Origin of the sequence: Mycobacterium sp. NPDC048908 (genome assembly GCF_043197955.1) — a bacterium.
GTDB lineage: Bacteria > Actinomycetota > Actinomycetes > Mycobacteriales > Mycobacteriaceae > Mycobacterium.
The window spans coordinates 1-113,044 of the sequence record NZ_JBICUE010000014.1 but is presented as its reverse complement, the minus strand read 5'-3'; the positions used below and the strand labels follow the sequence as shown (position 1 = coordinate 113,044).

The 113,044-nt window shown below is 65.8% G+C and carries 104 protein-coding genes, 2 tRNA genes and 2 pseudogenes (1 of these 108 cut by a window edge); 64 read left to right on the top strand and 44 right to left on the bottom strand.

Going from position 1 to position 113,044, the window contains the following annotated elements; translation table 11 throughout:
- The 5 genes from ACGFK1_RS27205 to ACGFK1_RS27185 all read right to left on the bottom strand — a co-directional run.
- Positions 1–175, bottom strand: the start of a protein-coding gene (locus ACGFK1_RS27205; protein ID WP_393436906.1) for an ATP-binding cassette domain-containing protein. Its footprint begins 1,301 nt before the window's first position; only the first 175 of its 1,476 coding nucleotides appear in the window; the start codon lies at positions 173–175; the stop codon falls past the left edge of the window.
- Positions 168–1,646, bottom strand: a complete 1,479-nt coding sequence (locus tag ACGFK1_RS27200) for an ABC transporter ATP-binding protein/permease (RefSeq protein ID WP_393436946.1) — start codon at positions 1,644–1,646, stop codon at positions 168–170. The genes ACGFK1_RS27205 and ACGFK1_RS27200 overlap by 8 nt, the downstream gene beginning before the upstream one ends.
- 23 nt (positions 1,647–1,669) lie before the next feature.
- A complete protein-coding gene (gene cydB, locus ACGFK1_RS27195; protein ID WP_393436903.1) occupies positions 1,670–2,710 on the bottom strand; it encodes a cytochrome d ubiquinol oxidase subunit II in 1,041 nt (346 codons plus the stop codon).
- Between the two features lie 12 nt (positions 2,711–2,722).
- The gene (locus ACGFK1_RS27190) at positions 2,723–4,183 is read right to left on the bottom strand and encodes a cytochrome ubiquinol oxidase subunit I (RefSeq protein WP_393436901.1); all 1,461 of its coding nucleotides are present in this window, start codon (positions 4,181–4,183) and stop codon (positions 2,723–2,725) included.
- 62 nt (positions 4,184–4,245) lie between these two features.
- Positions 4,246–4,836, bottom strand: a complete 591-nt coding sequence (locus tag ACGFK1_RS27185; RefSeq protein ID WP_393436898.1) for an HdeD family acid-resistance protein — start codon at positions 4,834–4,836, stop codon at positions 4,246–4,248.
- A 212-nt stretch (positions 4,837–5,048) separates the two neighbouring features.
- On the opposite strand from ACGFK1_RS27185, the gene ACGFK1_RS27180 reads away from it, so the two are divergent.
- From ACGFK1_RS27180 to ACGFK1_RS27145, 8 genes are all read left to right on the top strand, one after another.
- Entirely contained in the window at positions 5,049–5,381 is a 333-nt protein-coding gene (locus ACGFK1_RS27180) for a DUF732 domain-containing protein (RefSeq protein ID WP_393436895.1), read from the top strand.
- Positions 5,382–5,492: 111 nt separating this feature from the next.
- Positions 5,493–6,410, top strand: coding sequence for a transporter substrate-binding domain-containing protein (locus ACGFK1_RS27175; protein WP_393436892.1), 918 nt, complete (start codon positions 5,493–5,495; stop codon positions 6,408–6,410).
- Between the two features lie 21 nt (positions 6,411–6,431).
- Positions 6,432–7,355 (top strand): amino acid ABC transporter permease, encoded by a 924-nt coding sequence (locus tag ACGFK1_RS27170; protein WP_393436889.1) that lies wholly within the window; start codon positions 6,432–6,434, stop codon positions 7,353–7,355.
- A gap of 8 nt (positions 7,356–7,363) precedes the next feature.
- Positions 7,364–8,116: an amino acid ABC transporter ATP-binding protein gene (locus ACGFK1_RS27165; RefSeq protein ID WP_393436944.1), complete on the top strand. Its 753-nt coding sequence runs from the start codon at positions 7,364–7,366 to the stop codon at positions 8,114–8,116.
- A gap of 2 nt (positions 8,117–8,118) precedes the next feature.
- On the top strand, positions 8,119–9,240 hold the full coding sequence (gene macS / locus ACGFK1_RS27160; protein WP_393436887.1) for a MacS family sensor histidine kinase: 1,122 nt from the start codon (positions 8,119–8,121) through the stop codon (positions 9,238–9,240).
- Positions 9,213–9,875, top strand: coding sequence for a response regulator (locus ACGFK1_RS27155; protein WP_393436884.1), 663 nt, complete (start codon positions 9,213–9,215; stop codon positions 9,873–9,875). Before macS ends, ACGFK1_RS27155 begins: the two co-directional genes overlap by 28 nt.
- 44 nt (positions 9,876–9,919) lie before the next feature.
- A complete protein-coding gene (locus ACGFK1_RS27150) occupies positions 9,920–11,608 on the top strand; it encodes a DUF2339 domain-containing protein (RefSeq protein WP_393436881.1) in 1,689 nt (562 codons plus the stop codon).
- Positions 11,609–11,636: 28 nt separating this feature from the next.
- Complete coding sequence (locus ACGFK1_RS27145; RefSeq protein WP_393436878.1) at positions 11,637–12,128, top strand: Dps family protein; 492 nt, start codon at positions 11,637–11,639, stop codon at positions 12,126–12,128.
- A 5-nt stretch (positions 12,129–12,133) separates the two neighbouring features.
- Here the strand turns inward: ACGFK1_RS27145 and ACGFK1_RS27140 are convergent, their stop codons facing one another.
- Complete coding sequence (locus ACGFK1_RS27140; RefSeq protein WP_393436875.1) at positions 12,134–13,447, bottom strand: adenylate/guanylate cyclase domain-containing protein; 1,314 nt, start codon at positions 13,445–13,447, stop codon at positions 12,134–12,136.
- 787 nt (positions 13,448–14,234) lie between these two features.
- Between ACGFK1_RS27140 and ACGFK1_RS27135 the strand changes: the two genes are divergently transcribed.
- On the top strand, positions 14,235–16,181 hold the full coding sequence (locus tag ACGFK1_RS27135; RefSeq protein ID WP_393436872.1) for a cellulase family glycosylhydrolase: 1,947 nt from the start codon (positions 14,235–14,237) through the stop codon (positions 16,179–16,181).
- On the opposite strand, the gene ACGFK1_RS27130 is transcribed toward ACGFK1_RS27135, so the two are convergent.
- On the bottom strand, positions 16,178–17,677 hold the full coding sequence (locus ACGFK1_RS27130) for a PucR family transcriptional regulator (protein WP_393436869.1): 1,500 nt from the start codon (positions 17,675–17,677) through the stop codon (positions 16,178–16,180). The genes ACGFK1_RS27135 and ACGFK1_RS27130 overlap by 4 nt on opposite strands.
- 82 nt (positions 17,678–17,759) lie before the next feature.
- On the opposite strand from ACGFK1_RS27130, the gene speB reads away from it, so the two are divergent.
- From speB to ACGFK1_RS27110, 4 genes are all read left to right on the top strand, one after another.
- Complete coding sequence (speB, locus tag ACGFK1_RS27125; RefSeq protein ID WP_393436866.1) at positions 17,760–18,815, top strand: agmatinase; 1,056 nt, start codon at positions 17,760–17,762, stop codon at positions 18,813–18,815.
- Positions 18,812–20,389 (top strand): 5-guanidino-2-oxopentanoate decarboxylase, encoded by a 1,578-nt coding sequence (locus ACGFK1_RS27120; RefSeq protein WP_393436863.1) that lies wholly within the window; start codon positions 18,812–18,814, stop codon positions 20,387–20,389. Before speB ends, ACGFK1_RS27120 begins: the two co-directional genes overlap by 4 nt.
- 9 nt (positions 20,390–20,398) lie before the next feature.
- The gene (locus ACGFK1_RS27115) at positions 20,399–21,847 is read left to right on the top strand and encodes a sodium:solute symporter (RefSeq protein WP_393436860.1); all 1,449 of its coding nucleotides are present in this window, start codon (positions 20,399–20,401) and stop codon (positions 21,845–21,847) included.
- Positions 21,848–22,110: 263 nt separating this feature from the next.
- Positions 22,111–22,437, top strand: coding sequence for a hypothetical protein (locus ACGFK1_RS27110; protein ID WP_393436857.1), 327 nt, complete (start codon positions 22,111–22,113; stop codon positions 22,435–22,437).
- A 63-nt stretch (positions 22,438–22,500) separates the two neighbouring features.
- Here ACGFK1_RS27110 and ACGFK1_RS27105 read toward each other — a convergent pair.
- A tRNA-Leu gene (locus ACGFK1_RS27105) sits at positions 22,501–22,574 on the bottom strand.
- A 78-nt stretch (positions 22,575–22,652) separates the two neighbouring features.
- Here ACGFK1_RS27105 and ACGFK1_RS27100 point away from each other — a divergent pair.
- The 6 genes from ACGFK1_RS27100 (at position 22,653) to ACGFK1_RS27075 (ending at position 28,533) form a co-directional block, all read left to right on the top strand.
- Positions 22,653–23,264, top strand: coding sequence for an ANTAR domain-containing response regulator (locus ACGFK1_RS27100; protein ID WP_393436855.1), 612 nt, complete (start codon positions 22,653–22,655; stop codon positions 23,262–23,264).
- 176 nt (positions 23,265–23,440) lie between these two features.
- Entirely contained in the window at positions 23,441–24,658 is a 1,218-nt protein-coding gene (locus ACGFK1_RS27095; RefSeq protein WP_393436853.1) for a branched-chain amino acid ABC transporter substrate-binding protein, read from the top strand.
- Positions 24,659–24,772: 114 nt separating this feature from the next.
- A complete protein-coding gene (locus tag ACGFK1_RS27090) occupies positions 24,773–25,819 on the top strand; it encodes a branched-chain amino acid ABC transporter permease (RefSeq protein ID WP_393436850.1) in 1,047 nt (348 codons plus the stop codon).
- Positions 25,816–26,982, top strand: coding sequence for a branched-chain amino acid ABC transporter permease (locus ACGFK1_RS27085; protein WP_393436847.1), 1,167 nt, complete (start codon positions 25,816–25,818; stop codon positions 26,980–26,982). The genes ACGFK1_RS27090 and ACGFK1_RS27085 overlap by 4 nt, the downstream gene beginning before the upstream one ends.
- On the top strand, positions 26,979–27,806 hold the full coding sequence (locus ACGFK1_RS27080) for an ABC transporter ATP-binding protein (protein WP_393436844.1): 828 nt from the start codon (positions 26,979–26,981) through the stop codon (positions 27,804–27,806). Before ACGFK1_RS27085 ends, ACGFK1_RS27080 begins: the two co-directional genes overlap by 4 nt.
- The gene (locus tag ACGFK1_RS27075) at positions 27,793–28,533 is read left to right on the top strand and encodes an ABC transporter ATP-binding protein (RefSeq protein WP_393436842.1); all 741 of its coding nucleotides are present in this window, start codon (positions 27,793–27,795) and stop codon (positions 28,531–28,533) included. Before ACGFK1_RS27080 ends, ACGFK1_RS27075 begins: the two co-directional genes overlap by 14 nt.
- Positions 28,534–28,606: 73 nt before the next feature.
- Here ACGFK1_RS27075 and ACGFK1_RS27070 read toward each other — a convergent pair whose 3' ends face one another.
- The 5 genes from ACGFK1_RS27070 to ACGFK1_RS27050 form a co-directional block, all read right to left on the bottom strand.
- Positions 28,607–28,837 (bottom strand): DUF167 domain-containing protein, encoded by a 231-nt coding sequence (locus ACGFK1_RS27070; RefSeq protein ID WP_393436839.1) that lies wholly within the window; start codon positions 28,835–28,837, stop codon positions 28,607–28,609.
- On the bottom strand, positions 28,834–29,154 hold the full coding sequence (locus ACGFK1_RS27065) for a hypothetical protein (protein ID WP_393436836.1): 321 nt from the start codon (positions 29,152–29,154) through the stop codon (positions 28,834–28,836). The genes ACGFK1_RS27070 and ACGFK1_RS27065 overlap by 4 nt, the downstream gene beginning before the upstream one ends.
- The gene (locus ACGFK1_RS27060) at positions 29,151–29,843 is read right to left on the bottom strand and encodes a TIGR02206 family membrane protein (protein WP_393436834.1); all 693 of its coding nucleotides are present in this window, start codon (positions 29,841–29,843) and stop codon (positions 29,151–29,153) included. Before ACGFK1_RS27060 ends, ACGFK1_RS27065 begins: the two co-directional genes overlap by 4 nt.
- Before the next feature lie 82 nt (positions 29,844–29,925).
- Positions 29,926–31,125, bottom strand: a complete 1,200-nt coding sequence (locus ACGFK1_RS27055) for a lipid-transfer protein (protein ID WP_393436831.1) — start codon at positions 31,123–31,125, stop codon at positions 29,926–29,928.
- A complete protein-coding gene (locus ACGFK1_RS27050) occupies positions 31,115–31,558 on the bottom strand; it encodes a Zn-ribbon domain-containing OB-fold protein (RefSeq protein WP_393436828.1) in 444 nt (147 codons plus the stop codon). Before ACGFK1_RS27050 ends, ACGFK1_RS27055 begins: the two co-directional genes overlap by 11 nt.
- A gap of 223 nt (positions 31,559–31,781) precedes the next feature.
- On the opposite strand from ACGFK1_RS27050, the gene ACGFK1_RS27045 reads away from it, so the two are divergent.
- Complete coding sequence (locus ACGFK1_RS27045; protein ID WP_393436825.1) at positions 31,782–32,165, top strand: hypothetical protein; 384 nt, start codon at positions 31,782–31,784, stop codon at positions 32,163–32,165.
- 120 nt (positions 32,166–32,285) lie between these two features.
- On the opposite strand, the gene ACGFK1_RS27040 is transcribed toward ACGFK1_RS27045, so the two are convergent.
- Positions 32,286–32,951, bottom strand: a complete 666-nt coding sequence (locus tag ACGFK1_RS27040) for an alpha/beta fold hydrolase (RefSeq protein ID WP_393436822.1) — start codon at positions 32,949–32,951, stop codon at positions 32,286–32,288.
- Positions 32,948–34,099: an FAD-dependent monooxygenase gene (locus ACGFK1_RS27035; protein ID WP_393436819.1), complete on the bottom strand. Its 1,152-nt coding sequence runs from the start codon at positions 34,097–34,099 to the stop codon at positions 32,948–32,950. Before ACGFK1_RS27035 ends, ACGFK1_RS27040 begins: the two co-directional genes overlap by 4 nt.
- A 70-nt stretch (positions 34,100–34,169) precedes the next feature.
- On the opposite strand from ACGFK1_RS27035, the gene ACGFK1_RS27030 reads away from it, so the two are divergent.
- Positions 34,170–35,060, top strand: coding sequence for a LysR family transcriptional regulator (locus ACGFK1_RS27030; RefSeq protein WP_393436816.1), 891 nt, complete (start codon positions 34,170–34,172; stop codon positions 35,058–35,060).
- A 78-nt stretch (positions 35,061–35,138) separates the two neighbouring features.
- Entirely contained in the window at positions 35,139–37,799 is a 2,661-nt protein-coding gene (polA, locus tag ACGFK1_RS27025; protein WP_393436941.1) for a DNA polymerase I, read from the top strand.
- Here the strand turns inward: polA and ACGFK1_RS27020 are convergent.
- Both ACGFK1_RS27020 and ACGFK1_RS27015 read right to left on the bottom strand, forming a co-directional pair.
- On the bottom strand, positions 37,756–39,360 hold the full coding sequence (locus tag ACGFK1_RS27020) for an adenylate/guanylate cyclase domain-containing protein (RefSeq protein WP_393436814.1): 1,605 nt from the start codon (positions 39,358–39,360) through the stop codon (positions 37,756–37,758). The genes polA and ACGFK1_RS27020 overlap by 44 nt on opposite strands.
- Before the next feature lie 25 nt (positions 39,361–39,385).
- Positions 39,386–40,567 (bottom strand): PrsW family intramembrane metalloprotease, encoded by a 1,182-nt coding sequence (locus ACGFK1_RS27015; RefSeq protein ID WP_393436811.1) that lies wholly within the window; start codon positions 40,565–40,567, stop codon positions 39,386–39,388.
- Positions 40,568–40,780: 213 nt separating this feature from the next.
- Here ACGFK1_RS27015 and rpsA point away from each other — a divergent pair, with 213 nt between their 5' ends.
- Positions 40,781–42,226 carry a 30S ribosomal protein S1 gene (gene rpsA / locus ACGFK1_RS27010; protein WP_393436808.1) on the top strand — a complete coding sequence of 482 codons (1,446 nt, stop codon included), beginning with the start codon at positions 40,781–40,783 and terminating at the stop codon, positions 42,224–42,226.
- Positions 42,227–42,274: 48 nt separating this feature from the next.
- Positions 42,275–43,435, top strand: a complete 1,161-nt coding sequence (gene coaE / locus ACGFK1_RS27005; RefSeq protein WP_393436805.1) for a dephospho-CoA kinase — start codon at positions 42,275–42,277, stop codon at positions 43,433–43,435.
- Positions 43,436–43,439: 4 nt separating this feature from the next.
- On the opposite strand, the gene ACGFK1_RS27000 is transcribed toward coaE, so the two are convergent.
- The 3 genes from ACGFK1_RS27000 to ACGFK1_RS26990 form a co-directional block, all read right to left on the bottom strand.
- Positions 43,440–44,018 carry a hypothetical protein gene (locus tag ACGFK1_RS27000; protein WP_393436802.1) on the bottom strand — a complete coding sequence of 193 codons (579 nt, stop codon included), beginning with the start codon at positions 44,016–44,018 and terminating at the stop codon, positions 43,440–43,442.
- 136 nt (positions 44,019–44,154) lie between these two features.
- On the bottom strand, positions 44,155–44,655 hold the full coding sequence (locus tag ACGFK1_RS26995) for a DUF402 domain-containing protein (protein WP_393436938.1): 501 nt from the start codon (positions 44,653–44,655) through the stop codon (positions 44,155–44,157).
- Positions 44,656–44,680: 25 nt separating this feature from the next.
- Positions 44,681–45,235 carry a TetR/AcrR family transcriptional regulator gene (locus ACGFK1_RS26990; protein ID WP_393436799.1) on the bottom strand — a complete coding sequence of 185 codons (555 nt, stop codon included), beginning with the start codon at positions 45,233–45,235 and terminating at the stop codon, positions 44,681–44,683.
- Between the two features lie 53 nt (positions 45,236–45,288).
- On the opposite strand from ACGFK1_RS26990, the gene ACGFK1_RS26985 reads away from it, so the two are divergent.
- The 3 genes from ACGFK1_RS26985 to ACGFK1_RS26975 are packed head-to-tail and all read left to right on the top strand — an operon-like array spanning position 45,289 to position 49,709.
- Entirely contained in the window at positions 45,289–46,068 is a 780-nt protein-coding gene (locus tag ACGFK1_RS26985) for a crotonase/enoyl-CoA hydratase family protein (RefSeq protein WP_393436796.1), read from the top strand.
- 45 nt (positions 46,069–46,113) lie between these two features.
- Positions 46,114–48,264, top strand: a complete 2,151-nt coding sequence (uvrB, locus tag ACGFK1_RS26980; protein ID WP_393436793.1) for an excinuclease ABC subunit UvrB — start codon at positions 46,114–46,116, stop codon at positions 48,262–48,264.
- A gap of 38 nt (positions 48,265–48,302) precedes the next feature.
- Positions 48,303–49,709, top strand: a complete 1,407-nt coding sequence (locus ACGFK1_RS26975; RefSeq protein WP_393436790.1) for an MFS transporter — start codon at positions 48,303–48,305, stop codon at positions 49,707–49,709.
- An 80-nt stretch (positions 49,710–49,789) separates the two neighbouring features.
- Here ACGFK1_RS26975 and ACGFK1_RS26970 read toward each other — a convergent pair whose 3' ends face one another.
- From ACGFK1_RS26970 to ACGFK1_RS26955, 4 genes and pseudogenes are all read right to left on the bottom strand, one after another.
- The gene (locus ACGFK1_RS26970) at positions 49,790–50,578 is read right to left on the bottom strand and encodes an alpha/beta hydrolase (RefSeq protein ID WP_393436787.1); all 789 of its coding nucleotides are present in this window, start codon (positions 50,576–50,578) and stop codon (positions 49,790–49,792) included.
- Between the two features lie 45 nt (positions 50,579–50,623).
- Complete coding sequence (locus ACGFK1_RS26965; RefSeq protein ID WP_393436784.1) at positions 50,624–51,004, bottom strand: hypothetical protein; 381 nt, start codon at positions 51,002–51,004, stop codon at positions 50,624–50,626.
- 79 nt (positions 51,005–51,083) lie between these two features.
- A complete protein-coding gene (locus ACGFK1_RS26960; RefSeq protein ID WP_393436781.1) occupies positions 51,084–51,368 on the bottom strand; it encodes a methyltransferase domain-containing protein in 285 nt (94 codons plus the stop codon).
- A gap of 128 nt (positions 51,369–51,496) precedes the next feature.
- Positions 51,497–52,063, bottom strand: a pseudogene (locus tag ACGFK1_RS26955) (alpha/beta hydrolase fold domain-containing protein); the annotation flags it as partial.
- 623 nt (positions 52,064–52,686) lie between these two features.
- Between ACGFK1_RS26955 and ACGFK1_RS26950 the strand changes: the two are divergent.
- Positions 52,687–53,280 carry a TetR/AcrR family transcriptional regulator gene (locus ACGFK1_RS26950; RefSeq protein ID WP_393436778.1) on the top strand — a complete coding sequence of 198 codons (594 nt, stop codon included), beginning with the start codon at positions 52,687–52,689 and terminating at the stop codon, positions 53,278–53,280.
- A 15-nt stretch (positions 53,281–53,295) separates the two neighbouring features.
- On the opposite strand, the gene ACGFK1_RS26945 is transcribed toward ACGFK1_RS26950, so the two are convergent.
- Positions 53,296–54,012, bottom strand: a complete 717-nt coding sequence (locus ACGFK1_RS26945) for a 5'-methylthioadenosine/adenosylhomocysteine nucleosidase (RefSeq protein ID WP_393436775.1) — start codon at positions 54,010–54,012, stop codon at positions 53,296–53,298.
- 28 nt (positions 54,013–54,040) lie between these two features.
- The gene (locus ACGFK1_RS26940; protein ID WP_393436935.1) at positions 54,041–54,742 is read right to left on the bottom strand and encodes an MgtC/SapB family protein; all 702 of its coding nucleotides are present in this window, start codon (positions 54,740–54,742) and stop codon (positions 54,041–54,043) included.
- A gap of 208 nt (positions 54,743–54,950) precedes the next feature.
- Here ACGFK1_RS26940 and ACGFK1_RS26935 point away from each other — a divergent pair, with 208 nt between their 5' ends.
- The 5 genes and pseudogenes from ACGFK1_RS26935 to ACGFK1_RS26915 all read left to right on the top strand — a co-directional run.
- Entirely contained in the window at positions 54,951–55,706 is a 756-nt protein-coding gene (locus ACGFK1_RS26935) for a DUF899 domain-containing protein (RefSeq protein WP_393436772.1), read from the top strand.
- A gap of 60 nt (positions 55,707–55,766) precedes the next feature.
- A tRNA-Cys gene (locus tag ACGFK1_RS26930) sits at positions 55,767–55,837 on the top strand.
- Positions 55,838–56,151: 314 nt separating this feature from the next.
- A complete protein-coding gene (locus ACGFK1_RS26925; protein ID WP_393436769.1) occupies positions 56,152–56,817 on the top strand; it encodes an MspA family porin in 666 nt (221 codons plus the stop codon).
- Positions 56,818–56,835: 18 nt separating this feature from the next.
- Positions 56,836–57,468, top strand: coding sequence for a hypothetical protein (locus ACGFK1_RS26920; RefSeq protein WP_393436766.1), 633 nt, complete (start codon positions 56,836–56,838; stop codon positions 57,466–57,468).
- A 401-nt stretch (positions 57,469–57,869) separates the two neighbouring features.
- Positions 57,870–57,992: pseudogene (locus tag ACGFK1_RS26915) on the top strand (SRPBCC family protein); the annotation flags it as partial.
- On the opposite strand, the gene ACGFK1_RS26910 reads toward ACGFK1_RS26915, so the two are convergent.
- On the bottom strand, positions 57,989–59,401 hold the full coding sequence (locus ACGFK1_RS26910; RefSeq protein ID WP_393436763.1) for a purine-cytosine permease family protein: 1,413 nt from the start codon (positions 59,399–59,401) through the stop codon (positions 57,989–57,991). The pseudogene ACGFK1_RS26915 and the gene ACGFK1_RS26910 overlap by 4 nt on opposite strands.
- A 119-nt stretch (positions 59,402–59,520) precedes the next feature.
- Between ACGFK1_RS26910 and ACGFK1_RS26905 the strand changes: the two genes are divergently transcribed.
- Entirely contained in the window at positions 59,521–60,318 is a 798-nt protein-coding gene (locus ACGFK1_RS26905; RefSeq protein WP_393436760.1) for a nitrilase-related carbon-nitrogen hydrolase, read from the top strand.
- On the opposite strand, the gene ACGFK1_RS26900 is transcribed toward ACGFK1_RS26905, so the two are convergent.
- Together ACGFK1_RS26900 and ACGFK1_RS26895 are read right to left on the bottom strand one after the other, a co-directional pair.
- Positions 60,315–60,962, bottom strand: a complete 648-nt coding sequence (locus ACGFK1_RS26900) for a UdgX family uracil-DNA binding protein (protein WP_393436757.1) — start codon at positions 60,960–60,962, stop codon at positions 60,315–60,317. The genes ACGFK1_RS26905 and ACGFK1_RS26900 overlap by 4 nt on opposite strands.
- A 15-nt stretch (positions 60,963–60,977) precedes the next feature.
- Positions 60,978–62,516, bottom strand: a complete 1,539-nt coding sequence (locus ACGFK1_RS26895; RefSeq protein WP_393436754.1) for a hypothetical protein — start codon at positions 62,514–62,516, stop codon at positions 60,978–60,980.
- 336 nt (positions 62,517–62,852) lie between these two features.
- Here ACGFK1_RS26895 and ACGFK1_RS26890 point away from each other — a divergent pair, with 336 nt between their 5' ends.
- Positions 62,853–63,299, top strand: a complete 447-nt coding sequence (locus tag ACGFK1_RS26890; RefSeq protein ID WP_393436751.1) for a universal stress protein — start codon at positions 62,853–62,855, stop codon at positions 63,297–63,299.
- Positions 63,300–63,315: 16 nt separating this feature from the next.
- Here the strand turns inward: ACGFK1_RS26890 and ACGFK1_RS26885 are convergent, their stop codons facing one another.
- Positions 63,316–64,200, bottom strand: a complete 885-nt coding sequence (locus ACGFK1_RS26885) for a fructose bisphosphate aldolase (protein WP_393436748.1) — start codon at positions 64,198–64,200, stop codon at positions 63,316–63,318.
- A gap of 131 nt (positions 64,201–64,331) precedes the next feature.
- On the opposite strand from ACGFK1_RS26885, the gene ACGFK1_RS26880 reads away from it, so the two are divergent.
- Positions 64,332–65,633, top strand: a complete 1,302-nt coding sequence (locus tag ACGFK1_RS26880; protein ID WP_393436745.1) for a cytochrome P450 — start codon at positions 64,332–64,334, stop codon at positions 65,631–65,633.
- 3 nt (positions 65,634–65,636) lie between these two features.
- Here ACGFK1_RS26880 and ACGFK1_RS26875 read toward each other — a convergent pair whose 3' ends face one another.
- Positions 65,637–66,317 carry an MBL fold metallo-hydrolase gene (locus ACGFK1_RS26875; protein WP_393436742.1) on the bottom strand — a complete coding sequence of 227 codons (681 nt, stop codon included), beginning with the start codon at positions 66,315–66,317 and terminating at the stop codon, positions 65,637–65,639.
- Positions 66,318–66,411: 94 nt separating this feature from the next.
- On the opposite strand from ACGFK1_RS26875, the gene uvrA reads away from it, so the two are divergent.
- Positions 66,412–69,324: an excinuclease ABC subunit UvrA gene (gene uvrA, locus ACGFK1_RS26870; RefSeq protein WP_393436740.1), complete on the top strand. Its 2,913-nt coding sequence runs from the start codon at positions 66,412–66,414 to the stop codon at positions 69,322–69,324.
- A 237-nt stretch (positions 69,325–69,561) separates the two neighbouring features.
- On the opposite strand, the gene ACGFK1_RS26865 is transcribed toward uvrA, so the two are convergent.
- The gene (locus ACGFK1_RS26865; RefSeq protein ID WP_393436737.1) at positions 69,562–70,725 is read right to left on the bottom strand and encodes a winged helix DNA-binding domain-containing protein; all 1,164 of its coding nucleotides are present in this window, start codon (positions 70,723–70,725) and stop codon (positions 69,562–69,564) included.
- A gap of 118 nt (positions 70,726–70,843) precedes the next feature.
- Here ACGFK1_RS26865 and ACGFK1_RS26860 point away from each other — a divergent pair, with 118 nt between their 5' ends.
- The 3 genes from ACGFK1_RS26860 to ACGFK1_RS26850 all read left to right on the top strand — a co-directional run bounded on the left by ACGFK1_RS26860 (position 70,844) and on the right by ACGFK1_RS26850 (position 74,195).
- On the top strand, positions 70,844–71,314 hold the full coding sequence (locus tag ACGFK1_RS26860; RefSeq protein ID WP_393436734.1) for a lipoprotein LpqH: 471 nt from the start codon (positions 70,844–70,846) through the stop codon (positions 71,312–71,314).
- Positions 71,315–71,376: 62 nt separating this feature from the next.
- The gene (locus ACGFK1_RS26855; protein WP_393436731.1) at positions 71,377–73,005 is read left to right on the top strand and encodes a hypothetical protein; all 1,629 of its coding nucleotides are present in this window, start codon (positions 71,377–71,379) and stop codon (positions 73,003–73,005) included.
- Positions 72,960–74,195, top strand: a complete 1,236-nt coding sequence (locus tag ACGFK1_RS26850; protein ID WP_393436728.1) for a CHAT domain-containing protein — start codon at positions 72,960–72,962, stop codon at positions 74,193–74,195. Before ACGFK1_RS26855 ends, ACGFK1_RS26850 begins: the two co-directional genes overlap by 46 nt.
- A gap of 5 nt (positions 74,196–74,200) precedes the next feature.
- Here ACGFK1_RS26850 and ACGFK1_RS26845 read toward each other — a convergent pair whose 3' ends face one another.
- The gene (locus ACGFK1_RS26845) at positions 74,201–74,695 is read right to left on the bottom strand and encodes a hypothetical protein (RefSeq protein ID WP_393436725.1); all 495 of its coding nucleotides are present in this window, start codon (positions 74,693–74,695) and stop codon (positions 74,201–74,203) included.
- 54 nt (positions 74,696–74,749) lie between these two features.
- Here ACGFK1_RS26845 and ACGFK1_RS26840 point away from each other — a divergent pair, with 54 nt between their 5' ends.
- Both ACGFK1_RS26840 and ACGFK1_RS26835 read left to right on the top strand, forming a co-directional pair.
- A complete protein-coding gene (locus ACGFK1_RS26840; protein WP_393436722.1) occupies positions 74,750–76,072 on the top strand; it encodes a hypothetical protein in 1,323 nt (440 codons plus the stop codon).
- Positions 76,069–77,154 carry a hypothetical protein gene (locus ACGFK1_RS26835; RefSeq protein ID WP_393436719.1) on the top strand — a complete coding sequence of 362 codons (1,086 nt, stop codon included), beginning with the start codon at positions 76,069–76,071 and terminating at the stop codon, positions 77,152–77,154. Before ACGFK1_RS26840 ends, ACGFK1_RS26835 begins: the two co-directional genes overlap by 4 nt.
- Here the strand turns inward: ACGFK1_RS26835 and ACGFK1_RS26830 are convergent.
- Positions 77,148–77,417, bottom strand: a complete 270-nt coding sequence (locus ACGFK1_RS26830; protein ID WP_393436716.1) for a PspA/IM30 family protein — start codon at positions 77,415–77,417, stop codon at positions 77,148–77,150. The two genes, ACGFK1_RS26835 and ACGFK1_RS26830, sit on opposite strands and share 7 nt — an antisense overlap.
- Before the next feature lie 66 nt (positions 77,418–77,483).
- Here ACGFK1_RS26830 and ACGFK1_RS26825 point away from each other — a divergent pair, with 66 nt between their 5' ends.
- Positions 77,484–78,863 carry an adenylate/guanylate cyclase domain-containing protein gene (locus ACGFK1_RS26825; protein ID WP_393436713.1) on the top strand — a complete coding sequence of 460 codons (1,380 nt, stop codon included), beginning with the start codon at positions 77,484–77,486 and terminating at the stop codon, positions 78,861–78,863.
- A gap of 2 nt (positions 78,864–78,865) precedes the next feature.
- Here ACGFK1_RS26825 and ACGFK1_RS26820 read toward each other — a convergent pair whose 3' ends face one another.
- From ACGFK1_RS26820 to ACGFK1_RS26810, 3 genes are all read right to left on the bottom strand, one after another.
- Complete coding sequence (locus ACGFK1_RS26820; protein ID WP_393436933.1) at positions 78,866–80,254, bottom strand: alpha/beta hydrolase; 1,389 nt, start codon at positions 80,252–80,254, stop codon at positions 78,866–78,868.
- 87 nt (positions 80,255–80,341) lie between these two features.
- Entirely contained in the window at positions 80,342–83,662 is a 3,321-nt protein-coding gene (gene lysX / locus ACGFK1_RS26815; RefSeq protein WP_393436710.1) for a bifunctional lysylphosphatidylglycerol synthetase/lysine--tRNA ligase LysX, read from the bottom strand.
- A gap of 51 nt (positions 83,663–83,713) precedes the next feature.
- Positions 83,714–84,049: a DUF1844 domain-containing protein gene (locus tag ACGFK1_RS26810; protein WP_393436708.1), complete on the bottom strand. Its 336-nt coding sequence runs from the start codon at positions 84,047–84,049 to the stop codon at positions 83,714–83,716.
- A 247-nt stretch (positions 84,050–84,296) separates the two neighbouring features.
- Here ACGFK1_RS26810 and infC point away from each other — a divergent pair, with 247 nt between their 5' ends.
- Genes infC through ACGFK1_RS26790 form a run of 4 tightly spaced genes read left to right on the top strand, consistent with a single transcriptional unit; the run spans position 84,297 to position 86,342 of the window.
- Positions 84,297–84,911, top strand: coding sequence for a translation initiation factor IF-3 (gene infC, locus ACGFK1_RS26805; protein WP_393436932.1), 615 nt, complete (start codon positions 84,297–84,299; stop codon positions 84,909–84,911).
- Between the two features lie 21 nt (positions 84,912–84,932).
- Positions 84,933–85,127, top strand: a complete 195-nt coding sequence (rpmI, locus tag ACGFK1_RS26800; protein ID WP_067801338.1) for a 50S ribosomal protein L35 — start codon at positions 84,933–84,935, stop codon at positions 85,125–85,127.
- Positions 85,128–85,167: 40 nt separating this feature from the next.
- On the top strand, positions 85,168–85,557 hold the full coding sequence (gene rplT / locus ACGFK1_RS26795; protein WP_110318797.1) for a 50S ribosomal protein L20: 390 nt from the start codon (positions 85,168–85,170) through the stop codon (positions 85,555–85,557).
- A gap of 23 nt (positions 85,558–85,580) precedes the next feature.
- Positions 85,581–86,342, top strand: a complete 762-nt coding sequence (locus ACGFK1_RS26790) for a TrmH family RNA methyltransferase (RefSeq protein WP_393436704.1) — start codon at positions 85,581–85,583, stop codon at positions 86,340–86,342.
- A 47-nt stretch (positions 86,343–86,389) separates the two neighbouring features.
- Here the strand turns inward: ACGFK1_RS26790 and ACGFK1_RS26785 are convergent, their stop codons facing one another.
- Positions 86,390–87,355, bottom strand: a complete 966-nt coding sequence (locus ACGFK1_RS26785) for an acyl-CoA dehydrogenase family protein (RefSeq protein ID WP_393436930.1) — start codon at positions 87,353–87,355, stop codon at positions 86,390–86,392.
- A 268-nt stretch (positions 87,356–87,623) separates the two neighbouring features.
- Positions 87,624–88,646: an oxygenase MpaB family protein gene (locus ACGFK1_RS26780; RefSeq protein ID WP_393436701.1), complete on the bottom strand. Its 1,023-nt coding sequence runs from the start codon at positions 88,644–88,646 to the stop codon at positions 87,624–87,626.
- A gap of 207 nt (positions 88,647–88,853) precedes the next feature.
- Here ACGFK1_RS26780 and ACGFK1_RS26775 point away from each other — a divergent pair, with 207 nt between their 5' ends.
- The 12 genes from ACGFK1_RS26775 to argH all read left to right on the top strand — a co-directional run bounded on the left by ACGFK1_RS26775 (position 88,854) and on the right by argH (position 102,521).
- A complete protein-coding gene (locus ACGFK1_RS26775; RefSeq protein ID WP_393436927.1) occupies positions 88,854–89,663 on the top strand; it encodes an adenylate/guanylate cyclase domain-containing protein in 810 nt (269 codons plus the stop codon).
- 9 nt (positions 89,664–89,672) lie between these two features.
- On the top strand, positions 89,673–90,479 hold the full coding sequence (locus tag ACGFK1_RS26770; RefSeq protein WP_393436699.1) for a rhomboid-like protein: 807 nt from the start codon (positions 89,673–89,675) through the stop codon (positions 90,477–90,479).
- Positions 90,472–91,515, top strand: a complete 1,044-nt coding sequence (gene pheS / locus ACGFK1_RS26765; RefSeq protein ID WP_393436696.1) for a phenylalanine--tRNA ligase subunit alpha — start codon at positions 90,472–90,474, stop codon at positions 91,513–91,515. Before ACGFK1_RS26770 ends, pheS begins: the two co-directional genes overlap by 8 nt.
- The gene (gene pheT, locus ACGFK1_RS26760; protein ID WP_393436694.1) at positions 91,515–94,001 is read left to right on the top strand and encodes a phenylalanine--tRNA ligase subunit beta; all 2,487 of its coding nucleotides are present in this window, start codon (positions 91,515–91,517) and stop codon (positions 93,999–94,001) included. Before pheS ends, pheT begins: the two co-directional genes overlap by 1 nt.
- A gap of 78 nt (positions 94,002–94,079) precedes the next feature.
- The gene (gene argC, locus ACGFK1_RS26755; protein WP_393436691.1) at positions 94,080–95,129 is read left to right on the top strand and encodes an N-acetyl-gamma-glutamyl-phosphate reductase; all 1,050 of its coding nucleotides are present in this window, start codon (positions 94,080–94,082) and stop codon (positions 95,127–95,129) included.
- Positions 95,126–96,340 (top strand): bifunctional glutamate N-acetyltransferase/amino-acid acetyltransferase ArgJ, encoded by a 1,215-nt coding sequence (gene argJ / locus ACGFK1_RS26750; RefSeq protein ID WP_393436689.1) that lies wholly within the window; start codon positions 95,126–95,128, stop codon positions 96,338–96,340. Before argC ends, argJ begins: the two co-directional genes overlap by 4 nt.
- Positions 96,337–97,209 (top strand): acetylglutamate kinase, encoded by an 873-nt coding sequence (gene argB / locus ACGFK1_RS26745; RefSeq protein ID WP_393436686.1) that lies wholly within the window; start codon positions 96,337–96,339, stop codon positions 97,207–97,209. Before argJ ends, argB begins: the two co-directional genes overlap by 4 nt.
- A gap of 29 nt (positions 97,210–97,238) precedes the next feature.
- Positions 97,239–98,411, top strand: coding sequence for an acetylornithine transaminase (locus tag ACGFK1_RS26740; protein ID WP_393436683.1), 1,173 nt, complete (start codon positions 97,239–97,241; stop codon positions 98,409–98,411).
- Entirely contained in the window at positions 98,408–99,331 is a 924-nt protein-coding gene (argF, locus tag ACGFK1_RS26735; RefSeq protein WP_393436680.1) for an ornithine carbamoyltransferase, read from the top strand. Before ACGFK1_RS26740 ends, argF begins: the two co-directional genes overlap by 4 nt.
- Positions 99,328–99,804, top strand: coding sequence for an arginine repressor (locus ACGFK1_RS26730; protein WP_393436677.1), 477 nt, complete (start codon positions 99,328–99,330; stop codon positions 99,802–99,804). The genes argF and ACGFK1_RS26730 overlap by 4 nt, the downstream gene beginning before the upstream one ends.
- A 13-nt stretch (positions 99,805–99,817) precedes the next feature.
- A complete protein-coding gene (locus tag ACGFK1_RS26725; RefSeq protein ID WP_393436674.1) occupies positions 99,818–101,029 on the top strand; it encodes an argininosuccinate synthase in 1,212 nt (403 codons plus the stop codon).
- A 79-nt stretch (positions 101,030–101,108) separates the two neighbouring features.
- A complete protein-coding gene (gene argH, locus ACGFK1_RS26720; protein WP_393436672.1) occupies positions 101,109–102,521 on the top strand; it encodes an argininosuccinate lyase in 1,413 nt (470 codons plus the stop codon).
- On the opposite strand, the gene ACGFK1_RS26715 is transcribed toward argH, so the two are convergent.
- Positions 102,518–104,263 carry an ABC-F family ATP-binding cassette domain-containing protein gene (locus ACGFK1_RS26715; RefSeq protein ID WP_393436670.1) on the bottom strand — a complete coding sequence of 582 codons (1,746 nt, stop codon included), beginning with the start codon at positions 104,261–104,263 and terminating at the stop codon, positions 102,518–102,520. The genes argH and ACGFK1_RS26715 overlap by 4 nt on opposite strands.
- 77 nt (positions 104,264–104,340) lie before the next feature.
- Between ACGFK1_RS26715 and ACGFK1_RS26710 the strand changes: the two genes are divergently transcribed.
- From ACGFK1_RS26710 to ACGFK1_RS26700, 3 genes are read left to right on the top strand one after another with little or no spacing between them, the layout of a single operon-like run.
- The gene (locus ACGFK1_RS26710; RefSeq protein ID WP_393436667.1) at positions 104,341–107,310 is read left to right on the top strand and encodes an acyl-CoA synthetase; all 2,970 of its coding nucleotides are present in this window, start codon (positions 104,341–104,343) and stop codon (positions 107,308–107,310) included.
- 40 nt (positions 107,311–107,350) lie between these two features.
- The gene (locus ACGFK1_RS26705) at positions 107,351–107,917 is read left to right on the top strand and encodes a hypothetical protein (protein ID WP_393436665.1); all 567 of its coding nucleotides are present in this window, start codon (positions 107,351–107,353) and stop codon (positions 107,915–107,917) included.
- A 9-nt stretch (positions 107,918–107,926) separates the two neighbouring features.
- Complete coding sequence (locus tag ACGFK1_RS26700; protein WP_393436662.1) at positions 107,927–108,151, top strand: Trm112 family protein; 225 nt, start codon at positions 107,927–107,929, stop codon at positions 108,149–108,151.
- Here ACGFK1_RS26700 and ACGFK1_RS26695 read toward each other — a convergent pair.
- Genes ACGFK1_RS26695 through ACGFK1_RS26685 form a run of 3 tightly spaced genes read right to left on the bottom strand, consistent with a single transcriptional unit; the run spans position 108,134 to position 110,266 of the window.
- The gene (locus tag ACGFK1_RS26695) at positions 108,134–108,748 is read right to left on the bottom strand and encodes a TetR family transcriptional regulator (RefSeq protein ID WP_393436659.1); all 615 of its coding nucleotides are present in this window, start codon (positions 108,746–108,748) and stop codon (positions 108,134–108,136) included. The genes ACGFK1_RS26700 and ACGFK1_RS26695 overlap by 18 nt on opposite strands.
- 1 nt (position 108,749) lies before the next feature.
- Positions 108,750–109,568 (bottom strand): ABC transporter permease, encoded by an 819-nt coding sequence (locus ACGFK1_RS26690; protein ID WP_393436656.1) that lies wholly within the window; start codon positions 109,566–109,568, stop codon positions 108,750–108,752.
- Positions 109,502–110,266 (bottom strand): ABC transporter ATP-binding protein, encoded by a 765-nt coding sequence (locus ACGFK1_RS26685; protein ID WP_393436653.1) that lies wholly within the window; start codon positions 110,264–110,266, stop codon positions 109,502–109,504. The genes ACGFK1_RS26690 and ACGFK1_RS26685 overlap by 67 nt, the downstream gene beginning before the upstream one ends.
- A 29-nt stretch (positions 110,267–110,295) precedes the next feature.
- On the opposite strand from ACGFK1_RS26685, the gene ACGFK1_RS26680 reads away from it, so the two are divergent.
- The gene (locus tag ACGFK1_RS26680) at positions 110,296–110,937 is read left to right on the top strand and encodes a DNA-3-methyladenine glycosylase (RefSeq protein WP_393436651.1); all 642 of its coding nucleotides are present in this window, start codon (positions 110,296–110,298) and stop codon (positions 110,935–110,937) included.
- On the opposite strand, the gene ACGFK1_RS26675 is transcribed toward ACGFK1_RS26680, so the two are convergent.
- A complete protein-coding gene (locus ACGFK1_RS26675; protein WP_393436648.1) occupies positions 110,934–111,368 on the bottom strand; it encodes a DUF5990 family protein in 435 nt (144 codons plus the stop codon). The genes ACGFK1_RS26680 and ACGFK1_RS26675 overlap by 4 nt on opposite strands.
- Before the next feature lie 29 nt (positions 111,369–111,397).
- Between ACGFK1_RS26675 and tyrS the strand changes: the two genes are divergently transcribed.
- Complete coding sequence (tyrS, locus tag ACGFK1_RS26670) at positions 111,398–112,681, top strand: tyrosine--tRNA ligase (protein WP_393436646.1); 1,284 nt, start codon at positions 111,398–111,400, stop codon at positions 112,679–112,681.
- The last annotated feature ends 363 nt before the right edge of the window (positions 112,682–113,044 follow it).

Here is a 113,044-nt window from a genome sequence, read left to right as displayed (position 1 = left end):
GTGCGCGCACCGCCACCACCGCCACCGACAAGTCGAGCACCGGCGGCATCTGCCAGGCGCGGGTGATCAGCCACGCCGCCACCCCGGCCAGCGCCAGCGCGCTGCCCAGCGACAGCACGCCCAGCGCGACGGCCAGCAGCAGCCGGGGCAACCTGGGACGCAGCAACTCAAACATCGGCCAGGCTCCCCATGTGCACCACTCGGTCGCCTATCGCCAACACCGGCTCGCGGTGACCGACCACGAGCACGCTCGCCCCGGCGCGGGCACGAGCGACGATGGCCTGCAGCACCCGGTTTTCCATCCGTGCGTCCAGATGAGATGTCGGCTCGTCGAGCAGCAGCACCGTGGCCGCAGAACCGAACACCCGCGCCAGCCCGAGCCGTTGGCGTTGACCCAGCGACAAGCCGTCGCCGTCCCGGCCCAGAACGGTGTCCAGACCGTCCGGCAGCACTGCCAGCACCTCGTCGAAGCCCGCGGCGCGGCAGGCGGCCTCGACGTCGGTCAGTGGCCCGAACAACTCGAGGTTCTCACGCACGCTGCCGGGTATCAGTACGGGACGGTGCGCCAGCCACGCCACCTGGCTCCACCACGGCTGCGGCTGCGCGGAATCGAGTCCCAGCATGTGATGCAACAGCGTGGTCTTGCCGACGCCGTTGGGTCCGGTCAGCACCGTGACCACCCCTGGTTCCAGCTGGAGGTTGAGCGAGGGCGGCTCGGCAGGTTGGCGCTGCAGTGAGTCGAGCAACTGAAATGCTTTGTCGGCGGCCGTCTTTCCGTCTTGAGCGGCATGGAATTCCATGCCGACCCGACGAAGCGGCCAGAACACCTCGGGTGCCAGCAGCAGCGCGGTCAGGCCGGCGGCCAGTGTCATGTCGCCGAACACCAGGCGCAATCCGACCCCGACCGCGACCAGCGCGACGCCAAGGGTGGCCAACAGTTCGAGCACGAGTGCCGACAGGAACGCGATGCGCAACGTCGACATCGCCGAGCGCCGATGGGCGGCACCGAGTTCGGCGATCCGCTGTGCGGATCCACCCACCCTGCCCAGTGCCCGCAGGGTGGGAATGCCCGCCACCAGGTCGAGCAGGCGCGACTGCAGCGTGGTCATCGCCGCCAGCGCGGCAGCGGACCTGTCGCGAGTGAGCAACCCGATCAGCACCATGAAGATCGGGATCAGCGGCAGCGCGATCACGACGACGATCGCGGACTGCCAGTCGTAGATGGCGATCGCCACCACCGCGGCGGGGGTGAGGATGCCTGCGAGGAACAGCGAAGGAAGGTAGGCGGTGAAATAGGGGCGTAGCCCGTCGAGCCCCCTGGTGATCAGCGTGGCGGCGGCGTCACGGTGCCGGGCAAGTTCGCGCGGCGGTAGCGCGGTGACGCGACCCAGTACTTCGCCGGCCAGGTCGGCGATCACGGCCGTCGCGCCTCGTTGTGACAGCCTGCCCTGTAGCCACTGCGCGACCACGCGGATCAGCCATAGCGCCGCGAGCATCCACAGCGGCCCTGCCCAATGCGCCACCGTGCGGGAGGACTGGTCGGTGATGACGCCTGCGACGATGTCCGCAAGCACCACGGCCGACGCGATGGTGGCACCGCTGATCACCACGCCGCAGGCCACCGATGCGACAAGGAAGCGCCGCATCGCGCCGGAGGCTTGGAGCAGGTTCAGCGCGACCGCCTCGCTAGTCCGATGGACGCCGGTATCGCGTCGGCGGTGATCCGGCGGCGGAACACCCAGTAAGTCCAGCCCTGGTAGATCATCACCAGCGGCAGCAACGTCAGTGATGCCCACGACATGATCTTCAGCGTGTACGGGGTGGAGGACCCGTTGGCGACGGTCACGCTCCAGTCCGGGTTGAGCGTGGACGGCAGCAGGTTGGGATACATCGACCCGAACACGAGCACGGCCACGGCCGCGATAACCACGACCATCGCCAGAAAGGCGAGCCCTTCGAAACGGTGAGCCCACATCAGCGCGACGGCGCTCAGCAGCGCGGCGACCGCGACCGCCAACGGCAGCCACGTCCACGCCTTGCCGTGAGACAACTGCGTCCACAGCGCGAATCCGCCCGCGAACACCACGACGGGCGCGGACAACAACCGCGCGAATCGGAACGCGTCGTCGCGCACCGGACCGGCCGTCTTCAATGCGATGAATACCGCGCCGTAGAAGGCGAACAATGAGACGGTGGCCAGTCCGCCGAGCAGCGTGTACGCGTTGAGGACGTCGCCGATGGCAAGGTGAACGCGATGGTCGGCGTCGATGGGCAAGCCGCGCAACAGAATTGCGAACGCCACACCCCACAGGAGCGCCGGCAACCACGATCCGATCGCGATCGCTGCATCGGCGCGTGCCCGCCACGTCGGGTCATCGATCTTGCCGCGCCATTCGATGCCGACGATGCGCAGGATCATCGCGAACAGGATCACCAACAGCGGTAGGTACAGGGCCGAGAACAGCGTCGCGTACCAGTTCGGGAACGCGGCGAACATTGACGCGCCCGCGGTGATCAGCCACACCTCGTTGGCATCCCAGACCGGTCCGATGGTGTTGAGCACTGCGCGCCTACGGGTTTCGGGATCGCCATCACCTGCCGCGCCGAGTGGTGCCATCAGCATGCCGACCCCGAAGTCGAATCCCTCGAGGATCAAAAAGCCCAGGAACAGCGCTGCGATCAGGACGAACCACAATTGCTGAAGTCCCACGATGTCGTCCTCTCAGTAGGCGAAGGACAGGGGAGCCACGTCGTCGGACTCCGGTGACACAGGCGGGGCGGGTTCGGAGTCGTGCTCGAGCGGACCCTCGACCACATAGCGCCGCATCAGCCAGAACCAGACGACCGCCAGTGCGCCGTAGAGCAACGTGAAGACGGCAAGCGAGAAGAAGACCATGCCCGCCGTGTGATCGGACACGCCTTGCTGCACCGTCAACCGCACCATCTGATCACCGGTTGGGTTGGGCGCCACAACCCAAGGCTGTCTGCCCATTTCGGTGAACACCCAGCCGGACGAGTTGGCGAGAAACGGCGCGGGAATGGTGGCGATGGCGAACCACCCGAACCAGCGCTGGTCGGGGATTCGGCCGCGACGCGTCAGCCACAACGCCAGCAGCGCGAAAGCGACTGGGACGGCCAGTAATCCGATCATGGCGCGGAACGCCCAATATGTCACGAAAAGGTTCGGTCGGTAGTCGCCAGGGCCGAATCTCTGTTCATAGGACTGCTGTAGGTCCTTGACGCCCTCGAGTGTGACGCCCTCGAACTTGCTCTCGGCCAGGAACGGGAGCACGTACGGCACTTCGATGACGTGGGAGACGCTGTCGCAGTTGTTGTGCGTGCCGATGGTCAGGACGGAGAAGTCGGGGTCGGTTTCGGTGTGGCACAGGGATTCCGCGGACGCCATCTTCATCGGCTGCTGGACGAACATCAGCTTGCCCTGGAAGTCGCCGGTGAAGAAGAGCCCACCCGCGGCCACCAGCACGACGAGGCAGCCCGCGATGGTGGCGGGCCGGTACATGGTCAGCGCTTCATCGGCCTGCTCGGGTCGCCGGCGTGAGCGCACCATGAGCCACGCCGAAACCCCGGCGACGAACGCCCCTGCGGTGAGGAACGCTCCGGTGACCGCGTGCAGGAACGCCCAAATGGCGGTGTTGTTGGTCAACAGCGCGCCGAAGTCGACAAGCTCGGCCCTGCCGGTCTCCGGATTGAACTTGGCGCCCACCGGATGCTGCATGAACGAGTTTGCCGCGATGATGAAATACGCCGAGGCGTTGACGGCCACCGCGACAATCCAGATGCACGCGAGGTGCACCATCCGCGGCAACCGACTCCAGCCAAAGATCCACAGCCCGAGGAACGTCGACTCGAAAAAGAACGCGACCAGCCCCTCGAACGCCAGCGGCGCACCGAAGATGTCACCGACGAAGCGCGAGTACTCGCTCCAGTTCATCCCGAACTGAAACTCCTGCACGATCCCGGTGGCCACCCCCATCGCGAAGTTGATCAGGAAAAGTTTCCCGAAGAATCGCGTCAGGCGGTACCAGCCGGTGTTGCCGGTGATGACCCACGCGGTCTGCATCGCTGCGATGAGCGGGGCCAGCCCGATCGTGAGCGGGACGAAGATGAAGTGGTAGACGGTGGTGATGCCGAACTGCCACCGTGATACGTCCAGCGCGTCCATGCGACCCTCTTCCGTGGCTGTAGCACCAGACTACGACGGAGAGTAGTAGATCGAAAGGTGCGTTAGCTCACCGTGTCGGTGGGCGTCGCGACCGTGGGAGTCGACTCCTTGCTGGCCTTGCGGATGCCGAACGCTGACACCACTTCGAACACCCCGATGACGACCAACCAGACGCCCACCACGAAGGTGAGGGTGGCGATCGACTCGAACGGCCATGCGAGCATCACCACCCCGGCGATCAGGCTGATCACGCCGATGAAGATCTCCCATGCTCGGCCGGGCAGCGTCGCATCACTGATCGCCGAAACGGCGGTCGCGACCCCTCGGAAGATGAACCCGACCCCGATCCAGATGGCCAGCAACAGAATCGAGTCCGCCAGGCTGCGGAAGCACAGCACGGCCAGAATCAGCGCCGCCGCGCCGCTGAGGAACAACAGAACCCGTCCGCCTGCCGACACGTGCAAGGCGAACGCGAATATCACCTGAGCGATACCGGTGACCAATAGGTAGGCGCCGAAGAAGATGGCCGCAACGACGATCGTCTTGCCTGGCCACGCCAGCACGAGAACGCCGAGAATCACCGCAAGAATGCCGGATAGCAGGGCGGACTTCCACAGATGCTGCAGCATTGCGGGAGGAGCAGGACTTTCCATGGCCGAAGTGTGGCATAACCGGCGCAAATTGACGCGCATTTCGCCAATTGTTCCGCTTCACGCAAAGGGCCTGCGAGTGCGATCGCAAATGCAGACCGACAGCGCTGCGCTAACGAGAATGCAGTAACGATAAACGTGTTCGCTACGATGAGCAGACGAAACGTTCCGTTCAGCACAGCTGGTCAATCCCCATGGGCAAACAAGGAGTGAGGATGACGAATTCGGCGATTGGCCGCACTACAGGCTGCCTCGTTGCGGCCCTTTTCATCGCGGTCGGCGCGGCCGTGTCCATCGCCCCAGCGAATGCGGACCCGGTCTATGACGCAAAATTCCTCGATTACCTCGATGCCAAGGGCGTGCCGTTCAAGAACAGAACGGACATCATCCGGACCGCCAAGCGGTTCTGTCTCGACATGGGACGCCAGGGCGGGTCGGTGTGGAAGGTCGGCTACCGACTGATGAAAGATCAGGGCTGGACCGAGTCTCAGGCCGAAACGTTCATCCAGGGGGCGGTCCCGACGTACTGCCCGCAAGCCTGGGGCTGAGTTACAGCTTGATCGCTGGCTTCCGTTCTCCTGCCAGCGCGTTAGGTCTCTACTACTGTTCCGGTACCGGTGCTGCGCGCCGGATCCACGAAGCAGAAAGTAGAGGCAACCGTGTCAGCTGGATGTCAAAGCGGACCAAAGAAGTTCTGGCGCATCGCGGCGGTGTTTGCTGCGAGCAGCGCCCTTGTGCTGTCGGGATGCTCGAGCAAGAGCGAAGAGGCCGGGCCGACGACGGCCACCACGGCGGTGAACGCCCAGAAGGTCGATGCGATCGCCAACACTGTGCCTGAGGCCATCAAGTCGTCAGGGAAGCTGGTCGTCGGCGTCAACATTCCGTACGCGCCAAACGAGTTCAAGGATCCCAGCGGCAAGGTCGTCGGCTTCGACGTCGACCTGATGAACGCGATCGCGGCGACACTCGGGCTGCAGGCGGAGTTCCGCGAGGCGGACTTCGCGAAGATCATCCCGTCGATTCAGGGCGACACGTTCAACGTCGGCATGTCGTCCTTCACCGACACCAAGGAACGTGAGCAGACCGTTGACTTCGTCACGTACTTCTCGGCAGGCATCTTGTGGGCCCAAAAGCCAGGCGCGGGTATCGATCCCAACAACGCGTGCGGCAAGAAGGTTGCGGTGCAGGCTACGACGACAGAGGAGACCGACGAGTTGCCTGCCAAGAGCAAGGCGTGCACCGATGCAGGCAAGCCGGCAATCGAGATCATGAAGTTCGACGGCCAGGACGCGGCCACCAACGCCGTTGTGCTCGGCCAGGCCGACGCGATGTCAGCTGACTCGCCGGTGACGCTCTACGCCATCAAGCAGAGCAACGGCAAGCTCGAGGCCGCAGGCGAGATCGCCGACGCCGCACCGTATGGCTGGCCCGTGAAGAAGGGCTCGCCGTTGGCGCAGTCACTCAAGCAGGCACTCGAGCATTTGATCGAGAATGGCCAATACAAGCAGATCGCCACGAACTGGGGTGTCGAAAAGGGTGTTATCGACAAGCCAGTGATCAACGGCGCGATCAATTGACGCTGGCGGTGGAGAACTGAAATGACCGTTGTCGACTCGTCGCCATCCACCAGCCCAGCCGCCATTGACGCGGTCCCACTGCGACATCCGTGGCGGTGGGTAGCGGCGGTCGTCATCGTCATCCTCGTGTTGCTGTTCGTTTACGGGGCAGCGACCAACGATGCGTACCGCTGGCCGGTATTCGCCGAATATCTTTTCAACGACCGGATCATGACGGGTGTAGGGAACACCCTGCAGCTGACCGTCTACTCGATGGTGTTGGCCATCGTGTTGGGTGTCATCCTCGCAGTGATGCGGCTGTCGCCGAATCCGGTGTTCCGGTCCGTGTCGTGGGTGTACCTGTGGATCTTCCGCGGCACGCCGATATACGTACAGTTGGCGTTCTGGGGGCTGATTCCGACGATTTACCAGAATATTCGGCTTGGCATTCCGTTCGGGCCGGCCTTCTTCGAAATACACCTGACCGATCCGAATTATTTCGTCCTCGCGATGCTCGGCCTCGCACTGAACGAGGCAGCGTATATGGCCGAAATCATCCGTGCGGGAATCAGTTCGGTGCCAGAGGGTCAGTCGGAAGCGTCCACGGCGTTGGGAATGTCGTGGGGCATGACCATGCGCCGAACCGTGCTTCCGCAGGCGATGAGGGTGATCATCCCGCCTACCGGCAACGAGGTCATCAGCATGCTGAAGACCACTTCGCTGGTGACGGCCGTGCCATACAGCTACGACCTGTACAGCATTGCGATGCGTGAGATCGCCGCGCGGGAGTTCGAGCCCGTACCGTTGGCTTTGGTGGCCGCCGCCTGGTATCTGGTGGTGACCAGCATCCTGATGGTCGGCCAGTTCTACCTGGAGCGATACTTCTCGCGCGGGGCAAGCCGAAAGTTGACAAGCAAACAACTCGAGGCGCTGGCGAAGGCACAGACGGGAGAGCCGCATCCATGACCGCGCCGATGGTGAAGGCAGAACAGGTCTGCAAGAGTTTCGGTGCCCTGCAGGTGCTGAAGGGCATCACACTGGAGGTCCGCAAGGGCGAAGTGCTGGTGATGGTCGGCCCGTCCGGTTCGGGCAAGTCGACGTTCCTGCGCTGTATCAACCATCTGGAGCAGGTCAACGCGGGCCGCCTGTATGTCGACGGTGAACTGATCGGTTATCGCGACAAGGGCACCAAGCTGCTCGAAATGTCACCGCGAGACGCAGCGAAGCAGCGCCGCGACATCGGCATGGTCTTTCAGCACTTCAACCTGTTTCCGCATCGGACGGCGCTGGAGAACATCATCGAGGCGCCGGTGCATGTGAAGAAGGTCAAGAAGAAGGAGGCCGCGGAGCGGGGCCGTGACTTGCTCGACCAAGTTGGCTTGGGAGAGAAGGCAGGCGCTTACCCGGCGCAGTTGTCGGGCGGACAACAGCAGAGGGTGGCTATCGCTCGCGCGCTTGCGATGAATCCCAAGCTGATGCTGTTCGACGAACCGACGTCTGCTCTCGATCCTGAGCTGGTCGGTGAGGTGCTCGGCGTGATGAAGAAGCTTGCGCAAGAGGGCATGACGATGGTGGTGGTCACACACGAGATGGGGTTTGCCCGCGAGGTCGCCGACCAACTGGTGTTCATGGACGGCGGCGTCGTGGTCGAGAACGGGCCTCCCCGCGAGGTGCTCAGCAATCCGCAGCACGCACGCACGAAAGCGTTTCTGTCCAAGGTGCTGTAGCAGTGCATGACCGGGATCCGGCCACCCCGCTGTGGCGGGCGGCGCAGGTGTTCCGCCTGCTGAGTTGCCTTTATGCGCTCGGGTTCCAGCTCGCGATCAACGACGACCTCGATCATCCAGCCGTCGGCTGGCTGTTGTTTTCGGTGCTGATCGGCTGGAGCGCGGTGTGTGCCGCCGGGTACCTGCAGGGGTTCGGCCGCAGGCTCGCATGGGTGCTGGCCGAGATCGTGGTCGTGCTGGCACTGATCGGCTCCACCGCGGTCGTCGCATCCGATCAGTGGGCACTGGTCAACCAGTCCTGGCCGACGACACTCTGGGCCACCAACGCGACGATTTCGGCGGGGATCCTGGCCGGTCCCGTCCCCGGCATGCTCACCGGCGTGGCGGTGATGATCGCCTCGTCGGTCGTCAAGGGCTTCTTCAATTACGACCTGGGCCGTAACGCAACGATCGTCATCGAACTCGCTGTGGGCCTGGCAGTGGGGATGGCCGCACAAACGGCGCGACGTGCCCACGCAGAACTCGAACGGGCAACCAAACTCGCCGCGTCGCAACAGGAACGGGACCGGCTGTCGCGTCAAGTTCACGACGGCGTGATCCAGGTGTTGGCGCTGGTGTCCCGGCGTGGTCGTGAAATCGGCGGAGAGACAGCTGATTTGGCGGAGCTGGCGGGTGAACAGGAACGCGCGCTGCGCCGGTTGGTCAGCTCATCCGAGGTCGAACCGCGGCCTGGAGCCAGCGCCGATCTCGGGGCGCTGTTGCGGCGGCGGGCGTCCGACAGGGTCTCGGTGAGCGTGCCCGCGAACCCAGTGCTGCTCGACTCCGTGGTGGCGGCCGAGTTGTGTGCCGCGGCGGGCAACGCGCTGGACAACGCGGCGGCGTACGCGGGGCCCGATGCCCGCGCCTACGTCCTGCTGGAGGATCTTGGCGACTCGGTGACCATCAGCGTCCGCGACGACGGCGTCGGCATCGCAGAAGGCAGGCTGGAAGCGGCGGCCGCGGAAGGTCGCGTCGGCATCAGCAAATCAATTGTCGGACGGTTGAATTGGCTGGGCGGCAGCGCGAAGCTGACCACCGGGTCGGGATGTGGGACGGAATGGGAGCTGACGGTACCCCGACAGTGATGGTCGTTGACGACCATCCGATCTGGCGCGACGCGGTAGCCCGCGACCTTGCCGAGCACGGCTTCGCGGTGGTCGCGACGGCCGACGGGGTGGCCGCCGCGCGTCGCCGCGCCGCGGTGGTGCATCCCGACGTGGTGGTGATGGACATGCGACTGTCCGACGGTGACGGCGCGCAGGCCACCACAGAGGTGCTCGCGGTGTCACCCTCGACGCGAATTCTGGTGCTCTCGGCGTCCGACGAACGGGACGACGTCCTGGAAGCAGTAAAAGCAGGCGCAACAGGCTATCTCGTCAAGAGAGCGTCGAAGCAGGAGCTCGGCGACGCGGTGCGCGCGACGGCCGACGGACGCGCCGTGTTCACGCCGGGCCTGGCCGGGCTTGTGCTTGGGGAGTACCGCCGCATCGCGCAGACCCCCGGCACGGGCCTCGACACCCCGAGCTTGACCGAACGCGAGACAGAGGTCCTGCGCTTCGTCGCCAAGGGGCTGACGGCCAAGCAGATCGCGGCGCGTCTGTCGCTCAGCCACCGCACCGTGGAGAACCATGTCCAAGCCACCTTCCGCAAGCTGCAGGTCGCCAATCGGGTGGAACTGGCCCGCTATGCGATCGAACACGGCCTGGACAAAGACGAGTAGTCCTACTCATCCGCATTCGACCGCGCGTTGCGACGATCGGTCGCATGACTGAAATGCCGCACCGTGCCGTGATGGCCCGGTTGTACGCGGATCTGGCCGAACTCGACCGCATCTTGACGGCGCAATCGCACGTTCAGGCAGCCACCGTCCCGTATTGGCCGCAGCATCCGCCGTACTATCCTGCGCAATATCCGCGCCCAGTCACGCGGCAGCGGCCAGAACGCTCGGAAGGCTGGATCGGCAAGCTGCTGGCGGTCGCGGGCGTCGGGGTCACGCTCACCGGCGTCGTGCTGCTGTTGGTGCTGGCCGCCCAGGCCGGCATCCTGCGCCCCGAGTTCCGCGTCGCAGGTGGCGCGCTGCTGGCCGCCGGATTGGTGGCATGCGCGTGGCGGCTGAACGCGCGTCCCGGCGGGGGGATCGGTGCCATCGCATTGGCGGCCACCGGCCTTGCCGCCGCATACATGGACGTCATCGCTGTGACAACGATCTACCACTGGGTGCCCGCGCCCGTCGGCCTCGTCATCGCCGCGCTGATCGGCGGCGGCGGTATGGCGCTGGCTCGGCGCTGGAGTTCGCAACACCTGGGCGTGCTCGTGCTGGCGCCACTGACCCTTCTCGCGCCCGTGCTCACCGACGGCGTCACGCTGCTGCTCATCGGCTTCATGATCGCGCTGTCCGCCGCCTCGCTGTCCGTGCAACTCGGTAAGGACTGGATCTGGCTGCACGCGGCCCGAACGGCGGCCACCACCTTCCCGTTGTTGATCGCCTTGGTCGGAGTCTCGTTTGAGTCGGGTCGGAACTTGTGGCTGGCGGGTGCATGCGCCATCGCGGCGGCGCTGGCCATCACCGGGGCACTGATCTTGTTGGCGCACACCAGAAATCGGGTTGTCATGGCCGTGTTGACCGCAGTGGGTGTGCTGCCGCTGCTTTGCGTGTCGCTGGCCGTCGACGATGCTGCGGCAGCGCTGATGGCGGCGAGCCTGGCCGCGGTGATGCTCGCGATCGTGCTGACCGGACCGCCTGGTGTGACAGGCGCGGTGCGGCAGATCTGGTCCGCATTGTCGGTCGCTTCAGCGTTGATCGCGGTGACGGTCGCGTTCGACGGTCACGTCGCTGGCCCGGTGCTGCTGGCGATGGCCGTCGTGGTCGCGATCGCCGGGCGGCGCGACCCGATCGCGCGATGGGCGGCAGTCGGATTCGGATTCGTCGGTGGCTGCACGTTCCTGGTCTACGCGCCACCTATCTCCTTGGTAGAGGCCACCGGAACCGCCACTGCGGCCGGCGTTTCGACACTGATCGCCAGTGTCCTGCTGGCGGCGTGCGCAATCGCCATCGCGTGGTCCTGGCGCGACGAAGCCGTCATCTGGGCGGGCTCTGCCGTCGTGTTGACTTATGCCGTGACCGCATTCACCGTCACGGCAGGTGTCTGGCTCGGCGGCGAGAACGGCGGCTTTTTCGCGGGGCACATGGCCGCCACGATCTGCTGGATCGCGATGGCCGCGGCGCTCTTCATCTACGCAGCGCGCCTCACCAAAGCGGAGCGGTCGTTGCCGATCGGGGCCGGGCTGACGCTGGTCGCCGCGGCGATGGCCAAGCTTTTCCTGTTCGACCTCGGCACACTCGACGGCATCTTTCGAGTCGTGGTGTTCATCGTGGTCGGCCTGGCACTGCTCGCTATGGGGGCGGGTTACGCCCGACTGCTGGAACGGCAAGACTCGGCCAATTTGGAATGATTCCAGATTTGCGGATGTTGTGGCAGGCATGGGTACCACAACACGTCGCACCGAGGCAGAAATCCAAGCATTCCAGGCGTCGCCGGAACTCAGCGCCAACTTGCAACGGGTGCTGGTCGACCTGATCGAACTTCACCTGCAGGGCAAGCAGGCCCACTGGAACGTTGTGGGCACCAATTTCCGCGACCTTCACCTGCAACTCGACGAACTCGTTGACTTCGCCCGCGAGGCAAGCGATACGGTCGCCGAGCGGATGCGGGCGCTGGACGCGGTGCCCGACGGCCGCTCGGACACCGTCGCCACAACCACGTCGCTGCCGGAGTTCCCGGCTTTTGAGCGCGGCACGGCGGAGGTCGTCGACCTCATCACCGGTCGCACGTATGCGGCGGTCGACACCATTCGCGCCGTGCATGACGCTGTCGATGCCGAGGACCCCAGTACCGCAGACATCCTGCATCAGCTCATCGACGGGCTGGAGAAGCTGGCCTGGCTGATCAAATCGGAGAACCGGAAGGTTTAGAAGGGCTACTGACGGGCTGGTGGAGTCGCCGGTTCGGCCGGTTGTCTCTCGACCGTGGTCTTGACCGCCGCTTCGTCGCGACGGCCGACCAAATACCAGGTGCGCATGATGCCCTTTCCCTTGATGTCCACCTCGCCGCGCTCTTCGAGCACGAACGCATGGTTGAGCCGCTCGTAAACGTCGTGGGGTACCTGAATCCGGCCCTCCACGTCGGTGGTCTCCATCCGCGCTGCGACGTTGACCGCGTCACCCCACACGTCGTAGAAAAACTTGCGCGCACCGACGACCCCCGCCACCACCGGCCCGGCCGCCATGCCGATGCGCAACGGCACTTCTTGGCCCTGCGGATCCCGTAGGTCGGCAACCGCACCGGCCATGTCGAGCGCGAGGCAGGCGAGTGCCTCCAGGTGATCGGCGCGCGGTTCTGGAACGCCGCTGACCACCATGTACGAATCGCCGGTCGTCTTGACCTTTTCCAGGCCGTGCCGGTCGACGAGCGCATCCAGGTCGGTGTAGAGCCGGTCGAGGAAGCGCACCAGATCGGTCGGGGGAGTGTCACTGGAGCGCTCGGTGTAGCCGGCGATGTCGGCGAAGAGAATCGAGGCGTCGTCGTACCCGTCGGCAATGATGTTGCGCGACGGGTCTTTCAGGCGTTCGGCGATGGTCGCGGGCAAGATGTTGGTGAGCAGTCTCTCGGAGCGTTCGTACTCGGCTTCCATCGCCAACCGGGCGCGCCGGATTTCCCGCAGCGCATACCACGCCACCGCGATGCCCATCGCAAAGGCCGATATCACCGTGAGGGTGAACCCCGTCCGGTAGGCCCAATCAGGTTGCACGCCAGTGTTGTACGGAACCAACCACTCGAGCGCGATGACGGTCGCGGCGTTGGCTGCGCCCAGTACCGCCGTGAGCATCAGGTGGTCGACGCCCAGGATCAACACCATCAGAGTCGCGGCGAGCAGATAGTAGAGCGGCAATCCCGAGCTGGTGCCGAGGTGCCAACACACCACGGTGATCGTTGTATAAGCCACGAAGAAGAACACCAGCGGCGCGATCAGCTCGCCGAACCGGTACAGCAGCGGAATCAGAAGGAACAGCGCACCGCTGGCCAAGTTGACCATCGCAATCCACGCCACGTCCTGTCCGACGATCAAGCTCTGAATGCCGAAGAAGATACTGATGACCGCGCCGATGCGGGTGGTGACGGTCAGCACCCGGAGGTGGCGGGCCACAGCTTCGTTTTGATGCCGCGTGCGGGCCGGGACACGGCTCTCGAGTGCTACATCGGGGACGCATACTGGTCGTACCTTGACCACCACCCTGGAAGCGTAACGCCGCCAGGTACCCTCACCTGGGGTTTTCGGTTCCCCGGCGCAGAGTTGAGTCTTGTGTTTGCCTCGGCGTTCCGGTAACAGAGCCACCTCGGCGCTGACATTTGCCGTTCATTTAACCGCCGCCTGTTCGTCGCGGTTTTTCGGATAACGCCGATCGCGTTGCTGACTGACACGCCGATAGCGCACGACCGGTCGATTGCACGACGGTGTGTCGACAGCCGAAGAAGTCGTCCTCGGACGTGGCCACTCGCCGTTTGAGCGAAGTGATTATTCAGCGATATAGCCGAGCCATTCGCGCTGCGGGAAGCGGCCGAGACGCGGCACGCTTTTTGCTTGCTGCACTCGCCGCAAACCGCGGTCACCAGTGTTCGCCGAGCCACAGGCGAAATCGGCGCGTGACGCGACCGTGATCACCTCGATATTCCCAGTTTTAGGACACTGAAGAAGGGCGCGCGATCCATTAGGGAAGCAGCAGCATGATCTTTGCTGAATTTGCCGAAATGCGCACAGGGCACGTGTGCCAGGTGACCGCCCGACGCCGAGCCGGGAAGATGCCTTGCGGCGCCGAACTTTTCAGACCAAAAGTCTTTTTGAGTTGGATGCGCGCTTTACTGCCCGATGGGCTAATTTGAGTCGACACAACTGGTGCCATGTCTTCGGACTGACAACTGAAACGGGAGTGGCTATGAGCCGGGCCATGAGTCGCCGTATACGGCGGTACTCGATATTCACCTTGATTGCCGTAGTGCCGATCGCGATCTTATGTGCCTACGTGACGAATTTGCTCGCGCCCACCTCCCCGCTGCCGAGGCCGGTGAGCGCGGCGACGTACCACATCGTCGAAACGGCGGTCATCAAGGAAGAGTCCGACACCATCGGCGTCGCCGATTCCGATCTTTACAACGCGACCGACGCCGAAATCGAGGCCCGGTTCGACGAAATGCAGGCACTGGGAGTCAACACGGTTCGGGTGATCGTCCCGTGGGCGGCGATCAAACCTGCGCAGCCAGGCTCGCCGTTGGAGCAACTGTTCCCGCCCGACTGGAAAAAAATGGATCGCATCATCCAGGAGGCAACCGACCGCGGATTCTCGGTGCTCGGAGTGCTGAATTCGACGCCCTATTACGGTGGGCAGGACGGCACCGGATGCCTCGGATGTGTCGGCGTGGCGCCCGACCCGACGGCATTCGCGGCTTTTGCGGCCGAGGTTGCCCAGCGATACCAGGGCGAAATTTCGGCCTACGAGGTGTGGAATGAGCCGAACTCATACAAAACCTGGTCGCCAGCCGTCGATCCGGTCGCATACACCAATGTGTTGAAGGCCGCGTATACCGCGATCAAAGCCGCGGATCCGAACGCGACCGTGGTGGCTGGCGTGCTGGGCGCGGTCATCACGGCCGGCGGGTTGACGATGGACCCGGTGACATTCGTAAAGTCGATGTATGCCAACGGCGCCAAGGGTTTCTTCGACGCGTTGTCGTATCACCCGTACAACTACCAACGGACCTTCGCCGAGCAAAACCCGGGTTTCTTGTCGCCGCTGCAAATGCTTCTGCAAATGCGGCAGACCATGCTCGACAATGGCGATGACTTGGTGAAGATCTGGGCTTCGGAATACGGGTTGCCCACGTCGCTCAACGCCGACCAAGCAGCGGCATATCAGAATCAACTCAAATTCATCAGCGACTTCCTGACCGTGTGGGGTGACGGTCTGACCGACGCGCAGATGGCGCAGTTGCCTGCTCAGTACCGGGAGATAGCGGAGAGCTGGAAGGACTGGGTCGGGCCGGCTTTCATCTACAGCCTGCGTGACCGATTGGGCCAGGAACTGACCGAGCAGGGTTCATTCGGCCTCTATTACTTCGACGAGGCGTCCGGCGAGTGGAAGTTGAAGCCTGCGGGCGAATGGATCAGAGACATCATCAAGGAGCGGCAGTCCAGCGATCTTGCCGCGGCCCTGGCGGCATCGCTGCAGAAGCTGGTTCAGCAGGTGGCGACCGCGGTCCAGACGACGGTCGTGAACCAGGTTGTGCCCGCAGTGCAGCAGACGGTGCAGCAGATCGGTTCGCAAGTCGGCAACGCATTGGCCCAAGCGCTCGCGGCGTGGGCGGCGTCCTTCAAGAAGACACCGACGACGACCTCCACGGTGGCCGCAATCCAGTCGGTCGACACTGCGGCCGTGGCCGAGAAGGCAGTGACCGAGACCTTCGGACCGGCTGACGCAGCCACTCCGGCGACCCAGGAAACGACCGAGAAGGTTTCGGCGCCGGACGAGCCTGCGGCAGACAAGTCGGCCAAGTCCGAGGAGACGAAGGGCGACAAGGATCCGACGCCCGCTGCGGCGACCGCACCGGAGGCGGCCACCGGGGCCGAGCCTGCGGCGTCGGCGACTCGTCCCGCGGCGACCGATGACACCAAGACACCCGACGATCCGAAGGCCACCACCCCGGCCACCCGCAAGGAGAACGACGACGACGCCAAGGGCGGCGACGCCAAGAAGGACGGGGACAAGAAGGCCGGTGGAGACAACAAGACCGGCGAAGGCAAGAAGGGTGCGCGCGGCAACTCGGGGGCCGGCAAGCACGCGAAGGGAGCGGTGCGCAACGGCACGTCCGTCGACCAGATCAAGGACAAGCTGGGCGAGGACACCACCAAGGCCGCGCCGCGTGCCCCGAAGCACGCGGCCAGTGAGGACGCCTCGGCCTCCGCGGCCGGCTAGTCAGACGACATCCGGGCGGCGTCACGAGCCCGCAGTGCCAGCCACAACTCGTGGCGGTCCTGCGCGGACTCCATGCGCCGCCCGGTTAGTCGCTCGACCGCCTCGATGCGGTTTCGGATGGTGTGTCGGTGGACGCGCAGCGCGGTGGCTGCGGAGCCCCAGTGTCCGTTGTGTTCGAGGAAGGCCGTGAGCCCGCGTAGCAGGTCCCCCGACCGGTCCATCGCGTCAAGTGGGCCGAGCACGGCGTCGGCGTATGCCTGAAGTGGTTGTGCGCCAACGGTATTGAGAAGCAAGCGACTGCTGGCGATGTCGTCTGCGTGCATGTGTCTGCCCTGCACCCGGCTGGCGGGCAACGCCGACCGGGCCTGACGCAACGAGACGACCAGCGCACCGGGGCGCACCGCGATGCCGATGCCCGCAGGCCGGTTGCCCGCCAACGTAGTGAGCACGCCGGGCAGATCCGTGTCGAGGGGCACGGCCAGTTCGACGACTTCTGAGACCACACGCACCAACGCATCCGGGATACTGGTGAGCAGGTCGGCGGCCAAATCATCAGCGTCGTCCGTGGCGGCGACGGCGGCGGCGCGCATGTCGGTGTCCTGCAACCCGACCGACGCCAGCCAGCGCGCTGCCACCACATCGTCGACGGTGGAACGCGCCAGCCGGTCCAGCACCTGCGCTCGGCCGCGGCGCTGAGCGGTGTTGAGGCCGTGGCGCCGCTCGAGCTCCAGCGAAAGAAGCGATACCAGGTCACCGGAAATCTGATGGGCGGCAGGCAGTTCCGCGGGTCCGTCGATCAACAGCCAGGCGCGAAGCCGTCGCGCTCCGAGCGCGTGCAGCTCGCGCTTGCGGCCGTCGCTGATGTCGGCGGCCGCAGCGTTGAGGCCCTGATCGCGGACCGACTCGAGCAGCCCGGACAACCGCGCAATCAATTGCTCTGCGTCCGAATCGGATTGAGCGAGTATCCGTCCGAGGAGGTCGATCACCACACCTGACCGACCGGTCGTGTCACGATGGGCGGCAAGGATGCCCAGCAGCCCGCCCGGCGTGACGGCCGCGGCGGTCAACGCGCGCTGGGTTTGTAGCGCCCACTCCAGCTCTCGCCGTTCGGCCCGCGCCCGGTAAGCGAAAACCGCCTTTGTCACCGCGATGAAAGGCACAGGATCGGGCACCGTCAACAACGGCATGCCGACCTCATCGGCGGCGGTGATCAGTCGCGCCGGCGCCCGTTGATGGGGCAGTTCGACGCCCAACCCGATACCGAGGGCCCGCACCCCGGCGGCATCCAGATCCGCCAGATAGGACCGACAGCCCGCGAGGGTCTTCGGCAGCAACAGGCCGATGGTCAACAGCAGCTCGCCGCCCTGCAGCCAAGGGCCGGGGTTGACCAACTCGGAAACCGCTGCCGCCTCGATCTCGCGCTCGGCTCCGCCGCGTCCCGCGACCAGTTCCAGCCCCAGTCCGGGATCGGCGACCAGCTCTGCAACGGTAAGCATGGACATATCGTCGAACAAGGTCTGTCCTAATTCGACAGAATGGCTATATCTGTCGGGGAGGATTTCGGGCAGCCTCCTAGGCATGACGTCTCAGCCCCCGATCGGACCGGTCGATGCCACGCGAGTGCCGCGCTACGCGGGTCCGGCCACCTTCGCACGCCTGCCCCGCACCGATGAAGTGACCCACACCGACGTCGCGGTCGTCGGCATCCCGTTCGACTCCGGCGTGTCGTACCGGCCCGGCGCGCGGTTCGGACCCGGCCACATCCGCGCCTCGTCCAAGCTGCTGCGGCCGTATCACCCACGACTGGACGTCGAACCGTTCGCCGTTCAACAGGTGGCCGACGCCGGTGACATCGCCGTGAATCCGTTCGACATCGCCGAGGCGATCTCCACGATCGAGCGCGCGTCCGACGAGTTGCGAGATGGCGGGACGAAGTTGATCACACTGGGCGGCGACCACACCATCGCGCTGCCGTTGCTGCGGTCGGTGCATCGCGACCACGGCCCGATTGCCGTGCTGCACTTCGACGCCCACCTCGACACCTGGGACACGTACTTCGGCGCCCCGTTCACGCATGGGACGCCGTTCCGGCGGGCCAGCGAGGAGGGCCTGTTGGACCCTGAACACTGCCTGCACGTCGGGATCCGCGGTCCGCTCTACGCATCGACCGATCTGACCGACGACCGCGTTCTCGGCTTCCAGGTGATCGGCACCGACGATGTCCAACTCGACGGGTTGGCCACCGTGATCGAGCGGATGCGCGCCCGCCTCGGCGATGCGCCGGTCTACGTCTCGGTCGACATCGACGTGCTCGATCCGGCACACGCACCGGGCACCGGAACCCCCGAAGCCGGCGGAATGACAAGCCGTGAACTGCTGCACTGTCTACGAAACCTGGTGGGCGTCAACGTCGTCGGCGCCGACATCGTGGAGGTTGCGCCCGCCTACGACCATGCCGAGATGACCGGGATCGCCGCCGCGCACGTCGCATACGAGCTGATGTCGGTGTTGGCGGCCTCGGCGGGCAGGAGCGAAGCGACCCGGGGGATGGCATCGGCGGCCAGGAGCGAAGCGACCCGGGGGATGAAATCGGCGGGCAGGAGCGAAGCGACCCAGGGGATGAAACAGCCGTGACCGCGCATCGCAACGGTGGCGCCGCGGTGGTCGAAAGCCTTGCCGCACACGGGGTGGACACCATCTTCGGCATCCCAGGCACGCACAACCTCGAGCTCTACCGCCATTTTCCGGCGACGGGTATCCGCGCGATCACCCCGCGCCACGAGCAGGGGGCCGGATACGCCGCGGAAGCCTACGCCCGAGTCACCGGCAGGCCAGGCGTGGTGGTGGCGACCAGCGGGCCCGGCGTGACCAACACGATGACGGCGGCGGCCACCGGCTATGCGGAGTCGCAGCCGATGCTGATCCTGTCGTCCGGAATGCCCACCGGGACCGAAAACCAGGATCTCGGCCAGCTGCACGAGGCCAAGAACACCAGCGGCGCAATGGACCAGCTGATCCGATGGAGCCGCCGGGTGCGCACCGCCGACGAAGCCGCGGATGCCGTCACGGAAGCGTTCGACTCGTTCGCTGCGAGCCGTCCCCGCCCTGTGCACATTGAGATTCCAGTCGACATTCTCGAAGGGCAGTGGACGGGTCATCCGCGCATCGCCCCGAAACGCATTCCACCGCAAGCCGATCCAGCTGTGGTGCAGCGGGCGGCCGAGGTGCTCGCGGCCGCCCGCCGGCCGATGATCATCGCGGGCGGCGGAGCCGTCGACGCTCAACCTGAACTGACGGCGCTGGCGGAGGCGCTGGGCGCACCGGTGGCCACGACGGTCAACGGTAAGGGGGTCGTCGACGAAGCGCATCCGCTGTCGGTCGGCGCATCGGTCCGGCTTCGCGCCGTGCAGCAGGCCGCTGCCGACAGCGACGCGCTGCTGGTGGTCGGCAGCGAACTGGGCGACTCGGACCTGTGGGACGGCCGGATTCGCGGCCGCACCGTGATCCGCTGCGACATCGACCCCGGCCAGTTGGACAAGAACTGCCCGGCCGACCATGCACTGCTGGGTGACGCCGCCACCACCGCTGCTGCACTTCGTGCCGCACTGCCCGACCCAGGCTCCGTCACCGATGAGCGGGCCACTGCGCTGCGGGCGGCCTGCCGTGAGGAAGCGGCCAAGGACGCCTGCGCATACGCCGACATCAACGCCGCCGTGCGGGCGGCGCTGCCCGCCGAGGGCGTGCTGACCGGTGACAGCTCGCAAGTCACCTACTTCGGTTCGGTGCACTTCTTCGACATGCCCTCACCCCGTCGGTTCTGCTATTCGCCGGGTTTCGCCACGCTCGGTTACGGGCTGCCTGCCAGCGTCGGCGCCGCGCTCGGACTACCGGGTACGCCGGTGGTGGTGCTGCTCGGCGACGGTGCGCTGATGTTCTCCGTCCAAGAGTTGACAACGCTTGTCGAGCAACGACTTCCGGTGCCTGTTGTCGTTGTCGACAACCGCGGCTATCGGGAGATCCGCGACCAGGAGGCGGCCCGCGGCATTCCACCGATCGCTGTCGATCTGCGAACGCCGGACTTCGCCGCTCTGGCAGAGGCGATGGGAGCGCGCGGGCTGCGCACCACGTCGACGGCTGACCTGACCGACCTGGTCCGCGGCGCACTCGACGCCGACGGGCCGACCCTCATCCACTTCGACATGCGCTGAGAGGACATCATGGACATCGCGATTGTCGTCATCTATCTGCTGGGCATGATTGCGTTCGGCTTCTGGGGAAAGAGCAGGGCCAAAACGCAATCCGACTTTCTGGTGGCCGGCCGCCGGCTGGGCCCGCTGTTGTACTCCGGCACGATGGCCGCGATCGTGCTGGGCGGAGCGTCCACCATCGGCGGCGTCGGCCTCGGATACAAGTACGGCATTTCCGGCATGTGGCTGGTGTTCTGGATTGGTGTCGGGATCCTGGCGCTGAGCCTGTTGTTCGCCGGACGGATTCAGCGACTGCGGGTCTACACCGTCAGTCAGATGCTCGAACTCCGTTATGGGCCGGGATCTTCGGTGTTGTCGGGCATCGTGATGTGGGGCTACACACTGATGCTGTCGGTGACCTCGACCATCGCCTACTCGACGATCTTCGGCGCGTTGTTCGACATCGACAAGGTGCCGGCGATCATCCTCGGCGGAAGTGTGGTCATCGCCTACTCGACGCTGGGCGGCATGTGGTCGATCACGCTGACCGACTTCGTGCAGTTCCTCGTCAAGACCATCGGCATCTTCTTCATTTTGCTGCCGGTCGCGCTGTACAAGACGGGAGGGATCTCCGGGCTGGCCGACAAGCTCCCCGCCGATGCCACGTCGCTGACCACCATCGGCGGCGACACCATTTTGACCTACTTCGTCATCTACACGTTCGGTCTGCTCATCGGTCAGGACATCTGGCAGCGGGTGTTCACGGCGCGAAGCCCGGGGGTGGCTCGCTGGGCAGGTGCGGCGTCGGGCCTGTATTGCCTGCTCTATGCGGTGGCGGGCGCGGTGATCGGGATGGCGGCAAGGGTGCTGCTTCCCGCGCTGGAGTCCCGTGACGACGCGTTCGCCCAATTCGTCGAGCAGCAGTTGCCGCCGGTGCTCGCCGGCCTGGTGCTTGCAGCCGCGCTCGCCGCGGTGATGTCTACGTCAAGCGGGGCGTTGATCGCCACCGCGACCGTGTTCAGCCAGGACATCGTCGCACGGTTGCGGCACCAGGACATCGAAGGGGGCAGCGAGCACGACCACATCCGCAACAACCGGCTTTACGTGTTCGGTTTCGGCATCGTGATGGTGATCATCGCGTGCGTGCTGCAGGATGTGGTGGCCGCGCTGACCGTGGCGTACGACATCCTGGTCGGCGGCCTGCTGGTGCCCATCCTCGGGGGTCTGTTGTGGCGGCGCGGTACCAACGTCGGCGCTGTGGCGGCGATGGCCGTCGGCACCATCGCGACACTGGCCACGATGATGTACCTGGGCGACATCTATGCCAACGAGCCCATCTACGTGGGGCTGGCCACTGGGCTGGTGGTTTATCTGGCAGGCAGCCTGACCAGCAAGCCCACCGACCCCGACGTGCTCGCCGAATGGGATCGGCGAAGCCGCGGGAGCGATGTCGAAGTTGTCCAGACATCGCTGTCTTAGCTTTGCCCTAGCCGACGATATCCGCCCGGTCTTCGAATATGACAGCAAAGTCAAATGCGGACGGTAGAAGGTGCATAGCCCAGCTGATTATTCACCGTTGGCGTTAATATAGGATGTTGCTGAGTGACTACTTTCATCGGCAAATACCCTAACCAACGACCATAAGCGACACGATCGCAATATTTGCCGGAATACTTGATTGCTCAGCAACGGCGGGTTTACCCTTGGCATCGGCATTCTCAAAACTAGCTAAGGGGGCAGATATGCCGAAACTCCGTTCGCTCACCATTCTCGGTTGTTCGCTGCTGGGAGCCGGAACGATTGCGATGGTCGCGCCTGCGACCTCGAACGCGGCCTGCTTGTTCGGCATTCAAGGCGGCGTATGCGACTACGGCGTCCTCACGACGCCCGGTAGCAAGGGCATCGTGAACTTCGGCACCGGCAGCACCGGCATCCTCAATCTGGGTCCCCATAACACCGGCCTCGGCAACCTCGGGGCGTTCAATGGCGGCGCGCTGAACGCCGGCCTGGGCAACATCGGCGTCGGGAACTTCGGCATCGGCAAGCACGGCCTGCTGGGTCTGGGCTGACAGCAGGGCGCACTAGCGCAAAGTGGCGGGCGAGCGCTTCGGGGCTCGCCCGTTCACTGTCTGTGCCCTCGGTGAGATTCGAACTCACACTGTACGGGTTTTGAATCCGTTTCCTCTGCCAGTTGGGATACGAGGGCGTGGCGTTAGTGCGGCTTTCCACCATAGAGGATGCCCCCCGGTCGCTGATCGCCCACCGGACCGCCACAATGTGTCCCATGACCGGGTCACCGACCGACGCCGATAGGCCGCGCCGCGTTCTCGTCGCTGAAGACGAAGCGCTCATCCGGCTGGACTTGGCCGAGATGCTGCGCGAAGAAGGTTACGAGATCGTCGGCGAGGCCGGAGACGGCCAGGAGGCGGTCGATCTGGCCGAAAGTCTCAAGCCCGACCTGGTGATCATGGACGTGAAGATGCCGCGCCGCGACGGCATCGACGCCGCCTCCGAGATCGCCAGCAAGCGCATCGCGCCGATCGTCATCTTGACCGCATTCAGTCAGCGTGAACTCGTCGAGCGAGCGCGCGACGCGGGCGCGATGGCCTACCTGGTGAAGCCGTTCAACATCACCGATCTGATTCCGGCGATCGAGGTGGCGGTGAGCCGGTTCGGTGAAATCACCGCGCTGGAGAACGAAGTCGCGACGCTGTCAGACCGATTGGAGACCCGCAAGCTCGTCGAACGGGCGAAGGGTTTGCTGCAGACCAAGCAGGGAATGTCCGAACCCGAGGCGTTCAAATGGATCCAGCGCGCAGCGATGGATCGCCGCACCACGATGAGGCGCGTCGCCGAGGTGGTGCTCGAAACTCTCGATGCGCCAGAGAAAGCGTAAATACTGCGTTTCCGACGCGCCGAAGGGCGCGAATTTCCGGCCGGTCAGCAGTCCCCGTTTTCCAACATGACGCGACATGGGTTCCCGTTGGCTATGGTCTTCCCGAAGCATCGCCGCCCCGGCAGAGGAGGGCTGGTGCGCCGGTGCCGACGAAAACATTGACCCGGAGGTGAAGTGTGCGCCAGCGCGTGACACGCAATGTATTTGCTCTCGGTAGTGCGGTTCTGGTCGTGCTCGGTATTGCCGGGTGCCAACAATCCGAGCCGAGTGGTGGCGGAGGCACTGCGCAGGCCGACCTGAAGATCGTCGAGCAAGTGCAGATCGACGAGCAGGGCAAGGAAGTCAAGTCCGATCAGAGTGCCGCGCCGGCCGATCCCGCCGGTGACGGCAAGGCCACCTGCCCGCCGGTGTCGATCGCGATGGCGGGTGCCCTCAACGGCCCGGACGCCGCGCTGGGCATCAACATCAAGAACGGTGTGCAGCTTGCAATCGACAAGCACAACGCGGCCAACAAGGGCTGCCAGGTGCAGTTGAAGCCGTTCGACACCGAGGGCGATCCGCAGAAGGCCACCGCGATCGCGCCGCAGATCGTCGACGACCAGTACACGATCGGCCTGGTGGGTCCGGCGTTCTCGGGTGAGACCAAAGCCACCGGCACCGTGTTCGACCAGGCAGGCCTGGTCGCCACCACGGCGTCTGCGACGAACCCGACGCTGTCCCAGAACGGCTGGAAGACGTTCTTCCGCGGCCTCGCCAACGACGCCGTGCAGGGCCCGGCGGTCGCCAATTACCTGAAGAACACGTTGAACTACAAGAAGGTCTGCGTGATCGACGACAGCACCGACTACGGTCTGGGCCTGGCATCAGCGGTCCGTGAGACGCTGGGCCCGGTGGCGGATTCGGGTTGCAACATCTCGGTGAAGAAGGGCGACAAGGACTTCTCCGCCGCGGTGACACAGGTCAAGGGTGTCAACCCGGATGCCGTTTTCTACGGCGGCTACTACTCGGAGGCTGCGCCGCTGACCCAGCAGCTCAAGGACGGCGGCTTCGGGGGAACATTCGTTTCCGCCGACGGCACAAAGGATCCCGAGTACGTCAAGCAGGGCGGTGAAGCGACCAAGGGCGCCATCCTGTCCTGCCCGTGCGGCCCGGCCACCGGTTCGTTCGCCGACGAGTACAAGAAGAAGTTCAACACCGATGCGGGCACCTACAGTGCGGAGGGCTACGACCTCGGCACGATACTGGTCAAGGGCATCGACTCGGGCGCGATCACCCGGCCCGCGCTGCTTGACTTCGTCAGGAACTACAACGGCCAGGGTGTGGCCCGTAAGTACCAGTGGACACCGACCGGTGAGCTCACCACCAACCTCATCTGGATCTTCAAGGTCCAGTAAGTCGCTGAAGCGAAGCGCGTCCGAGACCGTATGGCTCGGACGCGTTTTCGCTGGCGATGCGTTTATTGCATACGACCTACCGGATAGATCACTGTCGCGAGGAGCTGCCCCCGGATGATCCAACAGTGCCTAGATCACGGGGCGCAATACGCCTGCCTGGCCGCCAACATCAACTTCAACCTAGAAGGTCTGCGAATCGGCTTCTGGCAGTTGACGATCGACGGACTGTCGTGGGGGGCCATCTATGCATTGGTGGCAGTCGGGTACACGCTCGTGTTCGGTGTGCTTCGACTGATCAACTTCGCGCATTCCGAGATATTCATGCTTGGCATGTTCGGCGCGTACTTCGCGCTCGACGTCATCGTCGGCTTCACGCCGAGCGGCAATGCGTACAGCAAGGGCATCGCTTTGACGATCCTGTATCTGGCCATCGCGATGTTGTTCGCGATGCTGGTGTCGGGTTCGGCGGCGGTGGGTCTGGAATTCATCGCGTACCGGCCGCTGCGAAGACGCGGTGCCCGGTCGCTGACATTCCTGATCACCGCAATCGGCATGTCGTTCGTGCTGCAGGAGTTCGTGCACTTCGTGCTGCCCAAGCTGCTCAAGGGATACGGCGGAAGCAATGCGCAGCAGCCGATCATCCTTGTGCAGCCCAAGACTCAGTTCCATGTCTTCGGCGCGACGGTCTCCAACGTCACGATCGTGATCATCGTCGCGGCGCTGATTTTCGCGGTGCTGACCGACTTTGCGATCAACCGGACCAAGTTCGGCCGCGGCATCCGCGCTGTCGCCCAGGATCCGACCACCGCGACACTGATGGGGGTGTCGCGCGAACGCATCATCATGACGACGTTCCTGATCGGCGGTCTGCTCGCGGGCGCGGCAGCGCTGCTCTACACGCTCAAGGTGCCGCAGGGCATCATCTACTCCGGCGGATTCCTGTTGGGCATCAAGGCGTTCTCGGCCGCAGTGCTCGGCGGTATCGGCAACCTGCGCGGTGCTCTTCTCGGCGGTCTGCTGCTCGGCATCATGGAGAACTACGGCCAGGCCGTTTTCGGCACGCAGTGGCGCGACGTCGTCGCGTTCGTGCTGCTGGTTCTGGTGCTGCTGTTCAGGCCGACGGGCATACTCGGTGAGAGCCTCGGGAAGGCGCGAGCATGAATCGACTCTTGGCTCCCGGTGACGGCCTGCGCGACTGGTGGGGCGGGCTGTCTCGGGTGCAGAAGTGGGCATTCGGTGTCCTGCTGTTCGGCGCGCTCGGGTTGCTGCCGCTCTACACGCCGCCGTTCCTCGACACGCCCGGCATCAGCTTCGGCGGCACCATGGCTCAGTTCGCGATGGTGGCGATCATCGCTATCGGCCTGAATGTCGTTGTCGGCCAAGCTGGTCTGCTCGACCTGGGCTACGTCGGGTTCTACGCCGTTGGCGCGTACACCGTCGCGCTGCTCACCAGCCCGGACAGTCCGTGGAACAAGGTAGGGCCCGACGGCTGGTTCAGCGCGCCGTGGGCCTGGCTCGCATGCGTGCCGCTGGCGATGGCCATGACCGCGTTGGCAGGTTTGATCCTCGGCATCCCGACACTGCGGTTGCGCGGCGATTACCTGGCGATCGTCACACTGGGCTTCGGCGAGATCATCCGACTGATGGCCGACAATCTCGCGGACATCACCAACGGACCGCGTGGCCTCAACGAGGTCGCCTATCCGCGGTTGGGGGAGAGCGAAAAGCTGCCGGAGGGGGTGTTCTCCAACGGCAACTCGTCGGGTCACGCCAACTACGGAACCTGGTGGTTCTGGTTGGGGCTCGTGCTGATCGTGGTGATCCTTCTTCTGGTCGGCAACCTGGAACGCAGCAGGGTGGGCCGGGCATGGGTGGCGGTCCGCGAGGACGAGGACGCCGCAGAAGTGATGGGCGTCAACACGTTCCGCTTCAAGCTGTGGGCTTTTGTGATGGGTGCGGCGATCGGCGGTCTGTCCGGCGCGCTGTATGCAGGCCAGGTGCAGTACGTCGCCCCGCCGACGTTCAACATCATCAACTCGATGCTCTTCCTGTGCGCGGTGGTGCTCGGCGGTCAGGGCAACAAGCTGGGTGTGATCTTCGGCGCGTTCATCATCGTGTACCTGCCGAACCGGTTGCTCGGCGTGCACTTCCTCGGCATCAACCTCGGCGACTTGAAGTATCTGTTCTTCGGATTGGCGTTGGTGGTGATGATGATCTTCCGGCCGGAGGGGCTGTTCCCAGTCCGCCAGCAGCTGCTGACCTACGGCAAGGCGGCACGCGAGTTGCTCAGAACGCCGCCGGGCGAAAAGGAGCCTGCTCAATGACGATCGAGGACCTGGCAGGCGTCCACCGCGAAATCCGTGCCGCTGAAGGTGAAGTCCTCCTCGAGACGCAGGATTTGACCGTCAAATTCGGCGGGCTGGTCGCGCTGGACTCGGTGAGCTTCAGCATCAAACGCGGCGAGATCCTCGGGTTGATCGGACCGAACGGCGCCGGGAAGACCACCTGCTTCAACGCGATCACCGGCGTGTACCGGCCGAGTTCGGGGTCGGTGATCTTCGACGGCGCGCCGTTGGGACGGATCAAGCGGCACCAGATCACCCGTAAGGGCATCGCTCGCACGTTCCAGAACATCCGGCTGTGGGGCGAGATGACCGCGCTGGAGAACGTCGTCGTCGCAACGGATGCCCGGCACAAGACGTCGGTACCCGGCGCGCTGGTGCGCACCCCGCGGCATCGGCGCGAGGAGAAGACGGCGATCGAACGCGCCGCGGCGCTGCTGCACTTCGTCGGCATCGCGCATCGGGGGGAGGAGAAGGCCAAGAATCTGCCGTACGGCGACCAGCGGCGGCTCGAGATCGCCCGCGCCTTGGCCACCGAGCCGAAGCTGCTGTGCCTCGACGAACCCGCTGCCGGATTCAACCCGAGCGAGAAGGCGGCATTGATCGAGTTGATCCGCAAAATCCGCGACGATGGCTACACCGTCCTGCTGATCGAACACGATATGCGGTTGGTGATGGGGGTGACCGACCGAATCGTGGTACTGGAGTTCGGCCGCAAGATCGCCGACGGCCTGCCGCACGAGATCCGCGAGGACCCCAAGGTCATCGCTGCCTATCTGGGGGTGCCCGACGATGACGTCAAGTGACGACCGCCCGATCCTGCTCGAGGCCCGCGATGTGGTGGTGCATTACGGCCGCATCAAGGCGCTGCACGGCGTGTCGCTGGTGGTGCACGAAGGGGAATTGGTGACGCTGCTCGGCTCCAACGGCGCCGGCAAAACGACGATGATGCGCGCGATTTCGGGGCTGCGGCCGCTCAGCTCGGGCTCGGTGTGGTTCGACGGTCAGGACATCAGCCGGGTCAAGGCGCACAAGCGGGTCACCGACGGGCTGATTCAGGCGCCTGAGGGCCGAGGTGTCTTCCCGGGCATGACCGTCACCGAGAACATTGAAATGGGTTGCTACGGACGGAAATTCGCATCCAAAGCCGAACACAAAGAACGGCTGGACTGGGTGTTGGAGACGTTCCCGCGACTGGCCGAACGCAAAAACCAGGTCGGCGGAACGCTGTCGGGTGGCGAGCAGCAGATGCTGGCGATCGGGCGTGCGCTGATGGCAAGGCCAAAGGTGCTGCTGCTCGACGAACCGTCGATGGGTTTGGCGCCGATGGTGATCTCGCAGATCTTCAAGATCATCGCCGAGATCAATTCGCAGGGGACCACGGTGCTACTGGTCGAGCAGAACGCGCAGCAGGCGCTCAGCAGGTCGGATCGGGCCTACATCTTGGAGACCGGCCAGGTAACCAGGGCAGGTGACGCGCGAGAATTGTTGCACGACGACAGCATTCGCGCGGCGTATCTCGGCGTCGCCTAGCCTCCCTTCGGCGAGTGTGCGTGTCTGCACGCCGACACGCCGTCAAACGCGTACATTCTGCGCACGCTCGCGCCTATCGAGTGACGCGAAAACGCTTGATGCGCGACGTCGCACCGGAGGCCAGTTCGACGCGACTGCGCGGAACGCCGAAGTGCTCGGCAAGCAGCTTGACGACGGCTGCGTTCGCCTTGCCCTCCACGGCCTGTTCCCGGACGTAGATCGTCAGTTCGCCGTCGAAGCCGGTCTCGACGAGCGGGCCCTTCTTGCTGCCGGGCTTGACCCTGACGACGACGGTCTCGGTCATGGCCGCGCGCAGGCGCGTGCTTCGAGCGCGTCGAGCAACTCGACCTGGCCGGCCGGCACCTCGACGTGCATCACCACATCGTCGCCGTCGGCGTCGAACCGGAAGGTGAAGAAAGAACAGCACTCACTCTCACGCTTGGCAAGGTCCCCGGCGGGCGCCTCGACGATGCGCCGCAGCACCAGGTCCAGAAGTGTCGGCGCGCGGCGCTCGGCCCGCACGACGAAAGTGAACAAGTCATCGAACTCCGCGATCCGCAGTGGACGGTCGCTCGTCGGCAACGTGCACGCGTCGGGCGCCCAGTCCCCGGGAACCGTCATGTTTCGAGATTAACTCGGCGCCGCCTGCGGACCCAGGGCCAGGTCATCAACGCCCACACGATGAGCACCAGCCCCGCCGCGACGAAGATGTACACCGGCCAAGGGCCCATCACATCCAGCAGGGACGACGTCGACGGCTTGCGATTGAGGAAGCCGTAGTTGGTTCCTGCGATGCGGTTGAACGTGAACGTCACCGTCGCCCAGGCCAGCGTGACGGCGATGGCGAGTCGATAGCTGCGCCAGTCCGGCCGCATCCCGGGCCCCCAGGTGAGATAGATGGCCGCCCAGACCACCAGCAAGTGAATCGCCCAGAACGCCAGGAACTGATAATGGGGGAAATCGGGGCTCTGCAGCGCGGGCGAGATCAGCGCCTGGGTGCTCAACACCAATCCCCAGTAGTAGGTCAACGCGTATGCCCACTGCTTCTGTGACCACAGGGCGTACGCGGCCACGACGGTCGCCAGGTCGGTCAGCTGGAGCGGCACCGAGTCCAGCGTCGGTGGAGTCAGCACATAGATCAGGATCGCCGCGTAGATCGCCGCGGTCACTGCGCCCAGGATGCGTCCGAGTCGGCGCGCCTGCTGCTCGGTCTGTCTGCGCCCGATCCACACCAGCAGCACGGCGCCGACGGCAAACACCGCGATCACGGCCCAATGTGACGGGCCGTATGCCGTGAATTTCCCTGCCATTTCGACGCACATGTTCGTCGAACGTGAGCTCATGTGTCAGATTTCTGGAAAACCTCGATCACAAACTCACGTTCGACTGGGGCTAGCGAGCGACGATCACCGACGAACCGTGGCCGAACAATCCTTGATTGGCGGTGATGCCGACGGTGGCGCCCTCGACCTGGCGACCGGTGGCCTGGCCCTTCAGCTGCCACGTCAGCTCACACACCTGCGCGATGGCCTGCGCCGGGATCGCCTCCCCGAAACAGGCCAGCCCGCCCGACGGGTTGACCGGGATGCGGCCGCCGACCGCCGTTGCGCCGCTGCGCAACAACTGCTCGGCCTCACCCCTGCCGCACAGGCCAAGGTGCTCATACCAATCCAGCTCCAACGCGGTGGACAGGTCGTAAACCTCGGCGAGGCTGAGGTCTTCGGGTCCGATGCCTGCCTCGGCGTAGGCCGCGTCGAGGATCTGATCCTTGAACGCCCGCTCCGGCGCAGGCACGACGGCAGTGGAATCCGTTGCGATATCAGGTAATTCGGGTAGATGTTGAGGATACTTCGGCGTCACCGTGGACACCGCGCGCACCGACGGCACGCCCTCGAGCGACCCCAGATGCTTCTTGGTGAACTCCGCGCTGGCCACGATCAACGCGGCCGCGCCATCCGACGTCGCGCAGATGTCCAGCAACCGTAGCGGATCCGACACCACCGGACTGGCCAACACGTCCTCGACGGAGGCCTCCTTGCGGTAGCGCGCGTTCGGGTTGTTCAGGCCGTGCCGCGAGTTCTTCACCTTCACTCCGGCGAAGTCCTCGAGCGTGGCGCCGTAGAGGTCCATCCGGCGGCGGGCCAGCAGTGCAAAGTACACCGTGTTGGTCGCACCGATCAGATGAAACCGCTGCCAGTCGGGATCGTTGCGGCGTTCACCGCCGACCGGCGCGAAGAACCCTTTCGGCGTGGTGTCGGCGCCGATCACCAACGCGACGTCGCAGAAGCCGGCCAGGATCTGGGCGCGCGCGCTCTGCAATGCCTGAGATCCGCTGGCGCACGCCGCGTATGACGATGACACCGGCACGCCGTTCCAGCCCAGCTTCTGCGCGAACGTCGAGCCCGCAACGAAGCCGGGGTAGCCGTTGCGGATGGTATCGGCGCCCGCGACCAGTTGGATCTGGCGCCAGTCCAGTCCGGCCTCGGCCAGCGCAGCCCGCGCAGCCACCACGCCGTACTCGGTGAAATCGCGTCCCCACTTGCCCCACGGATGCATGCCCGCGCCGAGGATGTAGAGCGGTTCAGGACTCATCAGCGCGCCTCCATGCGTAGACGACTCTCTCCACGCCGTCGTCGTCGACGAACAGCGGCATGGTGTCCAGCTGCATCTCCATGCCGACCTTCAGATCGGCCGCGAGCGTGCCCTCGACGACCTTGCCCAGAACGATCAGGCCCTCGTCGGCCAACTGCACGGCCGCGACGGCGAACGGCTCGAAGGGATCCGGCGCCGGATAGGGCGGCGGGGGTGCGTACCGGTTTTCGGTGTAACTCCACAGCGTCCCGCGTCGCGACAGCGGCACCTGCGCAAGCTCTTCGCCGTCACAGCCGGGATTCGGACAGTTGTTGGCTCGCGGCGGAAACACGTACGTTCCGCAGTGGTGGCATTTGCCGCCGATCAGATACGGCTGGCCGGACCCATCTGTGGCGAACCAGCCGTCGATCGCGGGCTGCGTGGATGCTGACACCCGGTCAGCGTACCGAGTTTGGGCGCGGAACTGAAACGTGTTCCAGTTTCGCGGAGACGGATCATCGCCCCGCCGACGACTGAGATAGTCGACTACCCACCCCTGCGTGCCCCGGTCATCAAAGATTCTCCGTGGAATTGGGATCGGTAGCCCCGGCCACAACCTGTACTAACCAGGTATCCGCGGCCAATGTGGCCGCCGGCTGGAAGATTCGGAGACATCGGTGGGACTGTTCGACAAGGCAAAAAAGGCCACGCACCAGGCACAGCAGGCATTCGCCCAACCGCAGCAGGGCGACGGCATGGTGCACGTCAAGGGTGCCGGCGGAATGATGAACCCGGCAATGTTCGGCGGCCCCTCGGCCCAGTCGGTGGCCGCCGATGACCCGATCTGGCAGCCCATCAACGGCATCTCGCTGCAGGACTATGCCGATCTGGCCCTTGACGCGCAGGCGCGCGGCATCAACAACGAGGCGGGCATGATCACGTTGGCCCAGGAGCGGGGCTGGAATCCGGCCGACACCAAGGCCGCGCTCGACGGATGGGTTCAGCGGATGGGCCAGTCGATGGCGGTCGGGCAGCAGTTCCGCAAGTTCCTCGGCTACTGACGGGATACGCAGACGCCCAACCCGTTCAAGGACTGGGCGCGGATGTACGGCGCAGGCCTGCCGGCCACCGTTGACCGGGTAGATGGCTCGCCGCGTTACGGCTTCGTGGATCCGCACCAGTCAGCTGTAGTCGAGCAAGATCCGCAACAGATCGTCGGGACAGTCGCGCATCAAGTTGTGTGCGCCGTCGAGCACATGCGTCTCCCATCCGGGGTCACGCCGCACCCGCTCGTACGTCGTCGCGAACGGCGATTCGACTTCCCATTTCGTCGCGTACACGTAGCCGCGCCGGTGACGTGGCAACTGGTCACCGGTGAGGCGGATTGGTTGAAGCAGTGAGGCGATCGGGTGTGCGGTGGCGCGTGAGTCGAAGAACGGCAATGGTGGCACGCCGTAACCGGTCTCGTCGACTGAGACGTACCACGCGCGCTGCTCGTCGGTGGTCAGCGTCCAGCATGATTCGCTGTCGCGGGGCGCGAACGCGTCCAGATAAACCAGCGAGTTCACTTGCTGCGGAACCCGATCCGCGACCGCGGTGATCACCATGCCGCCATAGCTGTGCCCCACCAGCACCGCGTCTCGGACGTCGCGCACGGCCAGTTCGGCCAGCACATCGGCGATGTGGGTTTCGAGGTTCACCCCGGCGTGCAGCAGGTGGGCCCGTTCGGCGATGCCCGTGAGCGTGATGGCCAGCACCTGATGTCCATGCGAGCGCAGCTCGGCGGCCAGATCGTCGAAGCACCAGCCGCCGTGACATGCTCCGGGAACCATCACGTAGGTCGTCATGTCCGCACCGTGTCTGCTCGAGTGTCCTTGCGGTACTTGCCTGTAACCCGCGCCAGGTCCTCCGGTCGCTGGGTGGCCCCGGTGTGGTGCATTTCGCGATTGGCCGACACCACGTCGGCTGTCTCTGGTCGGCGGATTTCCTCGTAGGACCGCAACCCGCCATCGAAGTCACGGGCCAGTTCATCGGCCAACACCCTCGCATCGACGATCGCCTGCGAACCACCGTTGGCGCCAACGGGATACATCGGATGTGCGGCGTCACCGAGCAGCGTCACCCGGCCGGTTCCATGACGTGAGCCCCACCACGGCAGCACGTCGCGATCGACCATCGGGTACTCCAGCACGGGTTCGGTGCGCCGCACCAGATCGGCTGCGTCCAGAAAGCCCAGACTCCAGCGTTCGACGTGACTCAGGATGGCGGACCGGTCGCCCGGTTGGTTCCACTTCGCGTCGCCAGGCAGCGGACCCGGTGCCGACTCCGGCATCATCACCACCCAGTTGATCTGCCCGTCGCCGATCGGATACGTGACCAGGTCGGCCCCGTCGGGGTCCTTGACGATCACCATGGTGCGGCCGTCGAGGAAATCGCCGGGTGCGGCGCCCCTGAACATCCGCACGCCCGACCACAGCAGTGGGTCGGAGTCCGGATGTAGCTGTGCGCGCACCGCCGAGTGGATGCCGTCCGCGCCGACGAGTGCCGCCGCACCGTAATCACCCGAGGAGGTGCGCACCCGCACCCGGTTCGCTGATTCATCGAAGCTGTGTACTTCAGCGCCTGTGCGAACGGCGTTGGCGCCCAGTCGTTCCCGCACTGCAGCCAGCAACAGCATCTGCAGCTCGCCGCGGTGCACGGAATACTGCGGGTAGCCGTAGCCGCCGTCGACTCCCCGCGGCTCACGGAACAGCAGCGTGCCCTCGGTGTCGTAGTAGGAGATCGAGGTGGGTGCGACCGCCTTCTGCTCGAGTGCGTCGCCAAGGCCCAGCTGATACAGCTCGCTGACCGCGTGCGGCAGCAGGTTGATGCCCACGCCCAGCGGTTCCAGCTGCGAAGCGCTTTCGACGACGGTGGATCGGATGCCGCGCGCATGCAGGTTCAATGCGGCGGTCAGCCCACCGATTCCGCCACCGGCAATCAATACGTCAGTCATGCCTCCAGGCTCGTCGCGCGGTTTCCATAAGTCCAATAGCGATATGGCCCAGAAACTATAATTATCAGTTATGGAACTTCGGCAGCTGGAATACTTCGTCGCCGTCGCCGAGGAGGCCAACTTCACCCGCGCCGCCGAGCGCATCCACGTCGCCCAACCCGCGGTCAGCGCGCAGATCCAGCGGTTGGAACGCGAACTCGGCCAGTCGCTGCTTGACCGGTCGCGTCGCACGGTCCGGTTGACCGCTGCGGGCGAGGCAGCGTTGCCCTACGCCAGGTCTGCGCTCGCCGCCGTCGCCGACATCCAGGTGGCGATCGATGAGCTGGCCCAGTTGGTCCGCGGCACGGTCACGATCGGGACGGTCACGTCGCACAGCGTCGACATGCCCGCGCTGTTGGCGGACTTCCACGTCGAGCATCCACAGGTCGAGATCACGCTCAGCGCAGAGGCTTCCGACACGCTCATCGAGAAGGTGCGTACCGGACGTCTGGACGCGGCGATCGTCTCCGTCGGGCCCGACGAACAGCCAGAGGGCCTCGATGTCGAGGTGGTCACGGACGAGGCGATTCAGGCCGTCGTCTCGCACACCGATGCGCTGGCGTCGCGGAAGAGCATCCGGCTGAAAGACCTGGCCGACCGACAGCTCATCGCTTTGCCCGTCGGCGCGGGTATCCGGCATCAGTTCGACGTCGCGTGCGCCAGGGCCGGCGTGACCCCGCGGATCGCATTCGAGGCCAGCACGCCGCTTGCGCTCGCCGACCTGGCGGAGCGGGGTCTCGGCGTCGCGATCGTGCCGGCATCGGTGCCTCGGGACCGCGACGGCCTGCACGCGCTGGCGATCGTGCCCGAGTTGAGGGGCCGACTGGTGCTGGCCTGGCGGTCGGGCGGTCCGATGAGTCCGGCGGCACGCGTGCTCGTGGAAAAGGCTCGGCGGCTACTCGCTGTCACAGCGGATGCCTAGAGTAGGGCCGTGAGCCCAGCCAGTACTGCGACCGACAAGAAGACGGCGTCCGAGAATGCCGACCAGAAGCCCACATTGATGCTGCTGGACGGCAATTCGCTGGCGTATAGGGCGTTTTACGCGCTGCCCGCGGAGAACTTCAAGACCCAGGGCGGGCTGACCACCAACGCTGTCTACGGCTTCACCGCGATGCTGATCAATCTGCTGCGCGACGAGCAGCCGTCGCACATCGCCGCCGCCTTCGACGTTTCCCGGCAGACCTTCCGCGTTGAGAAGTATCCGGAGTACAAGGCCGGGCGGTCGTCCACCCCCGACGAATTCCGTGGGCAGATCGACATCACCAAGGAGGTGCTGGTCGCGCTCGGCATCACGGTGCTCGCCGAGCCGGGATTCGAAGCCGACGACGTCATCGCCACACTCGCCACCCAGGCCCAGGACGAGGGTTACCGCGTGCTGGTCGTCACCGGCGATCGCGACTCGCTGCAACTGGTCAGTGACGACGTCACCGTGCTGTACCCGCGCAAGGGCGTCAGTGAGCTGACCCGGTTCACACCGGAGGCCGTGCTGGAAAAGTACGGGTTGACCCCGCAGCAGTATCCGGACTTCGCGGCACTGCGCGGCGACCCCAGCGACAACCTGCCCGGCATCCCCGGCGTCGGGGAGAAGACCGCCACCAAATGGATCGCCGAATACGGGTCGCTGCAGGCCCTTGTCGACCAGGTCGACACCGTCAAGGGCAAGGTCGGTGACGCGCTTCGGGCCCATCTGTCGAGCGTGGTGCTCAACCGTGAGCTCACCGACCTCGTCAAAGATGTGCCGCTGGCGCAGACGCCGGCCACCCTGCGGATGCAGCCGTGGGATCGCGATCAGATCCACCGCCTGTTCGATGACCTTGAGTTCAGGGTGCTGCGTGACAGGCTGTTCGACACGCTGGCCTCGGCCGACCCCGAGGTGGACCAGGGCTTCGACGTCAAGGGCGGAATGCTCGAGCCCGGCGAACTGGCGGGCTGGCTGGCCGAGCACACCGCCGGCAAGCGGTCCGGGATGGCCGTCGTCGGCACGCATTTGGCTTTCGACGCCGATGCCACCGCGCTGGCCATCGTCGCCGCGGACGGCGACGGTCGTTACCTCGATACCGCCACCCTGCACCCCGACGACGAGGCCGCGCTCGCAGCGTGGCTGGCCGATCCGGACCAACCGAAGGCCTTGCACGAAGCCAAGCTGGCGATGCACGACCTGGAGGGGCGCGGTTGGACGTTGGCCGGCGTCACCTCCGACACCGCGCTGGCCGCTTATCTGGTCAGGCCGGGACAGCGCAGCTTCGCGCTCGACGATCTGTCGCTTCGCTACCTGAAGCGCGAATTGCGCGCGGATAACCCTGAACAGCAACAACTTTCGTTGCTCGACGACAGTGACGGCGTCGATGATCAGGCCGTGCAGACCGTGATATTGCGAGCCAGCGCGGTGATGGACCTGGCCGATGCGCTCGATGAGGAGCTGGCCCGGATGGAGTGCTCGTCGCTGCTCGGCGACATGGAGCTACCGGTCCAGCGCGCGCTCGCGGAAATGGAATCAGCGGGCATCGCCGTCGACTTGAAGCAGCTGGGGGAGTTGCAGAGCGAGTTCGCAGACCTGATCCGCGATGCGGCCGAGGCGGCGTATGCCGTCATCGGTAAGCAGATCAATCTCGGCTCGCCCAAGCAATTGCAGGTGGTGCTGTTCGACGAGCTGGAAATGCCGAAGACCAAGCGCACCAAGACCGGCTACACCACCGACGCCGACGCGCTGCAGTCGCTCTACGACAAGACCGGCCATCCGTTCCTGCAGCACCTGCTGGCTCACCGCGACGCCACCCGGCTGAAGGTCACCGTCGACGGGTTGATCAACTCCGTGGCGTCCGACGGCCGGGTCCACACCACGTTCAACCAAACCATTGCGGCTACCGGACGGCTGTCGTCGACCGAACCGAATCTGCAGAACATCCCGATCCGCACCGAGGCGGGTCGCCGCATCCGCGACGCGTTCGTCGTCGGTAACGGCTACCACGAGTTGATGACGGCCGACTACAGCCAGATCGAGATGCGGATCATGGCGCACCTGTCGAAAGATGCCGGGCTCATCGAGGCATTCAACACCGGCGAGGACCTGCACTCGTTCGTCGCGTCGCGGGCGTTTTCCGTACCCATCGACGAGGTCACCGCCGAACTGCGGCGCCGCGTGAAGGCGATGTCGTACGGGCTGGCGTACGGATTGAGCGCGTACGGCCTTGCCGCGCAGTTGAAGATTTCCACCGAAGAAGCCAAAGTCCAGATGGAGCAGTATTTCGACCGCTTCGGCGGCGTGCGTGACTATCTGCGCGACGTCGTCGATCAAGCGCGCAAGGATGGCTACACCTCGACGGTGTTCGGCAGGCGGCGGTATCTCCCTGAGCTGGACAGCAGCAACCGCAATGTGCGCGAGGCCGCCGAACGCGCGGCCCTCAACGCCCCGATCCAGGGCAGCGCCGCCGACATCATCAAGGTCGCGATGATCAACGTCGACAAGGCGCTCAAGGAGTCGGGCCTGAAGTCGCGGATGCTGCTCCAGGTGCACGACGAACTGCTGTTCGAGGTCGCCGACGGTGAACGCGCGGATATCGAGAAGCTGGTGCGCGAACAGATGGGCAACGCCTATCCGCTCGACGTGCCGCTCGAGGTCAGCGTGGGGTTCGGGCGAAGTTGGGACTCGGCGGCGCACTGAGGGACGGCTGCCCCCGACCGGTGGCGGGGGCCAGATAGGCGAAGCCGCGTAGCAGCCACGGCGTGTGCCGGGCCACCGCCGCGACGGCGCGATCCGAGCGGCGCATCGTGGTCTTGGCCGGGGGCGTGGGCCGCGATGCGAGCCGTGCCTCCGCGGACTCCCGTCGAGGATCCTCGCGATCGACGGTCAGCAGTTGCCACATACCGGGAACGCCGCGCAGTTCGACGGCGCCGCGATCGCGGAAGCAGGTGCCTGAGCCGACGACCAAGTCGCGGACGGTGCGCGACACCACGATCTCGTTGGCGTCCGCGTTGGCCAGTATCCGTGCCGCGATGTGCACGGCGATGCCGCCGATGTCGCCCTCGAACAGTTCGCATTCGCCGGTGTGGATACCCGCGCGGATCTCGATGGCCAACGTCTCGGCCTCGTCGCGCATCGCCTCGGCACATCGGATGGCGTGAGTCGGGCCGTCGAACGTGATCAGGTGACCGTCGCCGGTGCTTTTCACCACCGTGCCACCGAACCGTTCGGCCTGTTCGGTGGCGATGTCGTCGAACCGCTGCAGCACCGCGCGCCATCGTTCGTCGCCGCAGGCGATGGCATGTTCGGTCGAGGCAACCATGTCGGTGAACAGCACGGTGCGCAGGGCGCGATGAGCTGGTGCCGGCGCCGCATGGGTGCCGGTCAGAAATTCCTCCAACTCGGACAGGATCCGGTCGGGCTCGGTGAACCAGGGCGCGTGGTCGACTCCGTCGACCTCCAGCATGCGGGCGCCGGGAATGTGATCGCGCAGGTAGTGGCCGCACTGCACCGGCACTCCAGGGTCGTGGGTGGCGTGGATGACCAGTGTGGGGACCGCCACCGTCGGCAGAATTGGTCGAATGTCGACGCGAAACAGCGATTCGACCGCGGCTCGTACCATGCCGGGGCTCGCGCTCATCCGCTCGAACATCGCGAGCTGACGCGTCGACTTCACCGATGGGAACGCGGTGCCGGCCGCCCGACCGTTTCCCCAACCCGACCGCACTGCGCGGCCGAACTCCCGAAGCCGGGCAATCTGCGCGACCGTCGGGATGTACTGCGCGCTGAGGTCCTCGTTCGCGGCGGCGATCAGCCGCCGGTGCACCTCGACCGGGTCGCGGTCCAGGTCGTCCCAGTCGGTGGCCATGAACGGATACGACCCGTAGACCACCAATGCCCGGGTCCGCTCCGGTCGCCTGGCCGCGAACACCACCGACGCGGTGCCGCCCTCACTCATGCCGAAGACGACGGCCGACGTGAAGCCGACAGCGTCCATGACGGCCTCGATCTCGTCGGCGCGTTCGTCGAGCGTGCGAACCTTCGGGATCGGGTCGGACAGCCCGAGTCCGGCCTTGTCGAACACGACGATTCGACAGAACGTGCCCAATTGTTCGAAGAACGACTTGTATTCGGGGAGCAGCCAGAACAGCTCGACGTGGCCGACCAGCGGGCCCACGAACACGAGCTCGACCGGCCCGTCGCCGAACACCTGATACGCCAGGCTGAGGTCACCGCAGGGTGCGTATGACGTTTCCGCCACGAAAAGAGCGTAACTGACGTCGGCGCTAATTCCGCCGGGTTGGCGCCCCCGGCGCCCGGTAACCGCCCAGCGCCTGCAACACCGGCGCCTCGGCCCTGGCCGCGTGCACCCGATACGCCTCATCGGTCTGCATTGCGTAAACCCGATGATCTTCGAAGCCGCGGTCGATGCGGTCTCGCACGAAGGCCAGTTCGACCACTTGGTAGGCGAATCGCTTGGCAGCCCTGCCCGCGGGTTTGCCGCCGAGGCGGGTCGCTTCGGCGATGGCCGCCTTGCGTGCCGCCAGCGAACCCAGCCAGGTGGCTTCGTTCGGCGTCACCAGACCGGCCGACACCATCCCCGGCAGCTTGGCGGCGGTCACGCGCTGCTCGCGCCGCCTGCTCTGCACACCCAGCACGATGACCAGCACGAAGATCGGCACCATCCAGAAGAGGTAGACCCCGAAGTAGGCTCCCGCGCCGAACAGCGACGAGCCGTTCCACAGGCCGTGCATGAAAACCGCCGCGACGTAGCCGAGCAGGACCCAACCGGCCTTGGCGATGCCGTTTCGCCGTTGCAGCGCGAAATACACCCCGATCCCCAACATCGTCGTGAAAAGCGAATGCGCGAACGGGCCCATGATCAGCCGCAGCGCCGCCGTGAGAAGGGACTCGCCGAGTGACTCGCCTCCCGAGATGTAGAGGATGTCCTCCAGCCACGCGAAGCCAGCGCCGACCAGTCCGGCGTAGACCAGGCAGTCGGTCAGCGAGTTCAACTCGTTGCGGCGCCTGCCGGTCATCATGAGCAGCAGGAACAGCCCCTTGGCCGCCTCTTCGGTCAGCGGCGCCCCGAGCACCACTGACAACGCGCTGACATGTTCGGGATCACCCGGATTGATCGCCGCCTCGGTGACGAGCTGGACGATCGACGCCAACACCACGGCCACGGACGCCCCCCACAGGAAGGCGAATACCATCAGCCGCGCCGGCTCGGGTTCCCAGCGGTCAAGCCACACGTAGGCCAGCACGACGATCGTCATCGCGATGCTCGACAAGGTGAAGCCGATCGCGGTGCCGAGGGGGTTCAGCGCGGTCAGCCCGATCACGATCAGTCCCGCGATGGTGCCGAGCAGGATGATCACGGCCAGCGGCGCGCCGACCTTGCGGATTTTTCGCTGAAACGGGGGAGGAAACGCATGCGGTGGTCGCTGCGCGCCTGCGTATGACACCAGAGCAGCGTAGCTACGATGATCATGTTTGGTCGGCTCTGGGGACCGGGTTTGTCCAGCATGTGCACAGTCGAGTAATCTCGACAGGTACCCGTGTATGGTTTTGCGATCTCTGCTGCGGGTGCGGAGCACCAGCTTCGGCGCTCGCGCCGAAGCCAATAACAAGAGTCCTTTTAGTCCCTACGATCAAACCTGTCCGGAGCAACCCACCACATGCCAAGTCCCTCCGTCACCTCGCCGCAAGTAGCCGTCAACGACATTGGCTCGAGCGAGGACTTTCTCGCCGCCATCGACAAAACCATCAAATACTTCAACGATGGCGACATCGTCGAGGGAACCATCGTCAAGGTTGACCGTGACGAGGTCCTGCTCGACATCGGTTACAAGACCGAAGGCGTCATCCCTTCCCGTGAGCTCTCCATCAAGCACGACGTCGACCCCAACGAGGTCGTCTCCGTCGGTGATGAGGTCGAAGCCCTGGTCCTCACCAAGGAGGACAAGGAAGGCCGCCTGATCCTGTCCAAGAAGCGCGCTCAGTACGAGCGGGCCTGGGGGACCATCGAAGAGCTCAAGGAGAAGGACGAGGCCGTCAAGGGCACCGTCATCGAGGTCGTCAAGGGCGGCCTGATTCTCGACATCGGGCTGCGCGGCTTCCTGCCCGCGTCGCTGGTCGAGATGCGTCGCGTCCGCGATCTGCAGCCGTACATCGGCAAGGAGATCGAGGCCAAGATCATCGAACTCGACAAGAACCGCAACAACGTGGTGCTGAGCCGGCGCGCCTGGCTGGAGCAGACCCAGTCCGAGGTGCGCAGCGAGTTCCTCAACCAGTTGCAGAAGGGCGCCATCCGCAAGGGTGTCGTCTCCTCGATCGTCAACTTCGGCGCGTTCGTCGATCTCGGCGGCGTCGACGGCCTGGTGCACGTCTCCGAGCTGTCCTGGAAGCACATCGATCACCCGTCCGAGGTGGTTCAGGTGGGCGACGAGGTCACCGTCGAGGTGCTCGACGTCGACATGGACCGCGAGCGGGTTTCGTTGTCGCTCAAGGCAACTCAAGAAGACCCGTGGCGCCACTTCGCCCGCACCCACGCCATCGGCCAGATCGTGCCCGGCAAGGTCACCAAGCTGGTGCCGTTCGGTGCGTTCGTCCGCGTCGAGGAGGGCATCGAGGGTCTGGTGCACATCTCCGAGTTGTCCGAGCGGCACGTCGAGGTCCCGGACCAGGTGGTCCAGGTCGGCGACGACGCCATGGTCAAGGTCATCGACATCGACCTGGAGCGTCGCCGCATCTCGCTGAGCCTCAAGCAGGCCAACGAGGACTACACCGAGGAGTTCGACCCCAGCAAGTACGGCATGGCCGACAGCTACGACGAGCAGGGCAACTACATCTTCCCCGAGGGCTTCGATGCCGAGACCAACGAATGGCTCGAGGGCTTCGAAAAGCAGCGTGAGGAGTGGGAGTCCCGCTACGCGGAGGCTGAGCGCAGGCACAAGATGCACACCGCGCAGATGGAGAAGTTCGCCGCTGCCGAGGCCGAAGAAGCGGCGCGGCCGTCGTCCGCGAATGGCACGTCGCGCTCCGATGAGCCTGCGGCGGGTGGGTCGCTGGCCAGCGACGCCCAGTTGGCGGCCCTGCGAGAGAAGCTGGCTGGCAGCGCCTAACCGGGCCGTCCCCCGGGGGCAGAGCGAAGCGACGGGGGAGGGCGGCGCATGCTTCGCATCGGCTTGACCGGCGGTATCGGCGCCGGTAAATCGACGGTGTCCGCCGCATTCTCCGAATGCGGCGGCATCATCGTCGACGGCGATGTGATCGCCCGCGAGGTCGTCGAACCAGGCACCGAGGGGCTGGCTCAACTCGTCGAGGCGTTCGGCGACGACATCCTGCTTGCTGACGGTGCACTCAACCGGCCCGCACTGGCGGCCAAGGCGTTCGTCGACGACGACAAGCGCGCGAAGCTGAACGGCATCGTGCATCCGCTGGTGGCTCGTCGCCGCGAGGAGATCCTGGCCGCCGTACATGAAGACGCCGTGGTGGTCGAGGACATTCCGCTGCTGGTGGAGACCGGACTGGCGCCGCTGTTTCCGCTCGTCGTGGTGGTCAGCGCCGACGCCGAAACTCGGGTCACGCGGCTGATCAAGCGGGGCATGGCCGAAGCCGACGCCCGCGCTCGCATCAAGGCCCAGGCGCCTGAAGACCAGCGCCGCGCGATAGCCGATGTGCTGCTGGACAATTCGGGTTCCGCAGGCGAACTCGTCGAGAAGGCCCGCGACCTCTGGCACGGCCGCGTTCTGCCCCTGGCGCACAACATCCGCACCAAGCAGTGCGCCCCAACGGTCTACCAGCTGGCACCGTATCACTCGGAGTGGCCCGGCGATGCCCGCAGGATCATCAAGCGCCTCGAAATGGCCTGTGGGGCAAAGGTTTTGCGCATCGACCACATCGGCTCCACCGCGGTACCGGGGCTGGACGCCAAGGACGTCGTCGACATCCAGATCACCGTCGCGTCGCTCGACGTCGCCGACGAGATCAGCGGTGCGCTGGCCAACGTCGGGTTTCCACGCATCGAGCACATCACGACCGACACTCCGCATACCGAGGACGTAGCCAAGTGGCGCAAGCGGATTCACTGCGCCGCCGATCCCGGGCGGCCCGCCAACGTCCATGTGAGGGTCGACGGCTGGCCGTCTCAGCGGTTCGCACTGCTCTTCCGGGACTGGCTTTGCGCCAATCCCGATGTGCAACAGGATTATCTGGCCGCCAAGCGGAGGGCGTTGACCGCGCCCGACTACGCCGAAGCCAAGGAACCGTGGTTCGCCGACGTGTACGAGCGAGCGTGGGAATGGGCCGAGAGCACCGGGTGGCGGCCCTGAGCGGTCAGGCGGCGTTCGGTGGGGCAGCAGCGACAGGCCCGGCCGGCGTTGCGGGATCCGCCGGTGCCGGGGCCTCGCCTGCTACCGGAATGTCCAGTGGAGCGCCACATTGCAGCACCCCGTAGAGCGGATCGTCTTTGGGGTGGAACAACCGCGGCGCGATGAACTGATCGGCCTGCGCGATGATCTGGTCGTCGGCCAGGATCTCGCAGTGCAGATTTGACCCGTACGGCCATTGGATCGACACCTCCATGCCCGCCTGCTTGGGGTCGTCCAACACGGTGTTCACTTCGAACGTCTGCCCAGGCAACAGCGTCGGTGTTTCGCTGTTGACGTTGTGATCGTCCATCTTGTACGCGACCACCGCGCCCCGCGACGTCCCTGTCGCGCGTGCGCGGTAGGTGATGTTGTGCTTCAACCCGTCGCCAGGGGCGGGCTGGGCTGGACCGGGCTCCACCTCGTTTTGGGGACCCGGCTGGCCGGCATCCGGGTCGGCCAGCGCGATCGGGGAGGACAACTGTGCGCTGGCCCCGACCACCGCGACGGCGGCGATCGCCAGCCATCTGCGCTTGGTGTGGCTCATGACAGCCGACATTACAGCGCGCGCCTGATGGGCAGCGACGTCGTCACGGGTTGACCCCTGCTCGTTGGCGGGTTGCTGACGCGCGGACCTGCGGTTATGTGCCATCACAAGATCATCGCCGTCGGACCGACGACCGTTACCTCCAGGTCAGCGGCATTCCGCGGCCGGCCAGCCAGCGGTTCAGGTCGTAGTCGTGCCGGGACAAGCCGTCGATCGCCGACACCGCGGTCTGCACGGCTTGCTCGCCGGTTTCCGGCGTGAGCAGACCGTGGCGGACGGCGGTCAGCAGTTCGTCCACGTCGGACAGTTCCACCCCGGTGCCGGTCCGGACAATGAGGTCGAGGTAGTGATCCTCGGCGTGCCAGGCCTTTGGCCCCGCCACGTAGCGGCCGACGTCGAGGTAGTAGTCCTGCTCGAGCTCATAGCCCGGGTTGAAGTGAAACACCGTGGCGCGCAGATTCACCGACGGCAGCAGCCAGGACTCCATGTAGTGGAACTGTGCGCGGCCAGGTGTCGGCCGCGCCATGTACAGGCCCCACGGTTGGACGGTGTAGACGTCGACCGCCCGCACAATGCCCTTCGGATCGGTATTGGTGCGGGCGGCCAGGTCGAAGGTTTCGTGTTTGGGAGCGTGGATAGAGTCAGCATAGGCTGCGGCACGGCTATCGGCCGTGCCAGGAGATCGCGGTTCGCAGGGTCGCCTCCAGCGCGCGATGGACATCGCGCAGCGGCCGGATGTCGTGGCGGGCACGGCACATCAGGATCGCGCCTTCGATCCCCGCGACGACGAGCGTGGCTAATCGACGGGCGTCGGTGCGGCCGACGCCCGTGCCAAGCAGGGCGTGTGCGATGAGATCCTGCCACCGCGCGAAGGCCGCGGCTGCGGCCGCGGTCGCCTTCGTTCCCGCGTCCGCCTCGGCGGCGACAGCAACGACCGGACAGCCGGCCCGAAAGTTGCTGTCCTCGAGCACCTCTCGCCATGCGTCCACGAAGATACTGAGGGCCACGATCGGGTCGCCAGTCTCGGTCGCTCGGGTGAGCCGTTTCTCGATCACCGACGAGGCCCACCCCACCGTTTCGGCAGCCAACTGCTCCTTGCCGCCGCGGAAGTGGTGATAGATGGAACCGCGTGGTGCGCCACTGTGCTGGATGACGTCACGAAAACCAGTGCCGCTGTAGCCGTTCTCCCGGAACAGCAAAGCGGCACTCTGGATCATTCGGGTTCGACTATCGCTGGCTATGACACTCAACATAGTCTAATGTCGGCGCTATGCCAAGCGTCATAGTCGAACACCGCAATCACGTACTACGCATGGGGCTCAACCGGCCGGCAAAGCGAAACGCTTTCGATGTCGAGATGCTGGAAGACCTCGGCCGGGCATATGAGCGCCTCGAACGCGACGACGATCTTCGGGTGGGCGTGCTCTACGCCGAGGGCGACAATTTCACCGCGGGCCTCGATCTCGCCGAAGTGGGGCCCCGGCTGCTGAACGGGTCGCTTGGCTGGCCTGCGGACGCGCGCAACCCGTGGCGCAACGACGGCATGCCGTGGACCAAACCGGTCGTCGCAGCTGCCAACGGCTGGTGCGTGACACTCGGTATCGAACTGCTGCTGGCCGCCGACATCCGCATCACGGCTGCCGATGCCCGCTTTGCCCAACTCGAGGTCCAGCGGGGCATCTATCCGTTCGGCGGGGCGACCACCCGGCTACCTCGGGACGCGGGCTGGGGCAACGCGATGCGCTGGCTGTTGACCGGTGACGAGTTCGACGCGGCCGAGGCGCTGCGGATCGGTCTGGTGCAGGAAGTGGTCGAGCCCAGACATCATGTTCACCGCGCGGTCGAACTCGCCGAGCGGATCGCGACGCGGGCCGCGCCGCTCGCGGTGCGCGCCACCCTGGTCGCCGCCCAGCGCGCCAACCGGGACGGCGAGGCGGCCGCAGAGGGCCGCTTCACCGACGATGTCGTCGCGTTGTTCAAGACGGCGGACGGGGCGGAGGGCGTCCAGGCGTTCATCGAGCGACGTCAACCGCGGTTTGTGGGAGCGTGATCGCCGGGAACATCTGATGTCGGTGTCTGGTTCTACCCTGTGAACATGGCTTTCGCTACCGAACACCCCGTACTCGCGCACTCGGAGTACCGCCCTGTCGACCAGATGGTCCGGGCCGGCGGTCGCTTCGAGGTCGTCAGCCAGTACGCGCCCGCGGGTGATCAGCCGGCGGCCATCGAGGAGCTGGAGCGCCGGATCAAGGCGGGGGAGCGCGACGTCGTGCTGTTGGGCGCCACAGGTACCGGCAAATCGGCGACGACGGCCTGGTTGATCGAGCGGCTGCAGCGGCCAACGCTCGTGATGGCGCCGAACAAGACGCTGGCGGCACAGCTCGCGAATGAACTCCGAGAGATGTTGCCGCACAACGCTGTCGAATACTTCGTCTCGTACTACGACTACTACCAGCCCGAGGCGTACATCGCGCAGACCGACACCTATATCGAGAAGGACAGCTCGATCAACGACGACGTCGAGCGGCTGCGGCACTCGGCGACGTCGAGCCTGCTGTCCCGGCGCGACGTGGTGGTGGTCGCGTCGGTGTCATGCATCTACGGCCTCGGCACACCGCAGTCCTACCTCGACCGCTCGGTTGAACTTCAGGTCGGTCAGGAAGTGCCGCGTGACGCGCTGCTGCGGCTGCTCGTCGACGTTCAGTACACCCGCAACGACATGGCGTTCACCCGCGGGTCGTTTCGGGTCCGCGGCGACACGGTCGAGATCATCCCGTCCTACGAGGAGCTCGCCGTGCGCATCGAGTTCTTCGGCGACGAGGTTGAGGCGCTCTATTACCTGCACCCGCTGACCGGCGACATCATCCGCAGGGTCGATTCGCTGCGCATCTTCCCCGCCACGCACTATGTGGCCGGCCCCGAGCGGATGGCCCAGGCCATCTCGACCATCGAGACCGAGCTCGAGGAGCGGCTGGCCGAGCTCGAAGGCCAGGGCAAGCTGCTGGAAGCGCAGCGGCTGCGGATGCGCACCAACTACGACGTCGAGATGATGCGCCAGGTCGGGTTCTGCTCGGGCATCGAGAACTACTCGCGCCACATCGACGGCAGGCCCGCCGGTTCCGCGCCGGCAACCCTGCTCGACTACTTCCCCGAGGATTTCCTGCTCGTCATCGACGAATCACACGTCACCGTGCCGCAGATCGGCGGCATGTATGAGGGCGACATCTCCCGCAAACGCAATCTGGTCGATTTCGGGTTCCGGCTGCCGTCGGCCATCGACAATCGCCCGCTCACCTGGGAGGAGTTCGCCGATCGGATCGGACAAACGGTGTACTTGTCGGCTACCCCTGGGCCGTACGAGCTGAGCCAGGCCGGCGGCGAGTTCGTGGAGCAGGTGATCCGCCCGACCGGCCTCGTCGATCCGAAGGTGGTCGTCAAACCGACGAAGGGCCAGATCGACGACCTGATCGGCGAGATCCGTAAGCGCGCCGAGGCCGACGAGCGGGTGCTGGTCACCACGCTGACCAAGAAGATGGCTGAGGACCTCACCGACTACCTGCTCGAGATGGGCATCCGGGTGCGGTACCTGCATTCAGAGGTGGACACGCTGCGCCGCGTCGAGTTGCTGCGCCAGCTGCGGCTTGGCGACTACGACGTGCTGGTTGGCATCAACCTGTTGCGCGAGGGTCTCGACCTGCCCGAGGTCTCGCTGGTGGCGATCCTCGACGCAGACAAGGAAGGGTTCCTGCGGTCAACCCGCAGTCTGATTCAGACCATTGGCCGCGCCGCCAGGAACGTGTCGGGCGAGGTGCACATGTACGCCGACAACATCACCGAGTCGATGCGGGAGGCCATCGACGAGACGGAGCGGCGCCGCGCCAAGCAGATCGCCTACAACGAGGAGCACGGCATCGATCCAAAGCCGTTGCGCAAGAAGATCGCCGACATTCTCGACCAGGTGTACCGCGAGGCCGACGATGTCGAGGTGGGCGGATCGGGCCGCAATGCTTCGCGTGGCCGCCGTGCGCAGGGTGAGCCGGGACGCGCGGTCAGCGCGGGCATCGTCGAGGGCCGAGATACGGCGAACATGCCGCGCGCCGAGCTTGCCGACCTGATCAAGGATCTGACCGAGCAGATGATGGCGGCCGCGCGGGACCTGCAGTTCGAGCTTGCCGCCCGCTTCCGTGACGAGATCGCCGATCTGAAGAAGGAGTTGCGCGGTATGGACGCCGCGGGGCTCAAATAATTGACCTCAACAGCGGTTGAGCCCCTACCGTGAACCAGGTGACGGACACCGCGACTCCCTCGTTGAGTACCACGGGCGGCTGGCGTGAGTTGCTTGGGCCGAAGAATCTCGGGGCATCCACCGTTCTTGCGGGCGGTGTCGCACTGTACGCGACCAACGAGTTCCTCACCATCAGCCTGATGCCGAGTGCGGTCGCCGACATCGGCGGTCACCGCTACTACGCGTGGGTGACGACGGTGTACCTGGTCGCCTCGGTGGTGGCCGCCACCACCGTGCATTCGTTGCTGTTGCGGCTGGGTCCGCGGTGGGCATACCTATTGGGGCTCAGCGTGTTCGGTGCGGGCAGCCTGGGATGCGCGGCGGCACCCACCATGGAGATCCTGCTCGCGGGCCGCGCGGTCCAAGGCGCTGCAGGCGGTCTGCTGGCCGGTCTGGGCTACGCGGTGATCAATACCGCCCTGCCCAGTTCCCTGTGGACGAAGGCGTCGGCTCTGGTCTCCGCGATGTGGGGCGTCGGTACGCTTGTCGGTCCGGCCGCGGGCGGTCTGTTCGCTCAATTCTGTTCGTGGCGTTGGGGTTTCGGGGTGCTGGTGGTGCTGACCGCGGCCATGGCGGTACTGGTTCCGATCGCCTTGCCCGCGCGAGACACCGCCAGAATGGATCAAACGCGCACCCCGATTGCGGTGTGGTCACTGATTCTGCTCGGTGCTGCCGCGCTCACCGTCAGTGTGGCTGGTATTCCGCATGATTGGCGCGCGACGGTGGCGCTGTTGACCCTCGGTGCGCTGTTGGTGGTCGCCTTCGTCTACATCGACCGACGCCTGCCCGCGGCGGTGCTGCCGCCGAGCACCTTCGGATCAGGGCCGTTGAAGTGGATCTACCTGACACTCGGGCTGTTGATGGCGGCGACGATGGCGGACATGTACGTGCCGCTCTTCGGTCAGCGTCTGGCGCACCTCACCCCCGTGGCGGCGGGTTTCCTCGGTGCGGGCCTTGCCATCGGGTGGACCGTCGGCGAGATCAGCAGTGCGTCGCTACGCAACAACCGGGTGATAGTCCGCACGGTCGCCATCGCGCCGTTGGTGATGGCCACCGGACTTGCCGTGGCCGCGCTCACGCAAGACGAGCAGGCCTCGATCGCACTCGTCGCGGCATGGGTGGTGGCGCTGTTGATCACGGGGGCCGGCGTGGGCATCGCGTGGCCGCACCTGTCGGCGTGGGCGATGAGTCGCGTCGACGACCCCGCAGAAGGCCCCGCGGCGGCCGCGGCCATCAACACCGTGCAATTGATCTGTGGTGCCTTCGGCGCTGGGCTGGCCGGCGTCGTGGTCAATCTGCGGGCCGCGCCAGACGCAACGGCAAGTGCGCTGTTGTTCGGCGTGTTCGCGGTACTGGCAGGCGTCGGCTGTGTCGCGTCGTACCGCTCGGGCCGCGGTCTGGCCTGACGGGTGCCGGTTGGCGAAGCGGCTTCGCGACTTCTTGGTTGGCCGGCGGAACGCGACGCGGACGTCGTGCTGCATCGATGTCAAAATCCTCGGCTCGCCAGCCATGAGTCAATACATATTGCGACGGCCCGCCAGTTGGGGTCGAGCATCATTTCGTGGCCTACGCCGGGAAAGAACACCGGTTCCGTACCGTAGGCCGCAGCAGTCCGACGCACTTCGTTGGGCGCATAAACCTGATCCTCCTGCCCGCCAAGGACCAACATCGGGGTGCGAATCTTTTGAGTGGTGACGAGATTGCCGACCACCGTGTCGAACATGACCGCCCGCGCGCTGTCCGGCCGGATTCGCTTCGTGAATGCGTCGATCAGTCCATCCGGCGTGTCCTTGCCGAAGAAGAATCCGCGCGTGCCTGCAGGGGTGCCACACAGGTCCCATGGATCGGAAGTGAGTGCGAATTTCGTTGAGCGCCAGGGATGACGACGCAGTGAGCGCATCAAGGAACTCACCTGGCCGCGGGGTGGAGTTGAAGCCATCAATACTGCGGCGGGCGCATCGTGGGTCTCAAGGTACTTCTGCACCACGAAACCTCCCATGGAATGGCCCACCAGGATGGGCCGTGACGGGAGCGCCTCGACTGCGGACGAGACGTCACTGACGTAATCGGCGATCGAGCATCTCCAGAGCGGCTTGTCTGCCGTGCTTCGTCCGTGACCGCGAAGGCTGGGGGCCAGCACCCGGAACCCGCGTTCGACGAAGAAGTCAAGGAAATTCTCCTCCCAGCACCAACCGGCCTGCCACGCTCCATGCACGAAAACGACTGGATGGGTGCGAGTCTCGGTCTCCCTTCCTTTGTCGATTACTTCGAGCATGTCCGTTCCGTCGCTCCCCGGCGTCTGTCGATTCACTTCGCCTTCTCATACCCGAGTCCAGGCGCACATCTGCGGAATGAACTCGAGTTGACTGCCGGATTCGATCGCTGCCCGCCGAAGCCGGTCCGACAAGGTGTCGATCTGGACCTGATCGGCGGTCACCGCACCGGCGGCGATCATGTGCGGAAGGGCCTCGCGGGTGAGGTCAACCATCCAGGACAAGAAGGCCGAGTTGGCGCCGTTCTCAACCAGAGTCTCGGAAAACATTCGCGGTGCGAGCAGGCCCGCATCGATGAAGACCTTGACGAGTCGTCCGCCGACATCGACCGCCGTGCCTGGCCGGCTGAGGGTGAAGGTGACGGCTTCGTAGACCTCGTGCAGTAACGGGATCCTCGGGTTGGACTGGATGCCGCGGGTGACGTCCATCTCGTGAAGCGCAATGAGGCCGCCGCTGTGGATGAGCCGGCGGATTGTCCGCAGGAACTCGCTCGATCCAGTTGGTGAATCATGACGTATCGGCATACCGCCGCATCGAAACCCGCTTCGCCGGCATACTCGTCGAGACGGCATTGAACGAACTCGACGTTGGTGCGGTCTGCTTCATTGACGCGCTGCCGGGCGACATCGACCGCTGTTCCGTGGGATCGATGCCGCCCACGTTCCCGGTCGGGCCGACGAACTCAGCGATGAGCATGGACACATCGCCGGGACCGCAGCCGATGTCGAGTACGCGCATGCCCGGTTCGATACCGGCGGTGGCGAGCAGTCGTGCCGTGATGGGACGCAACATCAGTGCTTGCCGTTTGAGACGCTCGATTTCGGGATGGGAATGACTCAGTAAGTAATCCCGGTCCGGCATCGGGGCTGTTCCTTTCTTTTCGTGTTCTCTCTGGCCGCGATCAGAACGACAGCCGTCGGCTAAGCGACGGCAGACTCGAGCCCAAGGCGGGAGCGCAGCCAGCGGCCCATTTCGTCGATGGCTTGATCGACCTCGGGGACCCGGCCTGCTCCCATGATGAAGGAATGCTGACCTTCGTCGACCTGCCGCAGGATGGCGTCGTTTCCCGCCTCTGTCGCGTGCGCGAACAGGGCTACTGCGTCGGACGCCAGCAGCTCGAACTCGCCGTAATAAATCGCGATGCCTGGCAGTCCGGATAGCGAGGTCGACAGCAGATTGACCTGCGGCTCAGTCCATTTGACGCCGGTGCCGTCAAGCCAGCATGAGCGGAAGAACTCCATCACGTCGCGGGTGAGTAGCTTGTCCAGGTGCGCGTTGCCTTCGATGGAAGCGCCGGACAACGTGATATCGGCCCAGGGAGAGATCGACAGGATCGTCCCCGGCAGCGCCTCGCCGCGGTCGCGTAGCCTCAGCGCCAGCGCGATCGCGAGGTAGCCGCCGATCGAATGGCCGACACTGGCGATCTTCGGGGCCTGGTAGCCCTGCTCAAGCAGCCAGTGGTAGGCGGTGAGGACATCGTCGACCTGTGCCGGGTATTTAAATGCTCAGGCGACCGCCGGAAGTTCAGCACCAACGAGCGTGCTCCAGCCGCTTTTGCGATGTGCGCGGCCGCTTTTCGATCGGAGTGCATGGACATGAGCACACTGCCGCCCATATGGGTGTGCAGCAGGACAGCGTCGGGTGCACTGTCGGTGGGGATGCACCACAGCGCATCGACGCCGCCGGCGTCGACCTCCGCGTAGGTGACGTCTTCGGGTTCTTTCGTGGCCAGGTGGATGCTTTCAGCGGCGTATCGCAGCGGCGTCAATGGCGAGTCGGGATTCGCCGAACTCCGGCTGAGGGATTCGAGGAAGTTCGCGAACTCTGTTGCCTGTCGACTCGCCATGGGGAGATTCCTTTCGTGAAACGGCCGTAGAATAGCGATCGTAATCTCAAAGGTTTCAAACTGATCGGCCCGAAGCCAATATTCAGGGAACTCACATGGCTCTGCGGCGAGAGGCGTTAAGTGCCAGCCATGTTCGACGTCACGAGGTCGAGCGGCCGGCAGGCGTCCTGTGAGTTTGTTGGGACTCTCGTACGAACGGGGCCGACGATCAGCAGCGCAACGTGATTTGTGATATCGGTGGTTATGCAATGAAGGGAAGATGATGTGAGATACCCGCCGGATCACAAGGCCAAGGCGCGCGAGGCGCTGTTGAACGCGGGCATGCGCTCGATGAAGACGGCTGGCTTCAACGGCATCGGAGTCGACGGCCTCGCCGCTGAAGCGGGTGTGACGTCAGGGGCGTTCTATTCGAACTTCCGAAACAAGGAGGCGATGCTCGAGGCCATCGTCGAAACCGCGGTTGGCGAACCGTTTTTGACGGACACCGAGACCGCAAGTAAGGCCGAGGTGCGCAGGCAGCTGCGAAAATTGATCGACAGCTATCTCACCGTGGCACATGTGGAGCATCCGGCCGATGGTTGCCCCATGCCCACCTTGAGTGCAGACGTGGCCAGGGCCGGCACACCGACGCGGGAGGCATATGAGCGCAAGCTCACCGACTGGGCACACCGAGTCGCCGACTGTCTCGACGGCTCACGGCCCGACCGGGAGCGACGTGCCTGGGGCATTTTGTCGCTCATGGTCGGCGCTGTCACGGTCGCGCGGGCCGTGGCGGACCCGACGACGCAAGCAGAGGTGGTCAGTTCCGCCCGGCGCACTGCGGAAAAGCTCGTAATGCCTGCCAACCGGGCGGGGTGAGCCGCGGCCGCGATGTCACAGCACTGGCAGCAGGCGGCGCAGGATCATCGCGGAGGACTCCGCGGCCTGATCGACAAAGGTGGTGAAGTCGAAGAGGGCGTTGCCACCGGCGAGATCGGACAGCGCGCGGATGACCAGCCAGGGGATCGAGAACGCCTCGCAGACCTGCGCGACGGCCCCGCCCTCCATCTCGACGGCGCAGCCCCCGAGTTCACTGAGCAACCGCTCTCGGGTTGCTTCGCAATTGAGGTACTGATCGCCCGAAAGCACTGTGCCGTAGGTGATCTGGTTGGGAACCGAAATCCCGACCAGGCACTTCTTGACGCGGTCGAGCAGGTCCGCGTCCACGGGGTACCCGAGCCGGTCGATGGGATTGATCACCGGTGCGTGGCCAGGCTGATACGTGTGCAGCCGCTCGTGTTCCAGCACACCAGCGTCGTGTTGGATGACGAAGTCGGCGATGACGATATCGCCGATCGCCAGTCGTGGATCCAGGCCGCCCGCGACCCCGGAGAAAACAACTGTGCGACAACCGAATCGGTCGATCAGCAACGTGGTTACGGTGGCTGCGTTCACCTTGCCCATTCCGGAGCCGGCCACCACCACGTCATGCCCATCGATGGTGCCGGTGTCGAAGACCGTGTGGGCGACGGCATGGCTTTGCGGGTCAGACAGGACGGCGCGGAGGTGGGCGATTTCCTGCGGGATGGCGCAGATGAGTCCGATGGGCACATGATCAATCTAGCGACAATCGGTCCGGCTAGTCGGGTTCGTCGTCGAGCTGCCGGATGGCAGTCACGCCTTCAATACCGGCCAGCACCGTTGGCGCCGCCAGAATTCCCCTGCCGGACAGGGTCAACATGACGCCTGCGCCGTCGGTCGCGAGATCGGTGAGCTGCCACTGGCGTCGATCGCAGGCTTGCAGCAATTTGCTCATCACGCCTCGGCCCTCGTCATAGCTGACGTGCATGGTGACGGAGCCGGACAGCCTGGCCGACAGTCGTTTCGCCAGGGGCATGAAACCGACGATGATGAGGAAGTGCATGGCGGTCACCGTGACCGCCAGCAGAAGCAGGCCGGAGCCTGCCGCCATACCGATGGCAGCGGACTCCCATACTGCCGCCGCGGTGGTCAGGCCGTGCACCGAGCCGCGCCGGAAGATGATGATGCCCGCGCCGAGAAACCCTATGCCCGAGACGATTTGAGCCGCCACCCGAGAGGGGTCGACGACCACCAGGCCGTCCTGCAACACGTCGGTGAAGCCGTACTTGCTGACCAGCAGGATCAAGGCGGCTGCAGTCCCGACGATGGTCTGGGTGCGCACCCCGGCGCTCTTGCCCTGGATTTCGCGCTCCAAGCCGATCAACGACGTCAAGCCGAAGGCGACGAACAGTTCGACAATCTGCCTCGTGCCCTGTCCGGGGCCGCCGAAGAACGGCGGATCGGCCAGCAGTAGCTGCATCAGGGTGCCTCGCATCGCGCGCTGGTGATCATGCCCGATCTTTGCATCTACAGGCGGTCCTCAGCGCAGCAACTGCATGCTCTGCACATGGGGCCGCCGGGCCACTGTACGGATTGGCACGTCCGCACCACCGCCGACACCCCGACCGATGACTTTACATGCGCCGCGGAGTCCAGACATATGAGGCTCAATCGATAGGAGACTTGTCATGGCCACCACCGCATACCCGAATGTCACAAGCCGGGACGAATGGCTCGCGGCGCGCAAGAAGTTGCTGGTGCACGAACGTGAGGTGACGCACCTCCGCGACGCGGTCAACGCGGAGCGGCGCAGGTTGCCGATGGTCAAGGTCGACAAGGACTACGTATTCGAAGGCCCAGAGGGAGAGTTGCGACTGGTCGACATGTTCGACGGCAGGCCGCAGCTCTACATCCATCACTTCATGTGGATCGACGCGATTGACAAGGGCTGCCCCAGTTGCACCACGGCCGCCGATCTCACCTTCTCGGAGCGCGATCGCGCACTGCTCAACGCGAAGGGGGTGACGTTCGCCGCGGTGTCGCGCGCGCCGTATGCCAGCATCGCCCGTTACAAGACCGAGCACGGCTGGACGTTCGACTGGTATTCGTCACGCGACAGCGACTTCACCTACGACTACCACGTGACACTTGATCCGGAGCGCGCACCGATCGAGTACAACTACATGTCGCTCGACGAGCTGCACGACGCAGGGTTCGACGACAACACCCTGCGCGGCGATTGGCCCGGGGCCAGCGTCTTCATCCGCAGGGGCAAAGAGGTGTTCCACACGTACTCCGCGTTCGCGCGTGGACTGGACCATTCGGCGCCGGGCTACCCCTTCCTCGATCTGACACCCTATGGCCGCCAGGAAAAATGGGAAGACTCCCCGCCGGGATGGCCGCAAGGCGCGGACGCCGTCGGCGTGCCGATGGACGCGGAGTAGCGATCACAGCGAGCCAAACCCTGGGCCGATCTGGGGGAAGGTGACAGCGTGATCTCCGTTGCGGGTGTGGCTGAGAGGCAAGGCACCGGCCTGCAAAGCCGTTTATACGGGTTCGAATCCCGTCACTCGCTCGCACTCCAGATCCTGCTTTGGTACGCGCGGCAATCGCGTATGCCGAGTCCGGCCATCGGTCGTGAAGTCGCCTAGGTAGAACGGTCGTTGCCGAAAAGTCGCGAAATCGTTGCGCCGTAGGCCGTGTGGCAGCAACCAGACCGGAATTTGCGGCGGTTACAGTGCTGTGCGATAGGTCGGATGAACAGGCGCGTGCCGTTGGCGGTCGAGGTCTCGCCGGGTTGTCTCGCGCACGGCGAACACATGACAGGGGATCAGCGTGAGGCTGATGGTCGAAGGGCCGAAGTCGTGTTCTCTGATTATGACCCGGTCGATGTGGCGATCCAGCGTGCGGATAGCCGGAACGCTGCTGGCCATCAGCGGATTGCTGGGCTTTGCCCCCGGCACGGCGGTTGTCGGGGCAGATCCCATCGACATGGCGCCGAAGTCCTACTCGAAGCAGACGCGCGACGGATGGCAGTTGTCCATTTCGATCGAGGGCGAACGGATCAACTCGGTGCCGAACCTCGCTGGTGCTTCGACGTCGCGGGAAGCCTTTGTCACGCTGGCGGCCACCGCCACCGCGGCGGGTGGCGAAACACCCATCACCGACAGCCTTTTCATCACCGGATATCAGCTGGGCTGCCAGACCGATGTGTCCAGTGGCCTCGGCATGGGCGGGGCGGGGGCGGGCGGTGGCAATGCCGGCATCGGAAATGAGGTGATCAACCCGATCGGGGCTTCAGACAACGTGGGGGCCGCAGGCGGCGGGGCGGGCTTCGTGCAGACGACGATCCAGCCGGGCGTCATCGTGGAAGTGCCGATGTCGAACATGGTTCTCTCACCCGACGGACGCGCGATGCTGGACCTCGACAACATCCACATCAAGGCCGACGCCTGTGGAGGCGACGTCACGATCCGGTCGTATGCCTACCTACGTGTCGCGACTGCGCTGACGCACACCGGGTTAGCCGTTTACGGCGATCCCATGAAGATCTGAAACAGGAAGATGGGTGCCATGGGTTTACGAATCAGACTTCGCCGCGGCGGCATCGCGGCGACGGTGAGTGTGTGCACCGCGGCACTGCTCACTTCGTCTCCTGCGGGGGCGCAGCCGCTGCCGCCACCGCCGCCTATCCCCGGCTATCCGGTACCCGAGCTGTTCGTTCCAGGTAATCCCGGTAAACCGCTGTTCATGCAGGATTTCTCGCAGGAGTTCGCGCCGTACACCCCGCCGGCACAGACCGATGCCCGGGGGGTCTTCGTCGCCACCAACGCGAACTCAGGGCAGACGGTCGTCGGGATGCCGGGTTCACGCCTGGGCGTGGTGTCGCCGAGGATCGGCCCGTATGCGGGTCCGCCAGGATTTCAGACGCAGGGCTTCGGACCCGGAGTGCTGATAGGCAGCATGGGTGAACCGGCCGCTGAAGTAGACCCCTACGGACACCGCCCACCCAGCTCGAGCTCGGCCGCCGGTGAGCTGTCGCCGTTCGGCATCACCGCCAACACAGGTACTGCACTCGAGAGTGCCGGCGTGGAGGTCGCCACGATGGGCAGCACCGCTGGACTCGAAGATCCGAATGGCCAACCGCCGGCTACTCCGGGTCCGGTGGGCCTGCCTCTGCTTCCGCCGCCGCAGCCGAACCCGTAGCCGGGCGTCGCGTCAAACGGCGCGGCGTATTCGAAATGCCGCGCGAGGAAAGTCCGATCGAGATGCGTTGGCCCGTCTGCCAGAAGGCGGTCTGCTAGCTGGTTACCATCGCGTGTCAGTGTCAGGGTGAGGTTGCCGCTATCGCGGTGGTTGGATCCTGATCATCTGGTGTCTGGCTCGTAGCATCGGTGCCGCCTTCGGGTTGGCGTGCATGCGTTTTGTCGGCATCAGGTGTGAAGGACCGGCCGGCGTGACTTGATAGGAGCGTGGCATCGCCCCCGACTGAGACTTGATAGGAGCGTGGCATCGCCCCCGGCTGAGATATGTCCGCCGACCGGCCCAACCGTCACCTCACAGTGAAGGAGGCAACCACCATGGTTGTTGTTGGAGCCGGATCGTCGTTCAGCTTCACACTCGATCTCGGTGGCAGGCCGCTGTTCGGCCCGATCGGCGCGGCGGCCGCGCGAGCGGTGAAGGGTGACATCGAACGGTCGATTCAGCGCTTCGAGGAGTTGTACGGCTAACCGACCGGGTCCACGACCTCGCGGTGCGATTCGATCACCGCCAATTCGCGCGACACGTCGAGAGACCGGGTGAGCAGCACATAAACCACGCCTGACACCAGAAGGCCGACGGCGAACGCGATGTCCACGTCGCCCATCGCCGAGGCGGCGGGCCCGGTGAAGAAGGGAAGCACCACGAACGGGACCTCGGCGACGATGCCGACCAGAAACGCCGTGATTCCCCGCCACGACCATGCCCCGTAGATTCCGTCGGGCGTGAACAGGTCGGCGATCGCGTAGTGGCCGCGCCGCACGAAGAAATAATCGGTCAGGTTCACCGCGGTCCATGGCACCAGCAGGTACAGCATGATCAGCAGCGTCGTATTGAGCGCCGTCGTCGCGTTGGTGAGCAGCAAGCTCATCACGAGCCACGCCACAGCGAGTACCGCGATCGTCACCACTCGTAGCCGTCGTGTCGGCCGGACAGGTCGCATCGAATCCAAAGCCGTTACCACCGTGAGCATTCCGCTGTAAGCGTTCAACCCCATGGTGGCCACCAGCACGAGCGTCGACACGATCGCGAGCACACCGCCCAGATATGACACCGCCGCGTTGCCGGTCTCGTTGATGCCGGCTAGCGCGTCACTCGCGCCGAGGTAGGTGGCCATCCACGCCCCGATCGGGATCAACCAGGCGGGCGAGCCGGCCGCCCCGACGAACACCGAGCCGATGATCGAGGACGGCTTGGTGTCGCGGGGCAGATAGCGGCTGTAGTCCGAGACGTACGGCGCGTAGGTGATGTTGTAGGAGGCCGCGACGCCGAACTGGGCCAGGAATCCGACCCAGGAGAAGCCCGACGCGGTAGGCGGCCCGCCCACGACGCCGCCGAAAATCACGCTGACCGTCAGAATGACCCAGAGCGGCAACGAGATCCAGAACAGAATCCGGAAGGACTTGTGCAGCAGGTCGTGTCCGTAGATGGCCAGCAGCGCCGCGATCACCGTGATCGCGGCGGCCACCGCCACGGGGTTCCAGCCGAATATCGACTGCAGTCCTGACTTGATGATCACGACGTCGACGACGTTGAAGCCGACGAACGTGAACAACGTGCCGACCAGCGGAAGCAGCACGCCGCGGAACCCGAACTGTGCGCGCGACTGGATCATCTGCGGCAGCCCGAGCACCGGCCCCTGCGTGGCGTGGAACGCCATGAACAACGTGCCGAACGCGATACCGGCGATGCCCGCGACCACACTCCACCACAGCGACAGCCCCAGGCTCGGCCCGACGAATCCGAGCGCCAGCGTGAAGGGCTGGAAGTTCCCTACGAACCAGAACGGGCCCTGGTGGCTGACCTTGCCGTGGCGTTCCTCGTCTGGAACATAGTCGATGGAGCGCGTTTCGATCCTGGCGACAGCGGGCGAGTCCACGCGTCTCACCCTGCGCCGCAGGTCTGGACGGCGCCATAGCGAAAGTGTCCAACCGGCGATCAAGCGTTGGACAAACTGTCCAGCAGTCGCGCGGCGGCATCGTCACGTAGCCTCCCAGCATGGTGAGGATCGCGTGCTGTCAGATCGACCCGAAGATCGGCGAGTTGGCCGCCAACGCAGAGTTGATCGAGGCGCAGATCCGGCAGGCAGTGTCCGACGGTGCGGACATCGTGGTGCTGCCTGAGCTTGCGACGTCGGGGTACATGTTCGCCGACGCCGAGGAAGCGCGGTCGCTCGCGGTCACACCCGCGGACCCGATGTTCGCTCGCTGGTCTGCCGCGGCCGGTGATTCAATCGTCATTGCGGGCATCTGCGAGCTCGCCGACGACGGACGGCTGTACAACAGTGCGGTCATGGTCGAGGCGGGCGGGGTGGTCGCCGAATACCGCAAAACGCATCTGTGGGACCGCGAGAAACTCATCTTCACCCCGGGCGGCGTGCTACCGCCGGTCGTCCGGACCAGGCACGGCGCGATCGCCGTGATGGTCTGTTACGACGTGGAGTTCGGCGAGCTCACCCGGCGGGTGGCGCTGGAGGGGGCGGAACTGATCGCCGCGCCGGTGAACTGGCCGCTGTTTCCGCGGCCCGAGGGCGAGCGTCCCGGCGAGGTGATCACCGCTATGTCGACCGCACGGACCAACAAGATCGCCGTCGCGTGCTGCGACCGTGCGGGCGTCGAACGCGGCCAGCGCTGGACAGAAGGCACCGCGATCATCGATCCGAACGGATGGGTCATCGCGTCGGCGGGCCCCGGAGCCCCGATCGCCGTCGCCGACGTCGACCTGGCAGCGACCCATGACAAGACGCTGACCGAGCATGTTCACCTGTTCGACGACCGTCGCGTCGACCTCTACTAGCCGCGCAACAACCCAGCCGCGAACCGCAGATCCGCCACCAGACCCTCGAACGCCTTCTCTCTGTCCGCGGGTGGTCCACGCAGCACCGACGACGGATGCACCGTCACGGCCACCCGAGGGCCGAAGTCCAGACTCGTGGTGTCCTCGGCGGCCGGCATGCGAAGCTCCTCGCCTCGATGTGCGGTCAGCCGGAAGTCGTTGCCCATCAATGACTTTGCCGCTGTCGCGCCGAGCAGCACCACCACATCGGGTTCGACTGATTTCATCTCGGCGAACAGCCAGGGTCGGCACGCCACCACCTCGGTACGGCTCGGCGTCTTGTGTATGCGGCGCTTACCGCGCTCGGGAGGGGTGAACTTGAAATGTTTGACCGCGTTGGTGACGTACAACCGGTCGCGGTCGATGCCTGCCGCCGCGAGCGCCTTGTCAAGGAGCTTGCCTGCCGGACCCACGAACGGAGCGCCCGCCTTGTCCTCCTGGTCGCCGGGCTGTTCACCGACGAGCATGATTTCGGCGTCCCGCGAGCCCGCGCCGAACACCGTTTGGGTGGCGTTCAGGTACAGATCGCAGCCCTTGCATCCGTGCGAGGCCTCGGTCAGGGTGTCGAGGTCGAGGCTGTCGGGCACGAAGTCTGCGGCGCTCACATTCGCCGGTTACCCCTATCGGGTCGACTTCACCACTTGCGCGAAGCTGAACTGCCAGCGTTCGACGATGTGGAATCCCATCCGCTCCGGCACCTGATACGCCGGTGCCCGCTGCAAGCGAGGACCGGGATTCAGGGCGCGACCGGTTTCTCGAGCGGGGACGGTGCCGTCGCGTTCGGACACCGTCCACAACACCGTGCAGCGCCTCACCTGATCGGCCACACCCCAGATGCCGAGTTGAGCGTCCCATAGTCGGTTGCGCTGAGGCGCACGCATGCCGCGGCCCGGGTCGACGAGGTTCTGGTAGGCGGCCGGTCGCGCCGCAACCAACGGCCTGATCGGACCCGGCTTCCATGTCGTCGTGTTGTCGAGAATCAGGCAATCGCCAGGGGAGGCGTGCGCGGTGATGGCGTCAGCGACTTGGCTGAAATCCATGCCTTCCTTCGCGTACGGGCCGCGCTGCGCCACCAGATAGTTCGGGGTGGCCGCCAACGCGAATGCGGCCAGCACCGCCGTGACCCGCTCGCGGGTCCGAACCAGCGCCACCATGCATACGGACAGCAGCAGGGCCATCGCCGGTGTGGTGTAGCAGAGGTAGCGCGGGTAGTAGATCGGTTGCGCCACCACCGAGTACAGCACCAGCACCGTCGTCGGTAGCACCATCCAGGCGACGGCGATGGCCGCGAGTTGCTTGTTTCCGGATTCCCAGGGGCGCCGCACGATGAGTGGGGAAATCAGCACCAAGCCCGCCAGCACCGCGAACCCGACGCTGTGGTCGAAGTACTGCTCCTGCACGATTTCGGCGAAGGTGCCGCCCTGAATCGGGGAGATCCATCTGACCTGCGCTATTTGGCTGCGACAGAACGCCAAGAAGGGCACCACGGCGAGCACTGCCGCCACCGCCGCCACCGCCCATCTGACGACGGTCGCTCGGTTGTTCGCCGCCACCGCCACCGCCACCGCGTGAACCAAGACCATCAGCACCATGAACACGTTAAGAACCGTCGCCACCACGACGGCCAGCGTGTACAGCGGCCACAACGCGCGCGTGTCCCTCCTGACGAGCGCGATGAGGAGCACCGTCAACCACACCGCCGCCGCGGCGGTCAGCGCGTAGGACCTGGCTTCGATCCCCGCCCACGTGACGCGGGGCAGAAGCGCGAACGCTACGCCGGCGCACACAGCCACTGTGCGGGTCGAAAACTGTTTACCCGCAACGACTACGCCTGCGGCGGCGACTCCGACCGCGACCGAACTCGAGAGGCGCGACCAGAATTCGGTCGAGGGGAACAGCGCGAACCAGCCATGCATGGCGAAGTAATAGAGGCCGTGCACCGCGTCGATGTTGTGCAGCAGCCCCCACAGTTCGGGCACCGACCGGGTGGACGCCGAGATCGTGGCGGCCTCGTCGAACCACAGCGACGGCCTGGCCGCGCCCGCCGCGCTGACCGCAATTGCGAACACCGCGACGACGACCGGGTCGAAGCGCCCGATGCCGACCCGCACCCGTTGTTGAACGCGCGCGAGTCGCGGCGATGCGATCGAGATCTCCACTCACCCCCCGTACCCCGTCGGTGACGGCAAAACCGTAACCCGTGATCATGCTGCGCGGCCGCGAAACTCCGCTACCGCGTCCCATTTTGACGGTGTCGTAGGAAGGCCCGCTGACTTTCGTTGTCGCCGTGGCATGTTCGATGTTTGATCTGGATCACGCCGGCAATGCCGTTGCGACACGGGCGTTCGAGTCAGCAACGGCGTCGTGTGCATCACTTGTGTTGCGCTCGCGGCATAACGGCCAGTTACCATCGGGTGTCGTAAATCGCGCCCCTGGTCAACAGGCAACGCGTTACTGTCTCGGGTGGCATTGCAACGGACACTGGGAGGGCATGGATGAGCGGCTACACCACCATCGTCGTCGGCACGGACGGATCCGATTCGTCGCTGCGCGCGGTGGACAAGGCCGGCCAGATCGCCGCGGGGTCGGACGCGAAGGTGATCGTTGCGACCGCCTACTTCCCTCAGAGCGAAGATCAGCGAGCCGCCGACGTGCTCAAGGACGAGGGTTACAAGATGGCAGGCAACGCGCCGATCTACGCCATCCTGCGTGAGGCCAAGGACCGCGCAACGGCCGCCGGGGCGAAGACCGTCGAGGAGCAGGCGATTGTCGGTGCACCCGTGGACGCGCTCGTCGAGTTGGCCGAGGAAGTCAGCGCCGACCTGCTCGTGGTCGGCAACGTCGGCCTGAGCACCATCGCCGGTCGGCTGCTCGGTTCGGTGCCTGCCAACGTGGCACGCCGGTCCAAGACCGACGTGCTCATCGTGCACACCACCCCTTGAGGCCCTTGAGGCGCCTTTACGTACTCGATGCCTTCGCGATCTCGGCGATCGCCGCGTCCAAAGTCGTGTTGAATTCCTGATCGCTCTGCTGTGCGGTCAGTCCTTCGGTCAGCGCGCGCGAGAAGCTGGCAATGACACCGTTGTTGCGCGCGAGCTTCTCGCATGCCTCGTCGCGGCTGTAGCCGCCGGACAGCGCGACCACCCGGACCACCTTGGGGTGCGCGACGAGTTCGCTGTACAGGTTGTCGGTGTCGGGCAGGGTCAGCTTGAGCATCACTGCCTGGTCGTCGCCGAGCTTGTTGACGCCGTCGAGGAGAGCCGACTTGAGCTGATCCTCGGCCTCGGCCTTGCGCGGGCTGTGGATGTCGACCTCGGGCTCGATGATCGGCACCAGGCCCTTGGCCAACACCTGTTGGGCCACCTCGAACTGCTGCTCGACGACAGCGTCAAGGCCGGCGCCCGGCAGCTTGATGACCGACCGTTCCTTCGTGCCGAACACGCCGTTCTCGACCGCGCGATCCAGCAGGGCGTCCAGCCCAGGCATCGGCTTCATCACCTGTGCGCCGTCCTTCTCGTCGGCCAAGCCCTTGTCGATTTTCAGGAACGGCACGATGTTCTTGACGTTCCACAGGTAATCCGCGGACGGCCTGCCCTCGATGGTGCGGTCCATCGTCATCTCGAACAAGATGGCGCCCATGATCCGGTCCGCGTCGAAGACCGGGGTGGTGATGATCCGGGTCCGCATCTCGTGCACCAGGTCGAACATTTGCTCGTCGCCGGAGTACGCGTCCTCGCCGATGCCGTAGAGCTTCAGTGCCTTGGGCGTGCTACCGCCGCTCTGGTCCAGCGCGGCGATGAATCCGGCGCCGTTCTTGGCCTTCTCAAACTGTGCGGTGTTCATGTCTGCCCTTTCCTGCTCGTCGGCTCACAGGCAATCTAGCGCTGCGCCCGCAGCCGTCCGTCAGCTGGCTCGCCAAATCCCGATCATCCCGGGTGGCAGGTGGGACACTTCCATTGGCGGGAGGGTTGATCATGACGTCGACGTTGCATCGGGTCGGGATTGGGCGCCGCGAGAACGGGGTGCCGCCTCCCGGCGTCCCGCTCGCCGACATCGATCTCGGATCGCTCGAGTTCTGGGCACGCGACGACGACCTTCGCGATGGCGCATTCGCCACGCTGCGACGCGAGTCGCCCATCACGTTCTTCGAGGTGGCTGACGTCTCCGGGTTCCCTGGAGGCGCAGGCCATTGGGCGCTGACCAAGTTCGACGACATCCACCACGCCAGTCGTCACCCGGAGATCTTCAGCTCGATCCCGACGAGCACCTCGTTGAACGACGTGCCACCGGAGGTGGCGGAGTTCGCCGGTTCGATGATCAATCTCGACGACCCCCGTCACCTTCGGCTGCGCAAGATCGTCAACCGGGCGTTCACCCCGAAGGTGGTGGCACGCATCGAGGAAAGCGTGCGGGACCGGGCCGAGACCATCGTCACCGACATGGTGGCCAACCATCACGACGGGCAGGCCGACTTCGTTGCCGAGGCCTCCAGCCTGCTGCCGCTGCAGGTGATCTGCGACATGATGGGCATCCCGGAGGACGACGAGGAGAAGGTCTTCCACTGGACGACAGTGATGCTCGGCGTCGGGGACGAGGAAGTATCCGGCGAATTCGCGGATATCGTCGCGACGGTGGTCGAGATGGCCGACTACGCCATGCGTCTCGCCGAGCAACGGCGAAACGATCCTCACGACGACCTGACCACCAGCCTGGTGCAGGCCGAGGTCGACGGGGAGCGGCTGACGTCAAGTGAGATCGCGTCGTTCTTCATTCTGCTTTCGGCCGCAGGCAACGAAACCACCCGCAACGCCATCAGCCACGGGTTGGTGGCGCTGACCCGCTATCCCGAGCAGCGTGAGAAGTGGTGGTCGGATTTCGATGGGGTGGCGGCCAGCGCGGTCGAGGAGATCGTCCGCTGGGCATCACCGGTTATCTTCATGCGGCGCAACCTGACTCAGGACGTCGAGATGAACGGCATCGAGATGAAGAAGGGGGACAAGGTCTCGCTCTGGTACAACTCGGGCAACCGGGACGAGGCCAGGTTCGCCAATCCGTGGCTCTTCGATGTGACGCGTGAGCCCAATCCACACATCGGATACGGGGGCGGCGGAGCACACTTCTGCCTCGGCGCGAACCTGGCCCGACGCGAAATCCGGGTGCTGTTCGACGAGCTTCACCGCCAGATTCCCGACATCGTCGCGGTCGAGGAGCCGGCGATTCTGCATTCAGCGTTCATCCACGGCATCAAGCGGTTGCCCGTCGCGTGGACCGCCTAGCGGCTACCAGCCGCGCTGCTTCCACTCGTCGAGGTGCGGGCGCTCCGCCCCGAGTGTGGTGTCGTCGCCGTGACCGGGATAGACCACCGTGGAATCGCCGTAGACATCGAACACCCGGCTGGTGACGCCGCCGAGCAGCGTCTCGAAGTCGCCTTCCTTCCAGGTCTTGCCGACACCGCCGGGAAACAGGCAGTCGCCGGTGAACAGGTGGGTCGCTCCAGTTTCCGGATCGGCACCCTCCAACGCCAGCGCGACCGAACCCGGGGTGTGCCCCTGCAGGTGGATCACGTCGAAGGACAGTTCGCCGATCTCGACGGTGTCGCCATGGGCCAGCACGCGCTGCGGCTTCACCGGCAGCGGTTCGGAGTCCAATTGATGCGCGGCCGTCGGCACCCCGGTCGCCGCCGCCACCTGCTCGAGCGCCAGCCAATGGTCCTGGTGCTGGTGGCTGGTGACAATCAGTGACAGCTTGGGGGCGTATCGCTCGATCAGCTCGAGCAGGATCTCGGCGTCATTGGCCGCGTCGATGAGTAGTGTCTCGCCAGTTTGGGAACATGTGATCAGGTAGGCGTTGTTGTCCATCGGGCCCACCGAGACCTTGACGATCGAGGCGCCGGGCAGGGTGCGCCGCGCCGCGGTCCTGGGTTCGACGTGGCCGGTGTAGTTGTCATCGACGGTTGTCATGCTGCTCACGCTACAAGTCGGTCGGCAGCGCCCGCGAAGTTGTCGGTGGGGGGACATAGCATGGGCATAATTCTGTCTTCGGGAGGAACACCGGGTGGCTGACCGCCTGATCATCAAGGGTGCGCGCGAACACAATCTGCGCAGTATTGATCTTGATCTACCACGCGATGCGCTGATCGTATTCACCGGGTTGTCCGGTTCCGGCAAGTCGTCGCTGGCGTTCGACACGATCTTCGCCGAGGGCCAGCGCCGCTATGTCGAATCGCTGTCGGCATACGCGCGGCAGTTCCTCGGCCAGATGGACAAACCCGACGTCGACTTCATCGAGGGGTTGTCACCCGCGGTGTCCATCGACCAGAAGTCGACCAACCGCAACCCGCGCTCGACGGTCGGCACCATCACCGAGGTCTACGACTATCTGCGGCTTCTCTATGCGCGTGCGGGTACGCCACACTGCCCGGTGTGCGGTGAGCGGATCGCCCGCCAGACTCCACAGCAGATCGTCGACCAGGTGCTCGCCATGGACGAGGGTCTGCGGTTCCAGGTGCTGGCGCCGGTGGTGCGCACCCGCAAAGGGGAATTCGTCGACCTGTTCGACAAGCTGAATTCGCAGGGCTACAGCCGGGTCCGGGTCGACGGTGTGGTGCATTCGTTGACCGACCCGCCGAAGTTGAAGAAGCAGGAGAAGCACGACATCGAGGTGGTCGTCGACCGGCTCACCGTGAAGGCGAGCGCCAAGCAGCGGTTGACCGACTCCATCGAGACGGCGCTGAACCTGGCCGACGGCATCGTGGTGCTGGAGTTCCCAGATCACGGAGCCCGCGAGTCCGATCCTCATGATCACCGCGAGCAGAGGTTCTCGGAGAAGCTGGCCTGCCCCAACGGCCACCCGTTGGCCGTCGACGACCTGGAACCGCGGTCGTTCTCGTTCAACTCGCCCTACGGCGCCTGCCCCGAGTGCACCGGTCTCGGCATCAAGAAAGAGGTCGACCCCGACCTCGTCGTACCCGACCCCGACTTGACCTTGGCCGAAGGCGCGATCGCACCGTGGTCGATGGGGCAGACGGCGGAGTACTTCACCCGGATGCTGTCGGGCCTCGGTGACCAACTCGGGTTCGACGTCGACACACCGTGGAAGAAGCTGCCCGCCAAGGCGCGCAAGGCGATTCTCGAGGGCTGCGACGAGCAGGTGCACGTGCGGTACCGCAACCGCTACGGCCGAACCCGTTCGTATTACGCCGATTTCGAGGGCGTGATGGCCTTCCTGCAGCGCAAGATGGAGCAGACGGACTCCGAGCAGATGAAGGAACGCTACGAGGGCTTCATGCGTGACGTCCCGTGCCCGGAGTGCAACGGGACCAGGCTGAAGCCGGAGATCCTCGCCGTCACTCTTGCGGCCGACAGCCAGCACAAATCGATCGCAGAGGTTGCCGAACTGTCGATCGCCGATTGTTCACAGTTCCTCAACGCGCTGACCCTGGGACCGCGCGAGCAGGCGATCGCGGGGCAGGTGCTCAAGGAGATCCAGTCGCGGCTGGGTTTCTTGTTGGATGTCGGGCTTGACTACCTCTCGTTGTCACGGGCGGCGGCCACGCTGTCCGGCGGTGAGGCGCAACGCATTCGGCTGGCCACGCAGATCGGCTCGGGGTTGGTCGGCGTGTTGTACGTGCTCGACGAGCCTTCCATCGGCCTGCACCAGCGGGACAACCGTCGGCTGATCGAAACCTTGATCCGGCTGAGGGATCTGGGCAACACGCTGATCGTCGTCGAACACGACCTGGACACCATCGCGCATGCCGACTGGGTGGTCGACATCGGCCCCTTCGCCGGGGAGCACGGCGGCCGCATCGTGCACAGCGGTCCGTACGACGAACTGTTGCGCAACCCGGATTCGCTTACCGGAGCCTATCTTTCGGGTAAAGAGCAGATCGAGGTGCCCGCCATGCGGCGCCCCATCGACCGCAAACGTCAGCTCACCGTGGTCGGTGCGCGCGAGCACAACCTGCGTGGCATCGACGTGGCGTTCCCACTCGGCGTGCTGACGTCGGTGACGGGCGTCTCGGGGTCCGGCAAGTCGACGTTGGTCAACGACATCCTGGCCTCTGTGCTGGCCAACAAGCTCAACGGCGCGCGGCAGGTGCCGGGTCGGCACACCCGCGTCACTGGGCTGGACAAGCTGGACAAGCTGGTCCGGGTCGACCAATCACCAATCGGCCGCACCCCCCGGTCGAATCCGGCCACCTACACCGGGGTGTTCGACAAGATTCGGACGCTGTTCGCCGCCACCACCGAGGCGAAGGTGCGCGGATACCAGCCGGGCCGCTTCTCGTTCAACGTCAAAGGTGGACGCTGCGAAGCATGTTCGGGTGACGGCACCATCAAGATCGAGATGAACTTCCTGCCGGATGTGTACGTTCCGTGCGAGGTGTGTCACGGCGCCCGGTACAACCGCGAAACGCTCGAGGTGCACTACAAGGGCAAGACCATCGCCGAGGTACTCGACATGTCGATCGAGGAGGCGGCGGAGTTCTTCGCGCCGATCAGCTCGATCCACCGGTACCTGCAGACCCTTGTCGACGTCGGCCTTGGCTATGTGCGGCTCGGGCAGCCGGCGCCGACGCTGTCTGGCGGTGAGGCGCAGCGCGTAAAGCTGGCGTCCGAACTGCAGAAGCGATCGACCGGACGCACGGTGTACATCCTCGACGAGCCGACCACAGGCCTGCATTTCGAGGACATCCGCAAGTTGCTCGGTGTGATCAACGGCCTTGTCGACAAAGGCAATTCGGTGATCGTCATCGAGCACAACCTCGACGTGATCAAGACGTCGGACTGGATCGTCGACATGGGGCCCGAAGGTGGGGCGGGCGGCGGGACGGTCGTTGCGGCGGGCACGCCGGAGGAGGTCGCGGCCAATCCCGACAGCTACACCGGGCACTTCCTCGCCGAGATACTCGACGTGCCGAGGCCCAAGCCGACCAAGCGCGGCGGGCGCAAGGTCAGCGCGTAGTTACCGCTAGCAGGTAGCGCGAATGGGGCGCTAGCTGTGCAGACGCTGAGAGCTGCGGACGCGATGCTTGACGACTATGACGTTCTTCATTGCGACATCGGTAGCCGCGGTGGTCACCGGCGTCTTCGTCGAGTGGGCTCAGCGCCGCTGTGAACTGTGGGCGCAGCTACGCGACAAGGACCTGTGACCTCTTCTCGAAACTGCGCATAGATCGCGATTTCGCTTGCGATCCCGATCTCACCGCAGTTTCGACAGCGGCGACGGGAACCGCGGGCTCACCCGCACGCCGTCAAGCCACGCCGTCAACTCCGCGGCCCGCTTCGTCAATGCGCGCTTGGCGTCGCGGCCGACGTCCTCGAGTAGCCGCAGTTCCACCCGACCGTCGTCGTCCTGACCCCATCCGCCCACGATCCGACCGTTCCACCACGCCGTCGGACCGCCGTTGCCGTTGGTGTCGAACAACTGGCCGCGATGCTCACCCAGATACCAGTCCCTGCCGTACCAGCCCATCGTCGTGACGTCCAGACCCGGCAGCAGCGCGCACCACGGCTCGATGTCGGATTCTGTGTCCAGATCGTCGGGCAAGGCGAACCCCGGCGCGCCGTCGAGGTCGACCTGGACGGCACCGATGTCCCGCAGTGCGTGCCGTGTCCATGTCAGCGTGTTGCCGAACCACCACTTGATGTCTGTCTCGGTGGCAGGCCCGAACGTGTACAGCCACCTGCGCACCAACTCGGCGCGCGCCACCTCCGGCGTCGCGGCCGTGACGGCCGATGGCAACCATGCGGCGATGGGCATCCACCGGGGCCGGGAATGCGTCCACGTGCCATCGTTGGGCCCCCTCACGATGTCGCCGCGCACCGACAGCACGGTCAAAACCCTTGGGGCCAAGGGTGTTTCACCGCCCCAGCGCTTACCAGGGGCATAGTCGTAGCGGCCCGCGAGCTCCGGGAGCGCCTCCCGCAGTTCCTTCGCGCTCGCCGCACCGTGCTCGCCGAGATGCCGCAGCACCGCCGCGCAGGCGGTGTCCAGCCAGGTGGCGCCATCGTCGGTGATCCCCGCCTTCTGCGCGTCGGCGATCAGACGCCTGCGTTCGTTGTCGGCCACCCTGTCGCTGGCGCCCGGCTGGATCAGAGGCAGGTCCTGAGCTCGAACCGTCCACAATGTGCGGCGCATCGCGAGGTGCTTGAGCAATGTGCGGCGCTCGTACAGTTCGGCGTCCAGATCGCTGACCGCGAAACCTTGGACCCGCGCCCACAGTGACAGGTACGGCGTTGCGGGATCGGTGGCGTGCAGGCCGAGGAGGTCGGCGACCGCGCGGTCGATGGACTCGGCCGGTTCGGCAAGGAAGTGCCGCCGCGCAAGCCGCGCCCGCCGCTCGGCAACTGTGAATGACCGCATCGCCGAGGAACCGTACCTGCGCGGACCGACAAAGTTTGGGATCGGTAGCGATTGGCCGGAACTTGACTGAGCCCACAGCGGACGCCATCGGGGCGACGTATGAGGAAGGGAAGATTCGATGAATCGGGTTGTCGTGGGCGTGCTCGGGCTCGCCGCCGCCGCATCTGTGCTGGTGGGTTGTTCCGACGATAAGAGCACGTCGCTTCCAGGCGGCGGGACGGCCAGCACCGGTGGCAGCACCGAGGTGAAGGTTGAGGGTAAGGACCTGTCTGGGCTGGACATGAAATCGGTGACCTGCGTCAAGCAGGCAGGCAAGATCAACGTCGCCAGCGGCGCGATCAATGGCCAGGCGGGCCTGGCGGTTGTGATGACCGATGCGAACCCCCCGACCGTCGAGTCGCTTGGCATGTCGGTCGACGGCAACGCTCTGGCGGTCACCAACTCGATGGGCGCGCAGGTCGGTAAGGCCGACGTCAAGGTCGACGGCAGCACATACACCATCACCGGTGAAGCCACCGGCGCGGACATCAAGAACCCGATGGCAGGGATGATCACCAAGCCGTTCACCGTGAAGGTGACGTGCAGCTGATCGGTCCCACCCCTGAAGCGGCGGGCGCCCCTCCCGCGCCCGCCGCTTCCTACAATTCGGCTATGACGATCGCCGGTGACCTCGAGCGCGCTCGTCAGTTGATCTTTGCCGCCGACGAGGAGGCGGCCAAGCGGTTACTGCTCTCCGTCGGGGAGCAGGTCGAGGCGGCCGACAGGGACGATCTCCTGTTGGAGGTCTATGCACAGCTCGGCGAGATCTATCTGGTCCGCACCGCGTACAACGGCGTCGAGGAGGCCCTCCGCCGCATCACCGACTGCCTCGCCGTCTACCAGTCGATCCGGGCAGGCACCAATCCCGGAGCGGCCGCGCAGGTCACCATGTCGGATGTCGAGATCGACCACATGATCTGCCGGTACTCGCGCCGCGCGCAATTTCTGCGCACCGGGCTGGCCGCCGCCGCGCACGGTAACCACGAGGCGGCCGAGGCCGCACTGGTGGTGTTGACCGATGACACGTCTGCGGTGTTCGACGACCTCGCCGCCGAACACGGGTTCCTCATCACCTACGCGCGCATTCTGTGTGCGGTCGCGCTGTGCGACGACGATCTGCACGTGCGGTCGGTTCCCCTGTGGCAGAAGGTGATCGAGGCCGTTGAAGGATCGCCCGGCGGCACTGAATTCGACGACTTCCTGCTCGTCCAGGTGGGCACCGGCTACGGCCGGTTCTGTGTCGAGACCGGGCGGCTTGCCGAAGCCGAGCCGTGGCTTCAACGCGCAGGAGCCCGCGCGCACAAATGCGGATGGAAACTGGCGACCGCCAGAACGCAATTCGAGCGCTGCACCGCGGCGTGGGCAGCCGGGGACCGGGCCCGCGCCCAGGATTTGGTCCACGCGGCGTATCCGGCGTTGGCCGAAGGGTATCGGGCGCACGACGTCTCGCGGTCCTGGCTCTACTTCGGACTCATCGCGCTGTCCATCGAGAAGTTGGACGACGCCGACGAACGCTTCGGCCACGCCGAGCGGCACTGGCGCGAAGTCGAGAAGCCGCTTCACATCCACCGGATTCTTCTGCAACGCAGCTGGGTTGACATCTTTCGCGGGAACTTCGATGCGGCGCGGGCACGCGTCGAGGAGGCGCGCGCGCTGCTCGACTCGTGGCCGCGGCACAGCTGGCTGCAGTACGCGCGACTCGACGACCATCTCGGCAGCATTTTGCGCGCGGAGGCCCTGGCCGACCCCGCCAACGCGGCGGCGAAGTTCGAGCAGGCGGCGGAATTGAAAGTGCCTGCGGCGCTCGCCGTCGACTCGGTGCGGCTGTCGATGGCTGACGCCGACGCGCGCATGCGGTGGGCCACCCACGTCTCCGCCAGAATCCTGGCGGGTGCCTTCGCGGTCGCGTGGGAGTGGGGGAACACCGAACTCGTCAGCGAGCTGGTCGAATACCACAGCGCGCGGGGAAGTTTCAGCACCGAGCCGGACGCACAACCGGTTGCGGGCTGGGCCGAGACCGCGACCGCGGCCGTCCCGGTGGAAACGGTCGATGACTACGCGCTCGTCGCGGCGGGGCCCGCGGTGTCGGGCGGCGCCGCGCTGACTCGACTCGGGCCGTTGCCGCCTCTGCAGATGGACCCGGAAAGTGGGCCGATCATGAGTCGGTATCGCGCGTTGGCGGTCGAGCGGTACGGATGCGACGTCACCGCCGACGAGGCGGCCTGGTCCACGTGGCCGTGACGCTCGTCCTTCGCTTCGCCGACGTCGGCGTCGCCACGTACGCCAGCCTCCGCGTGGTGGGGGATCCGGCACGAACGGTCACCTGGGTGGTGCAGGAGGCGGAACTCGGGGCTGCGCTCGAGCAATTGACGGCGGCGCTGCCCGACCCGGTGGCCGCCGAGAGTCGTCGTGACGCGGTGCAGCGCGCAGTTACCGCCGGCCCGTTCGCGACACGCGAAGCGGAACTGGCTCTCGCGCGCACGCTGGGTGCGGGCCTGCTGAGCCCGGCGGCGTGGCAGTTGATCGTCGACTGCGTGGCGTCGCCCCTTGCCGCGTTGTTCGTCTCACCCAGTGCGCGACTGGCGAGGGTGCCGTGGGGACTGCTTGCGCTGCCCGACGACGACGCACGTCGGCTGAATGAACTCGTCGACGTGCTGATGGCGGCACCGTCGAACATCGTCAACGCCCGACGCACACCGGCGTGCTGGGGCGATCGCCGGGACAACCCGCCGCTGCTGCTCCTCGATCCACGGGTGCCCGGCCAGCGCCCCGACTCGGCGCTGGGCTCGGTGCTCGGCAGACCGTCGTCGGAAACACCTCTGGTGCAACACTTTTCGTGGGTGATGCGACAACGGGCGGTGCTTCCCGACGTGACCGACGCAGTCGAGCTGTTCCGGCGCACTGATGCCGATCGTTCGTGGCTGGGTAGCCAACTCGATCGCAAGCCGAGCCGACTGCTGTACGTCGGCCACGCCACCGCCGCCGACGGCGATGTCGGCCACGCAGACCGCGCCGCACTGCATCTGGCCGACGAAAGCCCGCTTACGGCTGCGGATGCGATGTCGGCGAAGCTTGCGATGCCGCCCCGAATCGCGATGATCGCCTGCGCCTCCGGCGGGGACTACCAGTTCGACGAGGCGACCGGTCTGGTGGCCGCGATGGTCCTCGGCGGCGCACAACTGGTGACTGCCACGCTATGGTCGTTGCCGACGGCGGCGGGCTATCGGCAGTTCGCCGCCGGCGCCGGCGATCACGACCCGATGGCGGAGGCGATCATCGCCGTCGACCGCGCCCACGAACACCCAGATGCGGGTCGGGCGGTCAATCGCTGGCAGCGAGAGCAGATGCGTCGCTGGCGGGACGGCGATGTCGGTGTCAGCCCGCTGTATTGGGCCGCGCTGGCGACCTTCGCGGTCGATGGTGCGCGATGAACCCGTCAGCCCGGCGACACGCAGACCGCCACCGACGACTCGTCGCCGGACCGGTAGTACGTGTCGATGATGCTGCCGGGGGAGACCTTGGCCAGCGACGAGGCGGGAATCAGCGCGGTCTCGTGCGCGGGAAACTGGCCTCCTCCTGGTTTTCTCACGATCACGTCGAGCACGACCTCCCGGTGGTCCTCGCGGAATTCGCCGGTGGGCCGCATTCCGGTGACGACGCCTTGCGATTTGGTGCCCTTTCGGATCAGCTCGAGCTGAGTTCCGGTGAGCAGCCCTTTCCGGACCAGCATGTCATCGAAGGCGGCGCGGACGGCCAGCATGTCGGTGACGGTGGCCAGGCGTTCGTCGGCCTCGTCGCAATGCGGTCTGACGGGCGTAGTGGTGCGGTTGTCGGGGACGAGAGTGGCGGCGCTGCCGGCGATCAGAAAGCCGAAGTAGACGATGTTGACAAGCTGGTCGGCGGCGATTCCGAGCAACAATGCTGTGGACATGCCATAAGCGTCTGCTCTTGCGTTGGCTACCGAACCCAACTTTATGCTGGAGCGATGAGCGCGGGCTGCGAGGTGGCAACGACGGCGCCGACTGTCAGCCAACCGCGCCGCGCCGTTATCGACCGGGCATGGCGCGCCATCGGATCCGGTGTCGAAGTGCTCAGCAGTGATGACGGCGGGCCGCTGCGCCGAACGGTCAAGCGCATCCTCGACCCGTTGGTGCTGCGTCTACGGGCCAACACCGCGTACTCCGCACCGTTTGTCGATGCCGACACCGCGGCCGCGATGCACGAGCTGATAGTCGGACATGGACCCCAATTGCGCCACGCGGCAGCATGGTTCGAGCTTCTCAAGCGCGAGCGCCGCAGGCTGCGGATCACCACCGGAAACGCCCAGGAGCTGTACTTCCCGGTCTGCTTCGAGCTGGCGGTGACGAAAGGCGCTCCGGCCCAACAGGATGACGGATCCGCCGAAGCGGTGTTGCGAGGCATTCACGGCGACCGCGACCGCACCGCAATCGAGGTGCTCAACCAGTACGCGGCCGATCCGCAGGTGGTCGCCAAGCTGACCGATCAACTGGCCCGCAGTTGGACTGATGTGGCGCCCGGTCAGGAGATCACCGACCCGTTCCTGGCCGGCCTGACCACTGTGCTCGGCCCCGCGCAGGGTCACAACGCGGCCGTCGCCCGGCAGCGCGTCTGGTCGGCATTGATCGCCGACGCCACCCCGTACAACCTCGGCGCGAGAGCCCACCACACCACCGACGCGCTGCCGTGGTCGATCGTCACGCTCGGGCTGAGTTCCGTTGCGCCGCAAACGCCGCCCGCGATCATGGCTGGGACCGACAGTGATCGCCCGCTGAACCGCCCTGTCGTCGACCGGGTACGGGCGACCCTGCGGCGCGCCATGGACCGCGATGAGCTGCCCGACATCCCGCTGTTGTGCGCTGAGGAGGTGGACCGGGTGTGCGCGCCGTGGGGATTGCTTGCCGAGGACAAACAAGCCACCCTGGTCGCAGGCATCGAGGTCGGCGCATGCCTGGCGCCGTTGACCGAAACCGCGGTGCCGAAATATGAAATCGCAGCGCAAATTCAGGCCCGGCTACGCAAGGAAGCCTATGTGTTACATGCCCGTCGGTATCTGGTCGAGGGTGGGCCCATCCATCCTCGGCAGCAACAGGTGATAGACGACCTCGCCTCGTTCGCCCGCCCCTATCTGAGCCGGCTGTGGGCCCGACTGCACGGTCGCGATGTGTGGCAGGAGCCCTGCGACGACGTCGACGACGTCCGAGCGCTCCTGGAGGGCGTGGCGCGATCGGTGAGCCTCGACCACCGGCAGCGGATCAAGGCGATGCTCGAATTGCAGGTGGCCGGATGAGACTCGTTGCCAATTCCGGATTGTGGAGCACCGGGCAGCAGGCCGCGCAGCCACAACTGGTGGCCGTGCTGGAGGTCAGTGGTGCGGTGCTGTCGTGGATCGTCGACGACCCGGCGCACGCCGCGCAGGTCACCTTCACCGACCTTGATCGTGCCGATTGGCTGTGGCGGGTGCTCGGCGAGCAGGGGCATGTCGCGCTGGCCGCGGCGCTGGACGGGCGGGCGCCAGGCGCGGACGTCGAGATCACCGGCGTCGATCTGCGGCCCGAATCGCTCGAGCCCTTGCGCAGACTGGCCCTCGGGCACTGGCTGCGGCGGTGGTGGCCGGTCAGCGAGCGCGACGGCATAGCCGCGCTCGACAGCGCGCTGCTTGACGCAGAAATCGCGATGCTCACCGCGGCCGCCGAGGAATACTTCACCGACGACACCTTCGACTCCGACGTCGCGGCCCTTTTGCGCCCACACGCCGCGGCCCTGAGTGCACATTTACATGCCGGCGATCCGCGGGTGGTTGAACTGGTGACGAATTGTGCCGAGCTTGCCGACGACGTCGGCGTCGCGCTGGTCGAGGTCGACGGCGTCGCCCAGCGCCGAGATGACTACGCGCTGGCCGCGGGCGCCGACGGAAACGGTCGCAGCGGGGGCGCGATCGCCACGGGAACCGGCACGGTGCACTGGGGCGCTGTGCCGTCCGGCATCTTCGACGCGGCAGAGGACACCATCGAGTGGCGCATCGAGGCGGCTGATGGAGCCGCGAAAGCGGTTGTACGCGTTGCGTTATCGGGCCTGGGGCTGCCCGCTGGCATCGCTGTCCGGGTGCGATCCGCCGAGTTACAAGGTTCGGGGACCCTCGACGGCGACGGTGTCGCCACGTTTGCTGTCGTCGATGCGCAGCACCAGCCAGTCACGGAATCGACTGCCTGGGACCACGACTGGCGCTCCACCACCGTGACCGTCGGCACGGATATCGATGAGTCGCCGCAGACGCGCGAACGGATCAGGCAATTCGCCCGGTCGCGGCTGCGGGCGCCCGCCGCCGACGCGTTCCTGGCCGAGGTGCTGGCCGCCGAGTCGGACTACTGATCGTCGCCTTCGTCGCCGTGCATCGACTTGCGGATCTCGGCGAGTCGGTCGGCGGCCGCACGTTGACGCGCGTCGTACTGTTCCTCCATAGTGCGGCCCTCCGGTGTTTCGGCGGCCAGTTCTGACGCGCCGATCGCGGTGCCGTAGCGTGTTTCGATCTTCTCGCGCACCGATTCGAACGTCGGCACGCCGCCTGAGGTGTAGCCGGTGTCGACGGGCTCAGACGGGGTGGTGTCAGCAGTCTCGGCGGGTTCGTCAGGCATGGCCTCACGGTACTCGGCTTTGCCGGAACGGCCCTGGCGCCCGTAGCGCGGTGGGACACTGCATTCATGGTCCGGCAACCGGACACGCATTACGCGAAGGGCCCGAACGGAAACATCGCCTACCAGGTGGTCGGTGACGGTCCAACCGATCTCGTGGTGGTCCCGGGATGGTTCTCCCATATCGATAAGCAATGGGAAAACCCACTTTGGCGCGCGTACATCGGTGAACTCGCAACGTTCGCGCGATTGGTTCTGTACGACAAGTGCGGTACCGGCCTGTCCGATCCGATCGACGGCGTGCCCACCGTCGAGAATCGCGCGGACGACCTGCGAACCGTTATTGATGCCGCCGGATGCGAACGTGTCACGCTGTTCGGATTCTCCGAAGGCGGCCCGATCAGTGTGCTGTTCGCCGCCACCTATCCGGAGCGGGTTCGCGCGCTGATTCTCTATGGGACGGGCGCAGGGGGACCACCCGATCGCTTCGGCGCTGCAACGGTGCAACGTGTACACGAGGCTTTCGACCGGATCAGGGCGACGATCGACCACTGGGGTGAAGGAGAGACAGTCGATTGGGCCGCACCGAGCTTGCGTGAAGACGTCGAAGCAAGACGCGAGATGGGGGCCCTTGAAAGGGCCGCCATGAGCCCGAAGATGGCCCTGATCACGTGGCTCGGCGTCCTCCGCCAATTGGATATGCCGGACATCATCGGAGACATCCAGGTCCCGACACTTGTCCTGCATCGCAGAGACGACGCGATACCCGTCGAGTTGGGGCGCGATCTCGCCGAACGGCTACCGCGCGCCCGGCTGGTCGAACTCGATGGCGTCGACCACATTCCGTGGGCAGGGGATTACAAGTCGATCGTCGGCGAGGTCGAGGAGTTCTTGACCGGACATCGGCATGAGCACCCACCCGACCGAGTCCTGGCCACCGTGATGTTCACCGACATCGTCGACTCGACCCGGCGCGCCGCCGAGCTTGGTGACGAACGCTGGCATCGGCTTCTGGAACGCCACAACGAGATTGCACTCGCCGAGATCGATTCGTTCCAAGGGCGGTTCGTCAAGGATACCGGCGACGGACTGCTGGCGACCTTTGACGGTCCGACGCGAGGACTCCTATGCGCCACGGCACTTGCCGAACGCATGCCACGGATCGGAGTCGACATTCGCAGCGGACTCCACACGGGCGAGTGTGTGCGCCGCGGCAACGACATCGGCGGAATCGCTGTCCACATCGCCGCGCGAATCGCTGCGAAGGCAACTTCGGGCGAGGTGCTCGTGTCGAACACCGTGAAAGAGCTCGTCTACGGGTCCGGAATCACCTTCTCCGATCGGGGGACCCACGACCTCAAGGGCGTTCCCGGCGAGTGGCAGCTATTCGCACCGGCGGGCTATCACGATCCGGTCGCGGACGCTTTGACCTCGGCCCTACAGTTCTAGCCCTACTTCGCGGCCGCCTGCAATTTCGGTCCGGAGTGCGGTGCCGGGGGCGGCGGGCCTGAGCGCGTCGTGACCGTAGATGGCGGCAGCGGCACCGCGGGAACCCCCGGCGTGCCGAGTTGGCTCGCGAGCCAAGGCAGTCCAGCGGCGAAAGCGCGGCCTGCGAACGGCCAGTCGTGCTTGCCTGGCCGCATCTCGACGGCACATCGGATTCCGTTCGCGCTCCCGGTCGCGCACAGTGAATTCGCGGCAGCGGCCTGGTCGTTCGGGTTTGCAGCGGCATTCACCGTATGTGGCTTGGCCGACGGTGTGCCGTTGATGTCGAACCAGCCCACCACCCCGGCATACGGCCCGTGCCGGGTGATCACGGTGGTCGGGTCGAACGCCGCATAGGCCGCGGCGTTGCCGCCGAACAGCCGCTGAATCGTCTGGGCCTTATTACCGGAATTGGGGGTCAGGTCACCGGCGATGTCCTGGAAGGCGCTGAACATGTCGGGGTGCATGACGGTCAGATCGACCGCGCAGGTACCGCCCATGGACCATCCCACAATTCCCCAGTTGGCCCGGTTGGCCGACACCCGGTAGTTGGAAACCATAAAAGGCACAACATCTTTGGTGAGGTGATCGGCGGCGTTACCGCGGCTGCCGTTGACGCATTCGGTGTCGTTGTTGAAGGCGCCGCCCGAATCCACGAACACGAACACCGGTGCGTTGCCGCCGTGTGCGGCCGCAAAACCGTCGATGGTGCTGATGGCGTTGCCGGCTCGCATCCAGTCGGACGGTGTGTTGAACTCGCCGCCGACCATCATCACCGTCGGCAGCGGGGGCGGGGGATCGGTGGCGTACCACGCCGGCGGCAGATAGACCAGCTCACCGCGGTGTTTGAAGCCCGACGCCGTGTCGGGGATGCTGACCGGCACCACGGTGCCCTTCAGGGGTATCGCGTGCCGCTTCTGCATCTCCACGATTGTGGTGGTGTCCGTCTGATCGGGGAGCGGCCCGGCGCTCACCTGATTCCACGCGTTCTGCACGGTGGGGAAGTACCCGACCCAGAGGTTGAGGGCGAGCGCCGCACAGAGAACACAAGCCGGGAGTGCCACCGCGGACACCAACCGCCGCCACCATCGGGCGCCACGCCAACCCGCGATCAGCACGGCCGCCGCGACGCCCGTCAGCCCGATCCAGATCCACAGCGCCACCGGAGCGGGGTTGTTGTCGTCGCTGAGACCTTGTGAAGCGATGTACCAGTACACCGCCACCGCCAGTGCCGCCCCGACGAGCGCCGTCCACGGCAACCACACCAAACGCCAACGCCGCGTCCGCCAACCGATCGCGGCGAGCAACAGAAGACCTGCGAAGACTTGCACGGAGATCGGCAGCCATCCGTGCATCAGCGAAAGATGGTGGCGAAACTGGTCGGGTAACGTCACGGCAACAATCGTGGACGCGTTTCCTTGGCGCCGCCTGTGAGCCGGCTGCTAACGCGGTTTGGCCAGCGGGAACGGCAAGGTTTCCCGGATGCTGCGGCCGGTGATCAGCATGACGACCCGGTCCACCCCCATGCCGAGGCCGCCCGTCGGCGGCATCGCGTACTCCATCGCCTGCAGGAAATCCTCGTCGAGTTCCATTGCCTCCGGATCGCCGCCCGCGGCAAGCAGCGACTGCTCCTGCAACCGCCTGCGCTGCTCCACCGGATCGGTCAGCTCGCTGTAGGCGGTGCCCAATTCCACGCCCCACGCCACCAGGTCCCAGCGTTCGGCCACTCCGGGGATGCTGCGGTGCGGCCGGGTCAGTGGTGACACTGATGTCGGGAAGTCCTTGTAGAAGGTGGGCTGCTCGGTGCGGTCCTCGACGAGCCGCTCGTAGAGTTCGAGCACAACCGCTCCCGCGTCCCAGTGAGTCAGATAGGGGATGCCGGCGGCATCGCAAAGCTTGCGCAGCGCAGGAACTTCCGTCTGGGGACCGATTTCCTCGCCGAGCGCCTCGGACACCGCGCCGTGCACGGTCTTGACCGACCAGTCACCAGAGATGTCGACGGGCTCGAGGGTGCCGTCGTCGCGCGGGCGCAGAAACACTTGTGCGCCGTTGGCCGCCTGGGCGGCGTTCTGGATCAGCTCGCGGCAGCCGGCAATCCACACGTTGTAGTCGGCGTGCGCCTGGTAGGCCTCCAGCAGGGTGAACTCCGGGTTGTGGCTGAAGTCCACGCCTTCGTTGCGGAAGGCGCGGCCGAGTTCGAAGACCCGCTCGACCCCGCCGACGCACAACCGCTTGAGGTACAACTCGGGTGCGATGCGCAGATACAGGTCGAGGTCGTAGGCGTTGATGTGGGTGAGAAACGGCCGCGCGTTGGCGCCGCCGTGGATCTGTTGCAGGATCGGCGTCTCGACCTCCAGAAACCCCTTGCCGTACAGAGTTTCCCGGATCGCGTGCAGCACACCGCTGCGGGCCCGGATCAAGTCGCGGGCCTCGGGGTTGATCGCCAGGTCGACGTAGCGGGCGCGCACCCGCGCTTCCTGGTCGGTCAGCCCTTTCCATTTGTCGGGCAGCGGCCGCAGACACTTGCCGATCAGCCGCCAACTGAGCACAACCAGCGAGCGGGTGCCCTTTCTGCTGTAGCCCATGGTCCCGGACACCTGGATCAGGTCACCCAGGTCGACGGCCTGGGTGAAGTCCACGGCGGTGCCCTGTTCGAGGGTCGAATTGTCGAGCAGCAGTTGGACTTCACCCGACCAGTCACGCAACTGGGCGAACAGCACGCCGCCGTAGTCGCGAATCCGAAGGATGCGCCCCGCCACCGTGACGGTGCCTGCGCCCTCGGATGCGACCGCCTGCGCGACGGTGTGACTGGGCGGCTCGCCGACGGGGTATGCGTCAACACCACTGTCCTGCAACGATTTCAGCTTGGCCATCCGCACGCGGACCTGCTCGGGCAGTCGCGGACCGTCATCAGCCTCCGGCAGGTCGGCGTGCAACTCGCCGAGATCGGGTGCGCTGCCGTCATGGTGCAACAGCCCGGTGGCGATTAGGTTGTCGGGCGCCGAGATGTGGTGCCCGGTGTGCGGCTGTTCGTTGCGCCGGGAAAAGGGAAGCACCAGAAATCCTTCGGCAATCACCGAGGCGACTCCGACGCGGGGGACCAGGCGCGCGTCTTCGTAGCAGGCGTAGCGGGGCACCCACTGCGGCTGATACTTCATGTTCGACCGGTACAGCGTCTCCAGCTGCCACCAGCGTGAGAAAAACACCAAGAGGGCACGCCACAGCCGCGCGACCGGGCCCGCGCCCAGCTGTGCGCCCTGCTCGAACGCGGTGCGGAACATCGCGAAGTTCAGCGAAACACGGGTCACCCCAATGTTTTCGGCCTGTGCGCAGAGCTCGCTGACCATCAGCTCGATGGTGCCGTTGGGGGATTGCGGTGAGCGGCGCATCAGGTCGAGCGAGGCGCCGTTGGTTCCCCACGGCACCAGCGACAGCATCGCCACCACCTGCTCATCCCCACCGGGCCGCCCGACGTCAGCCTGCAGAGCCTCCACCAAAAGGCAGTCACCGTCGGCCGGGTCCCCGAGCCGGCCCAGCGCCATGGAGAAGCCGCGTTCGGTTTCGGTGTCGCGCCAGGAGTCGGCCCGTTCGATCACCTTGGCCATTTCCTCGTCGGACAGGTCGCGGTGCCGTCGGATCCGGACGGACGCGCCCGCCCGGCGTGCTCGCGTCACGGCCTGACGCACCGCGCGCATATCCGGCCCCGACAGCCTGAAGTTGTCCGGATAGAGGATGGCCTCGTCACCGAGTTGCAACGCGTTCAGGCCGGCAAGCCGGAACGCCTCGGCGCCCGTCGAACTGGCGCCCATCACTCCCGGCGCCCAACCATATGTCTGGCACAACGCCAGCCACGCGTGGATGGCCTGCTGCCACGCCTTCGGATCGCCGACGGGATCACCACTGGCCAGGCACACGCCGACTTCCACGCGGTAGGTGATGGCCGCCCGGCCGTTGGGCGCGAACACCACGGCCTTGTCGCGGCGGGTGGCGAAATAGCCGAGCGAGTCGTTCTTGCCGAACAACTCGAGCAGGCCGCGGATCGCCGACTCGTCCTCGCCGGTGAGGGCGTTGTCGGCGCGCTGCGACTGAAACAACACGATCGCCGTCACCATCAGGGCGAGCGCACCGAACAGGCCGAGCAACGCGTTGACGAACACGTGCGGGTATCCGGAGAACGACTCAGAGCCGGCGCCAGCGAACGCGCTCACCCGGTTCAGCGCGTACCAGAAGCGGTCCTCACGTGCCAGTGAGCCGGGGAACACCTCCAGCAGCGCCCAACCGATCAGCGTGCCGACCGCCATGCTGACGACCAGCGTGGCGGCCGCCTTCAGCAACGCGCCGCGGCGAACCTTCGCCCAGAACTCCTTGCGGGCCAGGACCAGAAACAGGATCGACGCGCTGTGAAAGACGAGCCCGACGACTTCGCCGATGTCCTCCAGCACGGACTTCGGGCTGGTGATCAGGCCGCCGACGTTCCAGGCGATCGACGCGACCATGTAGCCGATGAGAATCCACCACGCGATCCGCTTGCGGGCGGCCAGCGCGGCCGCGAGGAGGGCCAGAACGAACGCCCACGCGAAACTGGTGTCCGGGAAGTTGAAGATGTAGTCGTTGACGAACTCCCGGGGCTCCTTGATGAGCCACCGGATGCCCGGCGAGACGCTGGCAACCAACGACAGCGTGGCGATGATGCCGACCGTCCAGCCGGCGGCTGCGGGGACCCACGAGTACCGAGAAGCCCGACGCGTCAACGTGGCGGTCATAGGCCGCGAGGATATTCGCTCAAGCTCAGAAATTGTTGTGACTGCGCCCAGCTACCAAACAGGACCGGTGTACTTCTCGCCGGGACCCTGACCCGGTTCGTCCGGCGCGGCGCTGGCTTCGCGGAACGCCAACTGCAGCGTTTTCAGCCCGTCGCGCACTGGACCGGCGTGCGGCCCCAGGTATTCAGCCGACGCGGTGACCAACCCGGCGAGCGCGGTGATCAACCGGCGCGCCTCGTCGAGGTCTCGGTGCGGGCTGTCCTCCGGATCGTCCGCCGACAGTCCGAGCTTTTCAGCGGCGGCGCTCATCAGCATCACCGCCGACCGGGTGATCACCTCGACGGCGGGAATTTCGGATAGCTCGCGAATGTTGGGAACGTCGGTCATGCCTGCTAGAGTGGCATGCGCGACCGTCCCGGCGTACGCCAGGGACATGGAAGTACCGTCCCGGCGTAGGCCGGGACCGATAAGTGGAGTCCCACTCCCACCGCTGACCATACCGGTACAGCGGTCCGGTCACAGGCATCCGTGCCTGTCCTGGTCGGCTTTGGGCCCTGCTTTGAGCAGGGCTTTTCTGTTCATTGAGCAGAGTGGCTGATGGTGTGGGCTCCTAGAGGACAACATAGGAGGCCCCATCAGCACTGAGACCCGCGTCAACGAGCGCATTCGAGTCCCTGAAGTCCGTCTGATCGGACCAGGTGGCGAGCAAGTAGGCATTGTGCGCATCGAAGACGCCCTCCGCGTCGCCGCGGATGCCGATCTCGACCTTGTGGAAGTAGCCCCAGACGCCAAACCGCCGGTTTGCAAGATCATGGACTACGGCAAGTTCAAATACGAGACGGCTCAGAAGGCACGCGAGTCTCGCAAGAATCAGCAGCAGACCGTCGTCAAGGAACAGAAGCTGCGTCCCAAGATCGACCCGCACGACTACGAGACCAAGAAGGGTCACGTTGTCCGCTTCCTGCAGGCGGGGTCGAAGGTCAAGGTGACGATCATGTTCCGCGGACGCGAGCAGTCGCGGCCCGAACTCGGGTACCGGCTCCTGCAGCGGCTGGGCGCCGACGTCGCCGACTACGGCTTCGTCGAGACGTCGGCTAAACAGGATGGCCGCAACATGACGATGGTGCTGGCTCCGCACCGCGGCGCGAAGACTCGCGCCAAGGCGGCGCACGACGCAGATGCCGCGCCGGCACAACGGGCACAACCGGGCCCGGCGCCCGCGGCACCAACTGAAGACAGTCAGACGTAACGCAGAACTGAAAGAGGACACATGCCAAAGGCGAAGACCCATAGCGGCGCTTCCAAGCGGTTCCGGCTGACCGGAACCGGCAAGGTGGTACGCCAGAAGGCCAACCGTCGGCACCTGCTCGAGCACAAGCCGACCAAGCGCACCCGGCGGCTCGCCGGCCGCACGGAGGTGGCGGCCAACGACACCAAGCGCATCAAGAAGTTGCTGAACGGCTAACCAGCCCGGCCCCGTACGACCTGAACGAAGGAACATTCTCATGGCACGCGTCAAGCGCGCAGTCAACGCTCAAAAGAAGCGTCGCACAGTACTGAAGGCATCCAAGGGCTACCGCGGTCAGCGGTCTCGGCTGTATCGCAAAGCCAAAGAGCAGCAGCTGCATTCGTTGACCTACGCCTACCGCGACCGGCGTGCCCGCAAGGGCGAGTTCCGCAAGCTGTGGATCTCAAGGATCAACGCGGCCGCCCGCGCCAACGACATCACGTACAACCGGCTCATCCAGGGCCTGAAGGCCGCCGGTGTCGAGGTGGACCGTAAGAACCTCGCCGAGATCGCGGTCAGCGATCCCGCTGCCTTCACCGCACTGGTCGAGGTCGCCAAGGGCGCGCTGCCTGAGGACGTCAACGCGCCCTCCGGTGAGGCCGCCTGACGCTCACCGAGCGCTCCGCACGGGTGGCGGCCGCGGTCAAACTGCACCGCCACATCGGACGACGCCGCGCCGCACGCTTTCTCGCCGAAGGACCCAACCTCGTCGAGGCAGCGTTGCGGCGCGGACTCGTCTTCGAAGTGTTTGCCACCGAACCGGCGATGAGCCGGTTCGCTCCCATGCTCACCGACACGCCGGTGCATCTGGTGACGGAGCGCGCCGCAAAAGCGCTGTCGGACACAGTGACTCCGGTCGGTCTAGTCGCCGTGTGCTCGGTACCGGAGACAACTTTGGCCGATGTGCTCGCAGAGTCACCGCAACTTGTTGCCGTCGCGGTGGAAACCTCCGAACCCGGCAACGCGGGCACGCTGATCCGGATCGCCGATGCGATGGGCGCTGACGCCGTGGTGCTTGCCGGGCACAGCGTGGACCCGTACAACGGAAAGTGTCTGCGGGCCTCGGCGGGCAGCATCTTCTCGATCCCCGTCATCACTGACGACGACGCCGCTGGGGCCGTCGCAGCCCTGCAAGACGCGGGCCTGCACGTGTTGGCCACGACGGTCGACGGCGAAATCAGCCTGGACGACGCCGACCTTTTGGGGCCGACGGCATGGCTGTTCGGCCCCGAGGCCCACGGCCTGCCCTCCGATTTGGCTCAGATGGCGACGCATCGGGTGCACATCCCGATGCCGGGCAGTGCCGAAAGCCTCAATGTGGCGTCCGCGGCGTCGATCTGCCTCTATGAGAGCGCCAAGGCGCACCGCACCTCCCCCCGCGAGCAGACGTAAACTGCCGTGATTTCTCGAAAAATAGGCAGTTTTGCGTCTGCTCGCGCTCAAGAAAGCAGGCCCCTCGCGACGTGGGTGATCTGCACCTCGTTGCTTCCTGCGTAGATCATCAGCGATTTGGCGTCGCGCGCCAACTGCTCGACCCGGTACTCGGTCATGTACCCGTTGCCGCCGAACAACTGCACGGCGTCCATCGCGACGTCCGTGGCGGCTTGCGAGCAGTACCACTTGATCGCCGACGCCTCCGGCAGCGAGATCGCCTTGCCGCTCTGCGCCGACTCGATGACGCGAAACAGGATGTTGCGCACGTTCATTCGCGCGACTTCCATATTCGCCAGCTTGAGCTGGATCAGCTGGAACTGGCCGATCTCCTGGCCCCACAGCGTGCGACTCTTCGCGTAGCCGACGCATAGCCGCAGGCATTCCTCGATGACGCCCAGCGCCATCGCGGCGACGCCGATCCGCTCCGCGGAGAAGTTGGAGCGCGCGCTGGCGCGCCCGTCACCGGCCGCGTCTTCCGTCTCGCCGAGCAGCCGATCACGACCAAGCCGGACGTTGTTGAAGAACAGCTCACCGGTCCGCGAACTGTGAATTCCCATCTTGCGGAACGGCTTTGACTGAACGAAACCTTCCATGCCGCGGTCGAGTACAAAGGTCAACACCTTGCGGTCGCGCTTCTCGACGCCCGGCTCGTCCAACTTCGCATACACCACCACCACATCGGCGTCGGGTCCGTTGGTGATGAACGTCTTCTGCCCGTTGAGTATGTAGTCGTCACCGTCGCGGACCACGTAGGACTTCATCCCGCCGAACGCATCCGATCCGGAATCGGGTTCGGTGATCGCCCACGCGCCGATCTTGTCGTAGGTGACCAGGTCCGGCAGCCATCGTTCCTGTTGTGCCAGAGTGCCGCGGCCCATGATGGTCGGCACCGTCAACCCCAGCGAGACGCCCATACCCGTGACGATGCCCATCGACACCCGGCACAGTTCGCTGACCACCACGAAGCCCATGCCGCCTGAACCCTCGCCGAACATGCCGCCGCCCGAGGACGGCTTGCCCGACGAAGCGCCACCTTCGCGCAGCCTCGCAAGCCGTTTGTTCAGCGAGTCGCGCGCCATGTCGGCGATGCCGAACGTGGCGAACAGTTTGCGGATGATGGGGTAGGGCTCCATCTCGCCGCTTTCCAGCTCATCGACATGGGGGCGTATCTCTTTATCGACGAACTCCCGCACGGCGTCGCGCACGGCGAGATCGACATCAGACCAATCCAGCATGCGTTCAGGCTGCCCTATTGCGTCCGCGCGCCGGACGCAGCCCCGCCAACGAGAACGTGGTGTGCACCAACGACCCAGCTCGGTCGAGCAGTGACTTGCGGGGCGGGACGTAATGCATCGGCAGGCCGTGGCGGTCGCGCGGCGGTGCCATGAACGCGGGCGCCTCGACGAGCGGGGCGTCCTCGGGCAGCCGGCCGTTGGCGCGGCGGTAGGCCGCCAACGCCCGAGGATGCAACCGGATCTCGTCGGGCACCGCGACGAACGCCAACTCGACGAGCTTGCCGAACAGCCGCAGCAGCACCTCGTCACCGGGTGTCCAGCGCATCCCCGCCTTCTCGCGCACCACGTCGTCGAACAGACCCGCCGCGATCCAGCGCTGCGCCCCGACCATCGGCTTGAACAGCTGATCCCACACCGCGGTCGGCATCAGCACAAACCACGGCTTCGGGATGCGAATCGAGAAGATGTCCAGCGTGGCCTTGTTGATCTCGAGTTCTTCGCGGCACTTGCGGGCCCAGTACTCCTGAAATTCGTCCCAGCTGTCGGGGACCGGCCGCATGCTCATGCCGTACATGCGGTACCACTGCACGTGCTCGTCGAACAGTTGGCTCTTTTCGGCCTCGGTCAGCCCGCCGCAGAAATACTCGGCGGTCTTGATGATCAGCATGAAGAAGGTGGCGTGCGCCCAGTAGAAGGTCTCAGGGTTGAGCGCGTGATAGCGGCGCCCCTCGGCGTCGATGCCCTTGATCGTCGTGTGGTAGCTCTTGATCTGCTGTCCGGTCACGGGGGCGCGATCGCCGTCGTAGACGACGCCCATGATCGGGTACACCGACCTCGCCACCCGCTGTAGCGGTTCCCGCAGCAGTATCGAGTGGTCCTCGACGCCTGCGCCGAGTTCCGGGTACATGTTCTGGATCGCGCCGATCCACACGCCGAGCATGCCGGTGCGCAGGTCGCCGAAGTACTTCCACGTCAGTGAATCGGGGCCGAGGGGTGTGCTGGTGTTTGCTGTCGTCGATGAACGCACAACCCCAACGATAATGTTGACAACATGCGTTGTCTACGATTTGCGGCGGTGTGGCGGCACCGTGTTATGCGGCCTCCGCCGCCCCCAGCGCAACGGTGACCAGGTGGTTTAGCGCCAACACTCGGCTCAACTAGGCTGGCGACCGTGGATGAAGTCGAGTCGATCGACGAGCGACCCGTCCCACAATCAACCGGCCCGACGGGTTGGCTGAAGGGCACCAATCACAACCCGGCCGTGATCGCGTTCCTGCGCCGGGCAAGGCGTGCCCTGCCCGGCGACCCTGAATTCGGCGACCCGTTGTCGGTGGACGGTGTCGGCGGTCCGCGCGCTGCGGCAAGGGCCGCCGATCGGCTGCTGGAGCGCGAAGCCGCCACCCGCGAGGTGAGCCTCGGGGCGCTGCAGGTGTGGCAGGCGCTCACTGAGCGCGTGTCCGGTAAGCCCGCGAATCGTGAGATGACACTTGTCTTCACGGACCTGGTCGGCTTTTCGGCGTGGTCGCTGAGCGCGGGCGACGAGGCGACGCTGAAGCTGCTGCGCCGGGTGGCTCAGGTTGTCGAGCCGCCGCTGCTGCAGGCGGGCGGGCACATCGTGAAGCGGATGGGCGACGGCATCATGGCCGTGTTCTCCGAACCTCTCACCGCGGTGCGCGCGGCCCTCGTCGCGCGTGAAGCCGTCAGAGCCGTCGAGGTTGCCGGCTTCACGCCGCGCATGAGGGTCGGCGTACACACCGGCCGACCGCAACGGATCGGGTCGGACTGGCTTGGCGTGGACGTCAACATCGCGGCGCGGGTCATGGAACGAGCAACCAGAGGTGAGTTCGTCGTATCAGCGGCCACCCTCGACCGGATCACCGAAGAGGAGTTCGACTCGTTGGGTGTGACGGCGAAACGGCTTCGCCGACAAGTTTTCACGGCCAAACAGGACGGGGTGCCGGCCGACCTGATCATGTATCGGCTGAGAACTCGCAGGCAGTTGCCAGGCAGCGAGGACGACGAACTGGGCACGACGGGCGCATAGTGAACTGAGATGTTGTTGAGAATTTTGACCAGGCTGGCGCGAGTGCGCGTCACCGTCGCGTACGCGGTGAGCGTGACCTGCGTGACCATCGCGCTGTACGCGCTGGGCCCAGTTGTGCAGGATCGGGTGATCCGCCACGTCAGCACCAACCTGCACAATCTCAGCCACGGACGCTTCGGGACGCTGCTCGGCAGCGCCTTTGTGGTCGACGCCGGACCCATCTACGTGTGGTTGCCGGGCCTGGTCTGTTTACTCGCAGTCGCCGAGCTGACTTTTCGCAGTGGCCTGCTCGCGGCCACGTTTGCCGTCGGCCACGTCGGCGCCACCCTGCTGGTGGCCGTGGGCCTGGCCGCGGCCGTGGAATTCGGCTGGCTGCCGCTGTCGGTGAGCCGGGCGACCGATGTCGGCATGAGCTACGGGGCCGCCGCGGTGCTGGGCTCGCTGACCGCAGCGATACCGGGCCGGTGGCGGCCCGCGTGGATCGGCTGGTTTGCGGCGGTCGGGATAGCGATTGTGGTGGTCGGACACGACTTCACCGACGTCGGACACGTCGTGGCGCTGGCGCTGGGCATGTTGGTTGCGACGCGACTGCGTCGGCCGCAGCATTGGAGCCCGGCGCGGGTCGTGCTGCTCGCCTGCGCCACCGCGTTCGGCTACCTGGTGCTTGCCAGCACCGACATGCTGGTTGCGACGGCCGCAGGCCTGGCCGGTGCGGTGATCGGCGAGGCGCTGAGCAGACACCCCGTCTCGTCTGCGTCGGCGACTGATGCGGTTAAGACCGCCTTCGGCCATCGCGTACGATCGCCGGGTGGCTGATCAGCCCATAGACCTTTCCGAAGAATCGCTGACCAAAGCAGTCAGCGCGGCCCAACATGCGTTCGGCCTGGCAGCAGATCTCGACGCGCTGGCCCGGGCCAAAACCGAACACCTCGGTGACCGCTCGCCGGTCGCGTTGGCCCGCCAGGCGCTGGGTTCGCTGCCCAAGGCCGACCGCGCCGACGCCGGGAAACGGGTCAACGTCGCACGCACCGAGGCGCAGCGCGCCTATGACGAGCGCCTGGCCACACTGCGGGCCGAACGCGATGCCGCCGTGCTGGTCGCCGAGCGCATCGACGTCACGCTGCCGTCGACCCGTCAGCCCATCGGTGCCAGGCATCCGATCACGATCCTGGCCGAGCACATCGCCGACACGTTCGTCGCGATGGGGTGGGAACTGGCAGAGGGCCCCGAGGTCGAGACCGAGCAGTTCAACTTCGACGCGCTGAACTTCCCGCCTGATCACCCCGCGCGCAGCGAGCAGGACACCTTTTACGTCGCGCCCGACGGGTCCCGTCAGGTGCTGCGCACGCACACCTCGCCGGTGCAGATCCGGGCGCTGCTGGAGCGTGACCTGCCGGTGTACATCATCTCGATCGGCCGGACGTTCCGCACCGACGAACTCGACGCCACCCATACCCCGGTTTTCCACCAAGTGGAGGGGCTCGCCGTGGACAAGGGCCTGACGATGGCGAATCTGCGCGGCACGCTCGACGCGTTCGCACGCTCCGAGTTCGGTCCGCAGGGCCGCACCCGCTTCCGGCCGCACTTCTTCCCGTTCACCGAGCCGTCCGCGGAGGTGGACATCTGGTTCCCGAACAAGAAGGGCGGCCCCGGCTGGGTGGAATGGGGCGGCTGCGGCATGGTCAACCCGAACGTGTTGCGCGCCTGCGGAATCGACCCGGAGGTATATTCCGGATTCGCGTTCGGGATGGGGCTGGAGCGGACTCTGCAGTTCCGCAACGGCATCCCGGACATGCGCGACATGGTCGAGGGAGACGTCCGCTTCTCGCTGCCGTTCGGGGTGGGAGCCTGATGCGGCTTCCCTACAGCTGGCTCCGCGAGGTTGTGCAGGCGGGCGCTCCGGGCTGGGACGTGCCTGCCGACGAGCTGGAGCACACGCTGATTCGGATCGGCCACGAGGTCGAAGATGTCATCCCTGTTGGACCGGTCACCGGACCGCTGACGGTCGGCCGGGTCGCCGAGATCGAGGAGCTCACCGAGTTCAAGAAGCCGATCCGCGCGGTCAAAGTCGACGTCGGTCAGCCCGGACCTCGCGACATCGTCTGCGGGGCAACAAATTTCGCTGTCGGCGACCTCGTCGTGGTCGCACTTCCCGGAACCGTGTTGCCCGGTGACTTCACGATCTCGTCGCGTAAGACATACGGCCGCACATCCGACGGGATGATCTGCTCGACGGCCGAGTTGAACCTGGGCACCGACCATTCGGGCATCCTGGTGCTTCCACCGGGCACCGCCGAACCGGGCACACCCGCCGCCGACGTGCTCGGCCTCGACGACGTGGTGTTCCACCTCGCGATCACGCCGGACCGTGGCTACGGCCTGTCGGTGCGCGGCATGGCGCGCGAAATCGCCTGCGCCTACGACCTCGACTATGTCGACCCCGCCGACGTTGCGCCGCTGCCTGCCGAGGGCGAGGCACTGCCGGTCACGATTCAGCCCGGCACCGGGGTGCTGCGGTTCGGTCTGCGGCCCGTCACGGGCATCGACCCCAAGGCGGTCTCGCCGTGGTGGATGCAACGCCGGCTGTTGCTCAGCGGCATCCGGGCGATCTCACCCGCAGTCGACGTCACCAACTACGTGATGCTCGAACTCGGCCATCCGATGCACGCCCACGACCGCAGCCTGATCACCGGCGGCTTCAGGGTTCGTTTCGCCGAACCGGGGGAGAAGGTCGTCACGCTCGACGACATCGAGCGCACGCTCGACCCTCGCGATGTGCTGATCGTCGATGACGTCGCGACCGCAGCGATCGGCGGTGTGATGGGCGCGGGCACCACCGAGGTGCGTGACACCACCACCGATCTGATGCTGGAGGCGGCAGTCTGGGACCCTTCCGCGGTGTCGCGAACGCAGCGCCGGTTGCACCTGTCCAGCGAGGCGGGTCGCCGCTACGAACGTACGGTGGATCCGGCGATCTCCGTCGCCGCGCTGGATCGCTGCGCGTCTCTGCTTGCCGACATCGCTGGCGGGACAATCGAACCCACGCTGACTGACTGGCGGGGCGAGCCGCCGAGGGAGGACTGGAAGCACCCGCCGGTGACGATGGCCGTCGACCTGCCGGACCGAACCGCCGGTGTCGATTACCCGGAGGGCACCACCGCACGCAGGCTTACCCAGATCGGCGCCGAGGTGACCACCGACGGTGACCGGGTGACAGCCGTACCGCCGAGTTGGCGACCCGATCTCCGTGAGCCCGCCGACCTCGTCGAAGAGGTGCTGCGCCTGGAGGGCCTCGAGATCATTCCATCGGTGCTGCCGCAAGCGCCCGCGGGCAGAGGTCTCACGGCGATCCAGAAGCGCCGTCGCGCGATCGGGAAGTCCTTGGCGCTCAATGGTTATGTCGAGATTCTGCCAACCCCGTTCCTGTCTGCCGGCGTGTTCGACCAATGGGGGCTGGCCGAGGACGACCCGCGTCGTGCGACCACCAAGGTGCTCAACCCGTTGGAAGCCGACCGGCCGGAGCTGGCCACCACACTGCTGCCGGGGCTATTGGAGGCGTTGGTGCGCAACGTGTCTCGTGGCGCCGTCGACGTCGCGCTGTACGCGATCCAGCAAGTCGCCGAGCCGACGTCGCAAACCCGTGCCGTCGAACGGATCCCGACCAACCGCAGACCCACCGCCGAGGAGATCGCCGTCCTCGACGCGTCGTTGCCACGCCAACCACAACACGTCGCCGTGGTGCTGACCGGCCTGCGCGAGCCGGCGGGCCCGTGGGGCCCTGGACGTCCCGTCGAGGCGCGTGACGCGTTGGAGGCGGTGCGCGTGATCGGCCGCGCGGCCGGAGTCGACCTGACACTGCAGCCCGCGCAGCACCTGCCGTGGCATCCCGGCCGCTGCGCCGAGGTGCTCGTCGGGGACACCGTGGTCGGGCATGCCGGTCAGTTGCATCCGGCGGTGGTGGAACGGATGGGTCTGCCCAAGGGCACATGCGCGGCGGAACTCGACCTCGACGCGATCCCGCTCACCGAACGACTGCCCGCACCGTCGGTGTCACCGTTCCCCGCGGTGTTCCAGGACGTCAGCCTCGTCGTCGCAGACGACATCGCCGCTCAATCGGTGATCGAAGCCGTGCGGGACGGAGCCGGCGTCTTGCTCGAAGACGTCCGGTTGTTCGACGTCTATACGGGCCCGCAGATCGGCGATGGTCGCAAATCGCTGACGCTGGCGCTGCGGTTCCGCGCCGCGGACCGGACGCTTACCGAGGACGAGGCCAGCGCGGCCCGCGATGCCGCGGTCAAGACGGCGGCCGACCGGGTCGGCGCCGTGCAGCGCGCCTAGGCCTGGGGACCGACGACCAGTCGGGGCGGCAGCTGTCGGTGCTCGTTATGTAATCAATTTGCAACGATCTGCATAAGCATGCAGAATCGGTGCATGACGTCTGTCGCGGTCGCCGGTGCCAGCGGATACGCCGGCGGCGAGATTCTCCGGCTGCTCCTCGGTCATCCGGCCTACGCGGACGGTCGGTTGACCATCGGCGCATTGACCGCCGCGGCCAGTGCAGGAACCACCGTCGCCGAGCATCATCCGCACCTGTTGCCGCTGGCGGGTCGGGTGCTGGACGCCACCGATGTCGACGTGCTGACCGGTCATGACGTGGTCTTCCTGGCGCTGCCGCACGGGCATTCGGCGGCGCTGGCCGAGCAGTTGGGCTCCGACACCGTCGTCATCGACTGCGGCGCCGATTTCCGGCTCACCGATCCGGCGGCATGGGAGAAGTTCTACGGTTCGACCCACGCGGGCAGCTGGCCCTACGGCCTACCGGAACTGCCCGGCGCACGCGACCGGCTGCGCGGCGCCAAGCGGATCGCCGTGCCTGGCTGTTATCCGACGGCCGCGCTGCTCGCATTGTGGCCCGCGATCGCCGAAGACCTGGTCGAGCCTGCGGTCACCGTCGTCGCGGTGAGCGGCACCTCCGGGGCGGGCCGCGCGGCCAAAGTGGACCTGCTGGGCTCGGAGGTCATCGGGTCGGCCCGTGCCTACAACATCGGCGGCACGCACCGGCACTCCCCGGAGATCGCGCAGGGACTCAACGCGTTGACCGACAAAGACGTCACCGTCTCGTTCACACCGGTGCTGATCCCGACATCGCGCGGGATCCTGGCGACCTGCACGGCCCGCACCGCAGCGCCGCTGTCCGAACTGCGGGCCGCTTACGAAAAAGCTTATGACGACGAACCTTTCGTGTACCTCCTGCCCGATGGCCAGCTGCCGAAGACCGGCGCGGTGATCGGCAGCAACGCCGCGCAGTTGGCCGTTGCAGTGGACGAGGACGCGGGGACGTTCGTTGCAATCGCCGCCATCGACAATCTCGTCAAGGGGACCGGCGGAGCGGCCGTGCAGTCGATGAACCTCGCTTTGGGTTGGCAAGAGACGGAAGGGCTTTCGATCGTGGGAGTGGCGCCGTGACCGACACGACCGAAACCACCAGGCTGGTCCGGACCCAGGGTGTCACCGCGCCGGCAGGGTTTCGCGCCACCGGAATCGCCGCGGGCATCAAGGCATCCGGCGCACTCGACCTGGCTTTGGTGTTCAACGAGGGACCCGACTACGCCGCGGCGGCCGTGTTCACCCGCAACAAGGTGAAGGCCGCGCCGGTGTTGTGGTCGCAGCAAGTGCTGACCACCGGTCGGCTACGCGCGGTGATCCTCAACTCCGGTGGCGCCAACGCGTGCACCGGCCCGCAGGGCTTCCAGGACGCCCACGCCACCGCCGAAGCCGTCGCCGCCGCGTTGTCGGACTGGGGCACCGAGACCGGCGCCATCGAGGTGGCGGTCTGCTCCACCGGGCTGATCGGCGACCGGCTGCCGATGGACAAGGTGCTGGCCGGTGTCACCGAGGTCGTGCATGAGATGGCAGGCGGACTGACGGGCGGCGAGGAGGCTGCCCGCGCCATCATGACCACCGACACTGTGCCGAAACAGGTTGCCCTGCACCACAGCGGCAACTGGACGGTCGGCGGTATGGCCAAGGGCGCGGGCATGCTGGCCCCGTCGCTGGCCACCATGCTGACCGTCATCACCACCGACGCCGTCGCCGACGCCGCGACCCTTGACAGAGCGCTGCGAAAAGCTGCCGCATTGACGTTCGACCGTCTCGACGTCGACGGCAGCTGCTCCACCAACGACACCGTGTTGCTTCTGTCGTCGGGCGCCAGCGCGGTCACCCCCAGCCAGGCCGAACTCGACGACGCGGTGCTGCAGGTATGCGACGACCTGTGTGCCCAGTTGCAGGCTGACGCCGAGGGCGTCACGAAACGTGTCGTCGTCACGGTGACTGGCGCGGCCTCCGAAGACGATGCGCTGACCGCCGCCCGAGTGGTGGCGCGCGACAGCCTTGTCAAGACTGCGCTGTTCGGCTCGGATCCGAATTGGGGGCGGGTACTGGCCGCAGTGGGCATGGCGCCGGTGACCCTGGACGCCGAGCGGATCAGCGTGTCGTTCAACGGCTTCCCGGTCTGCATCGACAGCACCGGCGCGCCGGGGGCACGCGATGTCGACCTGTCGGGAGCGGATATCGACGTCACCATCGACCTCGGCGTCGGCGCAGCGGGCGCAAGCATCCGGACCACCGATCTGTCGCACGGCTACGTCGAAGAGAACTCGGCCTACAGCTCATGACCCTGGCGACGCCGGTGAAGGCGCAGGTTCTCGCCGCGGCTCTGCCGTGGCTGAAACAACTGCACGGCAAGATCGTCGTCGTCAAGTACGGCGGCAACGCGATGACCGATGACGTCCTCAAGACCGCCTTCGCCGCCGACATGGTGTTCCTGCGCAACTGCGGCATCCATCCGGTCGTCGTCCACGGCGGCGGCCCGCAGATCAGCGCGATGCTCAAAAAGCTCGGTATCGAAGGCGATTTCAAGGGCGGCTTCCGCGTCACCACACCGGAAGTGCTCGACGTGGCCCGGATGGTGCTGTTCGGTCAGGTCGGTCGCGAGCTGGTCAACCTGATCAACGCGCATGGGCCGTACGCGGTCGGCGTCACCGGTGAGGACGCCCACCTGTTCACCGCGGTGCGGCGCAGCGTCACGGTGGACGGGGTGGCCACCGACATCGGTCTTGTCGGCGACGTCGAACACGTCGACGCCGCTGCGCTGCTCGATCTCATTGCCGCCGGGCGCATCCCGGTGGTCTCGACGATCGCTCCGGACATCGACGGCGTCGTGCACAACATCAACGCCGACACCGCGGCTGCCGCGCTGGCCGGCGCGCTGCGTGCCGAGAAACTCGTCGTGCTGACCGACGTCGAAGGCTTGTACACCAGTTGGCCCGACCGCGACTCACTGGTCAGCGAGATCGACACCGCCGCACTGACACAACTGCTGCCGACGCTCGAGTCCGGCATGGTGCCCAAAGTCGAGGCATGCCTGCGCGCCGTATCCGGCGGCGTGCCGAGCGCACACGTCATCGACGGTCGGGTCGAACACTGCGTGCTGGTCGAATTGTTCACAGACGAAGGGACGGGCACCAAGGTGATTCCCGCATGAGTCGAGCGAGGAGCGAAGGCGGATCGCGCATGACGGACGTCCTGGAGCGCTGGTCGGGCGTGATGATGAACAACTACGGCACGCCACCGCTTGCGTTGGCCAGTGGTGACGGCGCCGTGGTGACGGACGTCGACGGCAAGTCGTACGTCGATCTGCTTGGCGGCATCGCGGTCAACCTCCTCGGCCACCGGCATCCCGCCGTCATCGACGCCGTCACCACACAGCTGAACACCCTTGGGCACACCTCGAACCTGTACGCCACCGAACCCGGTATCGCGCTGGCCGAGTCGCTTGTCGGATTGCTCGGCGCGCATGCACGCGTGTTCTTCTGCAATTCGGGCACAGAGGCCAACGAGGTAGCGTTCAAGATCACGCGATTGACGGGACGGACGAAACTCGTTGCTACGCATGGCGCTTTTCACGGCCGCACGATGGGCTCGCTTGCGCTGACCGGCCAGCCGTCGAAGCAGGAGCCGTTCGCCCCCCTGCCCGGCGATGTCACCCACGTGCCGTACGGGGACACTCAGGCGCTGGCCGCCGCCGTGGACGACGCCACCGCCGCCGTTTTCCTCGAACCGATCATGGGGGAGGGCGGTGTGGTAGTTCCGCCCGCAGGCTACTTGGCCGCAGCGCGGGAGATCACCGCCGGCCATGCAGCGCTGCTTGTGCTGGACGAAGTGCAGACCGGGATGGGTCGCACCGGGGCGTTTTTCGCCCACCAGCACGACGGCATCACGCCCGACATCGTCACCCTCGCCAAGGGGTTGGGCGGCGGGCTGCCGATCGGCGCGTGCCTGGCGATCGGTGAGACCGCTGACCTGCTGACCCCAGGCCTGCACGGAAGCACGTTCGGCGGCAACCCCGTCTGCACCGCCGCGGCCAACGCGGTGCTCAAGGTGCTCACCGACGACGATTTGATCGGCCGGGCCGGTGCGCTCGGCAAGACGCTGTCGCACGGCATCGAAGAGTTGGGGCATCGGCTGGTCGGCCATGTCCGCGGCAGGGGACTGCTGCAAGGCATCGTGTTGACCGCCGAAGCCGCGAAACCCGTTGAGGCAGCGGCCCGTGAGGCCGGGTTCCTGGTCAACGCCGCCGCCCCCGACGTCATTCGGCTGGCGCCACCGCTGGTGATCACCGAAGGTCAGATCGACGACTTCCTCGAGGCGCTGCCCGCCGTCCTGGACAGAGGTGCTCAGTCATGACGCGTCATTTCCTGCGGGACGACGACCTCACCCCCGACGAGCAAGCCGAGGTGTTGGCGCTCGCGGCTGAGCTGAAGAAAGACCCGTTCAGCCGCAGGCCCCTTGACGGGCCGCGCGGTGTCGCGGTCATGTTCGACAAGAACTCGACCCGCACCCGGTTCTCGTTCGAGATGGGCATCGCCCAACTCGGTGGGCATGCAGTCGTGGTCGACGGCCGCAGCACTCAGCTCGGCCGCGAGGAGACCCTCGAGGACACCGGCCGGGTGTTGTCCCGCTACGTCGACGCGATCGTGTGGCGCACGTTCGCCCAGGAACGCCTGAGTGCCATGGCATCCGGAGCCAGCGTGCCGGTGGTCAACGCGTTGTCCGACGAGTTCCATCCGTGCCAGGTGCTCGCCGATCTGCAGACGCTGGCCGAACGCAAGGGCGACCTGAAGGGGCTGCGGATGGCCTACTTCGGTGACGGGGCCAACAACATGGCTCACTCGCTGATGCTCGGCGGCGTCACCGCCGGTATTCACGTCACCATCGCCGCGCCAAAGGGTTTCGAACCGGATCCCGAATTCGTCGCGGCCGCGAAGGAACGCGCACAGTTGACCGGAGCGACGGCCACCGTAACGGCGGACCCGAAACAAGCCGCCGACGGCGCGGACGTACTGGTCACCGACACCTGGACCTCCATGGGCCAGGAAAACGACGGGCTGGACCGGGTGCGGCCGTTCCGGCCGTTCCAGCTGAACTCCGAGCTGGTCAGCATCGCCGATTCGGATGCTGTTGTGCTGCACTGCCTCCCGGCGCATCGGGGTCACGAAATCACCGACGAGGTGATCGATGGACCACACAGCGCGGTATGGGACGAGGCGGAGAACCGGCTACACGCGCAGAAGGCACTGCTGGTGTGGCTGCTGGAGCGAGCATGACTTCCGCGACCCGGGTCAGCAGGCAGGCCCGCATCGTGTCGATCCTGTCGTCGCAACCTGTGCACAGCCAGACCGAATTGGCCGCGATGCTGGCCGATGAAGGGATCGACGTCACGCAGGCCACGCTGTCCCGCGACCTGGAAGAGCTTGGCGCGGTCAAGCTACGCGGCGCCGACGGAGGCGTCGGCGTGTACGTCGTACCAGAGGACGGCAGCCCGGTCCGTGGGGTTGCCGGTGGCACCGAACGTGTTTCGCGATTACTCGGTGAGCTGCTGGTGTCCACGGATTCCAGCGGCAACCTCGCCGTACTGCGCACGCCGCCAGGGGCGGCGCACTATCTGGCCAGCGCGATGGATCGCGCCGCGCTTCCCTATGTGGTCGGCACAATCGCCGGCGACGACACCATTTTTGTAGTGGCCCGCGAGCCGATGACCGGCGCTGAACTCGCCGCGAAGCTGGAAAGCATTCAATAAGGAGGAGATTAGGTTGCCAAAATCGGGATCCGAACGCGTCATTTTGGCGTATTCCGGTGGTTTGGACACCTCCGTGGCGATCAGCTGGATCGGCAAGGAAACCGGACGTGAAGTGGTCGCGGTCGCCATCGACCTCGGCCAGGGCGGCGAGGACATGGAGGTCGTTCGCAAGCGGGCGCTGGATTGCGGGGCTGTGGAGGCCGTGGTCGTCGATGCCAAAGACGAGTTCGCGGAGGAGTATTGCCTGCCCGCGATCAAGTCGAACGCGCTCTACATGGACCGCTATCCGTTGGTGTCGGCGCTGTCGCGGCCGCTGATCGTCAAGCATCTGGTGGCCGCGGCCCGGGAGTTCGGCGGCGGGATCGTCGCACACGGCTGCACCGGGAAGGGCAATGACCAGGTCCGTTTCGAGGTCGGGTTCGCTTCGCTGGCACCCGATCTCGAGGTGCTGGCTCCGGTCCGCGACTACGCATGGACGCGGGAGAAGGCCATCGCGTTCGCGGAGGAGAACGCGATCCCGATCAACGTCACCAAGCGGTCGCCCTTCTCGATCGACCAGAATGTGTGGGGCCGCGCCGTCGAGACCGGCTTCCTGGAGCATCTGTGGAACGCGCCGACGAAGGACGTCTACGACTACACCGAGGACCCGACGGTCAACTGGAGCACACCCGACGAGGTGATCGTCGGCTTCGACAAGGGCGTTCCTGTCTCGATCGACGGCCGACCAGTGACGGTGCTTCAGGCCATCGAGGAACTCAACCAGCGCGCGGGTTCGCAGGGCGTCGGACGACTCGATGTCGTCGAGGATCGGCTGGTCGGCATCAAGAGCCGCGAGATCTACGAGGCGCCGGGCGCCATGGTGCTCATCACGGCGCACACCGAACTCGAACACGTGACGCTGGAACGCGAACTCGGGCGGTTCAAGCGAGGCACCGACCAGAAATGGGGAGAGCTGGTGTACGACGGCCTGTGGTACTCGCCGCTGAAGGCCGCGCTGGAGGCGTTCGTCGCCAACACCCAGCAACACGTGTCCGGTGAGATCCGGATGGTGTTGCACGGCGGGCACATCGCCGTCAATGGCCGCCGCAGCAACGAATCGCTCTACGACTTCAACCTCGCGACGTACGACGAGGGCGACACGTTCGACCAGTCCTCGGCCAAGGGCTTCGTCCATGTGCACGGCCTGTCGTCGAAGATCTCTGCCCGCAGGGACTTGGCCAAATGACCGCGAGCGACCGTGTCTGTACGAGGACACGCCGCAATTTGCGTACAAACGCGGTCGCTCGCGCAGGAATGACTGACCAGTGAGCACCAATGAGGGATCGCTCTGGGGCGGCCGGTTCGCCGACGGGCCGTCGGATGCCCTTGCCGCGCTGAGCAAGTCGACGCACTTCGACTGGGTGCTGGCGCCCTACGACGTCGCCGCATCGAAGGCCCACACGCTGGTGCTGTTCCGCGCGGGGCTGCTGACCGAGCAGCAACGTGACGGTCTGCTTGCCGGTCTGGACAGCCTGGCCTCCGACGTCGCCGACGGCAGCTTCGGGCCGCTCGTCACCGATGAGGACGTGCACGGTGCGCTGGAACGCGGCCTGATCGACCGGGTCGGCGAGGATCTTGGCGGCAGGCTGCGGGCGGGCCGGTCGCGTAACGACCAGGTGGCCACGCTGTTTCGGATGTGGCTGCGCGATGCGATCAGACGGGTGGCCGACGGTGTGCTGGACGTAGTGGGTGCACTTGCCACCCAGGCGGCGTCGCATCCGACGGCGATCATGCCCGGCAAGACGCACCTGCAGTCCGCACAGCCGGTGCTGCTGGCCCATCACCTGCTGGCCCACGCCCATCCCCTGCTGCGCGACGTCGATCGGATAGCAGACTTCGACAAGCGGGCCGCGGTGTCGCCGTACGGTTCCGGCGCACTGGCCGGGTCGTCGCTCGGATTGGATCCCGACGCGATCGCCGAGGACCTCGGGTTCGACACGGCGGCGGACAACTCGATCGATGCGACAGCCGCCCGTGACTTCGCCGCGGAGGCGGCCTTCGTGCTGTCGATGATAGGCGTCGACCTGTCCCGGCTGGCAGAAGACATCATCCTCTGGAGCACAACCGAATTCGGATATGTCACCCTGCACGATTCATGGTCGACGGGCAGTTCGATCATGCCGCAGAAGAAGAACCCGGACATCGCCGAGCTGGCCAGGGGCAAAGCAGGCAGGCTGATTGGCAACCTCACCGGCCTGCTGGCCACGCTCAAGGCGCAGCCGTTGGCTTACAACCGCGACCTGCAGGAGGACAAGGAGCCGGTCTTCGACTCGGTAGCCCAACTCGAACTGCTGCTGCCCGCGATGGCAGGCCTCGTCGCCACCCTGCGCTTCGACGTCGACAGGATGGCGGAACTGGCGCCGCTGGGCTACACGCTGGCCACCGACGTCGCGGAATGGCTTGTGCGCAGGGGAGTCCCGTTCCGGGTCGCGCACGAGGCCGCGGGCGCGGCGGTGCGCGCCGCGGAAGCCCGCGGCGTTGGGCTCGAGGATCTCGAGGATGCCGAGCTTGCCGGTATCCACCCCGAATTGACGCTCGAAGTGCGCGAGGTGCTCACCGTCGACGGGTCGGTCAACTCGCGTGACGCGCGTGGTGGCACGGCCCCGATCCAGGTTGCCAAACAACTCGGCGTCGTCCGGGAGACTGCTGACCGGCTACGGGGCCGGTTGCGTCGCTAGTCCTCGGCGGCAGCCAGCCACGCCTCCTCCAGAGTCTCCTTGCGCTCCAAGAGTTCCTGAAGCTGGCCGTTGAGCTCGCCGACCCGCACATGATCGGCAGCCGCCTCGGCCATCGCCTCATGCAGCGCGGCGATCTGGTCGTCGAGCTTTTCGAGCTGACCCTCGATGCGGGCCATTTCCTTACCCGTTCTGCGCTGCCGGGCCGACGACGACTCACTTCGCGACGGCGACGCGGCCTTGGTTCCGCCGGACGCGTTGGCCCGATCCGCCAGATACTGCTCGATACCGCCGGGAAGCAGATCGCATCGGCCGCCGCCGGTCAGCGCATACGTCACGTCGCTGACCCGCTCCAAGAAATACCGGTCGTGGGTGACGACGATCAGCGTGCCCGGCCAGCCGTCCAGGTAATCCTCGATCACGGTCAGCGTGTCGATGTCCAGGTCATTGGTCGGCTCGTCGAGCAGCAGCACGTTGGGCTCGTCGAGCAGTAGCCGGAGGAACTGCAGTCGGCGTCGTTCACCGCCGGACAGTTCGGCGATCCGCGTCGTCAGCTTGTCGCCCGTGAAACCGAAGTCCTTCAGCAGAGTGTCGGCGCTGATCTCCCGCCCCGCCGCGAGCTCAGTTATCCGGCGGCGGTTCTCGACTGCGTCCAAAACCCGCGCGGCACCGTCCAATTCGGCTAGTGCCTGGCTCAAGTAGCCGATCCGCAGTGTGCTGCCACGCTTAATCGTTCCTGCCGACGGCTGGAGTTCGCCGGTCAACAACCGCAGCACCGACGTCTTTCCGGTGCCGTTGACGCCGACCAACCCGATCCTGGCACCTGGTCCGATGGACCAATCCACGCGATCCAAGATCACCCGATCGGCGACCTGCAACACGACCCGGTGCAGGTCGAAAACGTCCTTACCCAGTCGGGTGATGGCAAACCGTTGCAGCACAAGCGAATCCCGCGGTGGCGGCTCGTTGGCGATCAGTTCGTTGGCGGCCTGGATACGGAACTTCGGTTTCGACGTGCGTGCAGGGGGGCCGCGTCGAAGCCATGCCAGCTCCTTGCGCATCAGGTTGCGCCGACGCGCCTCCGTCCCCGCCGCCACCCGCATCCGCTCGGCGCGAGCCAGGACGTAGGCCGCGTAGCCGCCCTCGTAGGCGTCGACCGCGCCGTCGTGTACCTCCCATGTGCGCGTGCACACCGCGTCCAGAAACCAGCGGTCGTGACTCACCACCACCAGCGCCTTGGCCCGGCGCCCGGTCAGGTACCGGGCCAGCCACCCGATCACCTCGACGTCGAGATGGTTCGTCGGCTCGTCGAGCACCAGCACGTCGTGGCCGGCCAACAGGACCTCGGCCAGCGCCACCCGCCGCCGCTCGCCACCCGACAACACGCCGACCGGCGAGTCCAGATCGATGCCGGCCAACAGGTGCGAAACCACCTCACGCGTCTCGGGTTCGGCCGCCCACACATGGTCGGCGCGGCCCTTGACGATCACGTCCCGCACGGTGGCGCCTATCAGCTCATCGCCCTGACGCAAGTAGCCAACGGACAAACCGGAGGTGTGCGTCACCCGGCCCGAATCGGGCGGCCGAGCGCCGGTCAACACTTGAAGCAGCGTCGTCTTGCCGTCACCGTTTCGACCGACGACGCCGACCGCGTCGCCCTCGTCGACACCGAGGCTGACTCCGTCCAGCAGTGTCCGTGTGCCGTATCCGACGGTCGCCCGCTCGGCGTTGATCAGATTCGCCATCAGGCGCCGATGATATGTGGGCGGCGTGAAATGATGATCAGTGCAGTCGGGGGACTGAAGGCGCATTAAGGGGAGTGGTGGTGGATCTGTCGGCTATTACCAGGCCTGTGGGGCGGCTGGTGGCCACCGCACAGAACGGGTTGGAAGTGCTGCGCTACGGCGGCCTCGAGACCGGGGCCGTACCTTCCCCATTTCAGATCATCGAGAGCGTCCCGATGTACCGACTGCGGCGCTACTTTCCGCCGGACGCGCGGCCCGGTGCGAAACGGCCTGGGCCTCCGGTGTTGATGGTGCATCCGATGATGATGTCGGCCGACATGTGGGACGTCACCCGCGACGACGGCGCGGTCGGGATCCTGCACAACGCGGGCATCGACCCGTGGGTGATCGACTTCGGCTCACCAGACAAGGTCGAGGGCGGCATGGAACGCAACCTCGCGGACCACGTCGTCGCATTGAGCGAAGCGATCGACACCGTCAAAGAGGTCACCGGCCGCGATGTGCACCTGGCCGGCTATTCGCAGGGGGGAATGTTCGCCTACCAAGCGGCGGCCTATCGCCGGTCGAAGGATTTGGCGAGCATCGTGGCGTTCGGGTCGCCGGTCGACACCCTTGCGGCGTTGCCGATGAACATGCCGGCCAGCATGGCTCCGGCGGCCGCCGAGTTCATGGCCGATCACGTGTTCAGCCGCATCGACATCCCCGGCTGGCTGGCGCGCACCGGCTTCCAGATGCTCGACCCCGTCAAAACCGCGCAGTCGCGGCTGGAGTTCCTGCGGCAACTGCATGACCGCGAGGCGCTGCTGAGCCGCGAGCAGCAGCGTCGGTTCCTTGCCTCGGATGGTTGGATCGCGTGGTCCGGACCTGCAATCGCCGAGCTGCTCAAGCAGTTCATCGCCCACAACCGGATGATGAGCGGCGGCTTCTCGATCCACGGTGACCTGGTCACGCTCTCGGATATCGACTGCCCGGTGCTGGCCGTGGTCGGCGAGGTCGACGACATCGGCCAGCCGGCCTCGGTGCGAGGCATCAAACGCGCCGCGCCCAAGGCAGATGTCTATGAATTCCTCATCCGCGCAGGGCATTTCGGCCTGGTGGTCGGCTCTAAGGCCGCGAGCCAGACGTGGCCGACCGTCGCGCAGTGGGTCATGTGGATCGACGGCGGCGGGGAGCAACCCGATGGCGTCAACCCGATGGCGCTGCAGCCCGCGGAACACAGCGAGAGCGGCGTCTCGTTCACCTCGCGTGTGGCACACACCACCGCGGCGGCCACCGAGCTGGCGTTCAGCCTGGCCCGCACCGCCGCCGAAGCTTTGGTAGCCGCCAACAAGTCGGCGCGGACGCTCGCGATCGAGACGTATCGCACCCTGCCGAGGTTGGCCCGGCTCGGCCAGATCAACGATCACACCCGCATCTCGCTCGGTCGTATCATGTCCGAGCAGGCCCGCGACGTGCCCCAGGGCGAGTGCCTGTTGTTCGACGGGCGCGTGCACACCTACGAGGCGGTGGACCGCCGCATCAACAATGTCGTGCGGGGCCTGATCGAGGTCGGTGTCCGGCAGGGCGCGCGCGTCGGTGTGCTGATGGAAACCCGGCCCAGTGCGCTCGTCGCGATCGCCGCGCTCTCACGCCTCGGCGCGGTCGCGGTGTTGATGCCGCCCGACGTGGACTTGGTTCGGGCGGCGCGGCTGGGCGCGGTGTCAGAGGTGATTGCCGACCCGACCAACCTCGAAACAGCACGCAGGCTCAACATGCGGGTGCTGGTGCTCGGCGGCGGCGAATCACGAGATCTGCATCTGCCCGAGCACGCCGAGGTCATCGACATGGAGAAGATCGACCCTGACGTCGTCGACCTGCCCGGCTGGTATCGACCCAACCCGGGTCTGGCCCGCGACCTGGCGTTCATCGGGTTCAGCAACATCGGTGGCGACCTGGTGGCCCGCCAGATCACCAACTACCGGTGGGCACTGTCCGCATTCGGTACGGCGTCGGCCGCCAACCTCGGCCGTGCGGACACCGTCTATTGCTTGACGCCGTTGCATCACCAGTCCGGGTTGCTGGTGAGCCTCGGCGGCGCGGTCGTCGGCGGGTCGCGCATCGCGTTGTCGCGGGAACTGCGCCCGGCCCGGTTCCTGCAGGAGATCCGTCAGTACGGCGTCACGGTCGTGTCCTATACGTGGGCGATGCTGCGTGAGGTCATCGACGACCCGTCGTTTTCGTTGACGGGCAGCCATCCGGTGCGGCTGTTCATCGGATCCGGTATGCCGACCGGTCTGTGGAAGCGTGTCGAAGAGGTGTTCGCGCCTGCCCACATCGTCGAGTTCTTCGCGACGACCGACGGCCAGGCCGTGCTCGCCAACGTGTCCGGGGCCAAGGTAGGCAGCAAGGGCCGACCGCTCCCCGGCGGCGGCGACGTCGAACTCGCCGCCTACGACGCCGTTGATGACCTGATTCTGGAAGACGACCGCGGATTCGTCCGCAGGGCCGACACCAACGAGGTCGGTGTGCTGCTGGCCCACCCACGCGGACCGGTGGACCCGACTGCGTCGGTCAAGCGCGGCGTCTTCGCGCCCGCCGATACGTGGGTGTCGACGGAATACCTGTTCCGTCGGGACGAGGACGGTGACTATTGGCTGGTCGACAACCGTGGCGCCGTCATTCACACCGAGCGCGGCATTGTGTTCGCCTCGACCGTCAACGATGCGGTCGGCAGGCTCGGAGCGGTCGATCTGTCCGTCACCTACGGCGTCGACGTGAACGGTGCGCACCTATCCGTGACCGCGCTTGCGCTGTGTCCCGGCGGCAGCATTCCGTCGGCGGATCTGAACGAGGCACTGGCCGATCTGCCAGTCGGCTGCCCGCCCGACATCGTGCATGTGGTGCCGGACATGAAGCTCGGCGCGTCCTACCGGCCGTTGGTCAGCCCGCTGAAGGAGCAGGGCATCCCCAAGCCGTCGCGTAACGCTTGGTATCTGGACCCCGATACGAATCGGTACAGGCGGTTGACTGTCGCCGTACGTACCGAGATCGCCGGCGCCCAACAGTGAAGCGTCATCACTGTTAGGCTCCCGCTGGCGGCAGGAGGAGATGACATTGCAGACCGGTAATCTGCGGCGCCCCGTGACGGGCGCCTTGGGCGGCAGCGCCGTGGTGATCGGACTCCTGATGGGCGTCGGGGTGGCGCCCGCGTTCGCCGAGCCCGGTCAAAGCTGCACAGGGGCCGAATGCGCCAAGAACGACCCGGCGGCAGCGAGCGCTCCGGCCGACGCCGCGCCGGCGATGACAGCCGATCAGGTCCTCGCCATCATCGACCAGGACTACGACACCGGCGCAGGCGGCGGTCAGCTGTCCCAGCTGATCCACAGCGTGCTGCAACTCCGCGCCCAGGGCTTCAAGCCCTCCAACGCAAACAAAGACGCCATCGTGAAGGCGTTGGACTACCGCCCGAACCAGGAGCCACTCATCGAGGCGCTGAAGGACACGCTGGCATACCAGCACAAGATGCAGGCGCTCCAGCAGAACGCGAACAACCCGTCTCAGCCGGGATACAACTTCGGCATCGGCCAGGCCCCGCCGGGCATGGGGCCAGCAGTCCCGCCGGGCGTGCCCGTGGAGCCGGGCGGAAACCCCGGCATGTTCATCGGCGTCGGCTAGCCAGACGTCGTGCTCGACGAAAAGCTGCTGAGCATTCTGGTCTGCCCGCAGGACCTCGGCCCGCTGTTGCTGGTCGACTCAACCCATCAGGAGTACCTGTACAACCCCCGGCTGCGCCGCGCGTACCGGATCGAGGACGGCATTCCGGTGCTACTCGTCGACGAAGCGGTCACCGTGACAGACGATGCCGAGCACCAGCGGATGCTGGATCGCGCCTCAGGTGAGGCCGGGTAGCTCGCCGGTCAGATAGCGCTGCAGGTTGGGCGCGATGGTTTCGGCGATCTGCTCGACGGGCAGTGACTTGAACGGCTCCAGTTCCAGGATGTATCGCGCCATCACGACGCCCACCAACTGAGAAGCGACGAACTGCACACGAAGTCGCCCACTGCCGGGCGGATTGTCCACCCGATTCCCGACCTCGACCGCGATCACCTCTTGGAGAAACGAGCGGATCAGCGACACTTCGCCACCCGCGAGTATCGAGCGCAGCGTCGCGATGAAACCCTTTCCCATCTCGGAATCCCACAGCGACAACAGGATCGACGGCAATACGTGGCCGATCTGGTCCACCGGCACCTCCCGCAGCGGACCGATCACCTGCATCGGATCGATCGGAATGTGGATGGCCGCTGCAAACAGCTGCGTCTTGGTGCCGAAGTAGTGGTGCACCAACGCCGGGTCGACGCCCGCGTCCTTCGCGATCGCGCGGATCGACGTCTTGTCAATGCCGTTGCGGGCAAACAGGTTACGCGCACTCGCGAGGATCCGCTCACGAGTGTCCGATATGCCCGGCGGGCGTCCGGGGCGTTTACGTTCGAGCTCTGCGGTCAAATTATGGCGTCCTCCGTCGAAGCGTCGCGGCCGCCAGGCCCAACGCGAGCACTGCGAAGCCGACCACGACGGCGATGTCGCGCACCGCGATGACCGTCGGCTCCGAGTATGCCCCAACCTGCTGCAGCGCCTCCAAAGCGTAGCTGGCCGGCAGCACATTGCTGATCCACCGCAGCCAGTCGGGCAGCACGTCGCGGGACACGATGATGCCGCACAGCAACAGCTGCGGGGCGATCACCAGCGGCATGAACTGCACTGCCTGAAACTCTGTGCGCGCGAATGCGCTACACAACAAGCCGAGCCCCACGCCGAGAACGGCGTTGATGATCGCGATGAGGAACACCAGAATCGGGCTGCCCTTGGTGTCCAGACCGAGAAACAGGTACGACACCAAGCAAGCCAGGGTGGCCTGAGCCGCCGCGGCGATGGAAAACGCGGTGCCGTAGGCGGCGAGCAGGTCGAGCCTGCGAAGGGGAGTGGTCAGAATCCGCTCCAGCGTGCCCGAAACCCGTTCCCGCTGCATAGTGATCGACGTGATCAGAAACATCACGATGAGCGGAAACACTCCTAGCATGATCAGGCATGCGTTGTTGAAAGGGCTCGGCGTGCCGGGCCGGTGCGGCGCATTCTGAAACATGAAGTACATCAGCGTGATGATCAGGCTCGGTACAACGAGGATCATCGCGACGCTGCGGTGGTCGGCGGCGAGCTGACGCAGAATCCGCCCGGTGGTGGCGACGTAGGCCTGCGGACTCAGCTTGCCGCGGTTGCGGTGTTGTGCCTGATGACGGACAGAAACGCTTGCTCCAGTGACTGACATCCCGTGTCCTCTCGTAGCTTCGCCGGTGTGCTGTGGGCCAGCAGATGGCCTTCGCGCATCAGAAGCAGGTCGCCGCAGTTGTCGGCTTCGTCCATCACGTGACTAGAAACAACCAAAGTCGTTCCGCGCCGGGCCAGTTGGTGGAACTGCTCCCAGAGGTCGACCCGCAGAACGGGGTCAAGACCGACGGTGGGCTCGTCGAGCACCAAGAGTTCGGGATACGAGACCAGCGCACAGGCCAATGAGACGCGCGTGCGTTGTCCGCCGGAAAGGTTGCCGCACAACGCAGTTCGATGATCGGTGAGGCCGACCGCAGCGATCGCCTGATCGGCGGCGCTGGCGCCGGTTCCGTAGAGCGCCGCAAAGTAGCGAACGTTGTCGACGATGCGCAGGTCGTTGTAGATCGTCGGGTCCTGTGTGACGTAGCCGACTCGGTGGCGCAAATCGGCCGAGCCTGCGGGACGGCCAAGCACCGTCACCGTGCCCTCGTCCACGATCTGGGTACCGACGATGCTGCGCATCAGCGTTGTCTTGCCACAGCCGGACGGGCCGAGCAGAGCGGTGATCGAACCGCGAGCGATCTGCAGCGAGATGCTGTCCAGGGCGACCCGTTTGCCCCGGATGACGCGAAGGTGACGGACGTCGATGGCGGGCTCGACCGGCGCCCGAAGAAATTCATCGCTTGATGAACTCATCATGTGATGAATAGTCCTCCCCGGTGGAGGGCATGTCAAGGCTCGAAGGCACAATCGCACGGGTGAACGCCGCGCCGCTGTCCGTCGACCCCGTCACCGCGGCCCGCCGACTGCTAGGGGCGACTCTGACCGGGCGCGGAACCACGGCGACGATCGTCGAAGTGGAGGCGTACGGCGGGCCCGCCGATGGCCCCTGGCCGGACGCCGCGGCGCACTCCTATCGTGGGCCGACCGGACGCAACAAGGTGATGTTCGGGCCCCCGGGCCGGCTGTACACCTACCGCAGCCACGGCATCCATGTGTGCGCGAACGTCGTGTGCGCCACCGATGGCGTTGCGGCTGCCGTTCTCTTGCGCGCGGCCGCCGTCGAGGCCGGCTTGGACACGGCTCGATCGCGACGCGGCGATTCGACGAGGCCCGCTGCATTGGCGCGTGGTCCAGGGAATCTTTGCTCAGCTCTCGGAATCACGATGGACGACAACGGGATTGACTTGTTCGACACGGCCAGCCCGATCACGTTGACGCTGGGCGAGCAGCACGACGCTGTCGTTGGCCCGCGGGTGGGGGTGAGCAAGGCGGCGGACCGAACTTGGCGGTTTTGGCTGACCGGCCGACCCGAGGTCTCGCTGTACCGACGTAGCACGCGTGCGCCGGCACCCGGTGAGAGTGATTAGTTGGCGCGTTGCAGCGTCAGGGCCGGTGGTTTGAGCCGGGCGCATCGTGGTCCGCCGCGGTCGTCGGTGAGATCGACTCGGGCGATGAGGTGTGCGGTGTCGGACTCTGCGACGAGCGGTTCGAGATCGGAGAGCACGAGTTTGGCACGGCGGAACATCGCGAACGCCCCGTCAACGTCAACGTTGCCCCAGGTCAGGTAGACAAAACGGTCGCCGCGTCTGCCCTGCACTGCTGCGCCCCGGAAATCCAGGCTGCCATCGCATGTGACCACCTCGATCGGCAGCGACCACGACGACGACAACGCATCGCCGCGCACGAGTTCGCGAGGCTCCTTGCCGACCTGGATGCCGACGTGGACGTTCTCGTAACATTCGTCGCCCGACCGCCATACGCGGCCCGGCAGGTGATAGCCCTGGATCTGCAAAATCATCAGGGTCGACGGTAAGGGAAGATCGAGCTGTGACTTCTGAGGACGCGGCGATACTCGACGAGTTGGAGTGGCGGGGACTGATTGCACAGTCCACCGACAGAGAGGCGCTTGCGACCGAACTCGGCTCCGGGCCCGTGACCGTCTACTCCGGTTTCGATCCGACCGCCCCGAGTCTGCACGCCGGTCACCTCATTCCGCTGCTGACGTTGCGGCGCTTTCAGCGGGCGGGACATCGACCCATCGTGCTGGCCGGCGGCGCCACCGGAATGATCGGCGATCCGCGCGACACCGGCGAACGAACACTCAACACAGCCGACACCGTCGCGGATTGGGCCGACAGAATCCGCGGCCAGTTGGAGCGCTTCGTCGATTTCGACGATTCGCCGACCGGCGCGATCGTGCAGAACAACTTGTCGTGGACGAGTGAGCTGTCGGCGATCGAGTTCCTCCGTGACCTCGGTAAGCACTTCTCGGTCAACGTGATGCTCGACCGCGACACGGTCCGGCGCCGACTGGAGGGCGACGGCATCTCCTACACCGAGTTCAGCTACATGCTGCTGCAGGCCAACGATTACGTGGAACTGCACCGGCGGTACGGCTGCGCACTGCAAGTCGGCGGGTCGGACCAGTGGGGCAACATCATCGCCGGGGTGCGACTGGTTCGCCAGATCGCGGGCGCGACGGTGCACGCGCTGACGACGCCGTTGGTGACGGACTCTGAAGGCAAGAAGTTCGGCAAGTCGACCGGTGGCGGCAGCCTGTGGCTCGACCCGGACATGACGAGCCCCTATACCTGGTATCAGTACTTCATCAACACAGCGGACGCCGACGTCGTGCGGTACCTGCGATGGTTCACTTTCCTGTCTCGCGAAGAACTCGCTGAACTGGAGCAAGCCACCGCGGAGAAGCCGCACGAGCGCGCAGCGCAGCGCCGACTCGCCCGCGAACTGACCACGCTGGTGCACGGCGAGGCGGCGACGACCGGCGTCGAACATGCAAGTCAGGCGCTGTTCGGCAGGGGCGAGTTGTCGCAACTCGATGAGCCGACACTGTCCGCCGCACTACGCGAGGCCTCAGTCGCCGAGCTCCAACCAGGTGGCCCGGACACCATCACCGACCTGTTGGTCGCCACGGGACTCTCGCCGAGCAAGGGGGCCGCGCGACGGACGATCGGCGAAGGCGGCGCCTATGTCAACAACACGCGCATCGACAGCGAAGAGTGGGCGCCGCAGCAGACGGACTTCCTTCACGGTCGCTGGCTGGTGCTGAGGCGCGGAAAGCGAAATTTCGCCGGGGTCGAGCGTGTCGGCTGAACGCGGGAACAAACCATTGCCACTGTGCGTTAGACCACTTGTCGGAGTCGACGCACATCCGTGCGCACGATGGGTCGAAGTCCGAAAGACACGATCTATCAGGCCATTTGACTCCGAGTTATCCCTCACGTAACTTATCGGAGTCGCTGCGACACGGGCCTGGCCCGAAGAGCGCGGCGGCTCCCAGAGGGAAGCCCCACTTCGGTGGGTTCCTGATCGTCCGCACTACGTAATCCGCGGCCTTTGGCCGCGGGCTCGTTGCGCGGCCGAGCGGGTGTGTTGTTTGAGAACTCAATAGTGTGTTTGGTGGTTTTTGTTTGTTGTTTTTTGCCGCCCCTTTTTTTCCCGTTTAGGGGGTGGTTT

What these genes read in the sequence shown, in the direction of transcription:
- ACGFK1_RS26860 (WP_393436734.1), top strand. Translation starts at nt 70,844, where the DNA reads ATGAATCGGGTTGTCGTGGGCGTGCTCGGGCTCGCCGCCGCCGCATCT.
- ACGFK1_RS26965 (WP_393436784.1), bottom strand. Translation starts at nt 51,004, where the DNA reads ATGGACGTCACCCGCGGCATCCAGTCCAACCCGAGGATCCCGTTACTG.
- ACGFK1_RS27030 (WP_393436816.1), top strand. Translation starts at nt 34,170, where the DNA reads ATGGAACTTCGGCAGCTGGAATACTTCGTCGCCGTCGCCGAGGAGGCC.
- ACGFK1_RS26960 (WP_393436781.1), bottom strand. Translation starts at nt 51,368, where the DNA reads ATGTTGCGTCCCATCACGGCACGACTGCTCGCCACCGCCGGTATCGAA.
- ACGFK1_RS26785 (WP_393436930.1), bottom strand. Translation starts at nt 87,355, where the DNA reads ATGGGCTTCGTGGTGGTCAGCGAACTGTGCCGGGTGTCGATGGGCATC.
- rpmI (WP_067801338.1), top strand. Translation starts at nt 84,933, where the DNA reads ATGCCAAAGGCGAAGACCCATAGCGGCGCTTCCAAGCGGTTCCGGCTG.
- ACGFK1_RS26685 (WP_393436653.1), bottom strand. Translation starts at nt 110,266, where the DNA reads ATGATGAGTTCATCAAGCGATGAATTTCTTCGGGCGCCGGTCGAGCCC.
- ACGFK1_RS27110 (WP_393436857.1), top strand. Translation starts at nt 22,111, where the DNA reads ATGCCGAAACTCCGTTCGCTCACCATTCTCGGTTGTTCGCTGCTGGGA.
- ACGFK1_RS27180 (WP_393436895.1), top strand. Translation starts at nt 5,049, where the DNA reads ATGACGAATTCGGCGATTGGCCGCACTACAGGCTGCCTCGTTGCGGCC.
- ACGFK1_RS26885 (WP_393436748.1), bottom strand. Translation starts at nt 64,200, where the DNA reads ATGAACACCGCACAGTTTGAGAAGGCCAAGAACGGCGCCGGATTCATC.
- ACGFK1_RS26825 (WP_393436713.1), top strand. Translation starts at nt 77,484, where the DNA reads ATGGTCCGGCAACCGGACACGCATTACGCGAAGGGCCCGAACGGAAAC.
- rplT (WP_110318797.1), top strand. Translation starts at nt 85,168, where the DNA reads ATGGCACGCGTCAAGCGCGCAGTCAACGCTCAAAAGAAGCGTCGCACA.
- ACGFK1_RS26880 (WP_393436745.1), top strand. Translation starts at nt 64,332, where the DNA reads ATGACGTCGACGTTGCATCGGGTCGGGATTGGGCGCCGCGAGAACGGG.
- argF (WP_393436680.1), top strand. Translation starts at nt 98,408, where the DNA reads ATGACGCGTCATTTCCTGCGGGACGACGACCTCACCCCCGACGAGCAA.
- ACGFK1_RS27115 (WP_393436860.1), top strand. Translation starts at nt 20,399, where the DNA reads ATGGACATCGCGATTGTCGTCATCTATCTGCTGGGCATGATTGCGTTC.
- ACGFK1_RS26810 (WP_393436708.1), bottom strand. Translation starts at nt 84,049, where the DNA reads ATGACCGACGTTCCCAACATTCGCGAGCTATCCGAAATTCCCGCCGTC.
- ACGFK1_RS26770 (WP_393436699.1), top strand. Translation starts at nt 89,673, where the DNA reads ATGTTGTTGAGAATTTTGACCAGGCTGGCGCGAGTGCGCGTCACCGTC.
- ACGFK1_RS26730 (WP_393436677.1), top strand. Translation starts at nt 99,328, where the DNA reads ATGACTTCCGCGACCCGGGTCAGCAGGCAGGCCCGCATCGTGTCGATC.
- uvrB (WP_393436793.1), top strand. Translation starts at nt 46,114, where the DNA reads ATGGCTTTCGCTACCGAACACCCCGTACTCGCGCACTCGGAGTACCGC.
- ACGFK1_RS26715 (WP_393436670.1), bottom strand. Translation starts at nt 104,263, where the DNA reads ATGGCGAATCTGATCAACGCCGAGCGGGCGACCGTCGGATACGGCACA.
- ACGFK1_RS27200 (WP_393436946.1), bottom strand. Translation starts at nt 1,646, where the DNA reads ATGCGGCGCTTCCTTGTCGCATCGGTGGCCTGCGGCGTGGTGATCAGC.
- lysX (WP_393436710.1), bottom strand. Translation starts at nt 83,662, where the DNA reads ATGACCGCCACGTTGACGCGTCGGGCTTCTCGGTACTCGTGGGTCCCC.
- ACGFK1_RS26940 (WP_393436935.1), bottom strand. Translation starts at nt 54,742, where the DNA reads ATGCAGCTACTGCTGGCCGATCCGCCGTTCTTCGGCGGCCCCGGACAG.
- ACGFK1_RS26920 (WP_393436766.1), top strand. Translation starts at nt 56,836, where the DNA reads ATGGGTTTACGAATCAGACTTCGCCGCGGCGGCATCGCGGCGACGGTG.
- ACGFK1_RS27170 (WP_393436889.1), top strand. Translation starts at nt 6,432, where the DNA reads ATGACCGTTGTCGACTCGTCGCCATCCACCAGCCCAGCCGCCATTGAC.
- ACGFK1_RS26675 (WP_393436648.1), bottom strand. Translation starts at nt 111,368, where the DNA reads ATGATTTTGCAGATCCAGGGCTATCACCTGCCGGGCCGCGTATGGCGG.
- ACGFK1_RS26740 (WP_393436683.1), top strand. Translation starts at nt 97,239, where the DNA reads ATGACGGACGTCCTGGAGCGCTGGTCGGGCGTGATGATGAACAACTAC.
- ACGFK1_RS26935 (WP_393436772.1), top strand. Translation starts at nt 54,951, where the DNA reads ATGGCCACCACCGCATACCCGAATGTCACAAGCCGGGACGAATGGCTC.
- ACGFK1_RS27130 (WP_393436869.1), bottom strand. Translation starts at nt 17,677, where the DNA reads ATGCTTACCGTTGCAGAGCTGGTCGCCGATCCCGGACTGGGGCTGGAA.
- ACGFK1_RS26865 (WP_393436737.1), bottom strand. Translation starts at nt 70,725, where the DNA reads ATGCGGTCATTCACAGTTGCCGAGCGGCGGGCGCGGCTTGCGCGGCGG.
- ACGFK1_RS27070 (WP_393436839.1), bottom strand. Translation starts at nt 28,837, where the DNA reads ATGACCGAGACCGTCGTCGTCAGGGTCAAGCCCGGCAGCAAGAAGGGC.
- ACGFK1_RS27000 (WP_393436802.1), bottom strand. Translation starts at nt 44,018, where the DNA reads ATGAGCCACACCAAGCGCAGATGGCTGGCGATCGCCGCCGTCGCGGTG.
- ACGFK1_RS27090 (WP_393436850.1), top strand. Translation starts at nt 24,773, where the DNA reads ATGATCCAACAGTGCCTAGATCACGGGGCGCAATACGCCTGCCTGGCC.
- ACGFK1_RS26875 (WP_393436742.1), bottom strand. Translation starts at nt 66,317, where the DNA reads ATGACAACCGTCGATGACAACTACACCGGCCACGTCGAACCCAGGACC.
- ACGFK1_RS26850 (WP_393436728.1), top strand. Translation starts at nt 72,960, where the DNA reads ATGCGACGTCACCGCCGACGAGGCGGCCTGGTCCACGTGGCCGTGACG.
- ACGFK1_RS26830 (WP_393436716.1), bottom strand. Translation starts at nt 77,417, where the DNA reads ATGCCTGACGAACCCGCCGAGACTGCTGACACCACCCCGTCTGAGCCC.
- pheT (WP_393436694.1), top strand. Translation starts at nt 91,515, where the DNA reads ATGCGGCTTCCCTACAGCTGGCTCCGCGAGGTTGTGCAGGCGGGCGCT.
- ACGFK1_RS26890 (WP_393436751.1), top strand. Translation starts at nt 62,853, where the DNA reads ATGAGCGGCTACACCACCATCGTCGTCGGCACGGACGGATCCGATTCG.
- ACGFK1_RS26905 (WP_393436760.1), top strand. Translation starts at nt 59,521, where the DNA reads ATGGTGAGGATCGCGTGCTGTCAGATCGACCCGAAGATCGGCGAGTTG.
- ACGFK1_RS27150 (WP_393436881.1), top strand. Translation starts at nt 9,920, where the DNA reads ATGACTGAAATGCCGCACCGTGCCGTGATGGCCCGGTTGTACGCGGAT.
- ACGFK1_RS27075 (WP_393436842.1), top strand. Translation starts at nt 27,793, where the DNA reads ATGACGTCAAGTGACGACCGCCCGATCCTGCTCGAGGCCCGCGATGTG.
- ACGFK1_RS27085 (WP_393436847.1), top strand. Translation starts at nt 25,816, where the DNA reads ATGAATCGACTCTTGGCTCCCGGTGACGGCCTGCGCGACTGGTGGGGC.
- ACGFK1_RS27145 (WP_393436878.1), top strand. Translation starts at nt 11,637, where the DNA reads ATGGGTACCACAACACGTCGCACCGAGGCAGAAATCCAAGCATTCCAG.
- ACGFK1_RS27165 (WP_393436944.1), top strand. Translation starts at nt 7,364, where the DNA reads ATGGTGAAGGCAGAACAGGTCTGCAAGAGTTTCGGTGCCCTGCAGGTG.
- ACGFK1_RS27035 (WP_393436819.1), bottom strand. Translation starts at nt 34,099, where the DNA reads ATGACTGACGTATTGATTGCCGGTGGCGGAATCGGTGGGCTGACCGCC.
- ACGFK1_RS26705 (WP_393436665.1), top strand. Translation starts at nt 107,351, where the DNA reads ATGACATTGCAGACCGGTAATCTGCGGCGCCCCGTGACGGGCGCCTTG.
- ACGFK1_RS26820 (WP_393436933.1), bottom strand. Translation starts at nt 80,254, where the DNA reads ATGCACGGATGGCTGCCGATCTCCGTGCAAGTCTTCGCAGGTCTTCTG.
- ACGFK1_RS26845 (WP_393436725.1), bottom strand. Translation starts at nt 74,695, where the DNA reads ATGTCCACAGCATTGTTGCTCGGAATCGCCGCCGACCAGCTTGTCAAC.
- argB (WP_393436686.1), top strand. Translation starts at nt 96,337, where the DNA reads ATGACCCTGGCGACGCCGGTGAAGGCGCAGGTTCTCGCCGCGGCTCTG.
- ACGFK1_RS26680 (WP_393436651.1), top strand. Translation starts at nt 110,296, where the DNA reads ATGTCAAGGCTCGAAGGCACAATCGCACGGGTGAACGCCGCGCCGCTG.
- ACGFK1_RS27190 (WP_393436901.1), bottom strand. Translation starts at nt 4,183, where the DNA reads ATGGACGCGCTGGACGTATCACGGTGGCAGTTCGGCATCACCACCGTC.
- ACGFK1_RS27080 (WP_393436844.1), top strand. Translation starts at nt 26,979, where the DNA reads ATGACGATCGAGGACCTGGCAGGCGTCCACCGCGAAATCCGTGCCGCT.
- ACGFK1_RS27155 (WP_393436884.1), top strand. Translation starts at nt 9,213, where the DNA reads ATGGGAGCTGACGGTACCCCGACAGTGATGGTCGTTGACGACCATCCG.
- ACGFK1_RS27040 (WP_393436822.1), bottom strand. Translation starts at nt 32,951, where the DNA reads ATGACGACCTACGTGATGGTTCCCGGAGCATGTCACGGCGGCTGGTGC.
- speB (WP_393436866.1), top strand. Translation starts at nt 17,760, where the DNA reads ATGACGTCTCAGCCCCCGATCGGACCGGTCGATGCCACGCGAGTGCCG.
- argC (WP_393436691.1), top strand. Translation starts at nt 94,080, where the DNA reads ATGCAGAATCGGTGCATGACGTCTGTCGCGGTCGCCGGTGCCAGCGGA.
- ACGFK1_RS27100 (WP_393436855.1), top strand. Translation starts at nt 22,653, where the DNA reads ATGACCGGGTCACCGACCGACGCCGATAGGCCGCGCCGCGTTCTCGTC.
- ACGFK1_RS26690 (WP_393436656.1), bottom strand. Translation starts at nt 109,568, where the DNA reads ATGTCAGTCACTGGAGCAAGCGTTTCTGTCCGTCATCAGGCACAACAC.
- ACGFK1_RS26855 (WP_393436731.1), top strand. Translation starts at nt 71,377, where the DNA reads ATGACGATCGCCGGTGACCTCGAGCGCGCTCGTCAGTTGATCTTTGCC.
- ACGFK1_RS27185 (WP_393436898.1), bottom strand. Translation starts at nt 4,836, where the DNA reads ATGGAAAGTCCTGCTCCTCCCGCAATGCTGCAGCATCTGTGGAAGTCC.
- ACGFK1_RS27060 (WP_393436834.1), bottom strand. Translation starts at nt 29,843, where the DNA reads ATGGCAGGGAAATTCACGGCATACGGCCCGTCACATTGGGCCGTGATC.
- ACGFK1_RS27055 (WP_393436831.1), bottom strand. Translation starts at nt 31,125, where the DNA reads ATGAGTCCTGAACCGCTCTACATCCTCGGCGCGGGCATGCATCCGTGG.
- ACGFK1_RS26985 (WP_393436796.1), top strand. Translation starts at nt 45,289, where the DNA reads ATGCCAAGCGTCATAGTCGAACACCGCAATCACGTACTACGCATGGGG.
- ACGFK1_RS26835 (WP_393436719.1), top strand. Translation starts at nt 76,069, where the DNA reads ATGAGACTCGTTGCCAATTCCGGATTGTGGAGCACCGGGCAGCAGGCC.
- ACGFK1_RS26925 (WP_393436769.1), top strand. Translation starts at nt 56,152, where the DNA reads ATGTGGCGATCCAGCGTGCGGATAGCCGGAACGCTGCTGGCCATCAGC.
- ACGFK1_RS26970 (WP_393436787.1), bottom strand. Translation starts at nt 50,578, where the DNA reads ATGCTCGAAGTAATCGACAAAGGAAGGGAGACCGAGACTCGCACCCAT.
- ACGFK1_RS26840 (WP_393436722.1), top strand. Translation starts at nt 74,750, where the DNA reads ATGAGCGCGGGCTGCGAGGTGGCAACGACGGCGCCGACTGTCAGCCAA.
- rpsA (WP_393436808.1), top strand. Translation starts at nt 40,781, where the DNA reads ATGCCAAGTCCCTCCGTCACCTCGCCGCAAGTAGCCGTCAACGACATT.
- polA (WP_393436941.1), top strand. Translation starts at nt 35,139, where the DNA reads ATGCTGCTGGACGGCAATTCGCTGGCGTATAGGGCGTTTTACGCGCTG.
- ACGFK1_RS27065 (WP_393436836.1), bottom strand. Translation starts at nt 29,154, where the DNA reads ATGACGGTTCCCGGGGACTGGGCGCCCGACGCGTGCACGTTGCCGACG.
- ACGFK1_RS26990 (WP_393436799.1), bottom strand. Translation starts at nt 45,235, where the DNA reads ATGATCCAGAGTGCCGCTTTGCTGTTCCGGGAGAACGGCTACAGCGGC.
- coaE (WP_393436805.1), top strand. Translation starts at nt 42,275, where the DNA reads ATGCTTCGCATCGGCTTGACCGGCGGTATCGGCGCCGGTAAATCGACG.